The 101192-nt window shown below is 72.5% G+C and carries 86 protein-coding genes and 1 riboswitch; of the genes, 50 read left to right on the top strand and 36 right to left on the bottom strand.

Features of this window, described 5'->3' with window-relative positions:
* The 3 genes from ACYVHU_RS13360 to ACYVHU_RS13350 all read right to left on the bottom strand — a co-directional run.
* Positions 1–421, bottom strand: a 421-nt coding sequence (locus ACYVHU_RS13360) for a DUF2510 domain-containing protein (RefSeq protein WP_498948656.1), incomplete at its 3' end; no start/stop codon positions are given.
* A 71-nt stretch (positions 422–492) separates the two neighbouring features.
* A complete protein-coding gene (locus ACYVHU_RS13355) occupies positions 493–1020 on the bottom strand; it encodes a hypothetical protein (protein ID WP_235000985.1) in 528 nt (175 codons plus the stop codon).
* A gap of 309 nt (positions 1021–1329) precedes the next feature.
* Positions 1330–3093: a substrate-binding and VWA domain-containing protein gene (locus ACYVHU_RS13350; RefSeq protein WP_498948654.1), complete on the bottom strand. Its 1764-nt coding sequence runs from the start codon at positions 3091–3093 to the stop codon at positions 1330–1332.
* Between the two features lie 555 nt (positions 3094–3648).
* On the opposite strand from ACYVHU_RS13350, the gene ACYVHU_RS13345 reads away from it, so the two are divergent.
* The gene (locus ACYVHU_RS13345; RefSeq protein ID WP_144390124.1) at positions 3649–4155 is read left to right on the top strand and encodes a hypothetical protein; all 507 of its coding nucleotides are present in this window, start codon (positions 3649–3651) and stop codon (positions 4153–4155) included.
* A 45-nt stretch (positions 4156–4200) separates the two neighbouring features.
* On the top strand, positions 4201–5037 hold the full coding sequence (locus ACYVHU_RS13340; protein WP_078762346.1) for a TrmH family RNA methyltransferase: 837 nt from the start codon (positions 4201–4203) through the stop codon (positions 5035–5037).
* 4 nt (positions 5038–5041) lie between these two features.
* Here ACYVHU_RS13340 and ACYVHU_RS13335 read toward each other — a convergent pair whose 3' ends face one another.
* The gene (locus tag ACYVHU_RS13335) at positions 5042–5971 is read right to left on the bottom strand and encodes a diacylglycerol/lipid kinase family protein (RefSeq protein ID WP_498948652.1); all 930 of its coding nucleotides are present in this window, start codon (positions 5969–5971) and stop codon (positions 5042–5044) included.
* 227 nt (positions 5972–6198) lie between these two features.
* Here ACYVHU_RS13335 and ACYVHU_RS13330 point away from each other — a divergent pair, with 227 nt between their 5' ends.
* From ACYVHU_RS13330 to ACYVHU_RS13320, 3 genes are all read left to right on the top strand, one after another.
* Complete coding sequence (locus tag ACYVHU_RS13330; protein ID WP_078762157.1) at positions 6199–7113, top strand: 2-hydroxyacid dehydrogenase; 915 nt, start codon at positions 6199–6201, stop codon at positions 7111–7113.
* Positions 7114–7179: 66 nt separating this feature from the next.
* Positions 7180–8853, top strand: a complete 1674-nt coding sequence (locus tag ACYVHU_RS13325; RefSeq protein WP_498948650.1) for a bifunctional 3'-5' exonuclease/DNA polymerase — start codon at positions 7180–7182, stop codon at positions 8851–8853.
* A gap of 121 nt (positions 8854–8974) precedes the next feature.
* Positions 8975–10147, top strand: a complete 1173-nt coding sequence (locus ACYVHU_RS13320; RefSeq protein ID WP_078762155.1) for a C40 family peptidase — start codon at positions 8975–8977, stop codon at positions 10145–10147.
* Between the two features lie 1103 nt (positions 10148–11250).
* Here ACYVHU_RS13320 and ACYVHU_RS13315 read toward each other — a convergent pair.
* Positions 11251–13029, bottom strand: coding sequence for a gamma-glutamyltransferase family protein (locus ACYVHU_RS13315; protein WP_078762154.1), 1779 nt, complete (start codon positions 13027–13029; stop codon positions 11251–11253).
* 300 nt (positions 13030–13329) lie between these two features.
* On the opposite strand from ACYVHU_RS13315, the gene ACYVHU_RS13310 reads away from it, so the two are divergent.
* Positions 13330–14445, top strand: a complete 1116-nt coding sequence (locus ACYVHU_RS13310; protein WP_078762153.1) for a fumarylacetoacetate hydrolase family protein — start codon at positions 13330–13332, stop codon at positions 14443–14445.
* A gap of 59 nt (positions 14446–14504) precedes the next feature.
* On the opposite strand, the gene ACYVHU_RS13305 is transcribed toward ACYVHU_RS13310, so the two are convergent.
* Positions 14505–15584: a hypothetical protein gene (locus ACYVHU_RS13305; protein WP_078762152.1), complete on the bottom strand. Its 1080-nt coding sequence runs from the start codon at positions 15582–15584 to the stop codon at positions 14505–14507.
* A 258-nt stretch (positions 15585–15842) separates the two neighbouring features.
* Here ACYVHU_RS13305 and ACYVHU_RS13300 point away from each other — a divergent pair, with 258 nt between their 5' ends.
* A complete protein-coding gene (locus tag ACYVHU_RS13300; RefSeq protein WP_498948648.1) occupies positions 15843–16754 on the top strand; it encodes a glycerophosphodiester phosphodiesterase in 912 nt (303 codons plus the stop codon).
* A 45-nt stretch (positions 16755–16799) separates the two neighbouring features.
* On the opposite strand, the gene ACYVHU_RS13295 is transcribed toward ACYVHU_RS13300, so the two are convergent.
* Positions 16800–18371: a beta-N-acetylhexosaminidase gene (locus ACYVHU_RS13295; RefSeq protein ID WP_498948646.1), complete on the bottom strand. Its 1572-nt coding sequence runs from the start codon at positions 18369–18371 to the stop codon at positions 16800–16802.
* A 145-nt stretch (positions 18372–18516) separates the two neighbouring features.
* Complete coding sequence (locus tag ACYVHU_RS13290; protein ID WP_498948645.1) at positions 18517–19449, bottom strand: Lrp/AsnC family transcriptional regulator; 933 nt, start codon at positions 19447–19449, stop codon at positions 18517–18519.
* Positions 19450–19760: 311 nt separating this feature from the next.
* Between ACYVHU_RS13290 and ACYVHU_RS13285 the strand changes: the two genes are divergently transcribed.
* From ACYVHU_RS13285 to ACYVHU_RS13260, 6 genes are all read left to right on the top strand, one after another.
* Positions 19761–20714, top strand: a complete 954-nt coding sequence (locus tag ACYVHU_RS13285) for a Rossmann-fold NAD(P)-binding domain-containing protein (protein WP_498948643.1) — start codon at positions 19761–19763, stop codon at positions 20712–20714.
* A gap of 70 nt (positions 20715–20784) precedes the next feature.
* Positions 20785–22257, top strand: a complete 1473-nt coding sequence (locus tag ACYVHU_RS13280) for a fused MFS transporter/spermidine synthase family protein (protein WP_498948641.1) — start codon at positions 20785–20787, stop codon at positions 22255–22257.
* Between the two features lie 223 nt (positions 22258–22480).
* Positions 22481–23386 (top strand): DMT family transporter, encoded by a 906-nt coding sequence (locus tag ACYVHU_RS13275; protein ID WP_078762146.1) that lies wholly within the window; start codon positions 22481–22483, stop codon positions 23384–23386.
* A complete protein-coding gene (locus tag ACYVHU_RS13270; RefSeq protein ID WP_078762145.1) occupies positions 23383–24684 on the top strand; it encodes a glycosyltransferase in 1302 nt (433 codons plus the stop codon). Before ACYVHU_RS13275 ends, ACYVHU_RS13270 begins: the two co-directional genes overlap by 4 nt.
* 144 nt (positions 24685–24828) lie before the next feature.
* Positions 24829–25140, top strand: a complete 312-nt coding sequence (locus ACYVHU_RS13265; RefSeq protein WP_144390121.1) for a hypothetical protein — start codon at positions 24829–24831, stop codon at positions 25138–25140.
* Positions 25141–25225: 85 nt separating this feature from the next.
* Positions 25226–25630 carry a winged helix-turn-helix transcriptional regulator gene (locus ACYVHU_RS13260; RefSeq protein ID WP_432939189.1) on the top strand — a complete coding sequence of 135 codons (405 nt, stop codon included), beginning with the start codon at positions 25226–25228 and terminating at the stop codon, positions 25628–25630.
* A gap of 12 nt (positions 25631–25642) precedes the next feature.
* On the opposite strand, the gene ACYVHU_RS13255 is transcribed toward ACYVHU_RS13260, so the two are convergent.
* A complete protein-coding gene (locus ACYVHU_RS13255) occupies positions 25643–26605 on the bottom strand; it encodes a LysR family transcriptional regulator (RefSeq protein WP_432939192.1) in 963 nt (320 codons plus the stop codon).
* Positions 26606–26747: 142 nt separating this feature from the next.
* Here ACYVHU_RS13255 and ACYVHU_RS13250 point away from each other — a divergent pair, with 142 nt between their 5' ends.
* Entirely contained in the window at positions 26748–28025 is a 1278-nt protein-coding gene (locus ACYVHU_RS13250; RefSeq protein ID WP_498948638.1) for a pyridoxal phosphate-dependent aminotransferase, read from the top strand.
* A 61-nt stretch (positions 28026–28086) separates the two neighbouring features.
* Here ACYVHU_RS13250 and ACYVHU_RS13245 read toward each other — a convergent pair whose 3' ends face one another.
* The gene (locus tag ACYVHU_RS13245) at positions 28087–29271 is read right to left on the bottom strand and encodes a glycosyltransferase family 4 protein (RefSeq protein WP_200813654.1); all 1185 of its coding nucleotides are present in this window, start codon (positions 29269–29271) and stop codon (positions 28087–28089) included.
* A 299-nt stretch (positions 29272–29570) separates the two neighbouring features.
* Between ACYVHU_RS13245 and ACYVHU_RS13240 the strand changes: the two genes are divergently transcribed.
* Together ACYVHU_RS13240 and ACYVHU_RS13235 are read left to right on the top strand one after the other, a co-directional pair.
* Positions 29571–29819: a DUF6457 domain-containing protein gene (locus ACYVHU_RS13240; protein WP_498948636.1), complete on the top strand. Its 249-nt coding sequence runs from the start codon at positions 29571–29573 to the stop codon at positions 29817–29819.
* 195 nt (positions 29820–30014) lie between these two features.
* The gene (locus ACYVHU_RS13235) at positions 30015–31430 is read left to right on the top strand and encodes an alanine/glycine:cation symporter family protein (RefSeq protein ID WP_078762138.1); all 1416 of its coding nucleotides are present in this window, start codon (positions 30015–30017) and stop codon (positions 31428–31430) included.
* A gap of 418 nt (positions 31431–31848) precedes the next feature.
* Here ACYVHU_RS13235 and thiD read toward each other — a convergent pair whose 3' ends face one another.
* The 3 genes from thiD to ACYVHU_RS13220 form a co-directional block, all read right to left on the bottom strand.
* A complete protein-coding gene (thiD, locus tag ACYVHU_RS13230; RefSeq protein WP_498948634.1) occupies positions 31849–32652 on the bottom strand; it encodes a bifunctional hydroxymethylpyrimidine kinase/phosphomethylpyrimidine kinase in 804 nt (267 codons plus the stop codon).
* A riboswitch (TPP riboswitch) is annotated at positions 32642–32736 on the bottom strand. Its footprint overlaps the gene before it by 11 nt.
* Positions 32737–32789: 53 nt before the next feature.
* Positions 32790–33809, bottom strand: coding sequence for a serine/threonine-protein kinase (locus ACYVHU_RS13225; RefSeq protein WP_498948633.1), 1020 nt, complete (start codon positions 33807–33809; stop codon positions 32790–32792).
* A 121-nt stretch (positions 33810–33930) separates the two neighbouring features.
* Positions 33931–35586: an acyl-CoA synthetase gene (locus tag ACYVHU_RS13220; RefSeq protein ID WP_078762135.1), complete on the bottom strand. Its 1656-nt coding sequence runs from the start codon at positions 35584–35586 to the stop codon at positions 33931–33933.
* A 522-nt stretch (positions 35587–36108) separates the two neighbouring features.
* Here ACYVHU_RS13220 and rocD point away from each other — a divergent pair.
* Both rocD and ACYVHU_RS13210 read left to right on the top strand, forming a co-directional pair.
* Positions 36109–37386: an ornithine--oxo-acid transaminase gene (gene rocD, locus ACYVHU_RS13215; protein ID WP_432939204.1), complete on the top strand. Its 1278-nt coding sequence runs from the start codon at positions 36109–36111 to the stop codon at positions 37384–37386.
* A gap of 928 nt (positions 37387–38314) precedes the next feature.
* The gene (locus ACYVHU_RS13210) at positions 38315–40333 is read left to right on the top strand and encodes a prolyl oligopeptidase family serine peptidase (RefSeq protein WP_498948631.1); all 2019 of its coding nucleotides are present in this window, start codon (positions 38315–38317) and stop codon (positions 40331–40333) included.
* Between the two features lie 47 nt (positions 40334–40380).
* Here the strand turns inward: ACYVHU_RS13210 and ACYVHU_RS13205 are convergent, their stop codons facing one another.
* Complete coding sequence (locus ACYVHU_RS13205; protein ID WP_432939210.1) at positions 40381–41496, bottom strand: SGNH/GDSL hydrolase family protein; 1116 nt, start codon at positions 41494–41496, stop codon at positions 40381–40383.
* Positions 41497–42214: 718 nt separating this feature from the next.
* Positions 42215–42796: a hypothetical protein gene (locus tag ACYVHU_RS13200; protein WP_498948630.1), complete on the bottom strand. Its 582-nt coding sequence runs from the start codon at positions 42794–42796 to the stop codon at positions 42215–42217.
* Positions 42797–43058: 262 nt separating this feature from the next.
* Between ACYVHU_RS13200 and ACYVHU_RS13195 the strand changes: the two genes are divergently transcribed.
* The 3 genes from ACYVHU_RS13195 to ACYVHU_RS13185 all read left to right on the top strand — a co-directional run bounded on the left by ACYVHU_RS13195 (position 43059) and on the right by ACYVHU_RS13185 (position 47071).
* Positions 43059–43526 carry a hypothetical protein gene (locus ACYVHU_RS13195; protein ID WP_144390119.1) on the top strand — a complete coding sequence of 156 codons (468 nt, stop codon included), beginning with the start codon at positions 43059–43061 and terminating at the stop codon, positions 43524–43526.
* Between the two features lie 197 nt (positions 43527–43723).
* The gene (locus ACYVHU_RS13190; RefSeq protein ID WP_078762130.1) at positions 43724–45700 is read left to right on the top strand and encodes an acetoacetate--CoA ligase; all 1977 of its coding nucleotides are present in this window, start codon (positions 43724–43726) and stop codon (positions 45698–45700) included.
* A gap of 99 nt (positions 45701–45799) precedes the next feature.
* Positions 45800–47071, top strand: coding sequence for a heparan-alpha-glucosaminide N-acetyltransferase domain-containing protein (locus ACYVHU_RS13185; RefSeq protein WP_498948628.1), 1272 nt, complete (start codon positions 45800–45802; stop codon positions 47069–47071).
* Between the two features lie 18 nt (positions 47072–47089).
* On the opposite strand, the gene ACYVHU_RS13180 is transcribed toward ACYVHU_RS13185, so the two are convergent.
* Positions 47090–47860, bottom strand: coding sequence for an enoyl-CoA hydratase-related protein (locus ACYVHU_RS13180; RefSeq protein ID WP_078762128.1), 771 nt, complete (start codon positions 47858–47860; stop codon positions 47090–47092).
* A gap of 100 nt (positions 47861–47960) precedes the next feature.
* Between ACYVHU_RS13180 and ACYVHU_RS13175 the strand changes: the two genes are divergently transcribed.
* Complete coding sequence (locus ACYVHU_RS13175; RefSeq protein ID WP_498948626.1) at positions 47961–48803, top strand: DUF1206 domain-containing protein; 843 nt, start codon at positions 47961–47963, stop codon at positions 48801–48803.
* On the opposite strand, the gene ACYVHU_RS13170 is transcribed toward ACYVHU_RS13175, so the two are convergent.
* On the bottom strand, positions 48767–49684 hold the full coding sequence (locus ACYVHU_RS13170; RefSeq protein WP_498948624.1) for a ribonuclease HI: 918 nt from the start codon (positions 49682–49684) through the stop codon (positions 48767–48769). The genes ACYVHU_RS13175 and ACYVHU_RS13170 overlap by 37 nt on opposite strands.
* A 127-nt stretch (positions 49685–49811) precedes the next feature.
* On the opposite strand from ACYVHU_RS13170, the gene ACYVHU_RS13165 reads away from it, so the two are divergent.
* Positions 49812–51047: an FUSC family protein gene (locus ACYVHU_RS13165; protein ID WP_200813642.1), complete on the top strand. Its 1236-nt coding sequence runs from the start codon at positions 49812–49814 to the stop codon at positions 51045–51047.
* Positions 51048–51089: 42 nt separating this feature from the next.
* On the opposite strand, the gene ACYVHU_RS13160 is transcribed toward ACYVHU_RS13165, so the two are convergent.
* On the bottom strand, positions 51090–51740 hold the full coding sequence (locus ACYVHU_RS13160) for a TetR family transcriptional regulator (RefSeq protein WP_159457267.1): 651 nt from the start codon (positions 51738–51740) through the stop codon (positions 51090–51092).
* 479 nt (positions 51741–52219) lie between these two features.
* Here ACYVHU_RS13160 and ACYVHU_RS13155 point away from each other — a divergent pair, with 479 nt between their 5' ends.
* Both ACYVHU_RS13155 and ACYVHU_RS13150 read left to right on the top strand, forming a co-directional pair.
* Positions 52220–54340 (top strand): catalase, encoded by a 2121-nt coding sequence (locus ACYVHU_RS13155; RefSeq protein WP_078762123.1) that lies wholly within the window; start codon positions 52220–52222, stop codon positions 54338–54340.
* A gap of 132 nt (positions 54341–54472) precedes the next feature.
* Positions 54473–55156 (top strand): HAD family hydrolase, encoded by a 684-nt coding sequence (locus tag ACYVHU_RS13150; protein WP_078762122.1) that lies wholly within the window; start codon positions 54473–54475, stop codon positions 55154–55156.
* A gap of 20 nt (positions 55157–55176) precedes the next feature.
* Here the strand turns inward: ACYVHU_RS13150 and ACYVHU_RS13145 are convergent, their stop codons facing one another.
* Positions 55177–55869 (bottom strand): hypothetical protein, encoded by a 693-nt coding sequence (locus ACYVHU_RS13145; protein ID WP_078762121.1) that lies wholly within the window; start codon positions 55867–55869, stop codon positions 55177–55179.
* Positions 55870–56018: 149 nt separating this feature from the next.
* On the opposite strand from ACYVHU_RS13145, the gene deoC reads away from it, so the two are divergent.
* The 6 genes from deoC (at position 56019) to ACYVHU_RS13115 (ending at position 62613) form a co-directional block, all read left to right on the top strand.
* Positions 56019–56963, top strand: a complete 945-nt coding sequence (gene deoC, locus ACYVHU_RS13140; protein WP_078762343.1) for a deoxyribose-phosphate aldolase — start codon at positions 56019–56021, stop codon at positions 56961–56963.
* 3 nt (positions 56964–56966) lie between these two features.
* On the top strand, positions 56967–58409 hold the full coding sequence (locus tag ACYVHU_RS13135) for an aldehyde dehydrogenase family protein (protein ID WP_078762120.1): 1443 nt from the start codon (positions 56967–56969) through the stop codon (positions 58407–58409).
* Positions 58402–59319 carry an aldehyde dehydrogenase family protein gene (locus ACYVHU_RS13130; RefSeq protein WP_078762119.1) on the top strand — a complete coding sequence of 306 codons (918 nt, stop codon included), beginning with the start codon at positions 58402–58404 and terminating at the stop codon, positions 59317–59319. Before ACYVHU_RS13135 ends, ACYVHU_RS13130 begins: the two co-directional genes overlap by 8 nt.
* A gap of 107 nt (positions 59320–59426) precedes the next feature.
* On the top strand, positions 59427–59978 hold the full coding sequence (locus tag ACYVHU_RS13125) for a GNAT family N-acetyltransferase (RefSeq protein ID WP_078762118.1): 552 nt from the start codon (positions 59427–59429) through the stop codon (positions 59976–59978).
* 132 nt (positions 59979–60110) lie between these two features.
* Positions 60111–60908 carry a purine-nucleoside phosphorylase gene (locus ACYVHU_RS13120; protein ID WP_078762117.1) on the top strand — a complete coding sequence of 266 codons (798 nt, stop codon included), beginning with the start codon at positions 60111–60113 and terminating at the stop codon, positions 60906–60908.
* A gap of 55 nt (positions 60909–60963) precedes the next feature.
* Complete coding sequence (locus ACYVHU_RS13115) at positions 60964–62613, top strand: phospho-sugar mutase (RefSeq protein WP_498948620.1); 1650 nt, start codon at positions 60964–60966, stop codon at positions 62611–62613.
* 42 nt (positions 62614–62655) lie between these two features.
* Here the strand turns inward: ACYVHU_RS13115 and ACYVHU_RS13110 are convergent, their stop codons facing one another.
* From ACYVHU_RS13110 to ACYVHU_RS13060, 11 genes are all read right to left on the bottom strand, one after another.
* Positions 62656–63930, bottom strand: a complete 1275-nt coding sequence (locus tag ACYVHU_RS13110) for a thymidine phosphorylase (RefSeq protein ID WP_498948619.1) — start codon at positions 63928–63930, stop codon at positions 62656–62658.
* 57 nt (positions 63931–63987) lie between these two features.
* Positions 63988–64434: a cytidine deaminase gene (locus ACYVHU_RS13105; RefSeq protein ID WP_432939230.1), complete on the bottom strand. Its 447-nt coding sequence runs from the start codon at positions 64432–64434 to the stop codon at positions 63988–63990.
* Positions 64410–65666 carry an ABC transporter permease gene (locus ACYVHU_RS13100; protein WP_078762113.1) on the bottom strand — a complete coding sequence of 419 codons (1257 nt, stop codon included), beginning with the start codon at positions 65664–65666 and terminating at the stop codon, positions 64410–64412. Before ACYVHU_RS13100 ends, ACYVHU_RS13105 begins: the two co-directional genes overlap by 25 nt.
* Complete coding sequence (locus ACYVHU_RS13095) at positions 65663–67087, bottom strand: ABC transporter permease (protein ID WP_078762112.1); 1425 nt, start codon at positions 67085–67087, stop codon at positions 65663–65665. The genes ACYVHU_RS13100 and ACYVHU_RS13095 overlap by 4 nt, the downstream gene beginning before the upstream one ends.
* Positions 67084–68661 carry an ABC transporter ATP-binding protein gene (locus ACYVHU_RS13090; protein ID WP_078762111.1) on the bottom strand — a complete coding sequence of 526 codons (1578 nt, stop codon included), beginning with the start codon at positions 68659–68661 and terminating at the stop codon, positions 67084–67086. The genes ACYVHU_RS13095 and ACYVHU_RS13090 overlap by 4 nt, the downstream gene beginning before the upstream one ends.
* A gap of 145 nt (positions 68662–68806) precedes the next feature.
* Positions 68807–69871, bottom strand: a complete 1065-nt coding sequence (locus tag ACYVHU_RS13085; RefSeq protein WP_498948615.1) for a BMP family lipoprotein — start codon at positions 69869–69871, stop codon at positions 68807–68809.
* A gap of 256 nt (positions 69872–70127) precedes the next feature.
* Positions 70128–70895 (bottom strand): alpha/beta fold hydrolase, encoded by a 768-nt coding sequence (locus tag ACYVHU_RS13080; protein WP_235000983.1) that lies wholly within the window; start codon positions 70893–70895, stop codon positions 70128–70130.
* Between the two features lie 76 nt (positions 70896–70971).
* On the bottom strand, positions 70972–71292 hold the full coding sequence (locus tag ACYVHU_RS13075) for a biotin/lipoyl-containing protein (protein WP_078762108.1): 321 nt from the start codon (positions 71290–71292) through the stop codon (positions 70972–70974).
* 3 nt (positions 71293–71295) lie between these two features.
* A complete protein-coding gene (locus ACYVHU_RS13070) occupies positions 71296–72312 on the bottom strand; it encodes an alpha-ketoacid dehydrogenase subunit beta (RefSeq protein ID WP_394330054.1) in 1017 nt (338 codons plus the stop codon).
* Positions 72309–73346, bottom strand: a complete 1038-nt coding sequence (locus ACYVHU_RS13065) for a thiamine pyrophosphate-dependent dehydrogenase E1 component subunit alpha (protein WP_498948613.1) — start codon at positions 73344–73346, stop codon at positions 72309–72311. Before ACYVHU_RS13065 ends, ACYVHU_RS13070 begins: the two co-directional genes overlap by 4 nt.
* Positions 73347–73589: 243 nt before the next feature.
* A complete protein-coding gene (locus ACYVHU_RS13060) occupies positions 73590–73949 on the bottom strand; it encodes a hypothetical protein (protein WP_498948611.1) in 360 nt (119 codons plus the stop codon).
* A 198-nt stretch (positions 73950–74147) separates the two neighbouring features.
* Between ACYVHU_RS13060 and ACYVHU_RS13055 the strand changes: the two genes are divergently transcribed.
* From ACYVHU_RS13055 to ACYVHU_RS13020, 8 genes are all read left to right on the top strand, one after another.
* Positions 74148–74633, top strand: a complete 486-nt coding sequence (locus tag ACYVHU_RS13055) for an Lrp/AsnC family transcriptional regulator (protein WP_498948610.1) — start codon at positions 74148–74150, stop codon at positions 74631–74633.
* A 109-nt stretch (positions 74634–74742) separates the two neighbouring features.
* Entirely contained in the window at positions 74743–76461 is a 1719-nt protein-coding gene (locus ACYVHU_RS13050) for an acyclic terpene utilization AtuA family protein (RefSeq protein ID WP_498948608.1), read from the top strand.
* Positions 76458–78056 (top strand): acyl-CoA carboxylase subunit beta, encoded by a 1599-nt coding sequence (locus tag ACYVHU_RS13045; protein ID WP_498948607.1) that lies wholly within the window; start codon positions 76458–76460, stop codon positions 78054–78056. The genes ACYVHU_RS13050 and ACYVHU_RS13045 overlap by 4 nt, the downstream gene beginning before the upstream one ends.
* Before the next feature lie 7 nt (positions 78057–78063).
* Positions 78064–80040 carry an acetyl/propionyl/methylcrotonyl-CoA carboxylase subunit alpha gene (locus ACYVHU_RS13040; RefSeq protein WP_498948606.1) on the top strand — a complete coding sequence of 659 codons (1977 nt, stop codon included), beginning with the start codon at positions 78064–78066 and terminating at the stop codon, positions 80038–80040.
* A 14-nt stretch (positions 80041–80054) separates the two neighbouring features.
* Entirely contained in the window at positions 80055–81212 is a 1158-nt protein-coding gene (locus tag ACYVHU_RS13035) for an acyl-CoA dehydrogenase family protein (RefSeq protein WP_144390117.1), read from the top strand.
* Positions 81213–81324: 112 nt separating this feature from the next.
* Entirely contained in the window at positions 81325–81936 is a 612-nt protein-coding gene (locus ACYVHU_RS13030; RefSeq protein WP_078762100.1) for a TetR/AcrR family transcriptional regulator, read from the top strand.
* Positions 81937–82013: 77 nt separating this feature from the next.
* A complete protein-coding gene (locus tag ACYVHU_RS13025) occupies positions 82014–83483 on the top strand; it encodes a xylulokinase (protein ID WP_498948604.1) in 1470 nt (489 codons plus the stop codon).
* A 149-nt stretch (positions 83484–83632) separates the two neighbouring features.
* Positions 83633–86026, top strand: coding sequence for a phosphoketolase family protein (locus ACYVHU_RS13020; RefSeq protein ID WP_498948603.1), 2394 nt, complete (start codon positions 83633–83635; stop codon positions 86024–86026).
* 39 nt (positions 86027–86065) lie between these two features.
* Here ACYVHU_RS13020 and ACYVHU_RS13015 read toward each other — a convergent pair whose 3' ends face one another.
* Positions 86066–88024: an acyl-CoA dehydrogenase family protein gene (locus tag ACYVHU_RS13015; RefSeq protein ID WP_078762097.1), complete on the bottom strand. Its 1959-nt coding sequence runs from the start codon at positions 88022–88024 to the stop codon at positions 86066–86068.
* 177 nt (positions 88025–88201) lie between these two features.
* Between ACYVHU_RS13015 and ACYVHU_RS13010 the strand changes: the two genes are divergently transcribed.
* The 11 genes from ACYVHU_RS13010 to ACYVHU_RS12960 all read left to right on the top strand — a co-directional run bounded on the left by ACYVHU_RS13010 (position 88202) and on the right by ACYVHU_RS12960 (position 98364).
* Positions 88202–89803, top strand: a complete 1602-nt coding sequence (locus tag ACYVHU_RS13010; RefSeq protein ID WP_078762096.1) for a phosphodiester glycosidase family protein — start codon at positions 88202–88204, stop codon at positions 89801–89803.
* A 183-nt stretch (positions 89804–89986) separates the two neighbouring features.
* Complete coding sequence (gene egtA / locus ACYVHU_RS13005) at positions 89987–91189, top strand: ergothioneine biosynthesis glutamate--cysteine ligase EgtA (protein WP_078762095.1); 1203 nt, start codon at positions 89987–89989, stop codon at positions 91187–91189.
* The gene (gene egtB, locus ACYVHU_RS13000; RefSeq protein WP_078762094.1) at positions 91186–92511 is read left to right on the top strand and encodes an ergothioneine biosynthesis protein EgtB; all 1326 of its coding nucleotides are present in this window, start codon (positions 91186–91188) and stop codon (positions 92509–92511) included. The genes egtA and egtB overlap by 4 nt, the downstream gene beginning before the upstream one ends.
* A 28-nt stretch (positions 92512–92539) precedes the next feature.
* Complete coding sequence (gene egtC / locus ACYVHU_RS12995) at positions 92540–93274, top strand: ergothioneine biosynthesis protein EgtC (RefSeq protein ID WP_078762093.1); 735 nt, start codon at positions 92540–92542, stop codon at positions 93272–93274.
* A gap of 13 nt (positions 93275–93287) precedes the next feature.
* Positions 93288–94253, top strand: a complete 966-nt coding sequence (gene egtD, locus ACYVHU_RS12990; protein ID WP_078762092.1) for an L-histidine N(alpha)-methyltransferase — start codon at positions 93288–93290, stop codon at positions 94251–94253.
* A gap of 232 nt (positions 94254–94485) precedes the next feature.
* The gene (locus ACYVHU_RS12985) at positions 94486–95031 is read left to right on the top strand and encodes a DUF4178 domain-containing protein (protein ID WP_394330057.1); all 546 of its coding nucleotides are present in this window, start codon (positions 94486–94488) and stop codon (positions 95029–95031) included.
* 2 nt (positions 95032–95033) lie between these two features.
* Positions 95034–95582, top strand: a complete 549-nt coding sequence (locus ACYVHU_RS12980; RefSeq protein WP_078762090.1) for a DUF2617 family protein — start codon at positions 95034–95036, stop codon at positions 95580–95582.
* Positions 95569–95916, top strand: coding sequence for a hypothetical protein (locus ACYVHU_RS12975; protein ID WP_078762089.1), 348 nt, complete (start codon positions 95569–95571; stop codon positions 95914–95916). The genes ACYVHU_RS12980 and ACYVHU_RS12975 overlap by 14 nt, the downstream gene beginning before the upstream one ends.
* A 61-nt stretch (positions 95917–95977) precedes the next feature.
* Complete coding sequence (locus ACYVHU_RS12970; RefSeq protein ID WP_498948600.1) at positions 95978–96397, top strand: DUF350 domain-containing protein; 420 nt, start codon at positions 95978–95980, stop codon at positions 96395–96397.
* The gene (locus ACYVHU_RS12965; protein ID WP_498948598.1) at positions 96397–97989 is read left to right on the top strand and encodes a spermidine synthase; all 1593 of its coding nucleotides are present in this window, start codon (positions 96397–96399) and stop codon (positions 97987–97989) included. The genes ACYVHU_RS12970 and ACYVHU_RS12965 overlap by 1 nt, the downstream gene beginning before the upstream one ends.
* Before the next feature lie 168 nt (positions 97990–98157).
* Positions 98158–98364 (top strand): hypothetical protein, encoded by a 207-nt coding sequence (locus ACYVHU_RS12960; protein ID WP_078762086.1) that lies wholly within the window; start codon positions 98158–98160, stop codon positions 98362–98364.
* Positions 98365–98403: 39 nt separating this feature from the next.
* Here the strand turns inward: ACYVHU_RS12960 and ACYVHU_RS12955 are convergent, their stop codons facing one another.
* From ACYVHU_RS12955 to ACYVHU_RS12935, 5 genes are all read right to left on the bottom strand, one after another.
* On the bottom strand, positions 98404–98877 hold the full coding sequence (locus ACYVHU_RS12955; protein WP_432939274.1) for a hypothetical protein: 474 nt from the start codon (positions 98875–98877) through the stop codon (positions 98404–98406).
* A 208-nt stretch (positions 98878–99085) separates the two neighbouring features.
* Positions 99086–99373 (bottom strand): hypothetical protein, encoded by a 288-nt coding sequence (locus ACYVHU_RS12950; protein ID WP_078762084.1) that lies wholly within the window; start codon positions 99371–99373, stop codon positions 99086–99088.
* A gap of 356 nt (positions 99374–99729) precedes the next feature.
* Positions 99730–100083 (bottom strand): hypothetical protein, encoded by a 354-nt coding sequence (locus tag ACYVHU_RS12945; protein WP_078762083.1) that lies wholly within the window; start codon positions 100081–100083, stop codon positions 99730–99732.
* 147 nt (positions 100084–100230) lie between these two features.
* Positions 100231–100578 carry a hypothetical protein gene (locus ACYVHU_RS12940; protein ID WP_144390116.1) on the bottom strand — a complete coding sequence of 116 codons (348 nt, stop codon included), beginning with the start codon at positions 100576–100578 and terminating at the stop codon, positions 100231–100233.
* 378 nt (positions 100579–100956) lie between these two features.
* Positions 100957–101192, bottom strand: a 236-nt coding sequence (locus tag ACYVHU_RS12935) for a hypothetical protein (protein WP_498948595.1), incomplete at its 5' end; no start/stop codon positions are given.

Raw genomic sequence — 101192 nt, 5'->3', positions numbered from 1 at the left:
CGGTGGGTTGGTCCGCGTCGTCGTTGGTGCGGGGTGTGGGAGGGACCGGGTCGATGCGCATGGTGGCGTCGGCCCCGGTGGGGTGGGTGTGGTCGGTGAGGTCGGCGGTGGGTTGGTCCGCGTCGTCGTTGGTGCGGGGTGTGGGAGGGACCGGGTCGATGCGCATGGTGGCGTCGGCCCCGGTGGGGTGGGTGTGGTCGGTGAGGTCGGCGGTGGGTTGGTCCGCGTCGTCGGGCCGACCCCTCCGGTCCTCCTGGGAGAGGTCGGTGAGGTCGGCGGTGCTCTCGGCGCCGTCCGCCCGTTCCGAAAGTTCCGAGAGCGAGCGGACGTGCTGTGTCCACTCCTCGCCGTTCCACCAGCGCAGCTGATTCTCGGCCCCGTGGGGATCCGCGTACCAGCCCGGTTCGATCGATCCACCCATGGGCGACAGACTAGAGGGTCCGTGGACCGGGAACGACCAGGGTTCCGTTACGTGGGGGAAGGCGAGGGACGTCAGATCGGGGAGGCCGTCACATGTTCCCGGATTCCGTTTCCGTTATGTCCGACCTGGGGGAACGGGGCGACGCTCACCGATGCCGCGGAGCCGTCGCGCGGCCGTGGCACGGAACGCCCCAGAAGCCGTTGCGGATCGATGCCGCCGGGGGAGGCGGAGGACACACCGGGGACCTGGGAATGGCCGAAGTGGCCGCCCTGCGCCCAGAGATGGTCGCTGCATCCTCGGGAGTAGGGGGAGGCCGCGGGGGGAGGCCCGGCGGGCCAGCGACGCGGGACGCTCCAGGAGTCGAGCCAGTCGAGGATGGGGTCGAGGCCGGCGAGAGGGCCGTCGGTGAACGGCCGTAGTGAGTGCCCGATCACCTGGATGAGCACGCAGACCCGTCCCTCGCGGGCCCTGTCGGGGCCGCCGGTGGTGAGCTGTCCTTCGGCGCAGGCCGTGGCGGGTAGGAGCTGTACGGTCTCTCCGGTCAGGGGATTCCACACGAGGTGGGCGGTCCGCCCGTCGGCCTCCAGGCGTTGGGCCACGGCACGGGCGGAAAGGGCGTTCGGGTCGGATTCGGTGGTCTGCCACACGGCGCGCGGTGCGCCGCCCCGGAGTCTGCCTCCGGGGGACGTGCCGCGGACCCGTCCGGCGCCTGGCATCCACGCGTTGCCCACGACGGTCACCTCTCAACGAGTTCGCACGTGTTCCGCACTCCCTGCGTATGCGAAGACGCCCGTTAAGTCCATAGGTGTCGCCTGCTGGGTGGGGACGTTCTGTCTGTCCCATCCGGCGCGGGCAGTGGATATCGCGGGGTGAGGTGTCCCGGCCAGGACCGGCCACCTCGCGACGGTTTACCCCTCTTCCCCGGTGTCGGCGATGCGTAGCGCGAAGGACTGGAGGAAGATGTCGCCGATTTCGGTCGGGTCGTCGGTACTGTAGGCCGCCCCCTCGGTGACCTGGGCGATGCGCTCCAGCGGCTCAGGGTCGATGTCGGGGCCGAAAGCGATGGAGATGACCGCGACCGGACGGTCCGGGACGAACTCCTCCTCCAGGGTCGTCAGGAGTTCGTCCAGGCTGATGCTGCCCTCGTCGTCGTTGTTGCCGTCGGTGAGCACCAGGATCGTGTTGACCCGATCGGCCTTGTAGGTACGGGACATCTCGCGGTAGGCGGCGAGGATGGTGTCGTAGAGACCGGTGTCGCCGTCGGGTTTCGGCTCGATCCCGGCGAGGGCGGTGGTGAGAGCCTGGTGCTGGGTGCCCCCTTCGACCTCGTTGTCGAGTGGCCGGATCGGGACGGTCTCCCGGTAGTCGAGGTCGCCGTTGATGCGGACGGAGAACTCCCACAGGCCGATCTCGGCGTCCTCGGGGAACAGCGACAACCCCTCCGTGGCCGCCTGGGTGGTGACGTTCATCCGGGTCAGGCCGGTGCCGGGGACGGCCTCGGCCATCGAGCCGGAGATGTCCAGGACGGTGAGCATTCGGGTGTTGAGTTTGAGCTGGTTCCACGCCCTGGTGAGCTGTTCCACCGCGCCCCCGGAAGGGGAGGGGAGTTCCGCGGGGATCTCCTTTTGGAAGCCGGCCTCGGAGCGCAGGACCTCGGTGTCGGCGGTGCCGTCGGCGGATCGGAAGCCTTCGCCGCGGATGAGGGACTGGGCGTCATCGCCGGTCAGCTCCGCGCGGAACGCCTCGGCGGCCCGGGACAGCAGGGGGTCGTCGGTGCGGAGCAGGTAGGGATAGTCCAGCGTGTAGGTACCCCCTTCGGGATAGTTGACGTGCGCGGGGGCGTTCTCGTGTTCGTTGTTGTAGCGCCACGCGGCCTGTTCGGACAGGACCAGAACAGGGCTGGCGTCCCCGGAGTCCCCGCTCAGCGCGCTGAAGGCGGCCTCTTCATCGGTCGCGACCCCCTGTTGCAGTCCTTGGAAGGCGGCGATGAGCCGGGCCTGCTGCTCTTGGCCGTCGCCGATCGCGCCCTTGATGAGCGCGAGGGTGGCCAGGCCCGAGGAGCTGCGCACGGGGTCGATCAACCGGACGTCGTAGCCGCCGTTCCCGGGGGTGGCCGTGTCGGTCGGGACGAGGGTGGCCCAGGAGGTCGCCTCGCCGTCCTCCGCGGCTTCGCGGGGGAGCGCCAGGACGAGCGGGGAGTGGGCGACGGCGGTCCCGGTGTCGGTCAAGACGGCGTTCTCGGTCGAGCGCTCGACGAGGGAGGGCCACAGCGACGAGTCGGGGATCCACACGTGGGAGGAGGTGTCCCCCATGGTGGGGCCGGCGCCGCTGATGCCGTAGGCGACGTTCGCGGAGTCGGCCCCGCGGACCTCGACCTGGACGCAACGGCCGTCCAGCGAGTGTTCCCCGGCGTTGAAGGACGAGGCGATCCGGGTGAGGACGGGGGAGAGCTCGGAGGCGGCGAGGACCTTCAGGGAGATGTCCTCTCTGCCACAGCCGCCCTGTCGGTCGATGAGGACCCATCCGGTGACGCCCAGACCGAGGAGGACGGCGAAGGCGGCCGCGAACGCCGTGATGGCGCCGCCTCGGCCGCGTCGTCTGCGGCTGCGGCCGGAGCGACGGCGCGGTCGGTGATCGTCCTCGTCCGGGCTGTTTCCGCGGTGCCGTCCCAAAGTGGTGTCCTCACTGGTCTGATCCCGACGTTTCCAGGTAGCGAACGGTACTGAAGTCGCTATCGGGACAAAAGGGGGACTTCTCCTCCAGGAGAGTCGGCGGAGGAGGGGAAGTGGCTTCCTCGATAGACGAAAAGCCGGTTTCTGTAGGCTTTTGTGGCGGTGGACGGTTGATGAATAGTCGGCGGACCCCCTTTTCCGTAGCCGAATCGTGATCCGCTGAGCCTTGTCCTCCGGGAAACAGTCGATGACTCCCCGGAGCTGGGCGATCACCTGTGGTGTCGCCGCGAGGGAAGGCGGGTGAGAGGGGAGGGAAGGAAGCGGTTCGTGGCCGAATGAGCGGGCCGGGGCATTTTGCGCTGCGATTCGCGGCTAGGATGCCAAACGGCTCGCGCCGGCGTTCTGCCGGACTCGCGTGCCGGGTAGGGGCGCGGCGCCACCGGGGGAGGACGGGCCGCGCGGCCCGGCCGCGGTGGGGGAGCGCGGGATGAAACGGCCGGTACGGGAGAGTTCCCGTCGGCCTGCGTGACCATCCGAATTCTTAGAGTGGCGGCCATGTCCAAGTTGAACCCTCGCCGGACCTCCCACGGCACGATCGGTACCACGCTCCTGGGCGGCCTGTGCCTGGGCGGGGCCCTGGTCTACACGGCGATGATCGGCGCCTCGCTGGTGTCTCCGCCCGCCTCGCCTCTGTCCGGGCAGGAGATGACCGCGATGAGCGGCTTGGGCGATCTCTCCCTGGGGCCCGTCGGCAACATCGAGGTCCGCGTCGACGACGGGGAACAGGTCTACGAGCAGAACCTGACCTGCACGGGGGTGCCCGACGTGGACCCGGCGGCCTGTGCCGCCCTGGCCGAGCGGGCCGAGCGGGACGAGACCGACACCCCCTTCGACGAGGTGGCGCCCAACGCGGTCTGCACCGATCTGACCTATGGCCCCCAGCGCGCCACGATCACCGGCACCTGGGAGGAACAGGAGATCGAGACCGAGGTCACCCGCGTGGGCTCCTGCCAGGAGGCGCGCTGGCAGCGGCTCAGGCCGCTGACCGACCCGCTGGAGTAGGACCCCGGACACCCCTGAGGCGGGGGCGTGCGATGCTTGGACCCCGTGAAGGTCATCGAGGTCAGCGACGCCACCGACGAGCGGTTGGCCGATTACGTGCGGCTCCGCGACGTCAACCTGCGCAAGAGCCTGGAGGCCGAGCACGGCCTGTTCATGGCCGAGGGCGAGAAGGTGATCCGCAGGGCGCTCCAGGCGGGCTACCGCCCACGCTCCTTCCTGCTCACCGAGCGCCGGCGTGAGGCGCTCGCCGACGTCATGGAAGGCCTCGCCGCTCCGGTGTACGTGGTCAGCGAGGACGTCGCGCACCGCCTGGTGGGCTTCGACCTGCACCGTGGCGCGCTCGCCTCGTTCCATCGCAGGCCCCTGCCGACCGTCGAACAGGTCATCGCCGACGCCCGTAGCGTGGTGGTGCTGGAGGACATCGTCGACCACACCAACGTCGGGGCGATCTTCCGCAGCGCCGCCGGGCTCGGGGTGGACGCGGTCGTCCTCGCCCCCCGTTGCGCGGACCCCCTCTACCGCAGGTCGATCAAGGTGTCGATGGGAGCGGTGTTCACCCTGCCCTACGCGCGTCTGGACGACTGGTACGCGGGGTTGGGGGAACTGAGCCGGCTGGGGTTCCGGCTGCTCGCGATGACACCGGCCCCGGGGTCGGTCCCCATCGCCGAGGCGCTGGCCGGCACCGGAGCGCGGGACCGGAACGCGCTCCTCATGGGGACCGAGGGCGACGGCCTGTCGTCACGCTGGATGGAACAGGCCGACGTGTGTGTGCGCGTTCCCATGGTCGACCGTGACGTCGACTCCCTCAACGTCACCGCGGCCGCCGCCATCGCCTGCTATGAGCTGGTCCGGGGGCGGGTCGAGGACCGCGCGGCCGGTTGAGGGGTCATGCCCCGCCGGGGAGGATGAAGTTCCAGGCCCCGGGCAGCACCCGCCAGGTGCGCGAGGTGATGTTCTCCTCGAGTTCGCCGTCGTTGCTGGCGGTGACCGGCTCGCCTCGGACCGAGATGACCTGCGCCTGGCGGCGGTAGACGTCCATCTCCATCGGGTGGGTGCCCCGGTGGAGCCGGATCGCGTGGGCGGCGCGCCGCCAGAAACCGCGGGAGCGCGAGACGACGAGGTTGATCAGGCCGTTGTCGACCCGGGCGTCGGGGTCGAGGGTCCCGGCGCCGCCCCCGATGAAGCGGCCGTTGGCCAGCCCGACCATGAGGACCTTGTGGCGGGTGTCGATCACGGTCTCGCCGTCGGCCTCGACGTGCAGCCGATACCCCTGCGCGGCCCAGCCCGCGATCAGCCCGCCGACGGGGAAGCTCACCGGTCCCAGGACCTTCTTCCAGCGGGCCGCCTCACGGGTGGAATCGGCGCCGACACCGAGGTGGACGGCGTTGACCGTGATCTGGCCCTCGTCGTCGACGAAGAGGTCGAGCGGTCGCGCGGTCCCCTCGGCCAGGGCGTGGGCGGCGTCGGCGGCCTGCAGGGGGATGCCCAGGCCACGGGCGAAGTCGTTGCCGGTGCCCAACGGGATCAGGCCGACTGTGCGTTCTCCCAGTTCCGAACGTCGGTGCAGCGCGTTGGCCAGCGCGTGCAGACTGCCGTCCCCTCCCGCCACGACCACGGTCTCGTGGCCGCGGTCCAGGAGCTCGTCGAGTTCCTCGGGGGAGCAGGAGTAGCCGACCTCGACCGCGCCGCCGCCCGAGATGGCCAGCTCGCCGACCGCCGTGCGTAACAGGGCGTCCTCGTTCGTCCCGGCCTTGGAGTTGCTGATGATGAGCACGGGATCCCTCCGGGGGTTCGTGGTCGGCACGGGGACGGTCACCGTGCGGATCATCGAGACGTGCGGAGCCGTGTCACGGGCTCCGACAGCGCTATTGCCCGCTGTTGGGCGGATTACTCCCCACGGCGGGCGTGCATGTCCCCACAGGTCGGGCGTCTGGCCGCTCCGGGACGATCGGGGCGCCGCTGGTACCTTCGATGATGATCAGACCCACGACCGCGGGCCCTCGCGCGGGCCCGGCCGTGGCGTACGGAGCGGAGGAGCGGGCGATGGGCGACCGGGTGCTGGTCCCCTGGGACCTCGACCGGAGCGACGGTCTCGGGGATCTGCGGGTGGAGGTCTACGACGGCACGGGCGAGCCGCCCGGGGACCTCTCCGACGTGGTCTTCTACGTCGCCCCCTATGGGCGGGCGGGAGCGCTTCGACCGGTGGCGCGCATGCCCCGGCTGCGTGGCCTCCAGCTCCTCACCGCGGGGTACGAGCACGCGCTCGAGGTGCTTCCGGAGGGGGCGGCGCTGTACAACGGGCGCGGCCTCCACGACGCGAGCACCGCCGAGCACGCGCTGGCCCTCGTCCTGGCCGCCCAACGCGACCTGCCCCGCTGGACCGCCGACCAACGCCGGCACACGTGGGCACCGCACTACACCCGTTCCCTGGCCGGGTCACGGGTGCTGATCGTCGGCTACGGCAGCATCGGCGCCGCGATCGAACAGCGGTTGGTCCCGTTCGAGGCCGAGGTGGTGCGCCTGGCCCGCCGGCCGCGGCCCGAGACGGGGGTCCACGGGATCTCCGACCTGCACCGGCTGCTGCCCGACGCCGATGTGGTGGTGATCGTCGTGCCCCACACGCCCGACACCGAGAAGATGTTCGGCGCGCGCGAGTTCGCGTTGCTGCGCGACGACGCGCTGGTGGTCAACGTGGGACGCGGTCCGGTGCTCGACACCGAGGCGCTGCTCGCGGAGAAGGGGCGGGTGCGCGCCTTCCTGGACGTGACCGATCCGGAGCCGCTGCCCGCCGACCACCCGTTGTGGGACGCGCCGGGAGTCCACATCACCCCGCACGTCGCCGGGGGCTCGGCGACGTTCTACCCGCGCGCCCGCAGGTTCGTGGAGGAGCAGATACGCCGGTGGGCGGCCGGTGAGCCCCTCGCCAACGAGGTCCGCGCGGGCGCGGGGCAGGGCTGAGCCGGGTCACGGCCGCCGCCGTGTCCCGCGGCGCGGAATGTCGCAGGTCGGGGCCAGAATTAGGGCATGCGTACCGCCGTGGCCCCGGATCCGGACGGCGGGGCGATGCTGTGTCGGCTGCGCGCCGACGGCACGCCCCAGGGGGCGCCGTGGCACGCCGCCGACCTGCCGGCCGAGATGGCCGTCCTCGAACGCTCGCCCGCCGGCCCGCCACGGTGGGTGTGGGCCGCCACCAGCGAGATCTACCCCTCGTTGCTACGCAGAGGGACACCGCGCCTTGGACGCTGCCACGACGTCGCCCTTGTCGAGGCGCTGCTCCTCGCCCACCAGGGCCGTTCCGGCGAGGCGCGTTCCCTTGGGGCGGCGTGGGCGCGGCTGCACGGCAGGAGCGTGCCCGACGATCCCGTCTCCCAGGTCGGTTCGAGCCCCCAAGAGGCCCTTTTCGAGCCCGACCGCTCGGCTCTGCCGGCCGGCACCGACCACCTCGCCGCGCTCGTCGAGGTCCACGCCGACCAGCAGCGTCGTATCGCCGCGCTTGCCCGGCCCGACCGTTTCGCGCTGCTGGCCGCGGTGGAGTCGGCGGGGGCGCTGGCCGCGGCGGAGATGGCGTTCGACGGCGTGCCGTGGCGAGCCGACGTCCACGACCGGTTGCTCACCGAACAGCTCGGTCCCCGGCCGCACGCGGGTGCGCGACCGGAGGTCCTCGCCGACCTCGCCGAGCAGATCAGCGCGGCCTTCGGGCGCACGGTCAACCCCGACTCGCCCGCGCAGCTCCTCAGGGCCTTCGCGGCGGCCGGCCACTCCCTCCCCTCGACCCGTTCCTGGGTCCTGAAGGGCGTCGACCACCCCGCCGTCCCGCTGCTGTTGCGCTACAAGGAGCTGTCCCGGCTGTTCTCGGCGAACGGGTGGACGTGGCTGGACACCTGGGTGCGCGACGGCAGGTTCCGGCCGGACTACGTCGTCGGTGGGGTCGTCTCGGGCCGGTGGGCCACCCGGGGCGGTGGCGCGTTGCAGATTCCCCGGGCCATCCGCAGGGCCGTGACCGCGGATCCGGGATGGACCCTGGTGGCGGCGGACGCCGGGCAGCTCGAACCGCGCGTCCTCGCCGCGCTCTCCGGCGACCACGGGCTCGCCGCGGCGGCCGCGGGGGGTGACCTGTACGCCAGGCTGGCCGGCGCGTTCGGTGGTGACCGTGACCGCGCGAAGATCGCGGTGCTCGCCGCGATGTACGGCCAGACCGGCGGGGATGCCGCTCCGCTGCTGCGTGTCATGCGGCGCGCGTTCCCTCAGGCGATGCGGCACGTGGACGCCGCGGCGCGGGCCGGGGAGGAGGGACGGCTGGTGCGCTCCCTGCTGGGACGGACCTGTCCGCCGCCCTCCGCGAAGTGGCGGCGGATCATGGCGGAGGAACCCGACAGCGAGGCGGCGCGGCGGGCGGCGCGCGAGCGCGGGCGCTTCACCCGCAACTTCGTCATCCAGGCCACGGCGGCGGAATGGGCGCTGGTCCTCATGGCCGCCGTGCGGCGCCGGATCGGGGCGGAGGAGTCGACCCGCGACACCGTTCGGCTGGTGTTCTTCCAGCACGACGAGCTGGTCCTGCACACCCCCCGTCCCCTCGCCGGGAAAGTGGTGGAGATGTTGGGCGACGCCGAGGCCGAGACCCGTCGGACGCTGTTCGGTGAGACGGACGTCCGCTTTCCGCTGGACGTCTCCGTCGTCGAGTGCTACGCCGACGCCTGACACGACGGTCACACTGTGCGCGGGGCCCCGCTCGTTCACGTGATCTTTGCTTGAAACAGAACGGGTTTCGGCCCATTCTGGTAGCCGACATTCTCACCGGGCGCGGGAAGGCGAGGTAGGGATGCGCCGGCATCTTGCGGCTTGTGCGGGCTCGGCGATGGTGTTCAGCGTGGCTTTCGGGGGCGTGAGCGCCCCCGCCTGGGCCGAACCGGAGCCCGGTCCCCGTCCGGCGGTCGACAGCGGGCGGCACAACAGCGGAAGCGAACCCGCCGAGCGCGATTCGGCCAAACCGGCGTCGCCCCCCGTGGCCGATTCCGGCCGCGCGAGGGTGCGCCGGGCCGAGGTGGAACCCCTGGGCGAGATCCGGTCACGGGAGTACTTCGCGGTGCTGCCGGGCACGGTCCCGGCGAGGACCCTCGCCGAGGTGCGCCGGATCGACGGCGTCGAGGCGGTCGAGGTCGTGGACGCCGCACGGGTACGCGTGGACGGCGAGACGACGTCGGTACTCGGTGTGGACGCCTCCTCCTTCCGGGGGTTCGCCCCGGAACCGTCGGCGAGGTCCGACGAGATCTGGCAGGGGGTCGCGGGCGGCGGCATCGCGCTCTCCAAGGAGGTCGGCGAACAGCGCCGTCTGGAACTCGGCCACGACGTCGAGGTCGCCGGCGGCAAGGGCATGGTCGAGCTTCCGGTCTGGACCCACGCGACCTCGGGCGTCGCGGGGATCGACGCGCTGGTGTCGCGCGAGGTCGCCGCCGAGCTCGGTTTCCCCGAGGGCAACGGCCTGGTCATCTCCGCTCCCGACGCCGACCTGTGGGACCTGCGCGATCGGCTGGAGGAGGTCCTGGGCGAGGACGCGGGCCTCCAGGTGCTCGCCGAGGAACCCGAGGACCGGCCCTTCGACGCCGAGGGCGACCCGGTCCCCGGTACGGTCGTCGAGAGGATGATCGCGGCGGCCGAGTCCAAGCTGGGCACCCCCTACGTGTGGGGCGACGAGGGGCCGGACAGCTTCGACTGTTCGGGCCTGGTCCAATGGGCGTTCGCCCAGGCGGGGGTGGCGGTGCCCCGGGTGACCCACGACCAGTGGTGGGCGGGGGAGCACGTCGACTACGCCGACGCCCGCCGTGGCGACCTGATCTTCTGGCGTACCGATCCCACCGCCCCCGACTACATCTCCCATGTCGCCATCTACCTCGGGGACGGGATGATGATCGAGGCCCCCCGATCGGGCGACGTGGTGAAGGTGACCGAGGTCCGGATGGAGAAGATGGCCGGACTGGTCCGCGTCCACGTCTAGCGTCCCGACGCCGTCGCGCGCTCGCGGGTCGGGCCGGACGGTGGTGTTTCCCCGGGCGGGACGGTGCAACGCCGTTCTGGGGAGCGGACGGACATCGGGTCCGTGGGGACGAGGGCCGGTGGACCGTGGAGACGGACGGATCCTCCCGCACGGTCGGCCCGGCTCACGTCCCCGCCGCCTTCGGTGGCCGCGGTGGTCCGTCCTCGTCCGGTCGCGCGGAATGGGCGCACGGGGCGGTCGGGGCCGTCGCGGGTGCCGTCGTGATGGCCGCCGACCTGCTCCGTACCGGCGGTTCACCATCTCCGCCTGGACGGTTGTGGCCTCGTCGGATCCGATTCGATCGGTCACCGCCCCCGCACGGGGCCGGCCACGGGCTGGAAAGAGCGCCAGGGGCGGCGAGGACATGGCGGCGACGGACGAGCCGGCGCCGGCGGTCCGCGGAAGTCGCCTCGGAGCCGAGAAACGCGGCGTCACCGCCGGCCCACCCACGCGGTCGCCGAAGCGCCCACCCACACCCACGATCACCGCGTGTCCCGGTTGTGGCCCGGATTCGGTCCTGGGCGCTCCCCGGAGAACTCCGGGGAACGCATCGCCGCTCATCCGCCAAGGGCGGGCCGGGCCCGGCCCCTCGCGCGCCGGGGAGGCGGTGATCGTCGGGGGCTGTCCGGGCAGCCGCTCCCATGGACGGCATGGACCGTCCCGGAACGCTCACCCGATGTCCTCGGGGAGAGGGGCCGCCGGGATCGTGGCAGGTCCGGGGCGCAGCGAAGGGGCCGTGCCGCGCCGGCACGGCCCCTTCGGTCTCCTGTCGTGAGCCGGCCGGGAGGGGAGGGGCCGTATCACGCAGGAGCGGGAAGCAGGGGTTCCACCGAGGGAGGGGGTAGCCGGTGAAACGGGCCCTGCATCGTGGTCATCGAGTTATCGGGCAGCACTCCAAGGTAAAACAATGGTGCTTTCTCCCGCGTCAAGATAAGCCGCTCGCGCGTATTTTGGCAAGAGGGGAGCTGTTAGCCCGGTCGTTCCTAAAATAACGGAAAAATCAGCTCGGCGGGTTGAAACGATCGTATCCATTCTTCATGTCTTCCCGAGCCGATCGGGAACGGTCACCGCCCCACCGCGTACCCCTGGGCTCCCCGCGGGTTGGCGGCCGCGCGCAGCACGCCGCTCTCCGGATCGCGGCTCACCGCCGACAGGCGTCCCAGGGACCAGGGGCCCGACACCACCACACGGTGGCCACGCCGGCGCAGTTCGTCGATGACCTCCTCCCCCGCCCGGGACTCCACGACGAGTTCGCCCGGTGCCACCTCGCGCGGATGGAAGGAGCCGGGGAAGGCGTTGGTGTGGAACATGGGGGCGTCGATGGCCTCCTGGAGGTTCATGTCCCCGTGGACGAGGCGCAGGAAGTAGGTCAGCGACCACTGGTCCTGCTGGTCGCCTCCGGGGGTGCCCAGGGCCAGCACCGCCTCGTCGCCCCGGGTGACCAGCGTCGGGGTCAGGGTCGTGCGCGGTCGCCGGCCCGGTCCGACCACGCTGGGGGAGCGCCGGTCCAGCCAGAACATCTGGCCGCGGGTGCCCAGGGGGAATCCCAGAGCGGGGATGACCGGTGAGCTCGCCAGCCAGCCGCCGCTGGGCGTCGCCGAGACCATGTTGCCGTGCGCGTCGACGACGTCGAGGTGACAGGTGTCCCCGCGCTGCTCACCGGCGCGGTCGACCGTCGGCTCCCCGATGGTGTCCGGTCCGGGGCCGCCGCTGCCCACCAGGCGGAGTTCCGGCAGGTGGGGGGTGCGCCCATCGGGCGCCCCGGGACGTAGCTCGAGTGAGGCCGCCTCCCCGACGAGGGACGCGCGCTGTTCGGCGTAGGCGGGCGAGAGCAGTTCCGGCAGGGGGACGTCGACGAACCGGGGATCGCCGTACCACGCCTCCCGGTCGGCGAAGGCGAGCTTGGCCGCTTCCACGACCCGGTGCGCGAACTCCGCCGAGGTCACCTCCAGCTCTTTGGTGCCCAGGGCCTCGGCCAGCCGCAGCTGTTGCAGGAAGACGGGGCCCTGCCCCCACGGCCCGGTCTTGTGCACGGTCAGTCCCTCGTACTCCAGACTGACGGTGTCCTCGTAGGAGGCGCTCCAACCGGCCAGGTCGGCTCCGTCGAGGAGGGCCTGGTGATGCTCGCCGGAGCCGTCGGGGACGGGGGAGCGCAGGAAGCCCAGGATCTCCTCGGCGACGAACCCCTCGCGCCAGACGCGCCGGGCCGCGTCGATGCGGCCTTCGCGGGTGCGCGCAGCGCGTTCGGCCTCGTGCACGACGCGCTGGTAGGTGTCGGCGAGGGCCGGGTTGGCGAGGAAGGAGTCCGCGCGGGGGACGGTCCCGCCGGGCAGGTACAGCGCGGCCGACCCCGGCCACCACTCTCGGAACACCGGCTCCAGGGCGGCGATCTTCTCGACGATCTGCGGCATGAGCGGATAGCCGTTGCGGGCGTAGCCGATGGCGTGTTCGAGCACGTCGCGCACTTCCATGGTCCCGTGGTCGCGCAGCAGCAGCATCCAGGCGTCGAACGCGCCGGGAACGCACGCCGGCAGTACTCCGCTGCCGGGGACGCGCTCAAGCCCGGCGAAGGCCTCGGGGGTGGCGGCGGCGGGCGCGGGCCCCTGCCCGCAAATCACCGTGGGGGTGGCCCCGGAGGCGTGGAAGATGATGGGCACCTCTCCCGCGGGTCCGTTGAGGTGGGGTTCGACGACCTGGAGGGTGAACCCCGCCGCGACCGCCGCGTCGAACGCGTTGCCACCGCGTTCCAGCACCGACATGCCGGTGGCGCTGGCCAGCCAATGGGTGGAGGCGACCATGCCGAAACGGCCGCGAAGCTCGGGGCGTGTGGAGAAGGGATACATGGGGTCGGGAGCCTCCTGGGGACCGGATCCTGGCGGTGACGCGCGGCCAGCGTACCGATACGGGGAGATTTCGTACACGGTATGCCGTTGTCCGCCTGATAGGAGGAACGTCCATGCGTGGGGTTCCGGAACGGGGGCGGGCGGGTCCCGCGAACCGGAGGGCCGGGGCCGCTCTCCGGCGGCCGCCTTCGGCCCGTGGTCCCGGGCCCGCGCGGGGGTTCCGTCGGCGGGCGCGGGTACCAGTGAGGGAGGGGACCCGGCACACGGTCGGGGTGGCGTCACCGAGACCTGAGGAGGGCCGTGGCACACAGTTGGGTACCAGGAGCCGACACGACCGGATTCGGGGCCGACAACCTCCCCTACGGGGTGTTCTCCCGTGGGGGAGGGGCGCCCCGGGTGGGCGTCCGGATCGGGGAGTTCGTGCTGGACCTCGCCGGCACGTTGGGCGATCCGGAGTTCTGCGTGTCCTCGCTCGCCCCCTTCATGGCCCGTGGCTCCACGGCCTGGCGTGCCACCAGGGCCAAGATCGGGGGCATGCTGACCAGCGACTCCGGCCGCGCGAGGGCCGAACCCCACCTCGTCCCCCTGGCGGACGTCACGCTGCACCCACCGTTTGAGATCACCGATCTCACCTTCTTCCAGGACACGCCGCGGACCGGTGGCGGCCCTCGGCATTTCCCGGTGGGGCACCATGGCAGGGCGGGCACGGTCGTGCTGTCGGGCGGCGACATCGCGCGGCCCTCGGGGCAGTACCTGGAGCCGGGGGCCGACATCCCCACGTTCGGTCCGTCCCGCGAGGTCGACGTCGGTGCCGCGCTGGGGTTCGTGATCGGCGCGCCCACCCCACCCGGCCGCAGCGTCCCGGTCTCCGACTTCGCCCAACACGTCTTCGGCGTCGTCGTGGCGGGGGAGTGGAGCGCGCGCGACCTCCAGGGGTGGGAGGGCGGTCCCCTCCTCGGCCCGGCGTTTGCGACCTCGATCTCACCGTGGGTCGTCCCGCTCGACGCGCTGGGCGCGGCACGCCGCGCCGGACGGGAGCAGTCCCCGCCACCGCTCCCCTATTTGAGACGGGTCGCGGACTGGGGTTTGGACGTCACGCTGGAGATACGGCTCAACGGGCGGGTCGTCTCGCGTCCCCCCTACGCCTCGACGTATTGGACCGCCGACCAGATGCTCGCGCACCTGACGAGCGGCGGCGCGCCGCTGCGCACCGGCGACCTCTACGTCTCGGGAGCGGTCTCGGGGGAGGAACGAGACGAGGAGGGGACGCTCGTGGAGCCGGGCGGTGCGGAGGCGGCCCCGGTGCTCCTCGACGACGGTGACAGGGTCGTGATCACCGCCGCCGCGCGGGGGATGTCCGGTGGCACGATCCGGTTGGGGGAGGTCACCGCGGTGATCCACTCCGTGCGCGGGTGAGGGGGCGGGCGACGGGCAGACGGGGACCCGCCGAGCGGCGGGTCCCGGGTCCGGATGGATCAGAGCCAGAACAGCAGGTTCCAGGAGTCGAACGGCGGCATGGTCAGGCCGGGACCGGGCCGCGGCGCCTCCTCGGCGTTGTCCTCCTCGGCGGGTTCCTGCTCCAGCGGGGCGACGGCCTCCTCGACGCGCCACCGCTCCACCCGCAGCTGGTCGGAGCAGCTGGTGATCGCGGCGTCGCGAGCGGGGGCCTCGGCCTGGAGCCACAGCGCCTCGTCCCAGGCGGGTTCGCCCTGCGCCTCGCCGGAGGAGGCGGGGGCCGAGAGCTTGTCGGCCAGGCACTGCCGGATCTGCTGGTCGGTCACCGCGTTCGGGCGGGGCCGGGACGGGGGCGCCTCCTGCTCTGACGGCACCGGGGCGCCGGCCGGCGGCGCCGCGGGCGGGACGGGTATCCCCGGGTTCGAGGCGGGGCCCTGTTCGGGCTTGTTGGTCGCGGGTCGGGCGAGAGGCTCGTCCTGGGCGGTGCCCTCGGAGGAGGGCAGCGCTCCCGACAGGATCGGGTTGTTGGGGATCTGGACGCCGGCGAAACGGCTCTGGCGGATGCTGGAGCCGACCCTGGCCAGTTCCGCGGAGTCCCACATCTGCGGTTCGAGGAACACCGAGACGGCGACCCCGGGCTCGTCCACCCAGAACATGTGGCCGGTGCCCTCCGACAGGTAGGAGGTGCGTCCCCCCTCGGTGACCTTGCGCAGCGAGTCCTGGTCGAGGTCGGCGAAGTGCTCCTCGCGCAACCCGTCGAGGTCCTGCAGGGTCTCCGAGCGCATGATCGCCACCCGGGCGTGGGTCTGGCCGCCGAGGAGCCAGGAGACGTAGGCGGTACGGCCTCCCTCCTGCTCGGTACGCGCCTGGGCGCTGATGGCGTAGTTGTCCTCCTGGAGGGCGGAGGGAAGGTAGCCGATGTCGAATCCGTCGATCCGGTAGGCGATGGCGGAGCCCGGCCGGATCGCGGACCACGGGGGAGACGGCTGCTCCGCCACGGTGGCCACCGCCGCCGCGGGTGCGGCGCAGGCGAGGAACCCGGCCAGGGACACGGTGGCGGCGCCCGCCAGTGTGGTCCACTTCGTATGTGGCTTGCGCATGTTCGGTTCTCCTGTGACTACGGGATTTCGGACGTGGCACCTTGTGCGTCGCTACGTGCCACCTGTCCCAAAAATCTCACAGCATGTGATCAAATACTCACAAGGCGTAGTTCGTGTCGCGCGGTCGGATCGGACGCGAGCGGGGCGGGGCGCGGGTTTTCCGGTGCGGCACCGGTGGATCGCCCGCTCGACATTCCCCGGTAACCGGCTGAGATCACCCTGGAACGGTCAGTGCGTCCACGCGGAGTAGGGAGTGCCATGTTCAGTCGGCTCGGAGTGGTCGTGGCCACGGCCACCTGTCTCGTCATGGGAACCGCCGGAACGGCGGTGGCCGCCCCCACTGACGGGCCGGCCGGCCCATGGCGGGGCGGCGACCGTTCCGCGGTGGTGGGCGTGGCCCACCGCGGCGCCTCGGCCTACGCGCCGGAGAACACCCTCGCCGCGATCGAGGAGGCCCGGGCGCGGGGGGCGAGCACCGTCGAGATCGACGTCCAGCGCACCGCGGACGGTGAGCTCGTGCTGATGCACGACACCACCCTGACCCGCACGACCGACGTCGAGGAGGTCTTCCCGGGCCGCTCCTCCTACGCCGTGCGCGACTTCACGCTGGCGGAGATCCGCACGCTCGACGCCGGGTCCTGGTTCGGCGCCGCCTACGCGGGGGAGCGGGTCCCCACCTTCCAGGAGGCCCTGGACCTGCTGCGCGCCCACCGGCTCAACCTGCTGCTGGAGGTCAAGTCACCGTCCCTGTACGAGGGGATCGAGGCCGACATCGCCAAGACGCTCAAGCAGAACCGCTGGTGGCTGGCCGCCTCGGGGCATGGGCGGGACGCCCAGCCGCGTCTGGTGATCCAGAGCTTCGACTGGGAGTCGATGCGCGCCTCCCACGACCTGCTCCCGCGCGTCCCGCACGGGCTGCTCGGGGTGGTGCCCGAGGAGCGCATCGCCGAGTACGCCGACTGGGCCGACCAGATCAACCCGAGCCACACCGCCGTTGACGCCGACTACGTCGCCGCGGTCCACGACGCGGGCCTGGAGGTCTTCGTCTACACCGTCAACCGGCCCGATGACATGCGCGCCGCCATCGCCAAGGGGGTGGACGGCGTCATCACCGACTACCCCGACGTCCTGCTCAAGGTCATCGAGGAGGAGACCGGCTCCCGGGGCTGACCTGGAGCCGGCCGGGCCCGCCCACGGGCGGGCCCGGCCGCGCGTCTAGCCGCGTCCGGGCACCCCGGGCCGGCGCTGCCAGGGACGCGGACCCTCCAGCGGGCGGTACTCGACGCCGATCGCGTCCAGACGTCGCAGGTGGTCGGTGAGACGGGGCAGGAACTCGGCGTAGTCGCGTTCACCGGAGGACCACACGGTCTCGGCGAACGCCGACAGGCGGGGGAAGACCATGTAGTCGACCCGGCGCGGTGAGTCCATGTGCTCGGTCCACACGTTGACCTGCGCGCCGAGCACGTGCCGCGCCTCCTCCTCGGTCAGCTCCGTGGGGACCGGCTCGGCGGCGTAGACGTCGGCGAGGGTCAAGACGGTGCCCACGGGGATGGGCTCGTCCGGGGAGTCGGACTGGCGGTAGTCCAGGTAGGACGTCTGGGTCGGGCACATCACCACGTCGTGCCCGGCCCGCGCCGCGGCGATGCCCCCCTCACGGCCGCGCCAGGACGCCACGGTCGCCCCGGGGGCCAGGCCCCCCTCCAGGATCTCGTCCCAGCCCAGCAGGCGCCGGCCGCGCTCGGTGAAGTAGCGGTCGAAGGCCCGGATGAACCAGCTCTGGAGTTCGTCCTCGTCGGCGAGTCCCTCGGACTTGATGCGCTCCTGGGCGATGGGGCTGTTGCGCCACTGTCCCTTGGGGCATTCGTCGCCGCCGACGCACACGTACTCGTCGGGGAACAGCTCCATGATCTCGTCGAAGACGTTCCGGTAGAACTCCAGCGTCGCGTCGGAGACGTTGAGCACCTCCTCGATGACCCCCCACCTGCGTCCGACCTGGAGGTCGCCGCTCTCGCCGAGCTCGGGATAGGCGGCGATCGCGGCCTGGGAGTGGCCGGGGATGTCGATCTCCGGAACGACCCGGATGTGGCGGGCGCCCGCGTAGGCGACGATCTCGCGGATGTCGTCCTGGGTGTAGAAACCGCCGTGCGGCCGGCCGTCGAAGGTCGGCGGGTCGCCCGCGCCGACCTGGCTCTCGTGCCGCCAGGACGCCACCTCGGTCAGCCGGGGGTAGCGCTTGATCTCGACGCGCCATCCCTGGTCGTCGCTGAGGTGCAGGTGCAACACGTTGAGCTTGTGCAGGGCCAGCAGGTCGATGAGCCGCAGCAGGTCGTGCTTCGGCAGGAAGTGGCGGGCGACGTCGATCATGCAGCCGCGCCAGCCGAACCGCGGTCGGTCGGTGATCTCGGCCGCGGGCAACCGCCACTCCCCGGGGAGCGGGGCGCGCCGGTAGGCGGCCGGGGGCAGCAGCTGACGCAGCGTCTGGGCGCCGTAGAACACGCCGGCCGGGTCGTGTCCGACGATCTTCGCGCCCTCGGAGTCGATCGTGAGCCGGTACCCCTCGGGGGACAGTCCGGCGGAGTCGTCCACCGAGAGCCGGATGTGGCGGCCGGCACCCGTGGCGGGGGGAAAGGCCAACCCGGTCGCCGCTCCCAGCTCCGTGCGCAGCCACAGCGCGGTGCCCTGGGCGTCCTCGTCGCACGAGATCCCGGTCGCGGCGTCGAGGACCAGCCCGGTCCCCTCGCCCGGGGCGATCTGGGCGGGCCGGGGCACGAGTGAGTGTTCTGGCACGGGGGCTCCTTCATCCGGTCTAGACCAGTGTCGGGGTCATGTTGCCATGAGGGGTAGGAAAAGGACATAGCGGAAGGGAGGCGGCGGGCTTCCCCAGGGAGAGCGCCCTCCCCTCTCGCGATCCCTCGATGAGGCGAGGGTCAGGTCAGCGGCCGGCGACCGCCAACCGCCCGGCCTCGGGGGGCACGGGAGCGTAGCGCTCCTTCACCGTCTCGACGTGGACCCACGTCTCGACCACACGTATGCCGGGCAGGGCGCGCAGCCGTTCATACACCGAGTAGAGGTCGGAGGTGGACTCCGCGGTGACCGTGCCGATCGCGTCCACCCGTCCCAGGCAGCGGGTCAGGTGGTGGATACGCTCCCAGGAGGTGACCTCGTTGAGGGCGTCGCCCGATTCCTCCTCCAGGCGCAGCGCGAACCCGCCGATCCGCCCGAACCCGAGCGCCGCCGGATCGACGACGGCGGTGACCCGTATCGCGGAGGCGCTGATCAGCCGGAGCACCCGACTGCGCACCGCTCCGGCGGACAGGCCGACCGCGCCGGCCAGGTCGGCGAAGGAGGTGCGCCCGTCCTTCTCCAGCAACCTCATCAGCCGTTCGTCCAGCGGGTCGACGTCGACCGCCCGCGGGTCCTGCGCCGGCAGGTGGGGATCCTTGAGCACGTGGGTGCACACGGCGGTGTCGACGTCGCGGACACCGGGGAGGGCGCGCACCCGCTCGACCGCCTCGGTCAGGTCGGGCAGGCCGCGGCCGCGTACTTCGGCGACCAACGGGAACCGGCCGGCGGTCAGGCTCACCGGGGCGATGTGGGGGAGGGCGGCCACGGCGCCGGCGACGGGGGCGGCGTCGGAGAAGACATCGATGAACAGGTGCGCCACCGCGCGGATCGAGCGCACCGCCGGATGCACGATGCCGATGACCTGTAGGGCGCCGGACCCGAGGAGGCGCTGTACCCGCAGCCGTGTCGCCGCGCGTGAGAGCCCGACACGTCCGGCGAGCGTCTCGAACGCCAGGCGCCCGTCGGTCTGCAACTCGCGGACGATCGCCGCGTCCGTGGCGTCCAGCTCCACTGCGCGCACTCGGCTCACCTACCTCGTCTGGGGGATGTGCGCCCAATTGTGCCGAGCGGCGCGATTCCGTGGAAGCCGCGACCGGGACCGGCCACCCGTTCGGGTGGGGAGCGGGAATGGGCGCGTTCGCGGTATGGGAGGTCGCGTTGGGTGATGTGACGGGGATCTCCCATGCCGGTTTCCGGGGACCGAACCCCCTGGTCGCCGGGGGTTCGGTCGGATGGGGTGAGATGTTGGGCTTCAGGCCCTCTGTTCTCATGAAGTGCCAAAAGGTACTTTTCAGAATTGGTGGCAGGAATTTGCCTGAACGGAGGTGAGACGTGGCCGATCCTCGCGTGGCCATCACGGATACCGGAGGGCTCGACCCGTCCCCCGTCATGGACTTCCTGACCCGTGCCGGCTTCCAGGCGCGTTTCCTCGGCACCTGCGACCCCGACGACATCGTGGACGGCGCCCGCGGCGCCGTCGCGCTCATCACGGGCGAGGCCCGGGTGGACGCCGGTCTCCTGGACCGGCTGCCGGACCTGCGCCTCATCGTCACCGCGCGCTCCGACGCCTCCGCCGTGGACGTCGAGACGGCCGAACGGCGCGGGCTGTGGGTGGCCTGTCTTCCCGGAGCCGCCGACCCGCACTCCAGCGCCCACCAGGCCATCGCCCTCGCCATCTCCCAGGCGCGCCGCCTCGCCTGTGAGGAGGGGACCCCGTGCCGGCCCGCGCGGTTGACCCTCGGACTGGTGGGGATGGGGGAGACGGGGTTCCGCGCCGCCGAACTCGCCCGCCCCTTGTTCGGCCGCGTCGTCGGGACCGGCCCCCAGACCGGGGCGTGGCCATCGGGGGTGGCGCGCATGGACCTGCCCGACCTGATGGAGGCCAGCGACATCATCTCGGTGCACGTCCCCCTCTCCGCGCGCACCGAAGGACTCGTCGACGCGGACGCCCTCGGCCGCGTCCGTCCGGGCGCGATCCTGGTGAACCTGTCCGACCCCGCTGTGGTGGACCGCGGCGCGCTGCTCACCGCCCTGCACACGGGCCGGCTCGCCGGGGTCGCGGGAAGCCCGGCCCTGGCGCTCCCGTCCCGTCTCGGAGCGCCCTCGCCGCTGCGCAACCACCCCGCCGTCCAGCTCTGTCCACAGGCGGAGCAGGCCCGCGACCGGGCCGTGCGCCTGGCGCGTAACGTCGTCTCCTGGTGGGAGCGGGGCATCCCCCTGGACCCGGTGGCCCGCAGCGACACCCGTCCCTTCCCCGCCTCCGAGGTCTCCGCCGCACCCTGCTGAGCCCCGTCCGACCGGAAGGCCGCGGGCTCTCGCGGCGCGGCCCCCTCCCGCTCCCCCTAAGCTCGGGCGCGTGAACCGGATCCTCGCCACGGTGCTCGTCGTCTTGTCCTCCGCCGCCGTACTCGTCCTGGAGATCGTCGTGGTGCGGCTGGTCGCCCCCTACGCGGGGGACACCTTAGAGACCTACACCGCCGCCATCGGCGTCGCGCTGGGAGCCATCGCGCTCGGCGCCAAGCTCGGTGGTGACGCCGCCGACCGCCGTCCCCCCGGCCGTCTCCTCGGCCCCCTCCTGGTCTTCGGCGGCGGCCTGACCATGCTGGCCCGCCCCATCGTCATCGGAGCCGGTCCACTGCTCACCGGCGCGGGCCCCATCACCGCGCTGCTCCTCGTCGCCTCGGGCATCGCGTTGCCCGTGGCGTTGCTGTCCGCGGTCACCCCGGTCGTCGTCAAGACCCAGTTGGCCGACCTCGAACAGGCCGGCGGCATCGTCGGGCGTTTCAGCGCCTGGGGGACGGTCGGCTCGCTCGCCGGGACCTTCCTCACCGGCTACGTGCTCATCAGCGCCCTGCCGGTGTCCATGGTGCTGCTGGTCACCGGCGGCGGCCTCGTCCTTCTCGGAGGTGTGCTCCTGCTACGTCACGGGGTGCCGCGCGGCGGACGCGGGGGCGCGGCGATGCTCGCCGTGGTCACCCTGGGCGGCGGACTCCTCGTCAGCGTGCCCTCCTCCTGCGACGTCGAGACCGCCTACTACTGCGCGCGGGTCGAAACCGATCCGCAACGGCCGACGGGCCGCGTGCTCTACCTCGACGACCTGCGCCACGGATATGTCGATCTCGCCGACGCCGCCCACCTGGAGTTCGCCTACACCCAGTGGTTCGGGGCCGCGATCGACGCCCTCGCGCCGGCCGGACCGATCGACGCGCTGCACATCGGCGGCGGCGCCTACACCATGCCGCGCTGGCTGGCCGAGACCCGGCCGGGGTCCACCGGGGAGGTGCTCGAACTCGACCCGGCCGTCACCCGGATGGCACGCGCCGAACTGGACCTGCGCACCGGTCCGGACCTGAGCGTCCACGCGGGGGACGCGCGCACGGGCGTCGCGGTCGCGCCGGCCGAGAGCTACGACGTGGTCGTCGGGGACGCCTTCGGCGGGCTCAGCGTCCCCTGGCACCTCACCACCCGGGAGTTCGCGGCGCAGGTCCACCGGGTGCTGCGCGACGGGGGCGTCTACGTCGTCAACGTCATCGACCGGGGGCCGCGCGCCTTCCTCGGCGCGGAGGTGGCGACCCTGCGCCAGGTGTTCGACCACGTCGAAGTGGTCGGGGCGCGGGGCGGCTTCGCCTCCGAGGTGGGTGGCAACCACGTCGTCGTCGCCTCCGACACCCCCCTCGACCGGGAGCTGCTGGATCGGGCCGTCACCGCGTCGCCCCGGCCGGGCGAGCTGGCCGCCCCCGATCTCGTCGCCCAGTGGGTGCGCCGCGGCCCGGTGCTCACCGACGACCACGCCCCCGTCGACCAGCTCATCACCCCCTACCTGACCTGAGCGGACCCTCCGGCGGCCCCCGCGCGCGGGGGCCCACCCCTCTCCCGGGGTAGGGCCGACACCACCTGTTCTCGGGATGGTGGCCATATGGCCGCCGTCCCCTCCCCTCCATAGCGTTTCTGTCGGGAAGGACGACGACGCAGACGCCTGTCGGAGAGGGGAGGCCGGCCGTGTGCCACCATCCGCACCGCCGGAACCGGTCCACCGGTCCGGGGGCACGACGATGACCGCCGCCGTCGCGATCGCCCTCGCCGGCGCGCTGTGCATGGCGCTGGGCTCGGCTCTCCAGGAACGTGACGCGGTGGGCGCCCCCGGCCGCGGGGTCGCCCGGGCCGGGTTCCTCCTGCACCTTCTCCGGCGGCCGCGCTGGCTGCTGGGGACCGTTGTCGTGGGGTGCGGTGTCGCGCTGCACCTGGTCGCGCTCAGCGGCGCGCCGCTGACCGTCGTCCAGCCGGTCGGCGTCACCGGTCTGTTGTTCGCGATCGTGCTGGCCGGGCTGTTCGGCCGTCGCCCGATCCCCGCCGGCCAGGTTCTCGCGGGGGTGGCGGTCATGGTCGGCCTGGCCGGACTGCTGTTCCTCTTCCCGCACGCCGTGGCGCGTCCGGTCATGGGCGTCGGCACCGGTGCCGCGCTGGTGGGCGTGGCCCTGGCCGTCGCGTTCCTCGCCCATGGCCTCGCCCACCGGCTGGCGGCCGGCCCGCGCGCCATGCTGCTCGCCGCGGCGGGCGGCGCCGCGCTCGGCACGACGTCCGCGCTCGCCCGGGTGGTGGCCGCGGGCGCCGCCGCCGAACCGCTGACGGTGCTCAGCCCGCTCACGCTCTTCGCGCTGGTCGCGGCGCTGGCCGGTGGGCTGCTCCAGCAGAACGCCTACCGCACCGGCCACTTCGCCGCGGCCTACGCGACGCTGCTCGTCGCCGACCCGCTCGTGGGCGCCGGAATCGGGGTGCTGCTGCTGGGCGAGCAGCTGCCCGTGGGCGCCCCCGACCGCCTGCTCGCCACGGTCGCAGGGCTCCTGGCCGTTGCCGGGATCGCGGTGCTGGCCCGGGCGAAGTACCGCGCCCCCGATGCGGGGCGCAACGGCGACCGTGCCACCACATCCGTCACCACCACCCCAGGAGACACGACATGACCGCGCTCCCCCCATCCCCCCAGACCTCGCCCGGCCGGCCGGCGGGCCCGGCGCTGCGGATCCTCATCGGCACCGACACCTACCCGCCCGACGTCAACGGCGCCGCCTACTTCACCCACCGCCTGGCCGTGGGACTGGCGGAGCGCGGACACGACGTGCACGTGGTGTGCGCCTCCGCCGACGGGCCGCCGCACGTCGAACGCGCGGAAGGCGTCACCCTGCACCGGTTGCGCTCGTCGCGGGTCGTGCCGCACTCGCCCATGAGGGTGGCGGTGCCGTTGGGGGTGGACGGGCACCTGTCCCGTCTCATCACCCGCCTGGCACCCCACGCGGTGCACTCCCAGAGTCATTTCACGATCAGCCGCGCCGTCATCCGGCGCGCCCGCGCGGCCGGGGTGCCGGTCGTGCTGACCAACCACTTCATGCCGGAGAACCTGTTCGCCCACGCCCACATCCCCCCGCGCCTGCAGGCGGTCAGCGCCCGGCTGGCGTGGCGGGACATGATGCGGGTCGGTCTCCAGGCCGACCACGTCACCACGCCCACCGAGCGTGCCGCCCGCCTGCTCAGGGAACAGGGGTTCGCGCGGCCGGTCGAGGTGCTGTCGTGCGGCATCGACCTGGAGCGTTTCCGCCCCCGCGGGCAGGAGCGCGCGGCGGCGCGTGTGCGCCTGGGGCTGCCCGAGCGCGACACGATCGTGTTCGTGGGGCGGCTCGACGAGGAGAAACGCATCGACGAGCTGATCCGGGCGTTGCGCGAGGTCCTGCGCCACCGCGACGTCCAGCTCGCGCTGGTCGGAACGGGACAGCGCGAGAAGGAGCTGCGCGCCCTCGCCCAGGAGATCGGGGTCGCCGGGCGTGTCCACTTCCTCGGGTTCGTCCCCGACGAGGAGTTGCCGCTCGCCTATGTCGCGGCCGACCTGTTCGCGATCGGGGGCATCGCGGAGTTGCAGAGCATCGCGACCCTGGAGGCGATGTCCACCGGGCTTCCGGTCGTCGCGGCCGATGCCATGGCGCTGCCGCACCTGGTGCGTCCGGGCCGCAACGGCCATCTGTACCCGCCGGGGGACGTCGCCACGCTCGCGCGCCACCTCCTGGACGTGCTGGAGTCGCCGTCCCGACGGGCGGAGATGGGGGCGGCCAGCCGCGAGATCGTGCTCCAGCACGACCAGCGCCGCTCGCTCGACCGATTCGAGGAGCTCTACGCGCGGATACGGCCGAGACGGTCCGGTACGTCGCCGCATGGCGCCGCTCCGCTCACCCGGGTTCCGCTGCGGCGCGACAACGGGATGGCGGCCTGACGGGCCTGATCCGCGGGGTGCCGGGAAGACCGGCGCCCCTTTGCTTTCCGTAGTCTTTGCGTCACGTCGTGGTGGCGCCCTGGTGTCGCGGGAAACACATTCGGTGTGTGGTTTCTGGGGGGTGGCCGGGCCGGGGCGGCGGCCGTGGTCGACGAACTGGTCGCCCGGCTCGAACGGGCCGAGGGGGACGTCCGCGCCTGTGAGGCGGTGATGGCCGAGTGGTGGCGTCGGCACGCCGAGATCCAAAAGCGGGTGCAGCAGATGGAGACCGAGCTGGCCGGACTGCGCCAGGAGCGCATCGACGTCTACGCGCGCTGGTGGGACGCGCGCGAAGCCCACAGTCGCGGCAGGTTGCTCGTCCGGCGGCTGCGCAGACGCCTGGAACAGGCCCGGCGGCGCTGTCCGGCGCCGGGTGGGCACCCGGAGGGTGAGCAGGACGGCCGGCGAGGTGTGTGAGGGAGTGTCGTTTCCCGGAAAGCAGCCTTCCACCTGGGCGATTCCCATCGGAAACAAAGACGCTCCCGGACATATAATCCTCCCCATGCGGATCACGGAGGCCGAAGCGCGCCGCCCGGGCGACATCAACGATCCGGACTGTCCCACCCGCCGGCTCATCGACAGGGTCGGCGACAAGTGGAGCGTGCTCGTCATCCTGCGCCTGTTCGAGCGGACCCACCGCTTCTCCGAACTGCGTACCGCCATCGGCGGCGTCACGCCGAAGGTGCTCACCCACACCCTGCGCGCGCTGGAACGGGACGGTCTGGTCGAGCGTCACGTCTACGCCGAGGTTCCGCCGCGCGTGGAGTACCGTCTCACCGGCCTGGGACACAGCATCGTCGCCCCGTTGGTCGCCTTGCGCGACTGGGCCGAGGAGCACATTCCCCAGGTCGTCCAGGCGCGCGAACGCTATGACGCCGCGCACGCGAAGGGGCCCGAGGGAGAGTGAGCCCGGCGGCGCTCACTCCCCCGCCTTCTCGCCGAACACGGTGCTGTCCAGCGTCGTGACCAGCGCCCGGCTCACCTCGTGGGCCGCGGTGTAGAGGGCGCGCAGCGTCGCGTTGATCGAGGGGCGCTGGATGGTCGCGGCGCGGGCCACCGCGTAGACGTCGCGGGTCGGCGCGCGGCCCGGCAGCCGGCGGAACACCAGGCCGCCGTTGCCGGACAGGGCGGCCAGCGAGGGAACGGCGGCGATTCCGATCCCGCGGGCGACCAGGCTGAGGATGGTGCCCAGCCCCTCGAACTCCCAGGCGGTGGACAAGACACTGCCGATTCCGGCGAGCAGCCGGTCGGTGGCGGCGCGCGAGGGTTCTCCCGGCGGGGCGACGACCCACGCCTCGTTGCGCAACCGGCGCAGGTCGACGGGGCGGTCGGGGTCGGCCAGCCGGTGCCCCTCGGGTACCGCGAGCACCATCGGGTCGTTGAGCAGGTGGTGGTGGCGCAGCTTGCCGGAGAGGCTGTCGGGGAGCTGTCCCGTCCAGTCGTCGACCAGCGCGATGTCGGCCTCCCCCGCGGCCACCTGGCGTTTGCCCGCCCCCTCCGAGGACTGGCGCAACACCAGTTGCAGCCCCGGGTGCTCGTGCAGGCTCTGCGCCAGGACGGGGGCGAAGGCCACCGCCGCGGTGGGGAAGGCCGTGATGGTGACCCGGCCGAGCGGCACGCCGTTCTGCGCGGCCAGCACCGCCTCGGCCGCCTCGACCATGGCCAGGATCTGCTCGGCGTGCTCGGCGAGCAGCCGCCCGGCGTCGGTGAGCTCGGCGCTGCGGGCGGTACGGTCCAGCAGAGCCGTCCCCACCTCGCGCTCCAAGGTCGACAGTTGCTGTGACACCGCGGAGGGGGTGTAGCCGAGGGCGGTGGCGGTGGCCGCGATGGTCCCTTGGGCGGCGAACTCTTTGAGGACGTTGAGCCGGCGTAGATCAAGCATAAGGGAAGCTTATGGTAACCCTCGCAAAGAGTCGCTTGTGCTAACGGAGGCGGATCGGCAGTCTTAGGGGTAGCCGGAGGCCGAGGAAGAGGCCGACCGGCTCTCATCGCCACCACTGCACATATGCGGAGTTGATCTCTCCATGGCTGTCACCGTGTCCGCCACCCTCGCCGTCAACGAGGCCCTGACGGAAAGGAGGCGCCAGGGACTGCCCGTTCTGCCGATGGGCTTCGGCGAAGCGGGTCTGCCCGTCCACCCGGCCCTGCGCGACGCCCTGTCCGCCGCGGGCGGCCGTAACGCCTACGGCCCGGTGGCGGGAAGCGAGGAACTGCGCGAGGCGGCCGCCGGGTACTGGACGCGCCGCGACCTTCCCACCCGGGCCGACCAGGTGGTCGCCGGGCCGGGGAGCAAGCCCCTGCTGTACGCGCTGTTGCCCGCCATCGGCGGGGACGTGGCCATCGCCTCGCCGAGTTGGGTCAGCTACGCGGCGCAGGCCCAGCTGGCGGGATGCCGACCGCTCCTCGTGCCGACCCCGCCCGCCCAGGGCGGGGTGCCCGAACCCGACCTGCTGCGCGCGGCCGTCACCGCGGCCCGGGCCGAGGGACGTGACGTGCGGGCCGTCATCGCCACGGTTCCCGACAACCCCACCGGCACCGTCGCCTCGCACGATACGGTGCGCAGGCTCGCCGAGGCGGCACGCGACCTCGATCTCGTCATCGTCTCCGACGAGATCTACCGTGACCTCGTCCACGACCCCGCGACCGAGGTGCACAGCGCCGCGGAGTTCGCCCCCGAACGCACGATCATCACGACCGGGCTGAGCAAGAGCCTGGCCCTGGGAGGGTGGCGGATCGGCGTGGCCCGCCTCCCCGAAAGCGAGATGGGGCGCAGGATCGGGGCCGACCTGGTCGGTATCGCCAGCGAGATCTGGTCCAGCCCGGCCGGCCCGGTGCAACAGGCGGCCGCCTACGCCTTCACGGAACCCGCCGAACTCGTCGAGCACGTCGCGCGTAGCCGCCGCCTGCACGGCATCGTCGCGCGGGCCGTGGCCGACCGGTTCGCCGCGGCCGGGGCCATGGTGGCCCCACCCCAGGCGGGTTTCTACCTCTACCCCGACTTCGACAACTGCCGGCAACGGCTGGAACGCGACCACGGCGTCACGACCGGCCCCGCTCTGGCGGCCTTCCTCCTGGAGGAGCACGGCGTCGGCGTGCTGCCCGCCGTGGAGTTCGGCGAATCGGACACGGCGCTGCGGTTGCGGGTGGCGACCAGCCTGCTCTACGGCACCAGCGAGGCGCAGCGCCGCGGCGCGCTCGACGCCGAGGACCCCACGCTCCTGCCCTGGGTCCGCTCCCACCTCGACCGGCTCGAAGAGGTGCTGGCCGCGGTGACCGGCCCCGCCCGGGTGGCGGTGGGGTGAGCAAGCTTCCGCCGCCCGCCCCGGGGCGGGCGGCGGGATCAACGGCGGGGAGGGCGCGGCGTCACCGCGAGGACGGCACCAGCGCCCGACCTCCCGACCGTGGTGGCGGGACACGCCGTGCCCCGCTCCCCGGCGCCACCGGGGCAGCGGCCGGCGAGATCACGTCCCGGTAGTGTTCCAGCAGCCGATCGTTGACCACCGTCCAGGTCCGCGCGACGACGCCGGACCGAGCAGCGTCGGCGAGCCGGGAACGCAGGCCGGGATTGTGGATGAGCCGCCCCGCCGCCACACGCAGCTCGCGCACCGAGTCCGGTGCGTAGAGCAGCCCGTTGCGCCCGTCGCGGACGAGATCGAGGGGACCGCCCGCGGCGGGCGCGACGACGGGCACACCCGAGGCCAGGGCCTCCTGTACCGACTGGCAGAACGTCTCGTCGGCGCCGGTGTGGACGAACACGTCGATCGACGCGAACACGCGCGACAGCCTCTCGCCGGACAACTGCCCGAGGAATACCGCCCCGGGGATCCGACGGCGCAACCGGGAGAGTTCCGGGCCGTCGCCGACGACGACCAACCGGGCTCCACGCAACCGCGCCACCTCGGCCAGCAGCCCCACGCGCTTGTCCCGGGAGAGCCGGCCCACGTAGCCGACGAGCACCTCGCCGCCGGGAGCGAGACGTCGACGCAGCTCCTCGTCACGGTGCCGGGGGGAGAACCGTTCGCCGTCCACCCCCCGTGGCCACAGCGCGAGCCGGGGGAAGCCCAGCTCGGAGAGGCGGCTCAGGGTCGCCGACGAGGGCACCAGCGTCAGGTCCGCGGCCGCGTGCACCCGGCGCAGCAACGGCCACAGCCGCTCGGAGGCGGGAAGGCCGTAGCGACCGGCGAAGCCGACGAGGTCGGTCTGGAAGACCGCCACCGTCGGCAGCGCCCAGCGCCGCGCCGCCTCCATCGCGGCCCAGCCGAGCAGGGCGGGCGAGGCCAGGTGCACGACGTCGGGGGAGAAGGCGCGCAACGCGGCCGTCACCATGCGCCGGGCCGGCAGGCCGACGCGGAACGAACGGTAGCCGGGCAGCGGGGTGGCCGGCAGGCGCAGCACGGGCCGTCCCGCGTATGAGAGGGGGCCTGGCCCCGGCGCGAGGACGACGACCTCGTGGCCGCGCGCGGCCAGGTGCTCGACGGTCCGGCACACCGAGTTGGTGACGCCGTTGACCTGTGGAAGGAAGGACTCGGTCACGATGGCGACGCGCATGGGGGGCGCCGATGGAAGGGGGGCGGGGGGAACGAGGACGGAGGTCATGGGACTTCTCCCCAGTCAGCCGGGAGGGGCCGGCGCCCGGCGGCGCCGGGAGGGGAGGCGGCGGCCGGGCAAGGGCGCTCACCTCGCCTTCGACGCTAGACAGCCGGCGTGAACCGGATCGCCACACGGGGTGAACGAGCGGTGGTGGGTAGGGATCCACGGCCGCCGCGCCGCTCCGCGACCTCCCATCGCGGCCCCCGGCACGGCAGCATGGGAACCCGCACCGTCCCCGGACAATGAAAGGGAGTCGCATGACCCTCGTCGAATGGGCCGAGCGCGTCCGCGCCGAGCTGGACCTGCCGGACGAGATCGGCAAGGCCGACGTCGACCGGATCCTCGACCTGGCCAAGGACGCCGCGCACTCCGTCGCCCGGCCCGCCGCCCCATTGACCACCTACCTCCTGGGCATCGCGGTGGGCCGGGGCGCCGACTCCGAGCAGGCCGCGCGGGTCCTGAGCCGGCTGGCCCTCGAACAGGCGGGTGACAAGTCCGGCAGTTGATTCGGGCGGGGCCGGAGGTGGCCGAAACCGGGGTGAGGGAGAAACGTGACGCCGAAGTGACGAAACGGTGTAAACCTTGCCGTGCGTACCGGCCCCTTCGCCGTATGGTGCGCCCAGCCACCGCCGGCCCGGTCCACGTCACCGACGCGCGTCCGGACGACGGTTTCCCGGAACGACACTCAAGGGAGCTCCTCCGTGGAACAACTCCAGGGCATCCTCGACCAGGTGTCCTCGACCGTCTGGGGGCCCTACGTCCTCATTCCGCTCCTCCTGGTCACGGGCATCTACCTCACGGTGCGGCTGCGCGGCCTCCAGTTCCGCGTGCTCTTCCACGCCCTGTGGCTGGCCTTCGTGCGCCGCAAGGAGAGCGGTGAGGAGGCCAAGGGCGACGTCTCCCACTACCAGGCGCTCAGCACCGCGCTCGCCGCGACCGTCGGCGTCGGCAACATCTCCGGTGTCGCGCTGGCCATCGGCGTCGGTGGCCCGGGCGCGCTGTTTTGGATGTGGGTCACGGGCGTGCTCGGTATGGCCACCAAGTACAGCGAGGCGCTCCTCGGCGTGAAGTACCGCCGCCCCGACAGCAAGGGCGAGATGAGCGGCGGTCCGATGTTCTACCTGAGCCGTGGCCTCGGCGGCGGCCTGGGCAAGACGCTGGGCCTGCTGTTCGCCCTGTTCGGCGCCATCGCGGCGTTCGGCATCGGCAACATGACCCAGGCCAACGCCGTCGCCGGCCAGCTCGCCGGCACCTGGAACGTCCCCGAGCAGGTCACCGGCGTGATCCTGGTCGTCGTCGTGGCGGCCGTGGTCCTCGGCGGTATCAAGAGCATCGGCCGGTTCGCCTCGGCGGTCGTGCCGGTCATGATCATCCTCTACGTCGTCGCCTCGCTGATCGTGCTGGCCGTGCACGTCACCGACCTGCCGGGGGCGCTCGCGCTGGTCTTCACCGACGCCTTCACCGGTACCGCCGCCGTCGGCGGCTTCGCCGGTTCGGCGCTGATGATCGCCATCCAGCAGGGCATGGCGCGCGGGATGTTCTCCAACGAGTCGGGTCTGGGCACCGGCGGCATCGCCGCCGCGGCGGCCAAGACCGGGCAGCCGGTCCGGCAGGCCATGGTGTCGATGACCCAGACCTTCATCGACACCATCATCGTCGTCACGATGACCGGCATGGTCATCATCGTCACCGGCGCCTGGAGCTCCGCCAACAGCGACGACGGGTCGCTGATGACCTCCTTCGCCCTGTCGGAGGGCTTCGGCGCGATCTCCGGGGGGCTGGCCCCCCTCGGCGGCTACATCGTGTCGATCAGCCTGGTCTTCTTCGCCTTCACCACGCTGGTCGGCTGGTGCTACTACGGCGAGCGGTGCATGGACTTCCTCGTGGGCCGCAAGGCGGTCGTACCGTTCCGGCTGCTGTTCGTCGCCGTCGTCTACGTCGGCGCGACCATCGAGCTCAGCCTCGCCTGGACCTTCAGCGACATCGCCAACGGTCTGATGGCGCTGCCCAACCTGGTGGGTCTGCTGCTGCTGTCGCCCATCGTGGTCGCGGAGACCAAGAAGTACTTCGCCGACCCCGAGTGGCGTAAGGCCGAGATGGTCGACGTCCGTTCCTGAACCCGAACGGCCCCGCGGGGCGCGACGGCCCCGGCCGTCGCGCCCCGCTCCCGTTCACGGGGTTCCCGGAAGGTCCGAAGGTGGTGGCCTGCCGGGGCGACGTGGTGCGGAACCCCCGCCCGGACCGAAGGCGCGCGGGCGCTGTCGACCGGTCGCGCGACGGGCGACAGCCCGGGGCCGGCCGGCGCGGTCGGACGCCCGCCCCGCGTCCGTCACCTGGGGCCCCGCGCGGCCTCCGCGACCCCGGACACAGGGCCGGCCCGAAGGACCGGGCGGAACGCGAGGGCGGGGGCGCGAAGGACCCTGACCCTCGCGCCAGGACCCGCCGCCGCCCGGAGGCGCACCGGGGCACGCGCCCGACCGGTGCGCCCGGCCGTCCCCGGCACTCCCGGAGGGGAGTCGGGCGGCGACGGCGCCGTCACCACCAGGCGTGGAAGTGGTGTACCGGTCCCTTGCCGCGGCCGACCTCCAGCTCGTCGGCGCGGCGCAGCGCCTCGGTCAGGTACCTCTTGGCGTCGCCGACCGCCTGTGACCACGACGCTCGCTGCGGGCGCAGCGCGGCGATCGCCGACGACAGCGTGCACCCGGTCCCGTGGGTGTTGTCCGTCGCGATCCGCGCGGCGGTGAACGTCTCGGCCTCGCCCTCCGGCCCGACCAGCAGGTCGGTGCTGTTCTCCCCGTCGAGGTGTCCGCCCTTGAGCAGCACCCGGCGGGCGCCCAGCTTGACCAGCCGCTCGGCCTGCGCCCGCATCCCGTCGAGGTCGACCGCCTCGGGTTCCCCGAGCAGGTCCGCGGCCTCCGGCAGGTTCGGCGTGATCAGGTCGGCGCGCGGCAGCAGCTCCGACCGCACCGCCTCGATCGCGTCGGCGGCCAGCAACCGGTCACCGCTCTTGGCCACCATGACGGGGTCGAGCACGATCCGGGTCAGACCGTGGCGGTCGATGGCCCCGGCGACCGCCTCGATCACCCCGGTGGTCGAGAGCATCCCGATCTTCACCGCGTCCACGCGGACGTCGCCCAGCAGGGTGTCGAGCTGGGAGGTGACGAACTCCGGCGGGACGTCGAGGACCTCGGTGACGCCCGTCGTGGTCTGGGCCACCAGCGCGGTGACCACGCTCATGCCATATCCGCCCAGCGCGGAGAAGGCTTTCAGGTCGGCCTGGATCCCCGCCCCGCCGCTGGGGTCGGTACCCGCGATGGACAGGATGTTGAAACTGCTCACCGGACGTTCCTTCGCTAGTACGAACTAGATCAGGTTCACGGGTGTGATCTCAGCCGGCCCCGACCGGCACCCCGCGCCCAGGCAGACCATAGCAACGCCGCGACCCCCGCCCGTGTTCCCCGTCCCGCCCCGTTCGCTCAGCCCGCATCCTGCGTGGCGGTGACCTGCGGCGATGGCTCGGGCGGATCGTCGGGGATGAGGAGGGAGGACAGGTACTCCACCAGCAGCGGCGCGACGATCAGCGTGATGATGCCGGCCACCACCGACACCGCCAGCCTCCACCAGCGTCCGTCCCCTCCCACCTCCGCGGTGGGCGCCGGGGGAGCCCACGCCATCGTCCCCCGGCCCCGGGCCGGCGTCACCTCCCGCCAGGCCCCCTTCAGCTCCGACACGTCCAGGCGGGTGGGGGTGGAGTCCTGTGGGGCGTCGGCGACGGAGGCGAGCGCCACGTCCAGTTCGCGCCCCGAAGGCCGGTGCCGGGGGTCGTACTGGAGCATGCCGTTGAGCACCGGACGCAACGGTCCGGCCAGCCGCATCGGGTCGGGCTGCTCCTCCAGCGCGGCGGTGAGCCGCTCCGCCTGCGAGGCGCGCTCGAAGGCGGCCCGCCCCTCCACCGCGAAGTACAGGGTCGCCCCCAGCGACCACAGGTCCGAGGCGGCCGTCACCGTCCCGTCCCGCAGCCGCTCCGGCGCCACGTAGCCGGACGAGCCCGGCAGCCGGCCGGTCAGCGTCAACGACTCCTCCGTGTCCGACACGGCGATGCCGAAGTCGGTGAGGACCACCCGGCCGTCCGGCAGCACCAGGACGTTGCCGGGCTTGACGTCACGGTGCAGCACGCCCGTGGCGTGCGCGGCCTCCAGGGCGGCCACGAGCCGGCGGCCGATCTCGGCCACCCGACGTGGCGGAAGCGGTCCCTCCTCCTCCACCATCCGGTCCAGCGCCCGGCCGCGCAGCAGCTCCATGACGATCCAGGGCCGGTCGGCCTCGCGCACCACGTCGTGGACGGTCACGATCGACGGGTGGCTCAGCCCCGCGCAGATGCGCGCCTCGCGCATGGTGCGGCGCAGCAGCTCCTCGCGCAGGTCGGGGTCGAGGTCGGGGGAGACCCGGACCTCACTTGACCGCCACCCGGCGGCACAGCAACTCGTCCTCGGCATGCCAGACCGTTCCCATCCCGCCGTGGCCGATCGGCTCCAGGAGACGGTAACGTCCGGCGAGTGAGCGGGGGGCCATGGATCCAGACGATAGCGGGACCTTTCCCGCCCCGCACCGTCCGGCTCAGCGCTCGCCGGAGGGCACCGTCCCGCGGGCCACGGCCGCGGCCCAGCGGTAGTCCTGCTTGCCGACGGCCGTGCGCTTGACCTCGGCCACGACGTGGATCCTGCGGGGCACCTTGAAACCGGCGAGGCGGGCGCGGCAGAAGTCCCGGATCTGCTCGTCGGAGGGGCGGCGGCCCGGGGCCAACGCCACGACCGCGGCGACGCGCTGGCCTAGGCGTTCGTCCGGGGCCGAGACCACGATCGTGTCATCGATGTCGGGGTGGGCCTTCAGGACCGATTCGACCTCCTCGGGGTAGACCTTCTCCCCACCGGTGTTGATGACGGCCGAACCGCGTCCCAGCAACGTGATCGAACCGTCCGCCGCGACCGTCCCGAAATCACCCGACATCGCCCACCGCCGGCCCTCCGCGTCCACGGGGAACGTCTCCGCGGTCTTCACCGGATCGTTGTAGTAGCCCAGCGGGATGCGGCCGGTGCGCGCGATCCGGCCGATCTGAGGTGACCCCGGCGGCAACGGGCGCAGCGCGTCGTCGAGCACCGCCACGCTCGCACCCATCGTGAAACGCCGCGCGGTGTCGGCCGAATCGCTCTGCGAGGCCCCGCAGACCCCCGTCTCCGATCCGCCGTAACTGTCGTTGAGCGTGATCCCCGGCCGCCACGACCGCCATATCTCCCGCACCGTGGGCGTCAACGGGGTCCCGCCCGAGGTCACCACCGTCAGCTCCGGACAACGGTGGGGCTCGGCGAGCAGCTGTTCGCCGATCGGCCGGGCCATCGCGTCACCGACGCACTGCAGCGTGTGGACGGCCTCGCGGTCGGCCAACGCCACCACCCGTTCGGGAACGAACCGGCGGTCGGTGTTGAGCACCACCGTCAACCCGCTCAGCAACGCGCTCAACGCGTTCCACTGTCCCGCGGCGTGCATGAGCGGTCCGAGCACGAGCATCCGCCGCGCCTGCGCCGACCGCGCCCGCGCGGCCAGGTCATCGACACCAGCGGCGCGCGGGGTGCCGGGCCGGCGCCGCTCCAACGCCACGTGGAACAGGTCCTCCTGACGCCACATGACCCCCTTGGGGTAGCCCGTCGTGCCGCCGGTGTAGAGCAGGTAGAGGTCGTCCCCGCAGGTCCGTGGGGGTTCCGTGGGAGCGGGGCGCGCGGTGGCCAGCGCGGTCTCGTAGTCGGTCCCGGGCAGGGCGGCGGGACCGGGGGAACCGTCCTCCAGCAGCACCACGTGCCGCAGCCGGGGAAGGTCGGCGCGGACCTCGGCCACCCGGCCGACCAGCGACCGTTCGGCGACCAGCGCCACCACGTCGGCGTCGGACAGGACGTGCCGCAACTCCCCGGCGACGTAGCGGTAGTTCACGTTCACCGGCACCGCCCCGGCGCGCCAGGCGCCGAACGCGGCCTCCAACCACTCGACCCGGTTGAACGCCAGGATCGCCACGTGCTCCCCGGGCCGGACGCCCGCCTCGCGCAGGTGTCGGGCGAAGCGGCCGGCTCTCTCGTCGAGCTCGACGAAGGGGACGCGGCGCTCCCCGGAGATCACCGCCGTGCGCCAGGGCACCGCCGCGGCGACGGCGGCCAGGGCGGCCTCCAGCGAGAAGCCGGAGCCCGACGCCGGGGAACCGGCTCGTCGACATCGCTTTTCGGTCATGTGTGTCCTTCGCATGCGTCCCACCCCCCGGACGGATATGAGGACCGATCCTGCAGGTATGGGCCAGGTCACGTCGGACCGGGGTCGCCTCTTCGCGTGGCGGTCCCGACCGCCGGGAACGCGCCTCAGCAGCCCTTCCACGGGCGGACGTCCGCGCGCGTCGCCGGTCCCGCTCCCACCCCACACGGCCCTGTGTCGGGGCTCACGGCGCGACGGGGGTGAAATCCCAGGTCACGGGCATGAACAGGGGAGAGGTGACGTGCCGGACAGCGGTGCGTGCGGGCGGTCACCCCACGTGTCCTCCGGCGCGCGGACGAGACCACGGGGGGAAGGATGAGGCGACAACACGATCCGCCGACGGAGTACGCGCCACTTCGGCGCATCCCGGTCCTTGCCTCCCAAGGGCCCCGTCTGTTCCACTGCTGGGGGCCACCCGAACAGAGCCCGGAACGGATTTCCGGGCATGCCTTCTCAACGGGCGGGCCGTGATCGAACCACGATCAACGGTGATCGGAGAGCTGGATGAGCGACACGCGCAGTCTGGGCCACGAAGCGGTGAACGGCGGAGACCCCGCCGGCCCCGTCATCTCCACCACACAGCACATCGGACTCGCCGAAACCCACTCGGCGCACAACTACGCCCCCTTGCCCGTCGTCATCGCCGAAGGCGAGGGCGCCTGGGTGACCGACGTCGAGGGCCGACGCTACCTCGACTGCCTGGCCGGCTACTCGGCGATGAACTTCGGGCACCGCAACCCCGACCTGCTCGCCGCGGCGCACCGGCAGATCGACCGCGTCACCCTCACCAGCAGGGCCTTCTACAACGACCAGTTCGCGCCGTTCGTCACCTCACTGGCGCAGCTGGTGGGCAAGGAACAGGTCCTGCCCATGAACACCGGCGCCGAAGCCGTTGAGACCGGCATCAAGGTCGCCCGTAAGTGGGCTTATGAGGTCAAGGGCGTCGCGGCCGAGCAGGCGACCATCATCGTGGCCGGCGGGAACTTCCACGGCCGCACCACCACCATCATCAGCTTCTCCGAGGACCCCGAGGCCCACGACGGGTTCGGTCCCTACACCCCCGGGTTCCGCATCGTTCCCTACGGGGACGCCGACGCGATCGCCGGCGCCATCGACGAGACCACCGCGGCCGTGCTCATCGAACCCGTCCAGGGCGAGGCCGGCGTCATCGTCCCGCCCCCCGACTACCTGCCCCGCGTCCGCGAGATCTGCGACCGTGAACGGGTCCTGTTCATCGCCGACGAGGTCCAGTCCGGTCTCGGCCGCACCGGCACGGTCCGCGCCTGCGAGCACACCGGCGTGATCCCCGACCTGTACCTGTTCGGCAAGGCCCTCGGCGGCGGCATCCTCCCGGTCTCCGCGGTCGTCGGCGACGCCGAGGTGCTCGGCGTCATCAAACCGGGCCAGCACGGCAGCACCTTCGGCGGCAACCCGCTCGCCTGCGCCATGGGACGCACCGTCGTGCGGATGCTCGAAGAGGGGCCCTACCTGGAGAACGCCCGTTCGCTGGCCGAGGTGCTGCGGGCCGGGGTGCGGGAGTTCGTCGGCAACGGGGTCGTCGCCGCCCGCAGCATCGGCCTGTGGGCCGGCATCGACGTCGACGAGTCCCTGGCCACGGGCCGGGAGCTGTGTGAACGCCTCGCGGCACGCGGCGTCCTGGTCAAGGACACGCACGGCTCCACGATCCGGCTCTCCCCGCCGCTCGTCATCAGCGCCGACGACCTCGCGTGGGCGCTCGAACAGATCGGCGCCGTCCTGGCCGACCTGCGCGCCGGACGCTGACGGCCGCCCCGGCACGGTCCGTGACCGGATTCCGGCCACCGCCAAAGGCGGCCGGGATCCGGTTCCGGATCGCCGGATGTGCGGAGCCGGACCAGCGGAGCGGTCCGGCTCCAGAGCCGCCGATCGCCTGGGCGGGGCGTGTAACGCGACAGCGTCCTGGTGAAGCCGCCGGTCGTCTTCTGCGGTTCTGCGGGCTTCGCGCGCGGGGCGGGCCGAAGGGGGTCGGTGCAGGGACGCCTCACGGGGGGCTTCGCATGCCGTGGGGCGGCGCGGGCGTGAATGTCACCGTGGTGGTGAGCGCGTCACACTACTCGTGATCTACGTCGTAAAGGCAGCTGCTTTCAGTGGAACCAAGGATCACTGGAATCAAGCGAGAAGGACCCTCCTGTACACGAGTCCCGATGCGGCGCGTCGGCACCACCGCGCGGGGCCGGGGGAGACGGAAGAAGCAGGACGCTGCGACAGGAGGCGCGCCCGACACGGGCGGGGACCACCACGGGTGGGGGACGGGGAAAGGGCCCCGTCGAGTAACCGGCACGCGTTCCGCTCCACCACGAGGCGAGGTCCCGCCGGCGCGCGCGGGAGCCCCCGGTGCTCTCCGCCGGACGCGGACCGATATGATGCCGATCACGGCGTTCGTGGTCCGGAGTCGACGGACCACCGCCTGATACCGGGTCGCTCGGCCCGGACGATCCTTCTCCGGCCTGATCACAGGCCCGTTCTCCCGGTCACGGTTCTTCAGTCCGTGGCCGTTTCCGACGGCTCCCACCGAAGAGCCGCCCGACGCGCCGTGGCCACCCCGCCCCGGCCGTAGCGGACCGTCGCGGAACGGTCCACCGCTCACATCCGCCTCGACGGCACCGCCGTCCACTTCGCCGTGCCCACACCAGGCCCGGCCTCCCATGAACACCGACACCAGGAGACAGCCATGCCTTCTTCCGGTCCCGTCCAGGACTTCCCCCGCCAGTTCGCGCGTACCCGTCGCCTCTCCGTCGGAGTGCCCCACGACCTCTCCGTCTCCGAGGACGGCCGGCGCGTGCTGTTCCTGCGTTCCGTCGACGGAACGGATCCGGCGGACCGGCTGTGGCTCTACGAGGACGGTCGGGAACGCCTGCTCGCCGACCACGGCCCGGCCGGGATCACCGGCTACGCCGCCGACGCCGCGGCGCGCGTCGTCGCCCACGTCTGCGGCGGAGACCTGTGGGTGACCTATCCCGACGGGAACGCCACGCCCGAACGGGTCACCACGGCCGGACCGGTCACCGACCCGCGTCCCTCACCCGATGGGCGCTCGATCGCCTACGCCACCGGCGGAAGCCTGCGCCTGCTCACCTCCGACGGCGAGGACCGCCTCCTCGCGGCCCCGGAGGGCCCCGACATCACCTACGGCCTGAGCGACCTGGTATCGGCGGGATCGATGGGCCGAACGCGCGGTCACTGGTGGTCGCCCGACGGCACCCGTCTGCTGGTCGCCCGCACCGACACCTCCCACGTGCAGTTGTGGCACATCGCCGACCCCGCCGATCCGGCCGCGCCGCCGCGCACCGTCCGCCACCCGGTGGTCGGGACCGCCAACGCCGATGTCTCGCTGTACCTGTTCGACCTGGACGGCCGGCGCACCGAGGTCCACTGGGACAGGGAGCGCTACGAGTACCTGCCCGCCGTGGACTGGGACGCCCACGGCCCGTTGATCACCGTGCAAAGCCGCGACCAGCGTGTCCTGCGCGTCCTCGCGGTCGACCCCGCGAGTGGCGAGACGCGCCTGCTGGATGAGACACGCGACCCCGCCTGGGTGGAACTGGTCCCCGGAAGCCCGCTGCGCACCGCCGCGGGCGCGCTCGTCACCACCCGGGACGAGGCCGACACCCGACGGCTGGCCGTGGACGGCGCACCGGTCACCCCGGTGGGGCTCCAGGTGAGGGCCGTCCTGGGCGTCCAGGGCGAGAAGGTCCTGTTCACCGCCTGCGAGGACCCGGCCGAGACCCATGTCTGGTCCTGGTCGCCCGGCCGCGTCCCGGTCCGGATCAGCCGGGAACCCGGCGACCACGCCGCCGTCATCGGGGGCGGCACCACCGTGCTGGTGAGCAGGGTGGGCGGGCGCGACCAGATCACCGTCCTGGAGGAGGGAGGGAGCGCCGGGCGCATCGCCTCGCTCGCGCAGCGACCGCTCGTCGCACCCGCGCCGGCGTTCCTGCGGCTCGGGCCGCGGGAACTGCGGACGAACCTGTACCTGCCCACCGGGCACGAGCCCGGATCCGCGCGGCTCCCGGTCCTGCTCGACCCCTACGGCGGCCAGCAGTTGCTGGTCGCCACCCGCGGACCGGGCTGGCCGTCCCTGGTGTCACAGTGGTTCGCCGACCAGGGCTTCGCGGTGGTGGTGACCGACGGGCGCGGAAGCCCGGGACGCGGGCCGGCATGGGAGAAGGCGATCCGCGGCGACATCCTCACCCACGCCGTCGAGGACCAGGTGGCCGCGTTGCACGCCGCCGCCGAGCACCACCCCGACCTGGACCTGGGCCGGGTCGCCATCCGCGGCTGGTCCTTCGGCGGGTTCCTCGCCGCGGGCGCGCTGCTGCGCCGTCCCGACGTCTTCCACGCGGCCGTCGCGGGCGCGCCAACCGCCGACCAGCGGCTCTACCAGACCCATTGGAAGGAGCGCTACCTGGGCCACCCCGAGGAGGAGCCGGAGAACTACGACCGCTGCTCGCTCATCGCCGACGCGCCGCTGCTGCGCCGGCCGCTGCTCCTCATCCACGGGCTGGACGACGACAACGTGGCCTTCGCCCACACGCTGCGCCTGTCGGCGGCGCTGCTGGCCGCGGGCCGCGCCCACCGGGTGCTGCCCCTGCCCGGCACCGGGCACCGCGTCACCCGGGAGGACTACGCGGAGAACCTGTTGCGTCTGCAACTGGACTTCCTGCGCGAGGTCCTGCCCGACGCACACTGACGCCGGGGTACGCCCCGCGTGGCGGCGTCCGCCCGGTGCGGACGCCGCTACCGGACCTCGGATGCGAGCACGTCGGGGCTGGCGTTCTCCACGGTCGCCCGTGACACGTACAGGGTGCGGCCGGGGCCGGCCTCGATGCGCTCCCGCACCCGCTCGCCGACGGCCTCCTGCCCGGCGGCGTTGGGATGGAAGGTGCTCCGGTCGATCTTGAGGCCTTCGGTGAGGTCGCGCAGCAGCACGCCGTTCACCCACGGGTCCTCGGAGCCGACCTCGTGGCCCGCCAACGCGTCGTAGACGTCCACGAACTCCACGCTGCCGGTCTGCCCCGCCTCGGCGATCTCGGTGTCGGTGATGTCCACGGCCGCGCGGATCTGGTCGTTGAAGCGTTCGACCGTCTCGTTCAGCCACACCTGGTCGCTGGAGGTCAGCGTGTAGTACATGCCGGTGGGCTCGGTGGGGAACAGCCGCGGATAGCCCAGCACGACCACCCGGGCGTCCGGCGCGCGGTCGCGCACTTCGCCGATCAGCTCCTCGAACGTCTCCTCGAAGGCGCCCATCCGCCGGTCGATCTCCTCCTCCTGGCCGATGCAGGCGCCGCTGTCCAGCAGCGGGACGCGCAGCATGCACGTCTTCAGCACCGAGGTGAACCCGAGGTCGTTGCCGCCGATGCCGATGGTCACCAGGGAGGCGTGCGCGGTGACCCGGTCCAGCTGCGAATCGGTGGTGCCGAGCGACTCCAGCATCGCGTTGCCGCGCTGTCCGCTGCACGCGAGGAAGGCCAGGTCGCCGGCGAAGTCGTAGGTGTCGGCGATCTTCTCGGGGTAGGCGTTGGCCGAACGCCAGCAGCCGTCCGCCACCGCCGTGCCCGGCAGGTAGTCGTCGGCCCCGTCGCCGGAGGAGTAGGAGTCGCCGAGCGCGAAGTAGTTGCCCCAGGTGGCCGCCTGGAGTGGGGGGAGGGGGAGCCGCCAGTCGTTCTCGTCCAGGTCGCGGCCGGGCGAGACCGGGCCGCCCGCGCAGCCGGCGCCGTCGGACAGGGAGCACCACGCCTGGAAGAGGCCGTCGCGGGTGGTGGGGATGGCCAGGACGAGCGCGCACACCAGGGCGAGGGCGGCGGAGACGGAGGCGAGGACGGCCCGTTTGGTGCTGACGGCCGGTTTGCGCACTTCCCCCATCCGCCTTTCGTGTAGCGGGTTGCCGTCCTACTAGCGCACCAGGCTACCCGGAGGCGTAGCGGAGGCCGGCGACCGGAAACGGACCGGCGAGGCGGATTGGACCCTTCGGATCGGTGGGAGGGGGCGCCGGCCCCGGGCGTCCGTCCGGTACCGGGGGAAAGGGGGCCGGCGTAGGTAGCGGCGGGCAGGCCGGGGAGGTGAAGATCACGGCCGTGCGGGCTGTTTTCGGTGAGGCGCTAACCCGGATACCGAACAAGGCCCCTCGTGGGGGGCAGGAAGACGGTGGTGGCGGACGCGGACCGGACCGAGGGGATCGTCGTCCCACGCGCGCCTCGCGCAGGCGGGGCGTGGCCTTGTCGGGAGATGGGCGGGACGTGTCGCCCGCCGTTCACCCGGGACCGGATGTCGCTCGTTGTGGCCGTGGACGGGGGCCGGCAGCCGACGGGGTGGGGCTGGGACATGCGTTCCCCGGCCGGTGCGGGGTGGGGCGGGCGAGGGCGCTGGACGGGATGAGGGGCGTTCGGCGCTGGCGGGGCGCGGCGGAGGGCCGGGGCGGTGTTCTCGTGGACCTCGGTGTGCGCCCCGTGGTGCGCCATGGGCCTCCTCGGCAACCTTCTCCTCGCGCGGGACCGGGGCGCGCGCCGCGATCGGCGCGCGCCCCCGCCGGCGTGGCAGGTCACAGGCCGGCCCGCGGGTGCGGCCGGCAGGTCTAGGCGGGCGAGGGCGAGACGTCGGCGTCCGGTTCGTCCCGGGAGAGCTGTTCGATCCGGCCCCCCTCCCACACGAGGGTGAGCGTGTCGCGGCCGTCCTGGGTGGAGACGCTGAGTTCGGCCTCGTACTCGGGACCTTCGACATCGCCGGGTCCAAGGGTGGCGATGTCGACGCATTCCAGGGTGAGGGTCGCCGGATCGGTGTCCAGGTGCGCCTCGCCGAGACATATGGGGATCGACGCGCCGGCGGTGGATTCGACGTAGTACTCCAGCGGCGCCCCCGACGTGCTGGCCTGTCCGTCCTCATCGATCTCCAGGGACATGGCGGAGGGCAGGAGGGCCAGGTCGGACGTTGGCGAGGAGGAGGACCAGGCGCCCACGGCCTCCTGTGGCGGTAGGGCGGCGAAGGAGGCCGAGGGGGACGGCGCCGCTGGTTCGGTGGGGGAGGGGGCGGGGGAGGAGGGGGACGCGGCGGGGGGTTCTCCGGAGGGGGAGCAACCGGTGAGGAGTCCGAGCGCCACGACGGTTCCGAAGGGAGCCGCGCGCACCGCTCCCCCTTTGTCCTGTGGGTGGGAAGGCATGGGTCCAGCCTGCTGTGGCGGGCACTCTCCGTCAACGCGTGTGTGCCTACTGTGGACATCTCCGAAAGGGGAGATACCTGTGACTTCACCGCCCGGAAAACGGGGTGAAAGAGACCTTGGTGGACATTCGGTCCCCCTCGGGAGGCCCGGATACGGGAAAGCGGTGGACGGGGCGGACACGGGTCGGAAGAATCCCCGGCGGGCGCGGTCACCAGGCGTCCTCGGGTCACGACCCCGAGCCATCATGATCGCGGGAGGCGGCATGACCGGTGACGTTCGCGGATGGGGCACCGCCCCCGCCGCGCTGATCGTGGCGATCGCCCTCTCCGGCTGCGCAGGGGGGACCCCCGCGGAGTCCGGCCCTTCGACACCCGGCGGTGAGGGCGTCTCCTCGCCCGCGGCGCCGCCCGCCCCCGCCTCGCCGGCCGGGCCGGAGGCGGCCGACGGCGAGGACCTCGGCGCCTGCGCCGACGCCGACTGCGAGGTGATCGTCCACCAGGGGGACGAGATCGTTTTGGACCCCGCAGACCACGGGCTCGACGGCCTGACCGTCGAGGAGGCCGGGGACGGCCGGGTGGCCTTCGCCGCCTCCGGGCCCGGGGTCTCGCTGCGGACCAGTTACGCGGGAACGGTGGGAAGCGGGGGGAAGACCAGCCACCTCAACGGCATCGCCATCACGACCCTGGAGATCGGCGCCGACCACGCGGTCATCCGCCTCACCCCGCCCTGACCGGTGAGCCCCTGGCCCGACCATGCCGCCGTCCGTCAGTGGCGCGTATCACGTGGCCTGGGTCACCGGATACCGCCCCCCGACGGCGTGGCGGTGAAGGCCACTGTTGTTGAATGTTGGCCGACATCCGTACCCGGGCGGGGCCGGCCGTTGTTGTCGCGGTGGTTCCCGCCGGACACCGAGGAAGGGCGCGAGTTATGTCCGAACGGCCCCGGCCCCCCGTTCTCTGGGAACCCGACGTCGACCGACGCGAGCGCGCCAACATCACCGCGTTCGCCCGCTGGGTCCGGGAGAACCGAGGAGTGGACGTCGGCGACCACGACTACGACGCCCTGTGGCGCTGGTCGGTCACCGACCTCGACGGCTTCTGGTCGGCGATCTGGGAGTACTACGACGTCCGGGCCGAGACCCCCTTCACCGCGGTGCTCGCCGAGCGCGCGATGCCCGGCGCCGTGTGGTTCCCCGGCGCGCGCCTCAACTACGCCCGGCACATCTTCCGCGACCGCGACGACGAGCGGGTCGCCATTCGGCACGCGTCGGAGCTTCGCGTCCTGGGGGAGTGGACGTGGGGCGAGCTCAGGCGCCGTACGGCCGCGATCGCCTCGGGGCTGCGCCGCCTCGGCGTCGGACCGGGCGACCGGGTCGTCGCCTACCTGCCCAACCTTCCCGAGGCGGTCGCCGCGTTCTTCGCCTGCGCCTCCATCGGCGCGGTGTGGTCGTCGTGCTCACCGGACTTCGGCGTGCGCAGCGTCATCGACCGCTTCGCCCAGATCGAGCCGAAGGTGCTGCTGGCCGTCGACGGCTACCGTTACGGCGGCAAGGACTTCGACCGTCGCGACGTGCTCGCCCGGCTGCGCGAGGGGCTGCCCACGGTCGAGCACACCGTCGTGCTGTCCTACCTGCGGGACGAGCCCGTCGAGGGGACGCTGTCGTGGGAGGAGTTCGAGGCGGCGGGCGAGGGCGGTGAGCTGACCTTCGAGGAGGTGCCGTTCGACCACCCGCTGTGGGTGCTGTACTCCTCGGGCACCACCGGCCTGCCCAAGGCGATCGTGCACGGCCACGGCGGGATCCTGCTGGAGCAGCTCAAGAACCTCCACCTGCACTTGGACGCGCGGGCCGACGATCGGGTGTTCTGGTTCACCACCACCGGCTGGATGATGTGGAACTTCCTGGTCAGCGTGCTGTTGACCGACGCCTCCATCGTCTTGTACGACGGCAACCCCGGCCACCCCGACCTGGGCGCCCTGTGGGACCTGGCCGAACGGGCGCGTGTCACGGTGTTCGGCACCAGCGCCGGATACCTGGCCTCGTGCATGAAGGCGGACGTGCATCCGGCGCGGGGGCGTGACCTGTCGGCGCTGCACGCGATCGGTTCGACCGGATCCCCGCTGTCTCCCGAGGGGTTCGCGTGGTGCTACCGCGAGTTCGGCGACGGCCTGTGGCTGTTCTCCACCAGCGGCGGCACCGACGTGTGCAGCTGCCTGGTGGGAGGCGTGCCCACGTTGCCGGTCTATGAGGGGGAGATCCAGGCCCGCTCGTTGGGCATGGCCGTGGCCGCCTGGGACCCCGAGGGCAGGGAGGTGGTGGGCGAGGTCGGGGAGCTGGTGGTCACCGAGCCGGCGCCGTCGATGCCGTTGCGCTTCTGGGGAGACCCCGAGGGGACCCGGCTGCGCGACAGCTACTTCTCGACCTATCCGGGCGTGTGGCGGCACGGCGATTGGATCGAGATCACCGAGCGCGGCACCGCGGTCATCTACGGCCGTTCCGACTCCACGATCAACCGTGGCGGTGTGCGCATGGGCACCAGCGAGATCTATCGCTCGGTGCTGGCGTTGGACGAGGTCGTCGACGCCCTGGTGGTGGACGTCCCGCAGCCCGACGGAGGATCGCGCATCGAGCTGTTCGTGGTGTTGAGGGAGGGGGCGGTGCTCGACGACGAGCTCACGGCGCGGTTGGTCCGGGGCATTCGTGAGGACTGCTCGCCGCGGCACGTCCCCGACGCGGTGCGCGTCATCCGCGAGGTGCCGCGCACCCTGTCGGGCAAGGTGCTGGAGGTTCCGGTCAAGCGGATTCTCATGGGGGAGCCGCCCGAGAAGGTGGCCAGTCGTGACTCGCTGGCCAACCCGGAGGCGCTCGACCACTTCGCGAAACTCGCCGGGGAGCGGAAGGGCTGAGGTGGGGCCGGCCTCGTCCGTTCTGGCGCGTGGGCGGGGCCGGCCAGGAAAAAGCCACAGGTGGAACAAATGCCTTCAAGACGCCCTAGCCTGGACGCCGTGGCTCAGCACGCGCCCGGAACGGGCACACAGGAGGCGGTCCGGCCGGACAGCGGGCGGATCGTGGGGGTGGACGTCGCCCGGGCGCTGGCGGTGTTCGGGATGTTCACCGTCCACCTCGGTGTGGGCGCGTCGGGGCTGCTCTCCGATCCGGCCATGGAGACCCTGCACGACCTGGCGCGGGGCCGCTCCTCGGCGCTGTTCGCCTTCCTGGCCGGAGTGTCGATCGCCCTGTTGTCGGGGCGCACGGTCCCGTTGACGGGGCCCCCGCTGCACCGCGCCGCGGCGCGCATCCTGGTCCGGGCCGTCATCCTCGCGCTGCTCGGCGGCCTTCTGGACCTCCTGGACACCCCGATCGCGATCATCCTCGCCTACTACGGAGGGTTCTTCCTGCTGGCGCTGCCCCTGCTGCGGCTGCGCGCGCCGGCGCTCGCGGCGATCGCGGTGGGCATCGGCCTGCTCGGCCCACAGGTCTCCTACCTGCTGCGGTCCGTTCTGGGCGAGGAGGGGGCGCGGCAGGGCTCCATCGGTGGGATCACCGATCTCCTCCTCACCGGTTACTACCCGGTGTGCACCTTCATGGCCTTTGTCGTGGCCGGTATGGCGGTGGGCCGGCTGGATCTGAGGGCGGTGTCGACGCGGGTCGGCCTGGCGGTGACGGGGCTGGGCCTGGTCCTGCTCGGGTACGGCGGTTCCTGGGTGCTGCTGCGTTCGCTGGGGGTGCTGGACCGGCTCGTCGTCGCCGAAATGACCGCCTACGGTTACTACGGGCCGGGCGACACCGCCTTCCTTAGCGACGCCGACCTGGGACCGCTGCGCGCGTGGATGGTCGAGCAGATCGCCTCCCTGCACGGGACGGTGCCCACCACCAGCCCACTGTGGCTGCTGGTGGCATCGCCGCACAGCGGAACCTCCTTCGAAGTGGCCGGCGCCACCGGTACGGCGTTGATGGTCTTGGCGGCCTGTCTGGTGGCCGCGGACCTGCTCGGGCGTGGGCTGTACCCGCTGTTCGCGGCCGGTTCCATGGCGCTGACCCTCTACACCGGCCACATTCTGGTGCTCGCCGTGACCGACGCCGACTACGGGCCGCTGTCGGGCTGTCCGTTGGAGGCGTTCGTCGTGGGCGGGCTGTTGTTCGCCACGCTGTGGCGGGCGCTGTTGGGGCGAGGACCCCTGGAACGGGCGCTGGCCGTGGTGGGGGAGGCCGCCGCCCGCAACGTCGCCCCCGAGCCCGCCGTCCCCCGCTCCGCGCCGCGTAAGCCCGGTGTCTGAGGCGGCCTGGACCCGGTGTCAGGCGGGCCAGCGGGGAGGGCGTTTCTCCAGGAAGGCGGAGATCCCCTCGCGGGCCTCGGGGGTCTGGCTGGCCGCGGCCATCACCTCGACCGCATAGGCGTAGGCGTCCGGCTCGGGCCGGTCGAATTGGGCGTACATCGCCTGCTTGCCGAGCGCCTTGCTGTGCCGGGAGCCGCGGGTGGCGCGTTCGAGCAGGTGCGCGGTGGCCCGGTGGAGGTCGGGATCGGGCACGGCGCGGTTGACCAGCCCCCATTCGGCCGCGGTGACGGCGTCGACGACGTCGCCGGTCAGCGCCATCTCCATGGCCCGTTTGCGGCCGATGGAGCGTGAGACGGCGACCATCGGGGTGTGACAGAACCAGCCGCCCTTGCCCCCTGGAGCCGCGAACCCGGCGCTCAACGCGGCGACGGCGAGGTCGCAGCTGGCGACGAGCTGGCAGCCGGCAGCGGTGGCCAGGGCGTGGACGCGGGCGATCACCACCTGGGGGACGGACTGGATCGTGCGCATGAGGCCGGTGCAGGCGCGTAGCAGGTCGCGCGCGCCCGCGTGGTCGGCGGCGGCGACGTCGGCGAAGTCGTGACCGGCGCAGAAGACCGGGCCGTTGGCGGCCAGGATGATCCCCGTCGCGTCGGTCCCGGCGACCTCCTCGAACGCCTCGACCAGCTCGCGCATGTGCGACAGGGACAGCGCGTTGCGCCGCTGCGGCCGGTTCATGGTGATGGTCACGTGGTCGCCGTCGCGGTCGACCAGGAGATGTTCATACCCCATGTCCAGACGTTACGTCGGTCGGGGAGCCACGTCACGTGTCCTTCCACAGGCCGCCCTTTGGGAGTGGTTTGCGCTGTTTTGCCAGGGGAAGGGCGCAGGCATGACAGCAGCCGATGGAGGAAGGGCGGCGAAGCGCAGGGCGCGCGCGGCGGGACGCGAGGCCGCCGACAGCACGTGGCTGCTCCGCCTGGCACGTGTCGGCCTCGCGGCCAAGGGCCTGCTCTACCTTCTGATCGGCTGGCTCGCGGTACGGATCGGCTTCGAGGGCGGTGGGAGCCGCGAGGCCGACAACGCCGGCGCGCTGCAACTCGTCGCCGGCACCCCCGGAGGCACGGTGGTGCTGTGGGCGGCGGTCGCGGGGCTCGCCGGACTGGCGGTGTGGCAGCTGCTCATCGCCCTGGTCGGCGGCCGCTACGGGGAGCGCGGCGCGGGGGAGCGGCTGGCCTGTGCCGGCCGGACCGTCCTGTACGCCGCGCTGTGCGTCACGGTGGCGAGCGTGCTGGTGGGCGGTGGGACGGGCTCCCAAGACGCCCGGTCGCAGACGTTGACGGCACGGATCATGGAGCTGCCGGCGGGACGCCTCCTCGTGGGGGCGGTCGGAGTCGGCCTGGTCGTCGCGGGCGTCGTGTTCGTCTGGATCGGGGTGACCCGCCGATTCGGCAGGGATCTGCGGACCGGGGCCATCCCCAAGGAGGCCCGTCCCGTCGTCACCGTGCTCGGCGTGGCCGGAAACACCACCAAGGGGGTCGTCGTCGCGGCGGCGGGGGTGCTCGTCTGCTGGGCCGCGATCGCCTTCGACCCGGACCGCGCCCAGGGCCTGGACGGCACACTGCGCACCTTCGCCGAGACACCGGCGGGGCCGTGGCTCCTGGTCGCGGTGGCGCTCGGGGTCTGCGTCTACGGCCTCTACTGCTTCTGCGTCGCGCGCTGGCCCAGGGCCTGAGGGGAGGTCCCGGTATACGCGGCGGTGCGATGCCACTGGCCGAGGAACGAGTCGACGAACCGTTCGGCCCGCTCCAGGAGCAGGGGGGTCGTGCAGGCGCCGGGGTCGGCCAGGCGCCGGCGCGCCATCGACGCCAGGGAGTCGGCGGTCTCGTTGAGCAGGTCGCCCGAGTGGCCCTTGACCGCGGTGACCGTGATGTGGGGCCGACGCGCCATTTCCTCGGCCAGGCGCACCAGGCTGGGACGCCCTCGTGACCTGCGCCGGGTGGCGTCGTAGCCGCCGGGGAGCCGCCGGGTGTGCCCCTGCTGCCACATCCGCAGGTGGTGGCGTGCCGAGGAGGAGTCGACGAGCAGCGTGAAGGGCGTCTCGGGGTCGACCGCCTCCAAGAGCAGCAGCACGGCGCGCAGTTCCTGGACGAGGACCCGCGAGGGGCCGCTGGGATCGTGGAAGGAGCCGCCCCAGGCGCGCATTCCCCACAACCCGTCGGAGGTCACATAGCCCATGCCGGCGTATCTGTCCTTGACGCTGGCGTCGGTCGCCGCGACCAGGGGGGAGGAGCCCGACCAGCGGCGGATACGCGCGTGGTGGCCGTTGAGGATCCCGGTGGTGCGCCGCGCGCTGATGCCGGCGTTGCGCTGCTCGGCCTCGGCGAGCATGGACGCGGCGGCGTCGAGGTCGCCGACGTAGGCCGCGTCGAAGGCCAGGGCCACGCATTCGGCGACCGGTTTGCGGCGGGCTCCACCCGGTTCGTACACCACGTAGTTGCGTAGCGACTCGGCGCGTTCGGCGAGTTCGCGAGGGAGCCGGCGGGCGCACGCGTCGAACTCTCCTGGAGTCATCGCGGCATCACCGCCCCCTCCGCTCACGGAGAAGTAGCGCACGGGTTCACGTAATGAGGATGTATACGCCTTCGCGGCGCCGCCGACAAGACCGTGCATGCCCGAGTCGGGAGGGGGAAGCGAAAGAGGGCAGGTGAACGGGGACGGTGGATCTGGGGCGGGGAAGCCGGTGGCGCAGCGGCACGACGACGGGACGCCGGAGCGGGACGAGAGCCGGATCGGACGGCTCTTCGCGAGGTTCAGGCGGGCGCGGGGATACGGCGGACACGAACGCGAGACGGTCCTGATCGTGCTCAAGTGCGCCCTGGCCGCCTGCGTGGCCTGGGTGATCGCCGACACCGTGGTGAAGGCGGACTCCCCGGCGTTCGCGCCCTTCTCGGCCGTGCTCATGGTGCAGGTGACGGTCTACCAGTCGGTGGTGCAGTCGCTGCGCTACGTCCTGGCGGTCACGCTCGGGGTCGTCGTCCAGGCGGTGCTGGGATTTCTGCTCGGCACCCACCTGTGGACCTTCACCCTGGTCGCGCTCGTGGCGCTGACGATCAGCAGGTGGCGCCGCCTCGGCCCGCAGGGGCCCCAGGTGGCCACGGCGGCGTTCTTCGCCTACTCGTCGTTTGCGACCGTCACCACCACCTACGACCAGGTGACCCGGTTGACGGAGATCGTGGTGCTGGTGCTCGTCGGCTGCGGCCTGGGCGTCGCGGTGAACCTGCTGGTGCTCCCGCCCATGCGCTACCGCAGCGCCGAGTACGGGATCACCACCCTGGCCCGGGCAATGGACGACCTGCTCGGGGACATGGCGCCGGGGCTGCGCGAGGGGGTCCCCGGTGAGGACCGCACGGGCGACTGGTGGCGCCGGGCGCGGCGGATCGAGGGCCTGGTGCCGCAGGCGCTCGCGGCGGTGGAGGGGGCCCAGGAGAGTGTCCGGTTCAACCCGCGGCGGTTGTTGCAGCGCCACCGGGGCGCCTCCTTCCACGGTTACCGCGACGTCGTGGAGGCCCTGGGGCGGATCACCGAGCAGCTCACCTCACTGACGCGCGGACTGTACTACGCCACCGGCACCGCGGCCGAGGACCAGCCCTACCCGGACTTCCTGGCCGAGTACGGCGACTTCCTGGAGGGGATCGGCGGCGCGACGCAGGAGCTGACGGAGCTGACCGGGCAGCGCCTGGCCGAGCAGGTGGACCGGCTGCGCGAGCATCTCGACACCGCGGGGGAGGGCTATGACCGGCTCGCGGCCACGGTGCGGCGCACGTCCCTGGACCCGGCGGAGATCTCCCACGCCTACGGGATCCTGCTGGTGGACGCCGCGCGGCTGCTGGAGGAGCTCCGGTTCGTTCAGGAACGGCTGGCCCGCTCGATCGGTCTGGCCGCCGACCCCCCGACCGCGCAAGGGGAGGGGCGGTGATCCGTCGGCGCCCTCACCCCGCGCCGGCGGCCACGGTGCCGGTCACACCATCGCTTCGAGGTCCCGCCACGGTTCGGTGATCGTCGCACCGAGGTGGTCGAAGCACCGCTCAAAGATGCGGAGGAGGTCGGAGACGTCCCCGCATCCGGTCTCGCACCACATGCTGTGGGCCAGACGGGCCATGGAGGCGAACGCGGCGGCCACCAGCCGTGGACGCGGGTCGATCCGCGGGTCCACACCGGTGCGCCGGGCGATCGCCTCGGCGGCGCGATCCTGGTGTTCGTTGACCTGACGCAGGTGGGCGGCCAGGAGCTGGGGACAGGAGCCGATCAGCCGTCCGGCCACCGAGTGCCGGTGGAGGGCCGGCTCGTCCATCTCGCCCCAGGTCTCCAGGAACGCCCCGCGCAGGGCGGTGAAGGGGTGCTCTTCGGCGGGGCGCCCGGCGAGCTTGGCGTGCATGGTCTCGGCGGTCTCCGCGTCCACGGCGAGGACGACGTCCTCCTTACCGGCGAAGTAGCGGAAGAAGGTGCGTTGGGAGACGTTGACGGAGGCGGCGACCTCCTCGGTGGTGGTCGCGTCGAAGCCGCGCTCGGCGAACAGGCGCAGGGCCGCGTCGATCAGCGCGTCACGGGTCATGGCCTTCTTGCGCTCGCGTAGACCGGCACGGGCGGGAGGTTCCGTCAGGGTCGTCACCGCCGTCACCTCCCGTTCGCCTTCTTGGCGGCGAGAATACACCTGCGTCGACCAGCGGGGCATGGGCTGTCAATGGTCGGCCGCTGACAGTTCTGTCCCGTCTGTCCCGCCGTCGTGGTCCTGGTGGGGGCCGATGCCCGGCGGATCCAGCGGTCACCGGTACGGGGAGCGTGTTCCGCCGGGGCGCCGCCGCCACGGCGATCCGGCGGGGACCGCCTCGACCCACAGGGGGAGGCCACCGTCCCGAGAGCGCGGGCGGCGACGTCTGGCCGGCGAATGCCCGTTCGGGGGCGCGGTCCGCATCGGCCGTGGCCCGGGGCGTGGCCGCGCGGCGCGAACGGCGTGGCCGCACCCTGTCCGTGACCTGGGGAAAGTCAAGAAAAAACTACGGAAGCCGGTAACAGGAGGATGGTTCGCTTCGCGGTGAATCGGTCAGACGTAGCGGGCGGAACGACAACCCCACACCACGAGGTGGCACCATGCCCGACGCGCAGCGCAAGACCGATCCCGCACGCGACGAGAAGGACCAGCAGCTGGAGCGGTACCGCACCGACTCCAGCGGCCCTCTCACCACCGAGACCGGTGTCCGGGTGGAGGACACCGACAACTCGCTGAAGGCCGGGGAACGGGGACCGACCATCCTGGAGGACTTCCACCTCCGCGAGAAGATCACCCACTTCGACCACGAGCGCATCCCCGAGCGGGTCGTGCACGCCCGTGGTTCCGGAGCCTACGGCTACTTCCAGCCCTATGAGTCCATGTCCCGCTACACCTGCGCCGACTTCCTCAGCGACCCCTCGCAGCGCACACCGGTCTTCGTCCGCTTCTCCACGGTCGCCGGTTTCCGCGGCTCCGCCGACACCGTTCGCGATGTCCGGGGCTTCGCCACGAAGTTCTACACCCGGCACGGCAACTTCGACCTGGTGGGCAACAACATCCCGGTGTTCTTCATCCAGGACGGCATCAAGTTCCCCGACTTCGTGCACGCGGTCAAGCCGGAACCGCACAACGAGATCCCTCAGGCCCAGTCGGCCCACGACAACCTGTGGGACTTCGTGGGACTCCAACCCGAGACCACGCACATGATGATGTGGGTGATGTCGGACCGGGCGCTGCCGCGCAGCTACCGGATGATGCAGGGGTTCGGCGTCCACACCTTCCGCTTCGTCAACGCCGACGGTGTGGGCACCTTCGTGAAGTTCCACTGGAAGCCGAAGCTGGGCACGCACTCCCTGGTCTGGGACGAGACCCAGAAGATCGCGGGCAAGGACCCCGACTACAACCGCCGTGACCTGTGGGAGGCGATCGAGAAGGGCGACTACCCCGAGTTCGAGCTGGGCGTGCAGATCGTGCCTGAAAGCGACGAGTTCGCCTTTGACTTCGACCTGCTCGACGCCACGAAGATCATCCCCGAGGAGCGGGTTCCGGTCACGCCCATCGGCAAGATGGTGCTCAACCGTAACCCCGACAACTTCTTCGCCGAGACCGAGCAGGTCGCGTTCTGCACGGGCAACATCGTCCCCGGGATCGACTTCACCAACGACCCGCTGTTGCAGGCCCGCAACTTCTCCTACCTCGACACCCAGCTCATCCGCCTGGGCGGGCCGAACTTCCAGCAGATCCCGGTCAACCGTCCGCTCGCCGAGGTCTCCAACAACCAGCGTGACGGCTACAACCAGCGCCGCGTCCACCGCGGGCGCACCAACTACTTCCCCAACTCCCTGGGCGGCGGCTGCCCCTACATCTCCGATGACACCGAGGGGCTTTTCCGGCACTACCAGGAGCGGGTCGACGGGCACAAGATCCGCAAGCGCAGTGACAGCTTCCAGGACCACTACTCGCAGGCCACGCTGTTCTACAACAGCCTCGCCGACTGGGAACGGGAGCACATGATCGCCGCCTTCCAGTTCGAGCTGAACAAGTGCGACGAGAAGTCGGTCCGGGAGCGGGTCGTCGCCAACCTCAACAACGTCGACCACGAGATGGCCGTGCGCATCGCCAAGGGCATCGGTGTCACGCCGCCCGAGCGCGAGGTCAAACCCAACCACGGGGCCTCCTCGCCCGCGCTCAGCCAGGCCAACACGGCCATGGACACCATCAGCACCCGCAAGATCGCCCTCCTCGCGGCCGACGGTGTCGACGCCAAGGGCGTCACCGCCCTGCGCGAGGCGATGGCCGCCAAGGGCGCGACCGTCGAAGTGCTGGCACCCACCGAGGGCACGGTGACCACCAGCGACGGCGGGACGCTGGAGGTCGACCACGCCATCAACACCATGGCGTCGGTGCTCTACGACGCGGTCGTCGTGCCCGGGGGAGTGGAGGGCGCCGCGGCGCTGGCCGCCGACGGGCTGGCGAAGTTCTACGTGATCGAGGCGTTCAAGCACGCCAAACCGATCGCGGCGATGGGCGCGGGCGTGGACGTGATCGCCAGGCTGCCACTGCCGGAACTGCGGCTCGCCGGCGGAGGCGACGGCATCGTCACCGACCAGGGGGTCGTCACCCACCGCAACGGCGACGACAGGGAGTTCCACGAGACCTTCGCCTCCCTGCTGGCCCGCCACCGCGTGTGGGACCGCGACGTGGCGTCGGTTCCCGCCTGAGACGCGCCCGGGCCGGGACCCCGGCTCCCGGACCGGGCCGTTCGTCCCCTCCCCGGTCACCGAAGACCGGTTTTCCCCCGGATGCGCCGGGGATGATGGGGGCGCCCGCAGGCACGGCTGAGGAGGAGCGGCGTGGGACGGCGCAACCTGATCTTCGACGCGGACGGCACCCTGTGGCGGGAGGGGGAGACCTTCGCCCGGGGAATCGACCTCTTCGTCCGCCACCTCGTCCGGCCGGGGCTCTCTCCCGGGCAGGTGCGCGAGATCCTCGACGAGGCCCAGCGCCTCAACTCCGCCACGCACGGCTACCGCGCCGGGGTCTTCGAGCGTAGCCTCACCGACTGCCTGGCCCGTCTACGCCCGGACTCGGCGCCCACCGAGGCCGACCGCATCGCCCTGGAACGGACCTGCGCGCCCGTCCGCGACCGCGCGCTTCGCCTCGTCGCCGACGCCTCGCCGACGCTGACCGCGCTGGCCGCGGACAACCGGCTGTTCCTCCTGGCCCAGGGCGCCCCGGCCGAGCAGGGCGCGAAGATCGAGGCCTCGGGGCTCGCCCCGATGTTCGCCGGAATCGGCAACGTCCGCCAGAAGGACCCCGCCACCTACCTGGCCTTCGCGCAGGGCCACCACCTCGACCCCGCCGACACCTGGGTGGTCGGCGACACCGCGCAGACCGACGTCTGGCCCGCGCTGGCGGCCGGGATGGGGGCGGTCCTCGTGGCACCGGCCACCGGCGGACACGACGACCTGCCCGAGGAGGACGACCGCTTCCGACGGGTCACCGGACTCGCGGCCCTCGTCGACCTGTTCGGTTGAGGTGCCCGCCGACGGCCGGGTCAGCCGGCGGACGGGGACGGGTCGGCCCGGGTGATGCGGGCCGCGGTGCGTTCGCGATGCTCCAGCGCGTTGCTGGTCGTGCGGGTGTGGGCGCGCATCAGCCGGCGGGCGTCGTCGGCGGCCGCGCGCGCCACCTCGGGCCGGGCGGCCTGGCGCGTCCGCGGCTGGTCGTCGGGGAGGCCGAGGTCCTCCGGCAGCCCGACACGGCCCACGATCCGCAGCTGCGCGCTCTCCTGCGACACCGACGGCCGGATGTCTCCGGTCGGCGTCTTCCAGTTGCGCAACCGGTGCTCCAGCCACTCCTCGCCCTGGTAGCCCTCGCCGCGCGGCCAGGGCTGCCCGTCGGGGCGATGGCTGAGCGCGTGCAGCAGATCGGCGATCGTCCAGCCGGCCGAGAAGAAGCGGGCCGCCTCGGCGCGCATCCGGCCGAAGTCGACGCCCCGCAGCGAGGTGTCGCGTCGGCGCAGCAGCTCACAGGCGCGGTGCACGTCGCTGCGCGTGTGCACCGGGGTGTTCAGCGGGTCGGGTTCGGCCGTCTGGAGCAGCGCGTCGTCGACGGTCAGGACGACGCTGCCGTCGCGGTTGTCCCAGATGCCCACGCGGTCGCGGGGCCAGCCCTGCGACTCGGCCAACGCCGTCGCGAGCCTGCGCAGATCGAGACCGTCGTGCGACGAGATCCGCAACTCCGCCATGGCCCCTCCTCACCCTCGTGGCACCTTCGTCCCAGCCTAGGTCCTCCTCCGGGGCGTGGGAGGCGCGGCGTCGGCGACGCCGGCGGGCCGGAGGAGACCGGCGCGGGTTAGGGTGGTCGCTGCTGAGAAGCCGAACGATCGAGGTGGCCGTGCCCAGCACCACACCCGCGCCCGACATCGCGGCGTCCAACACGTCGCTGCGGGCCTATTTGCATGGACTCCCCGGGGTCGACGAGGTGGGCGCCCGCGAGCGCGCCGCCCAGCTCGCCACGCGGTCGGTCAAGACGACCGCCAAGGCCCAGGCCATCGACCTCGCCATCCGCATGGTCGACCTGACCACCCTGGAGGGCGCCGACACGCCCGGCAAGGTCCGCTCGCTGGCGGTCAAGGCCGCCCACCCCGACCCCGCGGACCGGTCGGTTCCCCCGGTCGCCGCCGTGTGCGTCTACCCCGACCTGGTCGCGGTCGCCGTCGAGGCGCTCGCCGACACCGGGGTCGCGGTGGCGTCGGTGGCCACCGCGTTCCCCTCCGGGCGCTCCCCCTTGGCGGCCAAACTGTCCGACACCCGCCGCGCGGTCGCCGACGGCGCCTCCGAGATCGACATGGTCATCGACCGCGGCGCCTTCCTCGCCGGCGACTACCGCGCCGTCTTCGACCAGATCGTCGCGGTCAAGGACGCCTGCGCCGGCGCCCACCTCAAGGTCATCCTGGAGACCGGGGAGCTCGTCACCTACGACAACGTGCGCCGCGCCTCCTGGCTGGCCATGCACGCGGGCGCCGACTTCATCAAGACCTCCACCGGCAAGGTCTCCCCGGCCGCCACCCCGCCGGTCACCCTGGTCATGCTGGAGGCCGTCCGCGACTTCCACGCGCTCACCGGCCGCAGGGTCGGGGTCAAACCGGCCGGGGGCATCCGCACCACCAAGGACGCCATCCGCTACCTGGTCCTGGTCAACGAGGTCGCGGGGGCCGCGTGGCTGGATCCGGCGCTGTTCCGGTTGGGCGCCTCCAGCCTCCTCAACGACCTGCTCATGCAGCGGGCCAAGCTGTCCACCGGCGTCTACGCCGGACCCGACTACTACACCCTGGACTAGGCGATGGCGGACGAGATCTTCGAGTACGCGCCCGCGCCGGAGTCACGCGCCGTCGTCTCCCTCAGGTCCTCCTACGACCTGTTCATCGACGGTGAGTTCACCCCGGCCTCCGGCGAGGAACGCATCACCACCCTCAACCCGGCCGACGAGGAGCCCCTGGCCGAGGTCGCGGTCGCCTCCGAGGCCGACATCGACCGCGCGGTCCGCGCCGCCCGTCGCGCCTTCGAGGAGGTGTGGGGCCCGATGCCGGGGGCCGAGCGGGGCAAATACCTGTTCCGCATCAGCCGCATCATCCAGGAGCGGGCCCGCGAGCTCGCCGTGCTGGAGACGTTGGACAACGGTAAACCCATCAAGGAGACGCGCGACGTCGACATCCCCCTGGCGGCGGCGCACTTCTTCTACCACGCCGGCTGGGCCGACAAGCTGGAGCACGCGGGGCTGGGGCCCGCGCCGCGGCCGTTGGGCGTGGCGGCCCAGGTCATCCCGTGGAACTTCCCGCTGCTCATGCTGGCCTGGAAGATCGCCCCGGCGCTGGCCACCGGCAACACCGTCGTCCTCAAACCCGCCGAGACCACCCCGCTGACCGCGCTGCTCTTCGCGGAGATCTGCCAGGAGGCGGGCCTGCCGCCCGGGGTCGTCAACATCGTGACCGGCGCGGCCTCGACCGGGCGCGCGCTCGTGGCCCACCCGGGCACCGACAAGGTCGCCTTCACCGGGTCCACCGCGGTCGGCCGTGAGATCGCCCGGACCGTCGCCGGAACGGACCGCCGGCTCACCCTGGAACTCGGCGGCAAGGGCGCCAACATCGTCTACGACGACGCGGCCATCGACCAGGCCGTCGAGGGCGTGGTCACCGGGATCTTCTTCAACCAGGGCCACGTCTGCTGCGCCGGATCGCGCCTGCTGGTGCAGGAGTCCGTCGCCGAGGAGTTCCTGCCCCGGCTGCGCGCCCGCATCGAGCGGTTGCGCGTGGGCGACCCGCTGGACAAGAACACCGACGTCGGCGCCATCAACTCCGCCGCGCAGCTGGCCCGCATCCGCGACCTCGCCGCCACCGGCGAGCAGGAGGGGGCCACCGCCTGGTCCCCTGCCTGCGACCTGCCCGAACGCGGCTACTGGTTCGCGCCGACCGTGTTCACCGGCGTCAGCCAGGCACACCGTGTCGCGCGCGAGGAGATCTTCGGTCCGGTCCTGTCCGTCCTGACCTTCCGCACCCCCGAGGAGGCGGTGCTCAAGGCCAACAACACGCCCTACGGCCTGTCGGCGGGGGTGTGGACGGAGAAGGGGTCCCGGATGCTGTGGACCGCGAACCGGCTGCGCGCCGGCGTGGTCTGGTCCAACACGTTCAACAAGTTCGACCCCGCGAGCCCCTTCGGCGGCTACAAGGAATCCGGCTACGGCCGTGAGGGCGGGCGACACGGGCTGGAGGCCTACCTCGATGGGTAAGGACGACAAGACGCGGGGACGGGCGCGGGCCGTTCGGGAGCCGGCCGCGCAACCGGCCCGCCTGGTGGTGCGCAAGACCTACAAGCTCTACGTCAAGGGCGCGTTCCCGCGCTCGGAATCGGGCAGGTCCTATCCCGTGACATCCCCTGACGGCCGTCACCTCGCCAACGCCGCGCTGGCCTCCCGCAAGGACGCCCGCGACGCGGTTGTCGCCGCGCGGGCGGCGTTCGCGGGCTGGGTCGGGCGTACCGCCTACAACCGGGGACAGATCCTCTACCGGGTCGCCGAGATGCTGGAGGGGCGCCGCGCCCAGTTCGTCGACGAGGTCGCGGCGGCCACCGGCGGCGACCGGCGCTCCGCCGAGACGGCGGTCGACGCCGCCGTGGACCGTTGGGTCCACTACGCCGGATGGAGCGACAAGATCGCCCAGGTGGCCGGGGCCGCCAACCCGGTCTCGGGCCCCTACTTCAACCTGTCCACGCCCGAGCCGAGCGGGGTGGTCGCGGTCCTCGCGCCCCAGGACGACCCGCTGCTGGGGTTCGTCTCGGTCGTCGCCCCGGTGATCGCCACCGGCAACACCGCGGTCGTCGTCGCCAGCGAGGAGCGGCCGCTCCCCGCCATCACCCTCGCCGAGGTGCTGGCGACCTCCGACCTGCCCGGCGGGGTCGTCAACATCCTCACCGGGCGCACCGCCGAGCTCGCCCCGACGCTGGCCGCACACGCCGACGTCAACGGACTCGACCTGACCGGGGCGGGCGGGCTCGCCGCGGAGCTGGAGCAAAGCGCGGCGGCGACGCTCAAACGGGTCATGCGTCCCCGGCCGGCACCCGACTGGGCCGCGAAACCCCCGATCGAGCGGATGACGCGCTTCCTGGAGACCAAGACCGTCTGGCACCCCATCGGCGTCTGACCAGGAGAGCCGTACGTCCCTTGTGTTTTCCATCGGCGTGGAATACACCGGTTCGTGGAGTCCCCGCGCCGGATCGGCGCGGGGAGCGGACGACGGCGAGGACGGACATGACCGACAGCAGGAGCATCGGTGCGCCGACCGTGACGGTCGGCCCCGCGGACGTGGAACTGGTACGCCTGGACGGCGACGACCCGCGTACCGGAAACCTGCGGGCGGCCGTGCTCAAACACCGGCTCGCCCCCGGACAGCACCGCTTCAGCGACCTCGCGGTCAACACCCTGCCCCGCGCCGACGCCGACTCCCAGCGGATCCCCTTCGCGGTGGTCGCCGAGGGGACCGCGGTCGGCTTCGGCATCATCGACCGCCGCGGCGCGCCCGCGGAGGTCGTCGCGGACCCCTCCCGCACCGTGTTGTTGCGGGCCTTCTACATCGACTCGCGCTGGCAGGGGCACGGGTTCGGGCGTGGGGCGTGTGCCGCGCTGGACCCGCTGGTGCGCGAGGTCGCCCCCGAGGCCGGCGAGGTGCTGCTCACCGTCAACGAGCACAACCACACGGCGATCCGCGCCTATCTCGCCGGAGGGTTCGGCCACACGGGCTACCGCTACCTGAGCGAGGACACGGGCCCCCAATTCGTGCTGCGTCGCGGGCTCAGGACGTGAAATCGGGGGCCGTGGCCGGGGCAGGAGGCGCCCGCCGGGCGGTTCGCCTTTGCCTCGACGGTCCTCAGCCGCCAGGATGCCACCAACGCGGGCGCGACGCCCCGCCGTGAACGAGGCGAAGGAGAGACGACTGTGAGCAGCAACCCCCATGAGGTGGCGCGCAAGGCCGCCGACGAACTCCGCTCCCGGGCCGGGGTCGACTCCTTCGACGTCGCGCTGGTCATGGGGTCGGGCTGGGTGTCGGCGGCCGACGAGCTGGGCGCGGCCGGCGAGGAGTTCCCGGTCCACGAACTGCCGGGCTTCCTGCCGCCCGCGGTCGAGGGACACGCGGGGTTGGTCCGGGCGGTCAAGGCGGGGGAACGCCGGCTGCTGGTATTCCTCGGGCGCACCCACCTGTACGAGGGGCACGGCACCGACGCGGTCGTGCACAACGTCCGCACCGCCACCGCGGCCGGCGCCTCGACGGTCATCCTCACCAACGCCGCCGGATCCCTGCGCCCGGAGCTGCGGGTGGGGCGTCCCGTCGTGATCGCCGACCACATCAACCTGACCGCCCGTTCCCCGTTGCGCGGAGCGTCCTTCGTCGATCTCACCGACACCTACTCGGCCGCGCTGCGCGCACTCGTCCGCGACATCGACCCCTCGCTCGCCGAGGGCGTCTACGCGGCGATGCCCGGCCCCCACTTCGAGACGCCCGCGGAGATCCGCATGCTGCGCGCCCTCGGCGCCGACCTGGTCGGGATGTCCACCGCGCTGGAGGCGATCGCCGCCAAGGAGCAGGGGGCCGACGTCCTCGGCCTCTCCCTGGTCACCAACGTCGCGGCCGGACTGTCCGATCGGCCGCTGGACCACGAGGAGGTCCTGGAGACCGGGCGCGACGCCGCCCCCGGGGTCGGAAGGCTGCTGGCCGCCATCGTCGAGCGGCTGTGACCCGGGCGGGCCGGTCCCGTCCCAACCGGACAAGGCGGAAAGGCGATCCACCCCCATGGGAGACGACCATCGCGAGCAGGCCCTGGCCTGGCTCGCCGACGACCCCGACCCGCGGACCCGGGCGGAGCTGCGCGCCCTGCTGGACGCCGGCGACGAGGCGGGGCTGGCCGACCGTTTCTCCGGCCGGCTGGAGTTCGGCACGGCCGGGTTGCGGGGCGCCCTGGGGGCCGGCCCCAACCGGATGAACCGGGTGACGGTCATGCGCGCCGCGGCCGGCCTCGCCGCCTGGCTCGGCCCCGGCCGCACCGTGGTCATCGGCTACGACGCCCGGCACGGTTCCGCCCGGTTCGCCCGTGACACCGCGGAGGTGCTCACGGGCGCGGGGTGCGTCGCGCTGACCCTGCCCCGCCCCTTGCCCACCCCGGTGCTGGCCCACACGGTGCGCGCCCTGGCCGCCGACGCCGGCGTCATGGTCACCGCCAGCCACAACCCGCCCGGGGACAACGGTTACAAGGTCTACGTCGGCGGCGCCGGTCCCCACGCCGGCAGCCAGATCGTCCCCCCGGCGGACAGCGAGATCTCCGCGCGGATCGACGAGGTCGGCGCGGTGCGCGCGCTCCCGCGCGGCGACGGCGGACGGGTTCTCGGCGAGGAGGCCGTCGAGCGCTACCTCGACGCGGTGACCGCGCTGCCCCTCGGCCCCGACCGCGGCATCGATCTCACCTACACCGCGCTGCACGGAGTCGGCACGGCGACCCTGCTCGCGGCGTTCGAACGGGCGGGCTTCCCGGCGCCCCGCGTGGTCCGCGAACAGGCCGAGCCCGATCCGGACTTTCCCACGGTGGCCTTCCCCAACCCGGAGGAACCCGGGGCCATGGACCTGGCCTTGGCCGCGGGCGAGCGCGACGGCAGCGACCTGGTCGTCGCCAACGACCCCGACGCCGACCGGCTCGCCGTCGCGGTTCCAGGCCACGGCCTGCTCACCGGCGACGAGATCGGAGGGCTGCTCGCCGAACACGTCCTGACCCACACCCGCGGCCCCGACCGGATCGTCGCCACCACGATCGTCTCGGCGGGCCTGCTGCGCAAGATCGCGGCGGCGCACCGGGTGCGCTACGCCGAGACGCTCACCGGTTTCAAGTGGCTGGTGCGCGCCGGGGACGCCACCGCCCGACCGGTCTTCGCCTACGAGGAGGCGCTGGGGTACTGCCTGGGAGGCGACGGGGGGCGCCCCGTCGCCGACAAGGACGGCATCGGCGCCGCGCTGGCCGTGGCTGCCCTCGCCGCGGGCGCGAAGCGGCGCGGCCGCACGCTCGTCGACCTGCTCGACGACCAGGCGCGCCGCTACGGCCTGCACCTGACCCGGCAGGTGTCGCTGCGCGCGGCGGGGATGGAGGGGGTGGGCGAACGGATGCGCCGGCTGCGCGCCGAACCCCCGGACGACATCGACGGCCTGCCGGTGGAGTCCGTCGAGGACTTCGCGCGGGGACGCGGCGGCCTGCCGGCCACCGACGCGCTGCGCTACCGGCTGGGCGGTGAGGTGGCCGCCCGGGTCACGTTGCGCCCCTCGGGCACCGAACCCAAGCTCAAGGCCTACCTGGAGGTGGCCCTGCCGGCGCCCGGCGACGTCGCGCGGGCGCGCGCCGAAGGGCGCGACCGCCTCGCCGGGATAGGCGAGGCGGTGTCCCGGCTGCTCGACGGGTGAGCCGCGAACGGCGCCGGGACGAGACGGCCCCGGCGCCGGGACTCACCCGTCGATCCGGTCGATGACCAGGGGCAGCGGGTCGTAGCCGCCGTCGATCTCATAGGCCCGCTCCAGCGCCTGGGCGGCGTGGTCGAAACGCCTCGGGTCGTCGGCGTGCAGGGTGAACAACGGTGCCCCGGCGCGGACCTCCTCGCCCGGTTTGACGTGCAGGGTGACGCCGGCACCGGGCACGACCGGGTCCTCCTTGCGGGCCCGTCCCGCCCCCAGCCTCCAGGCCGCCAGCCCCACGGCGCGCGCGTCCAGGCGGGTCAGCAGCCCCGACTCCGCGGCGATCACCCGGCGACGTTCGGCCGCCACCGGCAGGGGCGCGTCGGGATCTCCTCCCTGGGCGGCGACCATCCGCCGCCACACGTCCATCGCCGAGCCGTCGCGCAGCGCGTCGGCCGGGTCCTTGGCCCCCGGGAGGCCCGCAGCCGCCAGCATCTCGCGGGCCAGCGTCACGGTCAGCTCGACCACGTCCTCGGGGCCGCCGCCCGCCAGCACCTCGACCGCCTCGGCGACCTCCAGCGCGTTGCCCACGGCCCGCCCCAACGGGGCCTCCATCGCGGTCAGCAGCGCGACGGTGCCCACGCCGTGGTCGCGGCCGATCCCCACCATGGTGCGGGCGAGCTCCCGCGCCGACGCGGTGTCGCGCATGAACGCGCCGGAACCGACCTTGACGTCGAGCACGAGCGCGCCGGTCCCCTCGGCGAGCTTCTTCGACATGATCGAACTCGCGATGAGGGGGATCGACTCGACCGTCCCGGTGACGTCGCGCAGCGCGTACAGCCTGCGGTCGGCGGGCGCCAGCCCGGGGCCCGCCGCGCACACCACCGCGCCGACGTCGCGCAGCACGCCGCGCATCTCCCCGGGGGTCAGCGACGCCCGCCAGCCGGGGATCGACTCGAGCTTGTCCAGCGTCCCCCCGGTGTGGCCGAGCCCCCGCCCCGACAACTGGGGGACCGCGGCCCCGCAGGCGGCGACGGCCGGGGTGAGGGCGAGGGTGATCTTGTCGCCGACACCGCCGGTGGAGTGCTTGTCGGTGGTGGGCCGGCCCAGGTCGGAGAAGTCCAGGCGCTCGCCGGAACGCAGCATCGCCTCGGTCCACCGGCTGACCTCGGCCGCCGTCATGCCGCGCCACACGATCGCCATGCACAGGGCGGCCATCTGCTCGTCGGGGACCTCCCCGCGCGCGTAGGCGCCGACGACCCAGTCGATCTGGTCGGGAGCCAGCTCGGCGCCGTCGCGCTTGGCGACGATGATGTCGATGACGTCCATTCGCTCTCCTGTAACCCCCGGACGACCGCGGGCCGGCCCCGAGGGGCCGGCCCGGGCTCAACGGGACGGTGGTACCTGAAGGGGTCGGTCGAGGTCGCCGGGGCCGAACGCCTGCGGCAGCACCTCGCTCATCGGTACCACGCCCTTGGGCGTGTCGATCAACAGCAGCGCGCCGCCGTGCTCCCACAGCAACTGCCGGCACCGGCCGCACGGCATGAGCGTGTTGCCGGCGCCGTCCACGCACGTGAACGCCACGAGCCGGCCGCCGCCGCTGGCGTGCAGCTGCGACACCAGACCGCACTCGGCGCACAGGCCCACACCGTAGGAGGCGTTCTCCACGTTGCAGCCGGATACGAGCCGGCCATCGTCGACCAGGGCCGCGGCGCCCACGGGAAACCCCGAGTAGGGCGCGTAGGCGCGTCGCATGGCCGCGGTGGCCGCGGCGCGCAGCCGCGGCCAGTCCACCTCCGCCCCGCCGGTCACGATCCGCCTCCGCGCCGCCATGGCCGTCCGGCCGCGGCGGGTGGTCGGAGGCGTTGCGTGGCCAGCGCCATCACCAGCAGGGTCGCGATGTGCGGGCTGTAGGTGACCAGTTCGCGCGGCAGCGTGTCGGTGAGCAGGTACCAGGCTCCCAACACGACCGCGAACCCGAGCGAGACCCCGGCGACGATCCGCCGCCCGCGCAGCCACTGCCACACCGCCACCGCCACCAGGGCCAGCGCGATCAGCACCAGCAGCGCGTGCACCGCGCCACCGGAGCCGCGGACCTGGAGCGCGTCGGTGTAGCCGAACAGCCCCGCGCCCATCGCCAGACCGCCCGGCCGCCAGTTGCCGAAGATCATCGCGGCCAGGCCGATGTAGCCGCGGCCCCCGGTCTGTCCCTCCTGGTAGATGGAGGAGGCCACCATCGCCAGGAAGACCCCGCCCAGCCCGGCCAGGCCGCCGGACACCAGCACCGCGACGTACTTGTAGCCGTTGACGCGCACCCCCAGCGACTCCGCCGCGTCGGGGTTCTCCCCGCACGAGCGCAGCCGCAACCCGAACGGGGTCCGCCACAGCAGCCAGTAGCTCGCGGGGACCAGCAGGATCGCCAGCAGTGTCACCACCGACATGTCCGTGGTCAGGCCGATGACGAGCCCGGCCAGGTCGGAGACGAGGAACCACTGCCGCTCCTCGACCGGACCGAGCAGGCTATCGACGAAGGGCAGGCCGACCCGGGGGAAACCCGGCAACGGCGGCGACTGCGACGCGCCACCGCCCGGCGCGTCCTGGAAGTACAGGATCGACAGGTAGCGCATCGCGCCGACCGCCAGGATGTTGATCGCGACGCCGGAGACGATGTGGTCCACGCCGAACGTCACGGTCGCCACCGCGTGGATGAGCCCGCCGAACACGCCGCCCAGGACACCGGCGACCAGGCCGGCCCACGGGTTGCCGGTCGTGTAGGCGGCGAAGGCGCCGAACCAGGTGCCGAACACCATCATGCCCTCAAGGCCGATGTTCACGACACCGGCGCGCTCGGCCCACAGGCCGCCCAGGCCGGCCAGGCCGATCGGCACGGCGAAGGCGAGGGTGGCCTGGATCGTCCCGCTACCGGTCAGCACGGGCTGGCCGGTGAACATGCGCACCGCCGACAGCGCCACGAACGCGGCGAAGACGATGCTGAGGATGCGCCAGCGGTTGCGGGCGCGCGGCGGCGCGACCTGTGGGGTCGCCACCTCCAGGGTCTGGCTCATGACGTCGCCACCTTCACCCGGCCGAGTTCCTTACCGACTTGCTGCTGTTCGTAGCGCCGGCCCCAGCGGTGGACGATCTCGTAGACCACCACGACGGTCAGCACGATCGTGGCCTGGGTGACCACCGCGATCTCCTTGGGGATGCCATCGATGTCGAGGATCTGCGCCGAGTGGTTCAAGAATCCCCAGAACAGGGCGGCCAAGGCGATGCCCACCGGGTGGTTGCGGCCCAGCAGCGCGATCGCGATCCCGGTGAAGCCGAGGCCCGTGGGGAAGTCCAGCGCGTAGTAGTGGGAGTCCCCGAGCAGCTGCGGCATGCCGACCAGCCCGGCCACCATGCCGGAGATGACCATCGAGATCAGCACCATCTTCTTGACGTCGACGCCGCTGGCCTGGGCCGCGGTCGCCGACTGTCCGGTGGCGCGCAGGTCGAAACCGAACCTGGTGCGGTTGAGCAGCAGCCAGTAGCCGACCCCCACCGCGACCGCCAGCAGGCTCAGTCCGAAGATCTCGCGGTCGGCCCCCATGAAGCCGGCGGGGATCCCGGGGATCCAGCCGGACTCGGGGATGGGGGGCGTGCCGACGTTGTTCGTACCGATCTCGATGGCCAGCCGGTCGGTGCTGAGCAGGTAGGCGGTGATGCCGGTCGCGATCGAGTTGAGCATGATCGTGGAGATCACCTCGGAGACGCCGCGCGTCACCTTCAGGTATCCCGCGATCCCCGCCCAGAAACCGCCCACGGCGACCGCGACCAGGATGATGACGAACTGGTGCAGGCCGGGGGGCAGCACCCACGCGCCACCGACGGCCGCGGCGAGCAGCGCGGCCAGCCGGTACTGGCCGTCCACGCCGATGTTGAACAGCTTCATCTTGAAGCCGATCGCCACCGCGACCGCCGACAGGTAGTAGGTGGTGGCGGTGTTGATGATGGTGACGATGCTGTCGGGCTGGCTGCCGTAGGACAGCATCCGCCCGAAGGTGTAGACCGGGTCGACGCCGGTGACCAGCAGGACCAGCGCGGTCAGGGCGAAGGCGAGCACGCCGGCGATGGCGACGGCCGAGATGGCCAACGACAGCAGCGTGCCCAGCCGGCGGTGCAGCCAGAACCCGAGAAGGGAGCCGACCAGCGCGCCCAGCGGGTAGGCGACCGGCTCGATCAGCCACAGGTCGGCGATGACCGCGGTGAGCAGGCCCAGGAGGATCGCGAGGGCGCCGGCGACCAGGGGGACGAGCCGGCGGTGCAGCGGCGAGGCCGCCTCGCCGGAGCCCCGGGGCCCCAGCAGCGCCGCGCAGGCCGCGGCGACGGCCACACCGATCGCCAGGGCGACGGGCGCGATGAGCCCCAGGTCCAGCAGGGCCGTGACGGCGACGCCGACCACGCCGGTGACCGCGGCGGCGACGGCGGGAGTGGACGTGATCATGCCTCAGCCTCGTCTTCCCGAGGGCCCGGTTCCTCGTCGTCACTGCTCAGGCCGGCGCCGGTCATCGCCGAGCCGAGCTGTTCGGGGGTGACCGTGGCGGGGTCGGCCTCGGCGACCAGCCTGCCGCGCAGGATCACGTGCAAGGTGTCGGACATGCCGATGAGCTCGTCGAGGTCGGCGGAGATCAGCAGCACGGCCAGCCCCTTGGCGCGGGCGGCCCGCAGGTGGCCCCAGATGGCGGCCTGGGCGCCGACGTCGACGCCGCGCGTGGGGTGCGCGGCCACCAGGACCTTGGGGTCGTGGCTCATCTCCCGGCCGACGATCAGCTTCTGCTGGTTTCCGCCGCTCAGCGCGCCGGCGAGGACGTCGATCCCCGGCGTGCGCACGTCGTACTCGGCGACGATGCGCTCGGTGTCGGCGCGCGCGCCGGCCCGGTCGATGAGGAGGCCCTTGGAGTTGGGGGGCTGGGTCTGGTGGCCGAGGACGCGGTTCTCCCACAGCGGCGACTCCAGCAGGACACCGTGGCGGTGACGGTCCTCGGGGACGTAGCCGATGCCGGCCTCCCGGATCGCCCGGGTCGTCCACCCGGTGATGTCGGTGCCGCCGAGCTCGACGCGGCCGGAGACCGCGGGACGCATCCCCATGATCGTCTCGATCAGCTCCGACTGGCCGTTGCCCTCGACCCCGGCGATGCCGACGATCTCGCCGCGGCGGATCCGCAGTGACACGTCCTGGAGCACGGGTCGGCCGTCCGCGGCCTCGACCCGCAGGTCACGCAGGTCGAGCACGACCTCGTCGGTGACCGTGGACTCGCGCAGCCCGGGAACGGGCAGCTCCCCGCCGACCATGAGCGAGGCCAGGTCCCGGGCGGTGGTGCCCGAGGGGTCCACCGTGGCGACGGTGGTACCGCGCCGGATCACCGTGATCGTGTCGGCGACGGAGAGCACCTCGTCCAGCTTGTGCGAGATGAAGATGACGGTCAGGCCCTCGCGCTTGAGCTCGCGCAGGTTGTCGAAGAGCTCGTCGACCTCCTGCGGGACCAGGACCGCGGTGGGCTCGTCGAGGATGACGATGCGGGCGCCACGGTAGAGGACCTTGAGGATCTCCACGCGCTGACGGTCGCCGACGCCGAGTTCCTCCATGAGCCGGTCGGGGTCCACGCGCAGCCCGTACTGGGCCGACAGCTCCCGCACGCGTGCGCGCGCCCTGGCCCCGATGCCGTGCAGGCGCTCGGCGCCCAAGACGACGTTCTCCAGGACCGTGAGGTTGTCCGCGAGCATGAAGTGCTGGTGGACCATGCCGATGCCATGCGCGATGGCGTCGGAGGGCGAGTGCAGCCGTACGACCTGGCCGTCCACCGAGACGGTGCCCTCGTCGGGCTGGTGCATGCCGTACAGCGTCTTCATCAGTGTCGACTTGCCGGCGCCGTTCTCGCCCACGATCGCGTGGACGCTACCGGGGCGGACGGTGATGTTGATGTCGTGGTTGGCCACGACTCCGGGAAACCGCTTGGTGATCCCGCGCAGCTCGACGGCGGGAGGTGCCGCCCCGCCGCCGGATTGCGTGCTGCTCATCCGACTCCTAGATGTGGATTGAGGGCCGCCTCACGCCTCGTGGGCGCGGCGCGGCTGCGTCAACGACGGAACGCGACGCGATGAGGGCCGGGACGCCTCGGGGCACGCTCCCCGGACGGCCCGGCCGCGTGGACGACCGGCCGGGTCACGGCTCGGTCGGGACCTCGATCTCGCCGTCGATGATCTTCTGCTTGAGCTCGTCGAGCTCCTCCTGGATGTCGGCGATCTCCTCCTCGTTGGAGGTGCTGTAGTCGACGCCGCCGCCGGCCAGGTCGAAGCGCTGGATGCCGGACTGGGCGTTGCCCTCGGCCACCGACTTGACGAACTCGAACACCGCGACGTCGACGTCCTTGAGCGCGGAGGTCAGCACGTGCGGCTTCTGGTCGTCGGCGGCGTTCTGATACTGGTCGCTGTCGACGCCGATGAACAGCTTGTCGTTGGCGACCGCGGAGTTGAGCACGCCGTTGCCGGAGGCGCCGGCGGCGTGGTAGATGACGTCGGCGCCGGCGTCGTACTGGCCGTCGGCGGTGGACTCGCCGCGGGCCGGGTCCTGGAAGCCGTTCATGTCCGGCGGCTGGGTCAGGTAGGCCCGCTCGATCTCGATGTCGGGGGTGATCTCCTGGGCGCCGGCGACGAACCCGGCCTCGAACTTGCGGATCAGCGGGGTCTCGACACCGCCGATGAAGCCGATGTGGTCGGCCTCGCTCTTGAGGGCGGCCGCCGCGCCGGCGAGGAAGGAGGCCTCCTCCTCGGCGAAGACCAGGCTGGTGATGTTGTCGATGCCCTCGATCTCGGAGTCGACGATGGCGAAGTGGACGTCGGGGTACTCCGGGGCGACCTTCTTCATCGGCTCGGCGTAGGCGAAGCCGACGCCGATGACGACGTTGTAGCCCTCCTCCGCCATCAGCTTGAGCCGCTCCTCCTTGTCGGTGTCGGCCTCGCCCTCCGTCGGTTCGAGGTCGCGGACCTCGGTGACGTCGAGTTCCTCCTGGACCTGCTGGAGGCCGCGGTAGGCCGAGTCGTTGAACGACTTGTCCCCGCGCCCGCCGACGTCGTAGGCGAGACCAACCTTGAGGGCCTCGCCGCTCTGGTTCTCCTCGCCGCCGCCCTCGGCCTGGCCACCGGCGCTGCTGTCACAGGCGGTCATGGCCAGACACAGGGCGCCGGCCGCCGCGGCGGCGGCGGTCCTGGCGATCATGTTGCGCTTCACGCTTCCTCCATCCGAGCCCGCAGCGGCTCGCCGACGTGCGAACTCGCTGGGTTGTGCAGCCGGACACTATCCCGTCCGCTAAAAGTCACCAATCAGCGCATAAAGGTTGTTATGAAGGCGAGAGCGGAGCGAAACGGACGTTACAAAGGCCACTCTCCCCTGTTCCCATCGTCACCTTCCCGCAGGTGACGACATGAATGCGGAACGACAGGACCGGCCGGGGAGAGACGGCCGGTCCTGAGTGGGAAAGCGATATTCAGGATGTCCGGAAAGAGGGGCTCTCCGCGGAGAGGAAATCCCGGACCGCTCGTTTGAACGCCTGAGCCGACACCGCGGTCAGGTGGTCGCGCCGCGGTATCCGCACCACGGCGTCACCCCGGCCCGGCGCGGCCAGGGCCTCCATCCCCTCCGCCAGCGCGTCGCGCTCCCCGGCGACGAGGAGGAGGCGAACCCCCACGGGAGCGGGATCGGGGGAGAAGGGCCGGGACATCTGCCCGCGCACACAGGCGGTCAGGGCCACAGGGTCGGCGCCGGGCGCGGCCACGGCGGCGCGGAACACCCGGTCGAAGGGGGCCTCCCCCGAGCCGGGGGAGGCCGGGTCCACGTCGGCGAAGGGGTCCGACGGACCGAACCCGCCGAGCACCACCCGACGCGCCCGCCCGGGGAAACGCGCCGCGAACTCCCACCCCAGCCGGGCCCCCATCGAGTACCCGACCACGTCGGCCCGCCCCACCCCGAGCGCGTCGAGCAACCGCGCCACGTCGCCGGCCAGCACCTCCGGGAGATAGGCGTCGGGAGTGTGGGGCCGTGCGCTGCCGCCGTGCCCGCGCAGGTCCAGGCCGACCACCTCCCCGCCCGCCTCCTCCAACGCGCGGACCCACCCGGTCCGCACCCACCCGGACTCGAAGTCCGACCCGAAGCCGTGCAGCAGTACAACGGGGGGACGGGAGGCGTGGGAAGGACCGAGGCGCGCGTAACGCAGTGGGACGGGACCGGGCAGCGTCTGGTACATGTCGGCGCTCATCTCGTGGTGGCCTGGCAAAGCCCGCGTCGGGTCGGGGAGAGGGGGTTTCGGCCGCCCGGATCACGGCGGCCCCGGTTCACTCGGCCGGAGGGCGCAGGCGCACCCTGCGGGTCGGGCGTTCCCCGCCGGGCACCGTCCCCACGATCCCGGCGGCGGAGTCCACCTCGAAGGTCACCAGGGCCGCGCCGACCCGCAGGGTCTCCTCCTCGGAGGCGTGCAGCCGCACGACGGTGCCGCTGCACGGGGAGGGGATCTCCACCGCGGACTTCGTGGTCTCCAGCTCCACCAGCGGCTGGTTGCGCTCGACACGCTCGCCGGGGCGCACCAGCCACTCCAACACGGTCGCCTCGACCAGGCCCTCACCGAGATCGGGCAGGGCGAACGTCTGTTCGGCCACGGGTCACGCCTCCAGGGTGCGCTGGACCGCGAGCAGGACGCGGTCGAGGGTCGGCAGGTACTGCGGCTCCAGGGGGCCGGCCGGATAGGGCACGTCGAACCCGGTGACGCGCTGCACCGGCGCCAGGAGATCGCCGAACGTCCGTTCGGTGATGAGGGCGGCGACCTCCGCGCCCAGCCCGGCGGTCAACGGGGCCTCGTGCACCACGACGGCGCGCCGGGTCCGCGCCACCGAGGCGGCCAGCCCGTCGGCGTCGATCGGCTTGAGCCAGCGCAGGTCCACCACCTCCAGGTCCACGCCGTCCTCGGCGGCCAGGTCGGCGACCTGGAGACACCGGTGCACCATCGCCCCCCAGGCGACCAGCGTCGCGTGCCGTCCGGGACGGACCACCCGGCTGCTCCCGATGGGCTCGGTGGGCTCGGCGAGCTCGGCCGGGCCGCGGTCCCAGTAGCGCGCCTTGGGCTCCATGTAGATCACCGGGTCGTCGGCGCGCACGGACTGCAGCAGCAGACGGTAGGCGTCGGCGGGATCGGAGGGGGCGCACACCTTCAGGCCGGGGACGTGGGCGAACAGCGCCTCCAGGCTCTCGCCGTGGTGTTCGGGCGCCTGGATGCCCCCGAAACTGGGCAGCCGCAGGGTGATGGGCATCGGCGCGGTGCCGCGGCTGCGGTAGTGCATGCGGGCCATCTGGTTGACGATCTGGTCCAGCGCCGGATAGGCGAACCCGTCGAACTGCAGCTCGGGGATGGGCCGCCAGCCGTTCATCGCCAGCCCCACCGCCAGCCCGACGATGCCGGACTCGGCCAGGGGGGTGTCGAACACCCGCTCCGCGCCGAACCGGCGTTGCAGGCCGTCGGTGACCCGGAAGACGCCGCCCAGCCGGCCGACGTCCTCCCCGAACACCAGCGTGGTGGGGTCCTCCTCCAGGACCTTCTCCAGGGCGAGGTTGATGGCCTGTTGCATCGAGGGGCCCCGGGCCGGTGCGGGCACGGGTTCCTCCGCGATCGACAGTTCGGTCACAGCTCTGCCTCCTCACGCCAGGCGCGCTGCTGGGCGCGCAGTGCCTCGGTGGGTTCGCGGTAGACGTGGGTGAACATCTCCTCGCCACCGGGGGGCGGGGCGCTGCTGACGCCGTCGCGGATCCGGATGGCCTGTTCGCCCGCCTCGCGTTCGGCCTCCTCGAAGAAGGCGGTGTCGGCGTGGCCGTCGCGCTCAAGGACGGCGCGCAGGCGCGCGATCGGGTCGCGTCCGCGCCATCGCCGTTCCTCGTCGGGGTCGCGGTAGCGGCCGGGATCGTCGGAGGTGGAGTGCGGCCCCAGGCGGTAGGTGCGCGCCTCGATCACCGAGGGGCCGGCGCCGGAGCGGGCCCGTTCCAGTGCCTCGCGCACGGCCGCGTGCACGGCGACCACGTCGTTGCCGTCGACGGTGACACCGGGCATGCCGTAACCGGCGGCGCGCGCGGCGATCGACCCGCCGGCGACCTGCCGGTCGTTGGGTACCGAGAGCGCCCACTGGTTGTTCTGGCAGAAGAAGACGACGGGGGCGGCGAAGACGGCGGCGAAGTTCATGGCCTCGTGGACGTCCCCCTCGGAGCTGGCGCCGTCCCCGAAGTAGGCGATCGCGCAGCCGGGGTCGCCGCGCAGGCGTTCGCCCAGCGCCCAGCCCACCGCGTGCGGCACCGGGCCGCCCACGACGGCGTTGATCGGGGCGAAGCGCGAGCGCATCGGGTCATAAAGCCCGCCGTGCCACAGCGCGCGGTGGCTGGCCAGGTAACCGACCATGTCCACGTCCAGCGCCAGCGCGACGGCCATCTCCCGGTAGGTGGGGAAGGCGAAGTCGTGGTCGCGGTCCAGCGCCGCGGCGCTGCCGACCTGGGCGGCCTCCTGGCCGCGCAGCGAGACGTAGGCGGGGAAGACGCCCTGGCGTTGCAGGGCGACGGCCTCCTCGTCGAGCAGTCGGGCGGTGAGCATGGTGCGGTAGAAGTCCCGCAGGAGGGCGGGGGAGGCGGTGCCGGTCGTCTCAGGGTGTGGATCCGCTGGTTGGGGCGCGGACATGGGGGCGGCTCCCTCCGAACGGTGACAGGGGGGACGGATCTCATCGTCCAGCCCTGATTGTGGGCAGGAGGTGAACGCCCGCGCCAGATCATGGCGAAAAATAGCAACGAATGTAGATGAAACCCCTTTTTCGTGCGCTTCAGTCTAGAAACGAGGGGTGGAGGACGGGCCGAATAGGACACGATGCCAAACGCGGAGAATCACCCCCCGCATCTCCGCGGCGAACACCTGCCGGGGCGTGGCTCACAGCCCCCCGAAGGGGTCGGGAGGCAGCGCGTCCTGCCCGGTCACCTCGGCGTCGGCCGCGTTGACCACCGGGACGTACTCCTCGTCGATCTCGAACCGTTGACCGCCCAGCTCGAACGACGGGGGAGGGCCGGGGTCGATGGGGCCGATGCGCACGTTCCTGGGGAAGACGTGCCAGACCCCCTTGGGGTGGTTGCGGCTCCACAGCCTGTTGGCCAGCACCGTCACGCTGGAGTCGGTGACGATCACCACGAAGAATGTCGTGTCGTTGTGCGAGGCTGGGAAGATGTAGCGGATCTCGGCGCCTTCGGGCAGGAGGGCGCGTGCGCGCTCGCGCACCGTGGTGGAGACGGGCACGGTCGGCGCCCCCTTTCGCGCGGCGGCGGTTGCGGCCGTTGTCCTCATAGTACGGGGGCGGGCCCCGGTGGTCCTCTGGGCCGCTACTGAAAAACCCGGAAAAAACGACGTTTCGTCTCGATAATTGAGAATGGCATGGACGCTGTTGTCCTTTTGCTGGTATTTCGTACCTTGTTGTCTTGAGTGGGGAGCGGGCGCATGGTCGGTGGAGAACAGGGGCGGGCCGGGCGGCTCCCGGATGCCGTCGACCGTACGATCATCGGCGCGCTGGCCGATGACGCGCGGACCGGCATCACCGAGGTCGCCGCGCTGGCCAACGTCTCCCGGGCCACCGCCTACAACCGCATCAGGCGCCTCACCGACGACGGGGTCATCCGCGGCTACTCCGTCATCACCGATCACGCCAAGATGGGGCTGGGGGTCACCGCGCTGGTGCTGATCTCGGGCAGCCAGCCCGACTGGCGCGCCAACCGCGAGGTCCTGTCCTCCTACCCCGAGGTCGAGTACTGCTGGTACGTCGTCGGATCGGCGGACATCGTGCTGCTCGTCCGCGTCGCCGACACCAACCAGCTCCGCGACCTCATCCTGACCCGCCTGCAGGCGCTTCCCGGCGTGACCGCCACCCAGACCCTCACCGTCATCGACGAGGTCGTGCACCGGCCGGTCGTGCGCCCCGTGGGCTGACCACCTCCGCCCCTTCCCCGTCCCGGCGCCTGTCGTGGGCGGGGAGCGCGCGGCAAAAAACAATCACTCGCGCTTGTTTTTTCGTGTGACGGCTGACACCCTCTCTGCCATGAGCGTGAGACCACTACGGGTCGGCAACGCCTCCGGGTTCTACGGAGACCGGTTCGCCGCCATGCGGGAAATGCTGGACGGCGGCGAGCTGGACGTCCTCACCGGCGACTACCTCGCCGAACTGACCATGCTCATCCTGGGCAGGGACCGGCTCAAGGACCCCGCACGCGGCTACGCCCGCACCTTCCTGCGTCAGCTGGAGGAGTGCCTGGGCGGCGCGCTGGAACGCGGGGTCCGGATCGTGACCAACGCCGGCGGTCTCAACCCGGCCGGACTCGCCGAACGGGTCCGCGCGCTCGCGGCCGAACTGGGCGTGCCGGCGCGCGTCGCCCACGTCGAGGGTGACGACCTGGTGGCCCGCGCGGGCGAACTCGGCCTCGGCGCGCCCATCGCCGCCAACGCCTACCTCGGCGCGTGGGGGATCGCCGCGTGCCTGCGGGAGGGTGCCGACATCGTCGTCACCGGACGGGTCACCGACGCCTCCCTCGTCGTCGGACCGGCCGCCGCGCACTTCGGATGGGGACCGCAGGAACACGACGCGCTGGCCGGCGCCGTCGTCGCCGGACACGTCATCGAGTGCGGGACACAGGCCACCGGCGGCAACTACCCCTTCTTCGCCGACCTCCAACGGGACGGCCACGACCTCACCCGCCCCGGGTTCCCGATCGCGGAGATCCTGCCCGACGGCTCCTCGGTCATCACCAAACACCCCGGGACCGGCGGAGCCGTCACCGTCGGCACGGTCACCGCCCAACTGGTCTACGAGATCGCGGGCCCCCGGTACCCCGGCCCCGACGTCACCGCCCGCCTGGACACCGTCCGGCTGGAGCAACAGGGACCCGATCGGGTGCGGATCAGCGGGGTCCGCGGTGAGGCCCCGCCCCCCGGACTCAAGGTCGTGTGCAACGGCATGACGGGGTTCGCCAACGAGATGACCGTGGTCCTCACCGGCCTCGACGTCGAGGCCAAGGCCGCCCTCGTCGAGACGCAGCTGCGCTCGGCGCTGGCCGGGCGCGAACCGGCCCACCTGTCGTTCCGGCTCACCGGACACGGCGACCCCGACGCCGAGACCCAGCAGGGGGCCGGCCGCCACCTGCGGATCGTGGCCCGTGACACCGACCCGCGCAAGGTGGGGCGCGCCTTCAGCGCCACCGCCGTCGAGCTCGCCCTGGCCACCTGCCCGGGCTTCCACGCCACCTCGCCGCCGGGCGACGCCCGCCCCGACGGCCTGTCGATCCACGTGGCCTCCGTCCCCGCCGACCTGGTCCCGCACGTGGCGGTCCTCCCCGACGGAACGCGCCTCGACATCGCCCCCGCGTCCGTCACACGCCCCCTCGCCGAACTTCCCGCCCCCGCCCCGCCGCCCCCGCCACCCACGGGCCCCACGCGGAGCGTCCCGCTGGGGCTGCTGTTCGGCGCGCGCAGCGGCGACAAGGGGCACGACGCCAACGTCGGGGTGTGGGCCGCTGACGACGCGGCCTGGAGCTGGCTGGTGCACAGGCTCACCGTCCGGGAGTTCGGCCGGCTGCTCCCCGAGACCGCGCGCCTGCCGGTCACCCGTCACGTGCTGCCCAACCTGCGCGCGGTCAACTTCGTGGTCGAGGGCCTGCTCGCCCCCGGCGCGGGCGTCAACCCCCGCCCCGACCCCCAGGCCAAGGGGCTCGCCGAGTGGCTACGCGGCCGTCGCGTCGAGATCCCGGAGGTGATGGTGCCGTGACCCTCCTGCGCTCCACGCTGGAGACCTCCTCGGCGGAGTACGCCGCCAACCGCGACGCGATGCTCGCCAAGCTCGCCGAACTCGACGCCGAGCACGCCAAGGCGCTCGGCGGTGGCGGCCCGAAATACGTCGAACGTCACCGCCGGCGCGGCAAGCTGCTCGCCCGCGAACGTGTCGAGCTCCTGCTCGACGAGGACGCGCCGTTCCTGGAACTGTCCCCCCTGGCGGGATGGGGCAGCGAGTACACGGTGGGCGGCAGCGTCGTCACCGGCATCGGGGTCGTCGAGGGCGTCGAATGCATGATCGTCGCCAACGACCCGACCGTGCGCGGGGGCGCCAGCAACCCCTGGACCCTGAGGAAGACCTTCCGCGCCGCCGACATCGCCTGGGAGAACCGGCTCCCCCTGATCAACCTGGTCGAGTCCGGTGGCGCGGACCTGCCCAGCCAGAAGGAGATCTTCATCCCCGGAGGCCGTATCTTCCGCGACCTCACCCGCTTCTCCGCGGCCGGCATCCCCACGGTCGCGCTGGTCTTCGGCAACTCCACGGCCGGCGGAGCCTACGTGCCGGGCATGAGCGACCACGTCGTGATGATCCGGGAGCGCTCCAAGGTCTTCCTCGGCGGCCCGCCGCTGGTGCGGATGGCCACCGGTGAGGACAGTGACGACGAGTCGCTGGGCGGGGCCCGGATGCACGCCCACGTCTCCGGACTCGCCGACTACCTGGCCGACGACGAGGTCGACGCCATCAGGATCGGGCGGCGCGTCATCGCCCGCCTCAACCACCGCAAGGCCGGCCCCGCGCCCCTCGCCCCACCGGTGGAACCCCGCTACGACCCCGAAGAACTGCTCGGGATCGTCCCCACCGACCTGAAGGTGCCCTTCGACCCGCGCGAGGTGATCGCCCGGATCGTCGACGGGTCCGACTTCGACGAGTTCAAACCGGCCTACGGGCCCAGTCTCGTCACCGGATGGGCGCGGCTGCACGGCTATCCCGTCGGGATCCTCGCCAACGCCCAGGGGGTCCTGTTCAGCGCGGAGTCGCAGAAGGCCGCCCAGTTCATCCAGCTCGCCAACCGCTCCGCCACGCCCCTGGTGTTCCTGCACAACACGACCGGCTACATGGTCGGCCGCGAGTACGAGCAGGGCGGCATCATCAAACACGGCGCGATGATGATCAACGCCGTCGCCAACAGCACCGTCCCCCACCTGTCCGTGCTGATGGGGGCCTCCTACGGCGCCGGGCACTACGGGATGTGCGGGCGCGCCTACGATCCCCGTTTCCTCTTCGCCTGGCCCAGCGCCAAGTCCGCCGTGATGGGACCCCGTCAGCTCGCCGGCGTCCTGTCGATCGTCGCCCGGGCCTCGGCCCAGGCCAAGGGCCGACCCTACGACGAGGAGGGGGACGCGGCCATGCGCGCGCTGGTCGAGGAGCAGATCGAGGCGGAGTCGCTGCCGATCTTCCTGTCGGGCCGGCTCTACGACGACGGCGTCATCGACCCCCGCGACACCCGCACCGTCCTCGGCATGTGCCTGTCCGCCATCCACACCGCGCCGGTGCGCGGCGCGGAGGGCTTCGGCGTCTTCCGGATGTGAGGCCCCAGTGATCACCACCCTGCTCGTCGCCAACCGGGGCGAGATCGCCCGCCGGATCCTGCGCACCTGCCGCGACCTGGGCGTCGCCACCGTCGCGGTCCACTCCGACCCCGACGCCCACGCGCCCCACGTGCGCGAGGCCGACGCCGCCGTGCGCCTGCCCGGCGCCGCGCCCGCGGACACCTACCTGCGCGGCGACCTCCTCGTCGCCGCGGCGAAGACCGCCGGCGCCGACGCGGTCCACCCCGGTTACGGGTTCCTCTCGGAGAACGCCGGATTCGCGCGTGAGGTCATCGGGGCCGGTCTGACCTGGGTCGGGCCCCGACCGCGCGCCATCGAACTGATGGGCTCCAAGGTCGAGGCCAAACGGCTGATGGCCGAGGCCGGTGTCCCGGTCCTGGCCGAGCTGGACCCCGCGGCGGTCACAGAGGCCGATCTGCCCGTCCTGGTCAAGGCGTCGGCGGGGGGCGGTGGCCGCGGTATGCGGGTGGTGCGCTCCCTCGCCGACCTGCCCGCCGCGGTGGAGTCGGCGCGTTCGGAGGCTGCGGCGGCCTTCGGCGACCCGCTGGTGTTCTGCGAACGCTACGTCGAGTGGGGGCGCCACATCGAGGTCCAGGTCCTCGCCGACGCCCACGGCACGGTGTGGGCCCTGGGGGAACGGGACTGCTCGGTCCAGCGCCGGCACCAGAAGCTGGTGGAGGAGACCCCGGCCCCCGGGATCAGCGCGGCGCTCCGCCGCTCGCTGCACGAGGCCGCGATCCGCGCCGCCGAACGGATCGACTACGTCGGCGCGGGGACCGTGGAGTTCCTGGTCGCCCCCGACGGCGGTTTCGCGTTCCTGGAGATGAACACCCGGCTCCAGGTGGAACACCCGGTCACCGAGTGCGTCACCGGGCTGGACCTGGTGGAACGGCAGATCCGGATCGCCGAGGGACGGCCCCTGGAGGGGCGCCCCCCGGCCCCCGACGGGCACGCGGTCGAGGCCCGGCTCTACGCCGAGGATCCGGCCCGCGACTGGGCGCCGGGCACCGGTACGGTGCTGCGATTCGAGGTGCCCGGCACCGACGCGGTCTTCCGGGCGCCGGACCGGGCCGGCATCCGGGTGGACAGCGGGGTCGAGGACGGCTCGGAGATCGGCGCCCACTACGACGCGATGCTGGCCAAGGTCGTCGCGTGGGCGCCCGAACGCGAGGACGCCCTGCGCAGGCTCGCCGGCGCGCTCGCCCGTGCCCGCCTGCACGGACCGGTGACCAACCGTGACCTGCTCGTGCGGGTACTGCGCCATCCCGCCTTCCTCCAGGGGGAGGTGCACACCCGCTTCCTGGAGGAGCACGCGGCCGACGGGCTCACCGCGCCGCAGGCCGGTCCCGGGACCGTGCGCCTGGCGGCGCTGGCCGCCGCCCTGGCCGAGTCCGCCGCCCGACGCGCGCGGGCGGCGGTGCTCGGGGCGGTCCCCGCGGGCTGGCGCAACCTCCCCTCACAGCCGCGCCGCGCCCGCTACGCCACCCGTGGCGCGGAGGTGGAGGCCGTCTACCGGTCCACGCGCTCGGGGCCCTCCGCCGGCGGGGTCGTCGTCGTGGCGGTCGACCCCGACCGGGTCGTCCTGGAGGTCGACGGCCTGCGCCACCCCTTCACCGTCACCCGCCACCCCGGTCTGATCTGCGTCGACTCGGCCCTGGGCGCGGTCGAGCTGACGCCGCTGGACCGCTTCCCCGACCCGGCGGACGAGATCGACCCCGCGAACCTGGTCGCCCCGATGCCCGGCACCGTGCGCAGGGTCGAGGTGCGGGAGGGGGAACGTGTCGAGGCCGGCCGGGTGCTGCTGTGGTTGGAGGCCATGAAGATGGAGCACCGCGTCACCGCGCCCGCGGCCGGGACCGTCACCCGACTGCCCGTCGCGCCCGGCACCCAGGTCGACAAGGGCACCGTCCTGGCCGTCGTCTCCCCCGACGGGCCGGACGAGGCTCCCGAACCCACCGAGTGAATGGAGCGTTGCCGATGGACTTCACCGAATCCGAGGAGCGCCTGGCGTTGCGCTCGGCGGTCGCCGGACTCGTCGCCGGCTACGGTCCCACCTACTACCGGTCGAAGGCCCAGGCGGGAGAGTACCTGTCGGAACTGTGGACCAAGGCGGGCGAACTCGGCTACCTGGGCGTCAACCTGCCCGAGGAGCACGGCGGGGGCGGCGGGGGGATCGGCGACCTCGCCGCCGTGCTGGAGGAACTGAGCGCCGGAGGATGTCCGACCCTGATGATGGTGGTGTCCCCGGCCATCTGCGGCACCGTGATCGCCCGTTTCGGCACGCCCGAGCAGCAGCGGCGCTGGCTGCCGGGGATCGCCTCCGGCGAGAGCATCCTGGCCTTCGCCATCACCGAGCCCGACGCCGGGTCCAACTCCCACCGGATCACCACCACCGCCCGCCGCGACGGGTCGGACTGGCTGCTCGACGGACGCAAGACGTTCATCTCCGGCGTGGACGTCGCCGACGCGGTCCTCGTCGTCGGCCGTACCGAGGACGCGCGGACCGGCCGGCTCAAGCCGGCGCTGTTCCTCGTCCCCACCGACGCCCCCGGTTTCGAGGCGCGCCGGATCGAGATGGACCTGGTCAGCCCGGACCACCAGTTCGCGCTGTTCCTGGACGGGGTGCGGCTGCCCGGGGACGCGCTGGTCGGCGACCCCGACAGCGGCCTGCTCCAGTTGTTCGCCGGGCTCAACCCCGAACGCATCATGGCGGCGTCCCTGGCCGCGGGTTCGGCCCGGCACGCGCTCGAACGCGCGGTCGGCTACGCCCGCGAACGCCAGGTGTGGGGAACCCCCATCGGCGCCCACCAGGGGCTGGCGCATCCGCTCGCCCAGGTCAAGATCGAGCTGGAGCTGGCCCGGTTGATGACGCAGAAGGCGGCGGCCCTCTACGACGCGGGCGACGACGCGGCGGCGGGCGAGGCCGCCAACATGGCCAAGTACGCGGCGGGCGAGGTGTCGGCGCGCGCGGTCGACCAGGCCGTCCAGACGCTCGGCGGCAACGGCCTGGCCAGCGAGTACGGTCTGGGGGCGGCGATCGCGGCGTCCCGGCTGGGCCGGATCGCCCCGGTCAGCCGCGAGATGATCCTCAACTTCGTCGCCCAGCACTCCCTGGGACTGCCCAAGTCCTACTGACCCCTTCCCGCGCCGGGGAGCCGCGAGGTGGGCGGGAAGGGGGCGCGCGCCGGTAGCGTCATGGTGCGGGCGCCCCATCGGACGCCCACAGGACTGCGGGGAAGGACACGACGTGGACACGGCGACGGCGCGGGAACCGCGGCAGGAACGCAGCCGCGCGACGCGGCGACGGCTGCTGGCGGCGGCGGTGCGCTGCCTGGCCGAGGTCGGCTGGTCGGGCAGCACGGTCGCCGCGGTGGCCGAGCGCGCAGGGGTCTCCCGCGGGGCCGCGCAGCACCACTTCCCGACGCGCGAGGCCCTGTTCACCGCGGCCGTGCGCTACGTCAGCGAGGCCCGCAGCCTGGAACTGCGCCGCCGCGCCGCCGACCTGCCCCAGGGACCGGCCCGTACCGAGGCGGTCGTGGAACTGCTGGTGGACTCCTACGTTGGTCCGGAGTTCGCCGCCGCCCTCCAACTGTGGGCGGCGGCGGCCAACGACGCGCGGTTGCGCGCCGACGTCCTCCCCTTGGAGGAGCACGTCGGCCGCGAGTCCCACCGGCTCGCCCTGGACCTGCTCGGCGTGGACGAGTCGGCCTCCGGGGTGCGCGAGATCGTCCAGGCCACCCTCGACCTGGCGCGCGGCCTCGGCCTGGCCGGTCTCCTCGCCGACGACCGCGCCCGCCGCCGGCGCATCGTCCAGCGCTGGGCCCGCGCGCTGGAGCGGGAGCTGGCCGCGGTGCGCTGAGACGGTCGGCCCCGGCCCCGTTCCCGCGATCCCGCCGCACTAGGATCGACGGGGATTCACGAGAAGGGACGGCCAGGGTGGACGTTGCGGTCGTCGACGTGGGAACGGCTGCGGTCAAGGCCGCCCTGGTCGACTCCGCCGGGCGGGTGCGCGCCCGCGCCGTCGAGACCCACCCCACCGACCGTCCCCGGCCGGGGTGGGTCGAACAGGACCCGCGCCACTGGTGGGACGCCGTGGTCCGCGCGTTGCGCGCGACCGTCCCGCCGGCCCACGACCTCGGCGCCCTCGTGGTCACCGGCCAGATGCAGGATCTCGTCGCGGTGGACGACGACGGCCCGTTGCGTCCGGCGATCCTCTACACCGACCACCGCGCCGTCGCCGAACACGAGGAGCTGCGGGCGCGGCTCGGCGCCGACTGGGAGCGCGTCACCCGCAACGCCCAGGACAGCGCCAACCTCGCCGCCAAGCTGCGCTGGCTCCTCCTGAACGAGCCCGAGATCCACGAACGCGCCCGCCACGTCCTGCTCGGGGCGCACTCCTACGTCGTGTGGCGGGCGACGGGCCACGCCCTGTGCGATGCGACGACCGCGTCCACGACCGGCCTGTTCGACGCGCGGGCCCGCGGGTGGTGGGAGGAACCGCTGCGCGCCGCGGGCGTACGCGCCGACCTGCTGCCCGAGCTCATCGGCGGTCCGGGAACCGACCGCCCCCGGCCGTTGGCCCCGGGCCCGGCCCGGGAGCTGGGGCTGTCCGCGGGGCTGCCCGTCGTGCACGCGCCCGGCGACGCGCTGACCACCACCCTCGGCATCACCGGGGGACGGCCCGGTGCCGACTACGCCTACCTCGGCACCAGCGGCTGGCTCGCCGCGGTGGTGGGACGGGCCCCCAAGGTCCCCGGAACGGTCCGCCTCGCGGCCGAGGGCGAGACGGAACTGCTCATCGCCCCCACGCTCAACGCCGGATCCGCCGCCGACTGGGCGCGGCGCGCGCTGTTGGGCGATCCCGGCCACGCCGCCTTCGACGAGGCCCTGCGCGGTGTCGGGGCCGCGACCCACGGGCTGATCGCCCTGCCCTACCTCGACGGGGAGCGCGCCCCCCACGCCGACCCCTTCGCGCGCGGCGCGTTCGTCGGGATGACCGGTTCCACCACCGGCGCCCAGCTCGCCGTCGCCGTACTGGAGGGGGTGGCGTTCGTGTACCGGACGTTGCGGGAGGCCGTCGTGGGGACCGCCGCGACCGGGCCGTTGCCGGTGTGCGGCGGCGCGAGCCGGTCGGACGTCTGGTGCTCGCTGCTGGCCAACGCGCTGGGCGTTGAGGTGCAACGCGTCGAGGACGCCGACACCGGCCTGCGCGGCGCCCACCGGTATGCGTCGGGCGTCTTGGGAACGGACACACCCGAGCTCACCGAGGAGGAACCGCGGACCGTGTTCGCTCCCGATCCCGAAACGGCGGCGGACTACGAACGCGCCTACGCGCTCCACCGCGAGCTCTACCCCCGGCTGAGCCCGGTGATGACCGGCCTGGCCGCCCCGGCGGTCGCCGGCTGACCCCGCCCGAAGCCGCCCGCCACGCGCATAGGCCGGCCCCGCCGTGGTAGCGGAGCGGTGAACAGCCGCCCGGCCCTCCCGGCACCCCGCCCCTCAGGGGAGCCGGGGCGGGAACGCGGCCGGGCGCGCCCAGCCGCGAAAGGGGAGGCATGCCGGACCCGAGCACCCGATCCACCGAGATAGCGGGGACCCCGTTGGACCCCGGCGAGCTCCGCCAGGTCGACCTGTACTGGCGGGCCGCGAACTACCTCTCTGCGGGGCAGATCTACCTGCTCGACAACCCGTTGCTACGCGAACCGCTCGCGCCGGAGCACATCAAGCCGCGGCTGTTGGGTCACTGGGGGACCACCCCGGGACTCAACTTCGTCTACGCCCACCTGTCGCGCCAGGTCAGACGCCGGGGCACCGAGATGATGTGGATCGTCGGTCCCGGCCACGGCGGCCCCGCCGCGGTGGCCACGGCCTGGCTCGACGGCACCTACAGCGAGATCTACCCGCGGGTGTCCCGCGACGCCGAGGGCATGCGCCGGCTGTTCCGGCAGTTCTCCTTCCCGGGCGGGGTGCCCAGCCACGCCGCCCCCGAGACCCCCGGCTCGATCCACGAGGGGGGCGAACTCGGCTACGCGCTCTCCCACGCCTACGGCGCTGCCTTCGACAACCCGTCCCTGGTGGTCGCGGCGGTCGTCGGCGACGGGGAGGCCGAGACCGGCCCGCTCGCGGGGAGCTGGTCGTCGACCCGCTTCCTCGACCCGGTCCGCGACGGCGCGGTGCTGCCGATCCTGCACCTGAACGGGTACAAGATCGCCGGTCCCACCGTGCTCGCCCGTATCCCCGAGTCCGACCTGGTGGCGCTGCTGGAGGGACACGGACACCGTCCCTACCTCGTCTCCGGCGACGACCCCGAGACCATGCACCGGCAGATGGCGGCGACGTTGGACACCGCCTTGGACGAGATCGACGCGATCCGGACCCGTGCGCGAGAGGAGGGCGTCACCGGCCCCTTCCGGTGGCCGATGATCGTGCTGCGCTCGCCCAAGGGGTGGACCGGCCCGGCCGAGGTCGACGGCGAACCCGTGGCGGGAACGTGGCGCTCCCACCAGGTGCCGCTGCCGGGGGTGCGGGAGAACGCCGACCACCTGCGGCAGCTGGAGGAGTGGTTGCGCGGCTACCGTCCCGAGGAGCTGTTCGACGACGACGGCCGTCCGCGCCCCGAGGTCGTCGCCCAGGTGCCGCGGGGCGACCGGCGGATCAGCGCCAGTCCGCACGCCAACGGGGGGCGGTTGCTCACCGACCTCGCCCTCCCGGACTTCCGCGACTACGCGGTCGACGTGCCCGCGCCCGGCGCCGACACGGCCGAACCGACCCGGGTGCTCGGAGGGTTCCTCCGGGACGTGATCACGGCCAATCCGCGGACCTTCCGCGTCATGGGCCCCGACGAAACCGCCTCCAACCGGTTGGACGCGATGTTCGACGCGACCGGCCGCACCTGGGAGGCGGCGACCCTGCCCACCGACCGTGGGCTCGCCCCCGACGGGCGGGTCATGGAGGTTCTCAGCGAACACCTGTGCCAGGGATGGCTGGAGGGCTACCTGCTGACCGGCCGGCACGGGCTGCTCAACTCCTACGAGGCGTTCGTCCACATCGTCGACTCGATGTTCAACCAGCACGCCAAATGGCTGAAGGTGGCGCGGACGCTGCCTTGGCGCAAGCCGGTCGCGTCCCTGAACTACCTGCTCAGCTCGCACGTCTGGCGTCAGGACCACAACGGGTTCAGCCACCAGGACCCCGGCTTCCTCGACCACGTCGTCAACAAGAAGGCCGAGGTGGTCCGGGTGTACCTGCCGCCGGACGCCAACACGCTGCTGTCGATGGCCGACCACTGCCTGCGCTCCCGGGACTACGTGAACGTCATCGTCTCGGGCAAACAGCCCAGCCTCAACCTGCTGCCGATGGACGCGGCGATCGAGCACTGCGCACGCGGCCTGGGCGTCCTCGACTGGGCGAGCAGCGACGAGGGCGGGCACCCCGACGTCGTGCTGGCCTGCGCCGGGGACGTGCCGACCCTGGAGGCGCTGGCAGCCGCCGACCTGCTCCGCCGGCACCTGCCGGACCTGCGGGTCCGCCTGGTCAACGTGATCGACCTGATGCGCCTGCAACCGGACTCGGAGCACCCGCACGGCCTGTCCGACCGGGACTACGACGCCCTGTTCACCGTCGACCGGCCGGTCGTCTTCGCCTTCCACGGCTATCCCGCGCTGATCCACCGCCTGGCCTACCGCCGCGCCGGCCACGCCAACCTGCACGTGCGCGGTTACAAGGAGGAGGGGACCACGACCACGCCGTTCGACATGGTCATGATGAACGACCTCGACCGTTTCCACCTGGTCATGGACGTGATCGACCGGGTGCCGGGACTGGCGGACAGGGCCGCCGACCTGCGCCGGCACATGGAGGAGGAGAGGCGGCGCTGCCGGGCCCACACGCGGGAGCACGGCGAGGACGCCCCCGACATCCGGGACTGGACGTGGCCGCACCGGGGGTGAGGGGCGTGGCCGGGGCGGCGACCGCCCCGGCCACCCCTCTCAGCTCACGGCCGCCCCCACGGCCGTGCCCTCTCCGGGGCCGCCCGCGATGGGCGCGGCCAGCCACTCCTGTTCCAGACCGAACCCGTCGACCAGGGCGCGCGCGTGGGGACGCAACGACCCGCACAGCGCGTTCACCGCGGCGGTGACCGCCTTGGAGCGCGCCGGGGTCAGCCGGCCGTGCTCCAGGAACCAGGCGCGGTCGGCCTCGATCGTGGACAGCGCGTACAGGTCGCAGACACGTTCCAGCAGGTTCCGCACGTCCGGGTCGGCGCACCGGTCGACACCGGCGATGAACGCCTCCAGGACGGTCCGCTCCACGTGGACCCGGGCGGCCCGCAGCACGTGGTCCTGGGCGTTGTTGAACACCTCGAAGGCGTCCTCCCCCTCGCGTCCGGCTCGGCGCAGCCGCCGCGCCAGCCCTTCGAGCACGTGGCGCTCCCGGTCCTCCAACAGCCGGTACTGCCAGCCCCGGTCGTAGAGGTCGGCCTCCTCGTCCCGTCCCGGCGCGGCCTCCACCAGCCGGTCCACCAGGGTGCGGGCCGCGGTGCGTTCGATGACCGCCTCGAAGAAACGCCCGGTGAGCAGGCGCACGGTGCCCAGCGTGTCCAGGCTGCCGAACTCGTCGCGGTAGTGCGTGAGCAGGCCCTTCGCGACGAGCTGGAGCAGGACGGTGTTGGCCCCCTCGAACGTGGTGAAGACGTCGGTGTCCGCGCGCAGCTGCGCCAGCCGGTTCTCCGACAGGTAGCCGGCTCCGCCGCAGGCCTCCCGGCACGCCTGGATGGTCGCGCTGGCATGCCAGGTGGCGACGGCCTTGAGACCGGCGGCCTGCGACTCCAGTTCCCGGCGCTCCCGTTCACTGGTCGGTTCGCCGACGGAGGCGTCGTGCAACCTGCCGACGAGCTCCTCCTGGGCGAAGTGCAGGGCGTAGGTGGTGGCCAGCGCGGGCAGCAGGCGTCGCTGGTGGGCGAGGTAGTCCAGCAGCCGGACCTCCTCGGCGGAGCCGGGGCGGGTGAACTGCCGCCGCGACTCGGCGTGGCGCACGGCGATGGCCAGGGCGGCCTTGGCCGCCGACCCCGCACCGCCGGCGACGCTGACACGGCCGCGTACGAGCGTGCCGAGCATGGTGAAGAACCTGCGCCGGGGGTTGTCGATGGGGCTGGAGTAACCGCCGTCGGCGGCGACCCGGCCGTAGCGGTCGAGGAGGGCGGTACGCGGCACCCGCACCCGGTCGAACTCCAGCCTGCCGTTGTCGACCCCGTTGAGCCCGGCCTTGTGCCCGCAGTCCTCGATGCGCACGCCCGGCATCGGGCGGCCCTGCTCGTCGCGGATCGGCACCAGCAGCGCGTGCACCCCGTGCCGTTCTCCCGCGGTGACCAGCTGGGCGAACACCACCGCGACGCGCCCGTCGCGTGCGGCGTTGCCGATGTAGTCCTTGCGCGCCGTGGGGTCGGGGGTGTGGACGACGAACTCCTCCGTCGCCGGATCGTAGGTGGCGGTCGTGCGCAGCCGTTGCACGTCGGAGCCGTGCCCGGTCTCGGTCATGGCGAAGCAGCCGGGCAGCTCCAACGACATCACCGCCGGCAGGTAGGCGGCATGATGGCGTTCGGTCCCCAGCGCCTGGATCGCGCCGCCGAACAACCCCCACTGCACCCCCACCTTGACCATGAGCGACAGGTCGCACACGAGCATCTCGAAGGCGACGACGGAGCCGCCCACGTCTTCTGCGCCGCCGTGGGCGGTGGAGAACCCCAACCGGGGCACCTCGGTGGCCGCGATCTCCCGCAGTTGCCGGGCCACCCGTTCGCGGTGCTCCTCCACCGTCAGGCCGTGCACCGGCGCGAACAGCTCGCCTCGCAGGGACTGCCGGGCCATTTGTCGGATGTGTGCCCAGCGTCCGTCCAGAAGCGAACGCAACACGTCGGTGTCGATGTTCTCCGGAACGCTCGTCGTGGCCATGGGCCCTCCGGGGGTCGGGTCGGTGGGGTCGTCGCCCTACTCCTGCTCGTTCCCCGACGGCCCTAACCCGTCCGGGCCCTTCCTCGACCCTTCACCGTCCCCACGCCGCCGGGTCCGGCGGTCGTCATCTCGAAGCGCGCCAATACGTTACGACCCCGACCCCGACCGGAGCGGAACATGCGACGCCATCTCGCCATCGTCACCACCGCCACCCTCCTCCTCGGTCTCGCGGCACCGGCGGGGGCGGCCACCGGGCAGGACACCGCAGACGTCCTGCCCGCGACGCCCCTGCCGCTGGGCCCGGCCGGCCTCACCGAAACCCGCGAGACCACGGAGGTCGCGCCGGGGCTGACCCTGACGACGATCCGGCGCGGCGCGCCCTCGCCCGACGACGTCTGGACCGTCCACGTCAACCTGCCCGACACCGTGGGGGGCGACGCCGCCACGGCCACGGCCGCGCTGGGGACGCGGGAGATCGCCCTCGACGTCGCCGCGCGCCTGCGCCAGGAGGGGGAGACGCCCCGGGTGGAGGAGGTCACCGGGCCGGACTTCGCCGACGTCCCCGGCGGCACGGTCGGCCACGCCGTGCGGATCGGCCGCTACACGACGGAGGAGGACGCCGCGTCGGCGCTGCGCCGGGTCCGCGCCGCCGGGTTCGCCGCTACCACCCGCTACACGGCCCAGGACGGGGGGACGACGAGCGGCCCGTGGCGCGTCCACGTACTGACCATCGACTTCGACCGTTTCGACGGCCGCCTCGTCCCCTCCCACGGGCCGACCCTGGCCGGCACCGAGACGCTGTCGGAGCTGGTCGTCGAGCAGGACGCGCTGGCGGGCGTCAACGCCCAGTGGTTCTACGACGACGCGCCCGCCGGCCTGTACGCGGTGGACGGTGAACTGCTCGGAGCGGCCACCGACGGTCGCGCGGGGCTGCGCCTCACCGACGGTGGCCGCGCGGCGGAGATCGGCGCCTACCGGACGGAACTGTCCGTCCGCTCGCGCGGGGCGACCCGCGAGATCGACGGCGTGAACCGCCTCCCGGGCGTCATCCGCAACTGTGGCGGGGTCGGCGGCGACCTGCCCACCCAGCGTCCTCAGCACGATCGCACCTGCACCGACCCCGGGGAACTGGTCCGCTTCACCCCCGACTACGGGCCGGACAGCCCGGCCGGTGACGACGGGGTGGAGGCCGTGCTCGACGGGAAAGGGCGGGTCGTGACACTGGCCCCGGCGCGGGGCACGGCCATCCCCGAGGAGGGCTCCACCCTCCAGGGCATCGGCGACGGCGCCCAGTGGCTACGGGACAACGCGCGGCCGGGCAGCAGGCTGAAGATCACCGAGCGGGTCGAGGACAGGTCGGGCCGGCGCGTCCGGATCGGCCCGGACACCTCCGTCATCCAGGTCGGCCCGACCCTGGTGCGCGGCGGTGAACCGTGGGTGGACGCCTACGCCGACGGTCTGGTCCACGAGGGGACGGACGCCACCTTCTACTACAACTGGGTGCTGCGCCGTAACCCGCGCTCGATGGTCGGCGTCGACGGCGAGGGCAGGGTGCTGCTGGTCACGATCGACGGGCGTCAGGCCGGGTTCAGCGAGGGCGCCTCGATCGCCGAGGCCGCCGACGTCATGGCGGCGCTGGGCGCGCGGCGGGCGATGAACCTCGACGGCGGCGGATCGACCGCGATGGCGCTGCGGGGAGGCGCGCTCGTCAACTCGCCCTCCGACGCCGCCGGCCAGCGGTCCCTGGGCAACGCGTTGCTGGTCGTGCCCCGAAGCTGAGACACCGGGCGGCGAGAGCCCCGCCGCCCGGCCACAATCGGCCACCGCGCCCGAAGGGGCCGATGCGGCCCGGTCACGGGCCACGTTTGGCCCGGGGTTGGCCGTCTCACTGCCCGAAGAGGAGTTACGGAGAGCACCGCGACGGGCACGCAGGATGAGTACGTCCACACTCTGGAGTGACCGATGGGCCACATCACCGAGACCGACGTCCACGACTACATCAACGGCATCTGCTTCAAGACGGGCCCGCCCGGAAGGGTCGGTGTCGAAGCCGAATGGCTCGTCACCGACCCCGCCCGGCCACACGAACCCGTACCGATCGACCTCCTCTCCGCGCTCGTCACCGAGGCCGGCCCGCTGCCCGGGGGCAGCGCCGTCAGCTACGAACCCGGGGGCCAGCTCGAACTCAGCTCGCCCCCCTGCGTGGGGCCGGCCGCCACCTATGCCGCGCTGGCCCGCGATCTCGACCACGTCGCCGCCCATCTGGAAGCCGCCGGTCTGCGGCTTCGCGGCGCCGGACTGGACCCGGTGCGCGACCCCGTCCGCCAACTGAGCTCGCCCCGCTACAACGCCATGGCGCACTACTTCGCCGCGGGAAGCCCCACCGGCAGGACCATGATGTGCTCCACCGCCTCGCTCCAGGTCTGCCTCGACATCGGCGCGGATTCGGCCGACGCCGCGCGTCGTTGGCGACTGGCGCACCGGCTCGGCCCGGTGTTCGTCGCGGCCTTCGCCAACTCGCCGCTGTGGCGGGGCCGCCCCACCGGCTGGAAGTCCACCCGCTGGGCGGTGTGGACCGCCATCGACCCCTCGCGGACGGCGGCCCCCTGCGGCGCCGAACCGGCCACGGCCTGGGCCGGTTACGCGCTCGACGCGCGCGTGATGTCGATCCGCGAGGCCCATGGGGCGTGGACCTCGCCGCCGGGGCTCACCTTCCGGGCCTGGCTGGCCGGACGCCACTCGTCGCGCCCCACCCTGGACGATCTCGCCCACCACCTGAGCACGCTCTTCCCGCCGGTGCGGCCCCGTGGCTGGCTGGAACTGCGCATGATCGACGCCCTGCCGCGACGGTGGTGGCCGGTCCCGGCCGCGGTCGCCGCCGCGTTGCTGGACGATCCGCACGCCGCCGCGGTCGCCACCAAGGTCACCGCGGAACTGTGGGACGACACGCCCCCGTCACGGGCGGACTGGCTGGCCGCCGCGCGCGACGGGCTGGCCGCGCCCGCGCTGGCCGCCTGCGCCCGGGCCTGCTTCGCCGCGGCCGTCGAGGCGCTGCCGGCCCTGGGGGCCGGCGAGCTCGTCCCGATCGTGGACGCCTATCGCGACCGGTTCGTCGAACGTGACCGCTGCCCCGCCGACGACATGCTGATCGAGGAACGCGCATGAGCGAACAGACGACCCCCGAACGGCTCAAGGACCACATCGCCGCCCAGCTCCAGCAGGCGCGAGAACGCAGCGAGGGCCTCACCCTCGACATCCTCGACGACGACGAGCTGACCCGACAGCACTCGCCGCTGATGTCCCCCCTGGTGTGGGACCTGGCCCACGTGGGCAACTACGAGGAGCAGTGGCTGGTGCGCGCCGCCGCCGGCCAGCGGGCCCTGCGTCCCGACATCGACGTCATCTACGACGCCTTCGAGAACCCCCGGGCCGAGCGCGTCCACCTTCCCCTGCTCTCCCCCGGCGAGGCGCGCGCCTACAACGCCGCCGTGCGCGCCCGGGTGCTGGACTCGCTGGAGCGCGCCCGTTTCGAGGGAGGCCCGCCGCTGCTGAACGGGGGGTTCGTCTACGGCATGGTGATCCAGCACGAACACCAGCACGACGAGACGATGCTCGCCACCCACCAGCTGCGCCGCGGCGCCCCGGCCCTGCCCGATCCGCCGCCGCCCGCCCCCGCCTCCGCCGGCCGGCCGGCCGGCGAGGAGGTGCTGATCGAGGCGGGCCCCTTCACGATGGGCACCGACGATCCCTGGGCCTACGACAACGAGCGCCCCGCCCACACCGTCCACCTCCCCGCCTACCTGATCGACACCGTCCCGGTGAGCAACGCCCGCTACCTGGAGTTCATGGCCGACGGCGGCTACGACGAGCGGCGCTGGTGGAGCGACGCCGGCTGGGAGTGGCGCACCCGGTCGGGCAAGCGCGCACCGGCGTTTTGGCACCGTGACCCCGGGGGATGGCTGCGCCGCAGGTTCGGCCGGATCGAACCGGTACCGCCGGAGGAGCCCGTGCAGCACGTCTGCTTCCACGAGGCGCAGGCCTACGCCGCCTGGGCGGGCAAACGGCTGCCCACCGAGGCCGAGTGGGAGAAGGCGGCCCGCTACGACCCGGCCTCGGGTACGACGCGCAGGTTCCCGTGGGGGGAGGAGGAGCCCTCCCCCCGCCACGCCAACCTCGGCCAGCGGCTGCTGCGGCCCGCCCCCGCCAAAAGCCTGCCCGCGGGGGCCTCCCCGGCCGGGGTCCACCAGCTCGTCGGCGACGTCTGGGAGTGGACGTCGACACCCTTCCGGGCCTATCCCGGATTCCGGGTCTTCCCCTACTCCGAGTACTCCGAGGTGTTCTTCGGTTCCGAGTACCGGGTGCTGCGTGGCGGCTCCTGGGCCACCCACCCCGGGATGGCGCGGGCCACGTTCCGCAACTGGGACTTCCCGATCCGGCGGCAGATCTTCGCGGGCTTCCGCTGCGCGCGCGACGCGGAGCCCGTCTGATGGCCGCCACACGGGGGAGGGGCCGCTGATGTGCCGTCATCTCGCCTACCTCGGACCACCGGTCACGCTGTACGACCTGCTCTACACGCCACCCCACTCCCTGCACACGCAGTCCTACGCGCCGCGTGAGCAGGTGCACGGTTCGGTCAACGCCGACGGTTTCGGGGTCGGATGGTACGCGCCGGAACGCGCCGAACCGGTGCGCTACCGGCGCGCCATGCCGATCTGGGCCGACACCTCCTTCGCCGACGTCGCGCGGGTGGTCCGCTCCTCCTGCGTGGTCGCGGCGGTGCGCGACGCGACCGTCGGCTTTCCCGTCGACGAGTCGTGCGCGCAGCCCTTCCGCGGCGACGGGTGGCTGTTCAGCCACAACGGAGCGATCGCCGACTACGAGGCGGTGGCCGACGCGCTGGCGACGCCCGTGCCCAACGGCGTCTTGGACGCGCGCTCCCCGGTCGACTCGGCGCCGTTGTTCGCGCTGGCCGTCCGGCTGTGGCGGGACGGCGCGGAGCTGGGCGCCGCGCTGGCCCGGGTCACCGTCGCCGCCGCGGCACGCTCGCCGGGCCGCTACAACCTGCTGGCCTGTGACGGGACCGCCCTGGCCGCGACGGCCTGCGGCGACACCCTCTACGCGCGCCGCCGCCACGGCGCCGTCACGATCGCCTCCGAACCGGTCGACGACGCTCCGGGGTGGATGCGTGTCCCCGACGGTTCACTGGTCACCGCCAAGGCCGGTGACATCACCATCACTCCGATCCACTGACGGGGAAGCCGCGATGTTCACGATCGACCACCATCTCACCGTCGACGACCTCGCCAAGGCGCTACGTCACGACGTCCATGACGGGTTGACGGCGACACCGAAGACACTGCCCCCCAAATGGTTCTACGACGAGCGGGGCAGCGCCCTGTTCGAGGAGATCACCCGCCTTCCCGAGTACTACCCGACACGCGCCGAGCGTTCCATCCTGGAGGCCCGCGCCGCCGAGATCGCCGAGGCGACGGGGGCCGACCACCTCGTGGAACTCGGGTCCGGCTCGGGGGAGAAGACCAGGCTCCTCCTGGACGCCCTGCGTGCCGCCGGGACGCTGCGCGGGTTCGTGCCGGTCGACGTCAGCGGGGACTTCCTGGAGACGGCGGCCCGGCGCGTGGCCGAGGAGTACCCCTCCGTCACGGTGCACGCGGTCGTCGCCGACTTCGAACGTCACCTGAACCTGCTCCCCTCGGGAGGGCGCCGTCTCATCGCCATGCTCGGCTCCACCATCGGCAACCAGACACCGGGCCGGCGCCACGCCTTCCTCGCCGACCTGCGGCAGGCCGCGTCGGCCGGGGACGGCCTGCTGCTGGGCCTGGACCTGGTCAAGGACCCCGACCGGCTGGTCGCCGCCTACGACGACGCCGCTGGTGTGACCGCCGAGTTCAACCGCAACGTCCTGCGGGTGATCGACCGCGAACTCGACGCCGACGCCGACCCGGAGGCGTTCGCCCACGTCGCGTTGTGGAACCCCGAGGCCGAGTGGATCGAGATGCACCTGCGGGCCGGCAGGGCGATGCGGGTGCGCCTGCGCGCCCTGGACCTGGTCGTCCACTTCGAGCGGGGCGAGACCGTCCGCACCGAGATCTCCGCGAAGTTCCGTCCCGACGGGGCGCGCGCCGAACTCGCCGCCGCCGGGTTCGAGACGACCCACTGGTGGACCGATCCAGGTGGGGACTTCGCGTTGCTGCTGGCCCGTCCCGTCTGAGCGCCCGTCCCCGTCGCGTGGGGAGGGGGCCGCCGCACCGTCAGCTGTGAGTCATGACTTGTCCGCCCGATGGAACCCAAACTCCGAAATAGTCGTCTCAGCCCCGTATCCCCATGCAAAGGCGGCTCGGTAGGCTCGGCTCACCGGACCGCGTGAACGACGGAAACGGGTACATGACGTGGAACTTCTACTGCTGGTCCTGCTCGCCGTAGCGGTGGCCGCCATCGTCCTCCTGCTGTGGCGCAACAGGGCCAGGAGTGGGGCCAAGGCCGGGACGGTGGTCCCCGACGCCCCGCAGGACCCCTTCGCCGACGTGGCGGGGACGAACGGCGATCCGCGGTCGCTCAAGGCGGGGGACATGGTCGAGTTCGGTGCCGAGCGCACCTGGATCCGCGGCACGCTCCGCCTGTCCGAGGGCGGTGCGACGTGGGCCGAGCACTTCCTGGAGGTCGAAGGGGGCCGACGATGGTTGTCGGTCGAGGAGGATCCCGACGTCCAGATCGCCATGTGGACCGGTCGCCCCGACCTCGACCTCACCCCGCACTCCGAGGTGATCGAGTTGGAGGGGGTCCGCTACCGGCTCACCGAGCGGGGCAGCGCCTCCTACCGTTCGGAGGGCACCACCGGACTGCGCGCCCAGGGCGGCATGGACTACGCCGACTACGAGGGGCCGGACGGCCGTCTCCTGTCCTTCGAGCGCTTCGACCACGGAAGCTGGGAACCCAGTCTCGGCGAGACCGTCCACCCCGGGGCCTTCACGATCTATCCGGGGAGTTAGCGATGCGGGAGACGGTCGCGGTGCCGTTCGTCGACACCCGGGCCGCCGACCTCGTCTGGACCCTCGACCACCCGCCCGCCGACGCGCTCGCGGCGCGCGTGCTGTCCCACGGCGCAACGCGCCTGGAGCTCCGCGTTCTCGGCGCCTCCCACCAGGTGCTGGTGGAGACGGGCGGAACCCGGCTGGTCGAGACGGTGGCCTGCCTGCCCGGAACCCCGGGACGGATGCCGGCCCGGCAGGGGAGGACGGTGCCCGGAGCGGCCTCCTACACGTTCCGTTCCCGGGTGCGGCGGCTGGGACCGGCCAGGTTCGCCGGCCGGGTGGCCGCGCTCCGCCGACGACTGGACGCGCACCCCTGCTCGCTGTTCGCCGTCTTCCCCGGCCACCCCCTGGCGGTCACCGCGCTCAGCGCGCACGTCGGCGGCCGCATCCTGCGCTGGCGTACCTGGCACGCCTACCCCCAGGCCGGGGAGCTGGTGACCACCACCACGTCGGTACGGCTCTCCCCCGACACGGAGCAGAAAACGGAGGACGGCGATGACCGCCGGTGAGGGAACCAGAAACTGGGGGAGAATCATCGCGATCTCCTTTCTGGGCGTCGTGGTGCTCCTGGTACTGATCGCCGCCTGTTCGGCGAACGACTGCGGCGACTACGACCGCGAATCCGGAGGGTTCGAGTACGACGCGGTCACGGGCGAGTACGAGAGGAGACCCGACATCTACGTCTACGACCCCGACGACGGCGACTACGACAAGGTCGGCAACGACTACGTCTACGTCGGCTGCGGCGGCTCCTCGTCCTCCTCGACGACGGTGACATCCGGTTCCACGGGATCCGGTGGCGCCAGCGACAATCGTGGCGGCGGCCCCGGTTTCGGCAAGTGACCGGAGTCTCCCCACCTCCTCCCACCCCCTGACCCCGCTCCCCCACGAGAAGAGAGCCGCAATGGACCTGCTCTACAACATCGGTGCCTGCTTCGCCTACGGCGTCGTCGGCACGCTCCTCATGGCGGTGGGCTACGTGCTCGTCGACCTGCTCACCCCCGGCAAGCTGCACGAGCTGATCTGGGTGCAGCGCAATCGCAACGCCACCCTCATCGTCTCCGCCAACACGCTGGGAACCGCGATCGTGGTGGCGTCGGCGATCCTGGCCAGCGAGGTCGGTCTCGTCAACGGCCTGATCACCACCGCCGTGTACGGCCTGGTCGGCCTGGTGCTGATGCTCGCCTCGTTCCTCATCCTGGACGCGCTCACCCCGGGCAAGCTCGGCTCGATCGTCAACGAGACCGAACTGCACCCGGCCGCCTGGGTGAACGCCAGCGCCCACTTCGCCGTCGCGGTGGTGGTCGCGGCGGCCATCTCCTGATGTCCGAGGCGGCGGAGGCGACCACCACGGCGCGCCCCGGACCGGAGACGACCCCGTTGCCGGTCGGGCCGCGCCTCGCCAGGTTCCTGGTGTTGCTGGCGGTGTTCGTCTGCGCCGCCTGCGGGCTGGTCTACGAGCTCGCGCTCGTCGCGCTCGGCAGCTACCTGCTGGGCGACACGATCACCCAGGCGTCGATCGTGCTGTCGGTCATGGTGTTCGCCATGGGGATCGGCTCGCTCGCCTCCAAACGGCTGACCGCGCGCCCCGCGCTGTGGTTCGCGGTCGTCGAGGGGGTGCTCTCCCTGGTCGGCGGGCTGTCGGTGCTGATGCTCTACGCCGCCTTCGCCTGGTTCTCGCTGTACCAGCCGGCGCTCGTGCTGATCGCCTTCGTCATCGGCGCGCTCATCGGCGCCGAGATCCCGTTGCTGATGACCCTGATCCAGCGCATCCGCCGCCAAGACGCCGCGAGCGCCGTCGCCGACCTCTTCGCCGCCGACTACGTCGGGGGCCTGGTCGGCGGTCTGGCCTTCCCGTTCCTGCTCCTGCCGGTGTTCGGGCTGCTGGAGGGCGCGCTGGTGGTCGGCGCGGTCAACGCGGTGGTCGGGGTGGCGATCGTCCTGTGGCTGTTCCGCGGCGAACTCCCGTTGCGGGGACGCGCGCTGCTGGGGGGCGGACTGATCCTGGTGCTGGGCGCGCTCGCCACCGCCTTCCTCATGGCCGGGAAATTCGAGGTGGACGCGCGCCAGGCCCTGTACCGCGACCCGATCCGCTACGCGGAGCGCAGCGACTACCAGGAGATCGTGGTCACCCAGACCGGCGACGGTGCCGACACGCGGCTGTTCCTCAACGGAGACCTCCAGTTCAGCTCCCTGGACGAGTACCGCTACCACGAGTCACTGGTCCATCCGGCGATGGACGGCCCACGCTCCGACGTCCTCGTGCTGGGGGGAGGCGACGGCCTGGGACTGCGCGAGATCCTGCGCTATGACGACGTCCACAACGTCACGCTGGTGGACCTGGACCCGGCGGTCGTCGAGCTCGCGCGCACCGATCCGGGCATCCGCGCCCTGAACGAGAACGCGTTCGCCGACGAACGGGTCGAGGTGGTCGCCGCCGATGCGTTCAACTGGCTGCGTGACAACCGGGAACGCTATGACGTGATCGTGGTCGACATGCCCGACCCCGACGACGTGGGAACCGCGAAGCTGTACTCGGTGGAGTTCTACTCGCTGGTCCGTCAGGCGCTGGCCGAGCAGGGACGTGTCGTCGTCCAGGCCGGATCGCCGTTCTTCGCCTCCGACGCCTACTGGAGCGTGGGCGCGGGCATGGCCGAGGCCGGGCTGAACTCCACGCCCTATAACGTGGACGTGCCGAGTTTCGGCAACTGGGGGTTCTTCCTCGCGTCGGCCTCCTCATCCGCCCCGCCGCTGGGGCTGCCGGCGGAGCTCCCCCCGACCCGCTTCCTGGACGAGGCGGTGCTGCGCGCCGCGCAGGTCTTCCCCAAGGACCGGCGTCCCACGGAGGCGGCGGCCTCCACGTTGCTGGAGCCGCGCATCATCACCTACCACGAGCGCGCCTGGGTCGGCTACTGATAGGAGTAGGTGTTCCCCCGAGGGGCGCGTACGCGCCGTCCTCTCGGGGACCCTCCCACCCGTCGTGAACAGGGAAGGGGTGGGGAGAGCGGGGGCTATGTGTTTAGATCCCCCGGAAACGGGTGAATGAGGGATGTCCGTTCCCGAAGCAATTCGGCAGGTATCCCCATGGACTCCCTTGACGTCTGGAATGACCGCCCCTCCACCCCGTTGAGCGAATCCGAGATCCGCTCCTTCGACGCGATCGTGGCGAGGTCCACCGTCACCCGTCACCGCCGCGCCCTCTCCCGCTTCGTCGCCCACCTCACTCCCACGACGTGCCGCTGGCTCTGCGACCTCTCCGTTCCCCGGCAGATGTGGCGTTCCCCCTGCTGACCCGTCCCCGTTGCCCGGAGCCGGGGCGAGCGCCACGGCCTAGACGTGGATCGCCACCTTGAACTGGGCGTGGGTGAGCGCGAGCGAACCGGGGGCGTTGTGCTGGACCAGCAACGCCAGGGGGGTTCCCACGTGGCTGAACAGCCCCCAGTGCTTGGCCCGGTACTGCCCGCCCGGCGTACGCGCGTCGTCCTCGGTGCACGTGGAGTCGTAACCGGTGGACAGGTCGAGCGGATCGCGCACGAAGCGGCTGCGGACCTCGGTGTAGTCTCCGGACTCCCAGTACATGAGGCCGTAGAGGTCGGCCCACCCGTCCGCGGAGGGCCAGATGAGCCCGGAGCGGTCGTCCTTGCGCCAGTCGGTGATCTCGTATCCGTCGGGCTGTGCCACCTGGTGCATGCCGTGGGCGTCGTAGGACTCCGCCGTTCCGAACGGGAAGCGGACCACGTGGTAACCGCCCGAGGGGATGGCCTGCGGCTCGTTGCGGATCAGGCTACACACGTAGACGGGCATGGGGGCTCCTCACCGTTGGGTACGTGGACCGTTGTGGATCATCCTCGACAGACGGGGATAAGTCCAAACGACCTGGAGTACCGGCCTGCGCGGTGGGGGCGGGGGAGGGGCAGTGTCCCCTAACCACAGGCGACGACCTTGGCGGGGCGATGCCCGTCAAGGCCGTCGGGAGGGCGCTGCCACGTGTCGCGCGGCGGTCGTGGCCGGTCTAGAAACGGGGTCGAGGTCCCGCCACGGCGTTGAGCTCGGCGTTGTAGGCCCCGTCGGGGCCTGCGTAGGAGAAGCCCTGGCTGTAGAGGCTGCCGCCCACTCCGCCGATCCCACCGGAGGCGGCGATGAGGTAGGCGCTGTAGGCTCCCTTCGGTCCGGCGAAGGCGAACGAGGTGTGGTAGAGACTGCCGCCCCCGCCGATACCCGCGCTGGCCGCGCCGACCGCGCCCACCGCCATCGGTGCCGCGAGCAGGCCGATGACCGCGGCGCGTTGGATGATCCGCATCTCGTGTCTCCTTGACTGCGATGGTGGACATCTCGGGCCCGGTTCCCGCCGCTCCGCGGCCGGAGACCGATCCCTCTCGTTCGGGTCATACGACCCATCAGGCGCGCTACCGATACATAACGTGACCATTCAACGATTCGTTGTGATGTATCTCGTAGCAATGGCGGACAACCCGGAAGGGCGCGCGGCGGTCTCGTGTGCGATATCCGCTGAGGACGTGCCACCGCGAGCGCGAAAGCCGGCCGGGCGGGGCGGTCCAGGGGCCTGACGCGGGCCGACGCGAACAGCGGCGGGCCGCGTCCGGGGATGGAGTCCGGCGCGGTCCTGGCCGGAAGCGGCCTCGGCGACGTGTCGGTCTAGCGCCGTGCGCCGAAGGGGAGGAAGCGGCGGCGCCGCGCGGTCCCCCGCAGGAGTTCCCAGCCGGGAAAGGCCCCGCTCTCCTCCATCACGTGTCGCAGGGCGTGGAAGAGCCCTTCCTGGGCGAAGTCGGGATCCGGGGCGAGGCAGCCGATGCCCAGTCGAACACCGTCGACGTCGGCTCGGACCCGGTGGGAGAGGCCGAGGATCGCGCCGCCCCCGGGGCCGGTCACGTAGCGGACCTCCCTGGCCCCCCGACCGAGGATCCGGACCAGCGGGGGGCCGGTGACCTCGTCGAGACGGGGGGCGCCGGCGGGGAGGCGGGCGAACCATTCGGTGTGGACGAGAGGCACTTTCGGTCCTTTCGAGCCGGGCGGCGGGCGTCACGGATGGGACGGGAACGCTGGAACGTGTGGGAACGGTGTGGTCCCTGGGGCGGATCAGCCCCAGGGACCACGCGAAGGAGAGGAGTGGCGGTGCCGCTACCGGGCTCTCACCATTCAGAAGGGGCCGAAACCGCCCTCGACGGTCGCGTCGCCCCAGCTCCCCCAGTGGTCGGAGCCCTCATGCACCTCGACCTCGTATCCCTCTTCTTCCTCCCACTCGCCGTGACCCCAGCCGCCATGGCCCCAGCCCCAGCCGCCGTGCCCCCAGCCGGGGAAGCCCCAGCCGCCGTGGCCGGCGCCCCAGCCACCGTGGCCCCAGCCGGGGAAGCCCCAGCCGCCGTGCCCCCGGCCAGGGAGGCCCCAGGCCCCGGGATGACTTTCGGCGGCGGCGGTGCCGGTGATTCCCAGCGCCACGGGCGCCGAAATCAGACCGATGATCACCGCGCGTTTGATGCTTCGCATGTCGTGCTCCTCGTGTGAGGCGTTGGGCACTCGGAGAGGGGCCTTCGTTGTGTCGGGTCGAAGAGGACCGACCTCGTCCGAGTCGGGTTCCCATGTGGATCCCACGAGGTGCGCTACCACGACAAAAGGCGTCCATTCGACCATGACCCATGTCCGATCTCATAAACGCTCGTGCCATCCGAAACGAAGGCGGAAAAGGAGGGAACGCGGTATCTCGTCATGAAACGGAGCTGCGAAAAGGAGGGGGAGGGGAAAGGTGTACGTGCGTATTGGGGGTTTTCCCCTTATATATGTGTGAACCCTGGCGAGCGGGTGCTCGCCAGGGTCTTCCCTGGGAAGGAAGTCGTGGGCGGTGTGGTGGCCGCCGGTTGGTGTGGGTTAGTGGAAGAGGCCGTCGTTGGTGGAGGCGGTGACGTTGACTTCACCGGCGCCCTTGGGGCCGGCGAAGGAGGCGTTCTCCTCGTAGAAGGAGCCGCCGCCGCCCCAGCCGCCCCAGCCGCCGCCCCAGCCGCCGCCGAAGCCCCAGCCGTCGCCGCCGGCGAAGCTGGTGACGTCCCATTCGGCCGCGCCGTAGGGGCCGGCGAAGGAGGCGCTCTCGTTGAACAGGGAGCCTC

It is taken from the genome of Marinactinospora endophytica, from assembly GCF_054780875.1.
The sequence above is the reverse complement of the archived record's forward strand: the minus strand, read 5'-3'. Positions and strand labels throughout refer to the sequence as shown.

Bases quoted from the DNA above. Each gene is read 5' to 3' on its own strand.
- ACYVHU_RS13345 (WP_144390124.1), top strand. From the start codon at position 3,649: ATGTCCAAGTTGAACCCTCGCCGGACCTCCCACGGCACGATCGGTACC.
- ACYVHU_RS13330 (WP_078762157.1), top strand. From the start codon at position 6,199: ATGGGCGACCGGGTGCTGGTCCCCTGGGACCTCGACCGGAGCGACGGT.
- ACYVHU_RS13325 (WP_498948650.1), top strand. From the start codon at position 7,180: ATGCGTACCGCCGTGGCCCCGGATCCGGACGGCGGGGCGATGCTGTGT.
- ACYVHU_RS13320 (WP_078762155.1), top strand. From the start codon at position 8,975: ATGCGCCGGCATCTTGCGGCTTGTGCGGGCTCGGCGATGGTGTTCAGC.
- ACYVHU_RS13315 (WP_078762154.1), bottom strand. From the start codon at position 13,029: ATGTATCCCTTCTCCACACGCCCCGAGCTTCGCGGCCGTTTCGGCATG.
- ACYVHU_RS13305 (WP_078762152.1), bottom strand. From the start codon at position 15,584: ATGCGCAAGCCACATACGAAGTGGACCACACTGGCGGGCGCCGCCACC.
- ACYVHU_RS13300 (WP_498948648.1), top strand. From the start codon at position 15,843: ATGTTCAGTCGGCTCGGAGTGGTCGTGGCCACGGCCACCTGTCTCGTC.
- ACYVHU_RS13275 (WP_078762146.1), top strand. From the start codon at position 22,481: ATGACCGCCGCCGTCGCGATCGCCCTCGCCGGCGCGCTGTGCATGGCG.
- ACYVHU_RS13270 (WP_078762145.1), top strand. From the start codon at position 23,383: ATGACCGCGCTCCCCCCATCCCCCCAGACCTCGCCCGGCCGGCCGGCG.
- ACYVHU_RS13260 (WP_432939189.1), top strand. From the start codon at position 25,226: ATGCGGATCACGGAGGCCGAAGCGCGCCGCCCGGGCGACATCAACGAT.
- ACYVHU_RS13255 (WP_432939192.1), bottom strand. From the start codon at position 26,605: ATGCTTGATCTACGCCGGCTCAACGTCCTCAAAGAGTTCGCCGCCCAA.
- ACYVHU_RS13250 (WP_498948638.1), top strand. From the start codon at position 26,748: ATGGCTGTCACCGTGTCCGCCACCCTCGCCGTCAACGAGGCCCTGACG.
- ACYVHU_RS13245 (WP_200813654.1), bottom strand. From the start codon at position 29,271: ATGCGCGTCGCCATCGTGACCGAGTCCTTCCTTCCACAGGTCAACGGC.
- ACYVHU_RS13240 (WP_498948636.1), top strand. From the start codon at position 29,571: ATGACCCTCGTCGAATGGGCCGAGCGCGTCCGCGCCGAGCTGGACCTG.
- ACYVHU_RS13225 (WP_498948633.1), bottom strand. From the start codon at position 33,809: ATGCCGAGGACGAGTTGCTGTGCCGCCGGGTGGCGGTCAAGTGAGGTC.
- ACYVHU_RS13220 (WP_078762135.1), bottom strand. From the start codon at position 35,586: ATGACCGAAAAGCGATGTCGACGAGCCGGTTCCCCGGCGTCGGGCTCC.
- rocD (WP_432939204.1), top strand. From the start codon at position 36,109: ATGAGCGACACGCGCAGTCTGGGCCACGAAGCGGTGAACGGCGGAGAC.
- ACYVHU_RS13210 (WP_498948631.1), top strand. From the start codon at position 38,315: ATGCCTTCTTCCGGTCCCGTCCAGGACTTCCCCCGCCAGTTCGCGCGT.
- ACYVHU_RS13200 (WP_498948630.1), bottom strand. From the start codon at position 42,796: ATGCCTTCCCACCCACAGGACAAAGGGGGAGCGGTGCGCGCGGCTCCC.
- ACYVHU_RS13195 (WP_144390119.1), top strand. From the start codon at position 43,059: ATGACCGGTGACGTTCGCGGATGGGGCACCGCCCCCGCCGCGCTGATC.
- ACYVHU_RS13190 (WP_078762130.1), top strand. From the start codon at position 43,724: ATGTCCGAACGGCCCCGGCCCCCCGTTCTCTGGGAACCCGACGTCGAC.
- ACYVHU_RS13180 (WP_078762128.1), bottom strand. From the start codon at position 47,860: ATGGGGTATGAACATCTCCTGGTCGACCGCGACGGCGACCACGTGACC.
- ACYVHU_RS13175 (WP_498948626.1), top strand. From the start codon at position 47,961: ATGACAGCAGCCGATGGAGGAAGGGCGGCGAAGCGCAGGGCGCGCGCG.
- ACYVHU_RS13155 (WP_078762123.1), top strand. From the start codon at position 52,220: ATGCCCGACGCGCAGCGCAAGACCGATCCCGCACGCGACGAGAAGGAC.
- ACYVHU_RS13145 (WP_078762121.1), bottom strand. From the start codon at position 55,869: ATGGCGGAGTTGCGGATCTCGTCGCACGACGGTCTCGATCTGCGCAGG.
- ACYVHU_RS13135 (WP_078762120.1), top strand. From the start codon at position 56,967: ATGGCGGACGAGATCTTCGAGTACGCGCCCGCGCCGGAGTCACGCGCC.
- ACYVHU_RS13130 (WP_078762119.1), top strand. From the start codon at position 58,402: ATGGGTAAGGACGACAAGACGCGGGGACGGGCGCGGGCCGTTCGGGAG.
- ACYVHU_RS13125 (WP_078762118.1), top strand. From the start codon at position 59,427: ATGACCGACAGCAGGAGCATCGGTGCGCCGACCGTGACGGTCGGCCCC.
- ACYVHU_RS13115 (WP_498948620.1), top strand. From the start codon at position 60,964: ATGGGAGACGACCATCGCGAGCAGGCCCTGGCCTGGCTCGCCGACGAC.
- ACYVHU_RS13110 (WP_498948619.1), bottom strand. From the start codon at position 63,930: ATGGACGTCATCGACATCATCGTCGCCAAGCGCGACGGCGCCGAGCTG.
- ACYVHU_RS13105 (WP_432939230.1), bottom strand. From the start codon at position 64,434: ATGGCGGCGCGGAGGCGGATCGTGACCGGCGGGGCGGAGGTGGACTGG.
- ACYVHU_RS13100 (WP_078762113.1), bottom strand. From the start codon at position 65,666: ATGAGCCAGACCCTGGAGGTGGCGACCCCACAGGTCGCGCCGCCGCGC.
- ACYVHU_RS13095 (WP_078762112.1), bottom strand. From the start codon at position 67,087: ATGATCACGTCCACTCCCGCCGTCGCCGCCGCGGTCACCGGCGTGGTC.
- ACYVHU_RS13090 (WP_078762111.1), bottom strand. From the start codon at position 68,661: ATGAGCAGCACGCAATCCGGCGGCGGGGCGGCACCTCCCGCCGTCGAG.
- ACYVHU_RS13080 (WP_235000983.1), bottom strand. From the start codon at position 70,895: ATGAGCGCCGACATGTACCAGACGCTGCCCGGTCCCGTCCCACTGCGT.
- ACYVHU_RS13065 (WP_498948613.1), bottom strand. From the start codon at position 73,346: ATGTCCGCGCCCCAACCAGCGGATCCACACCCTGAGACGACCGGCACC.
- ACYVHU_RS13055 (WP_498948610.1), top strand. From the start codon at position 74,148: ATGGTCGGTGGAGAACAGGGGCGGGCCGGGCGGCTCCCGGATGCCGTC.
- ACYVHU_RS13050 (WP_498948608.1), top strand. From the start codon at position 74,743: ATGAGCGTGAGACCACTACGGGTCGGCAACGCCTCCGGGTTCTACGGA.
- ACYVHU_RS13035 (WP_144390117.1), top strand. From the start codon at position 80,055: ATGGACTTCACCGAATCCGAGGAGCGCCTGGCGTTGCGCTCGGCGGTC.
- ACYVHU_RS13020 (WP_498948603.1), top strand. From the start codon at position 83,633: ATGCCGGACCCGAGCACCCGATCCACCGAGATAGCGGGGACCCCGTTG.
- ACYVHU_RS13015 (WP_078762097.1), bottom strand. From the start codon at position 88,024: ATGGCCACGACGAGCGTTCCGGAGAACATCGACACCGACGTGTTGCGT.
- ACYVHU_RS13010 (WP_078762096.1), top strand. From the start codon at position 88,202: ATGCGACGCCATCTCGCCATCGTCACCACCGCCACCCTCCTCCTCGGT.
- egtA (WP_078762095.1), top strand. From the start codon at position 89,987: ATGGGCCACATCACCGAGACCGACGTCCACGACTACATCAACGGCATC.
- egtB (WP_078762094.1), top strand. From the start codon at position 91,186: ATGAGCGAACAGACGACCCCCGAACGGCTCAAGGACCACATCGCCGCC.
- egtC (WP_078762093.1), top strand. From the start codon at position 92,540: ATGTGCCGTCATCTCGCCTACCTCGGACCACCGGTCACGCTGTACGAC.
- egtD (WP_078762092.1), top strand. From the start codon at position 93,288: ATGTTCACGATCGACCACCATCTCACCGTCGACGACCTCGCCAAGGCG.
- ACYVHU_RS12980 (WP_078762090.1), top strand. From the start codon at position 95,034: ATGCGGGAGACGGTCGCGGTGCCGTTCGTCGACACCCGGGCCGCCGAC.
- ACYVHU_RS12975 (WP_078762089.1), top strand. From the start codon at position 95,569: ATGACCGCCGGTGAGGGAACCAGAAACTGGGGGAGAATCATCGCGATC.
- ACYVHU_RS12970 (WP_498948600.1), top strand. From the start codon at position 95,978: ATGGACCTGCTCTACAACATCGGTGCCTGCTTCGCCTACGGCGTCGTC.
- ACYVHU_RS12965 (WP_498948598.1), top strand. From the start codon at position 96,397: ATGTCCGAGGCGGCGGAGGCGACCACCACGGCGCGCCCCGGACCGGAG.
- ACYVHU_RS12960 (WP_078762086.1), top strand. From the start codon at position 98,158: ATGGACTCCCTTGACGTCTGGAATGACCGCCCCTCCACCCCGTTGAGC.
- ACYVHU_RS12955 (WP_432939274.1), bottom strand. From the start codon at position 98,877: ATGCCCGTCTACGTGTGTAGCCTGATCCGCAACGAGCCGCAGGCCATC.
- ACYVHU_RS12950 (WP_078762084.1), bottom strand. From the start codon at position 99,373: ATGCGGATCATCCAACGCGCCGCGGTCATCGGCCTGCTCGCGGCACCG.
- ACYVHU_RS12940 (WP_144390116.1), bottom strand. From the start codon at position 100,578: ATGCGAAGCATCAAACGCGCGGTGATCATCGGTCTGATTTCGGCGCCC.